Genomic DNA, 115,343 nt, shown 5'->3' with positions numbered 1-115,343 from the left:
CCGAGCTCACCGACGGCCTGGACGAGGTACTCGTCGTCGAGGACAAGGTCCCGTTCCTGGAGAACCACCTCAAGTCGGCTCTCTACGGCCGTCCCGACGTGCCGCGCGTCGTCGGCCGCCACGACCCCAACGGCCGGGTGCTGCTGCCCGCGCGCTCCGCGCTCGGCGCAGAGGACGTGGCCGCCGCGCTGGCCGCCCGCATCGGCCCCGACCGGCTCCCCCGCACCGCCGCCGTCCACCTGCAGGCGACCGCGCCGAAGCGGCAGTCCCGGATCGCGCTCCCCCTCGCCGCCCGCACCCCGTTCTTCTGCTCGGGGTGCCCGCACAACACCTCCACGCGCGCGAGCGACGACACGCTGGTCGGCGTCGGCATCGGCTGCCACGCCATGATCGCGCTCGACGGCGCGGGCCGCGGGCACCAGCTCGGGCTCACGCAGATGGGCGGCGAGGGCGCGCAGTGGTTCGGGCTCGCCCCGTTCACCGACGACCGGCACTTCGTGCAGAACCTCGGCGACGGCACGTTCCACCACTCCGGCTCCCTCGCGATCCGGGCGGCCGTCGCCGCCGGCGTCACCATGACCTACAAGCTGCTCTACAACGACGCCGTCGCGATGACCGGTGGTCAGCGCGCCGAAGGCAGGCTCGACGTCCCGGCGCTCACCCGCTGGCTCGCCGTCGAGGGGGTGCGCCGGGTCGTCGTGACCACCGCCGAGCCCGACAGCTACCGCGGCCTCACGCTCGATCCGATCGCGACCGTCCGGCACCGCGACGACTTCGCCGCGGCCGAGCGGGAGCTGGCCGCGGTCGAGGGCGTCACCGTGCTGATCCACGACGACCGCTGCGCAGCCGAGGAGCGCCGCCTGCGCAAGCGCGGCAAGCTCCCCACGCCCACCGCGAAGGTCGTGATCAACGAGCGGGTGTGCGAGGGCTGCGGCGACTGCGGCGAGGTCTCCACGTGCCTGTCCGTGCAGCCGGTGGAGACCGAGTTCGGGCGCAAGACCCGCATCCACCAGGCCTCCTGCAACACCGACCTGTCCTGCCTCAAGGGCGACTGCCCGTCGTTCCTCCTGGTCGAGCCGCGCGACCGCGGCCCGCGGCCGATCCCGGAACCGCCCGCTGGCCTGCCCGAGCCGGAGAGCCGGCTCACCGGCGACCGCAGCAACAACGGGGTGCTGCTGCGCATGCCCGGGATCGGCGGCACCGGCGTCGTCACGGTGTCGCAGATCGTCCAGATGGCCGCGCACCTCGACGGGCGCTACGCCGCCGGCCTGGAGCAGATCGGGCTGGCCCAGAAGGGCGGCCCGGTGGTCAGCGACGTCCGCATCGCCAAGCAGCCGGTGCGCGGGGCGCTGCGGGCCTCACGCGGCACCGCCGACGTCCTCATCGGGTTCGACCTGCTCGGCGCCGCGTCCGAGGCGAACCTCGCCGTCGCACGCCCCGGCCACACGATCGCCGTGGTGAGCTCCGCGGTGGTGCCGACGGCGGCCATGGTCACCGGGCGCGTCGCCGTGCCGGGTTCCCCCGTCGAGGCGTTGGACCGGATCGCCGCCGCCACCCGCCCGGACGCCGCGCTGCACGTCGACGCCCAGGGCTTGTCGGAGGCGCTGTTCGGCGACCACATGCCGGCCAACATGCTGCTGGTCGGTGCCGCCTACCAGCACGGCTGCATCCCGATCTCCGCCGACGCCATCGAGCAGGCGATCCGGCTCAACGGGGCAGGCGTCGAGAAGACCCTCACCGCCTTCCGCTGGGGCCGCGCCGCGGTGGCCGCACCGGCCGCGGTCGCCACCGCCATCGGCGGTCCCGCCGTGGTCCATGAGACGGCGGGGTTCGCGAACGTCCTCGCCACCCGCGTCGCCGACCTCACCGGCTACCAGGACGAGCGCTACGCCGACCGCTACGCCGAGGAGGTCCAGCGCGTCGCTGCGATCGCCATCGAGCGCGCGGGTGCCGAGGCGGGCGAGCGGGTGGCGCTCGCCTACGCCCGTGGCCTGCACAAGCTCATGGCCTACAAGGACGAGTACGAGGTGGCGCGGCTGCACCTCGACCCCGCCGAGCAGGCCCGGCGCGACGCCGAGTTCGGACCCGACGCCGCCGTCTCGGTGCTCCTGCACCCACCGGTCCTGCGCGCGCTCGGCATGACCCGCAAGATCCGGCTCCGGCGCACAGCGGGCCCGGTGTTCCGCGCGTTGCGCGCCGCCCGCCGGCTGCGGGGCAGCCTGATCGACCCGTTCGGCCACGCCGAGGTCCGCCGGGTGGAGCGCGCGCTCGTGCCGGAGTACCAGGCACTCGTCCGCGAGGCCCTCGACCACCTGAGCCCGGACACCGCCGACGCGGTCGCCGAGCTCGCGGCCCTGCCGGACGTGATCCGCGGCTACGAGGAGATCAAGCTGCGCAACGTGTTCGCCTTCCGGGAAAGGGCTGCGGCCGCGCTCGCCGATCTCGCGACGTAGCCGGCGCGGTCGGCGAGCCGAGGGGCCGGTGATCGACGTACCGGGCCGTTGACGACGGGCTCGCCACGGGTCACCGGGCCGCTCTTGCCGCCTGGACCGGCGCGCTTCTCGCCGCCGAACTCGGTACCCATGACGAGCTCATCGCGGGCGGCGGCGCCTACGCCGCGCTCTGGCGCCCCTGGCACGGACACCCGGAGCGCACCACCAGGTGACATGACGGGCGCCACCGACCCGATATCCGCGCCGCGCAGCCCGTCGTACAGGATGATCTCGACGATGCTGACCGGTCGGGGCCGCGGTCGCAAATGCCGTGGCGTTCGGCGTTTGGACGAACACTCCTCCGGGCATGATCGTTTCAGGACCCGAGGAGCACACATGGTCGCCGGCTTCGTCGCCGCTGGACGGAATCGCGCTGAGAGAAATCACGCCGAACGAACTCGCACACCGGCCCGGCTCGCGGTCACGCTGGTGATCGCGAGTGGTCTCACGCTCACCGGCGCGTGCGGAGGGCCTGCGGCCCCGTCGCCGGACGCCCTCCCGCCCGCGGCGGTCCCCGCGACCACGCTCCCCACGCTGGCCCCGCCCACCTCGACGCCTCCGAGCTCGGCGCCGTCCACCGCGACACCGTCCCCCTCCGCGCCGCCCACCTCGCCCCCACCGGACGCCGCCGACGCGGTGCTGCGCCTGGAGTCGTCCGGCCCCGCCGTACAGGAGCTCCAGCAGCGCCTGTCCGACCTCGGCTACTGGCTCGGGAAGATCGACGGCCACTACGGGCAGCTCACGCGCCAGGCCGTGATGGCGTTCCAGAAGGCCAAGGGGCTCGACCGCGACGGGGTGGCCGGACCCGACACGCGCAAGGAGCTGCCCACCGCGTCGCGGCCGACACCCCGCATCGCGGAGGGCGACCACATCGAGGTCGACCTCAAGCGCCAGCTCCTGATGGTGGTGCGCGGCGGCCAGGTGCTGTGGACGCTCAACACCTCCACCGGCAACGGCGAGGCCTACGACCGCCCCTCCGGCGGCACCGGCGTGGCACGCACGCCCCGCGGCGACTTCGAGATCGAGCGCCAGATCAACGGGGTGCGCGAGGCCGAGCTGGGCGTGCTCTACCGACCGAAGTACTTCCACGGCGGCATCGCGGTACACGGATCGGGCAGCATCCCCGCCCACCCCGCGTCGCACGGGTGCGTGCGCGTGACCAACGCGGCCATGGATCTGCTGTGGGCGAGCGACGTGGCCCGGGTGGGCACCGAGGTCCACGTCTACTGAGCAGCAGGCTGTCGCGCGTGATCAGCGGTCCTGCACGAACACTGGCCAGATCCACAGGCCAGGACGCGATCATCACATCGGACAGACCGTGCAGTACCGGCAATTCGGACATCTCACGTAAACTGGGCGCGTCAGCGTCGCGCAGCACGTGGGGAGGACCGGGCGCATGCCCCCGCCGCCGGCTTCAGGCCCGGACGAGCCGCCTGGCCTGTCGTCCCGCGAACGGGAGATCCTCGCCGGCATCGAGAACCAGCTCGACGCGAGCGCACCCGGTCTCGCCCGGGAGATGGCCCGCCCCCTGACCGCCGCTCCACCGGTGCCGCCAGGTGTCGTGGAGGCCGGGTTCGGAATCCTCTCGCTCTTCGCCGTGCTGGCCGTGGCCGGGCTGGTGCCCGGCGTGGTGTGGGCAGCGCTTGCGATCATGGCTTCGATGATCGTCGTACCCTGGGTGATGTTGTGGGGCTTCGGGAAGCTGGAGCGCGAGCCACCCGGCGACGACACGCAGCGTGACGATCCGGGGTGGCCCGACACGAACCGGTGACACCGGGCGTGCCACCGGCGGGGCCCGGAGCGGGCAGATCCGGCGCTCCGGCAGGATGTTCTGCGGACCGGCATCGTTCGGTTGCGATACACGACGTGTTCACGATGGTGTTGTAAAGGCTTAGCTCTTTTGGGGGGCGCGCAGGTGGCGGTCGCGGTCGCGCGGGTGAAAGGCCTGCTGACGGGGTGGCGGGCGCCGCAGCACCGTGACGGGCTCGCGCTGGTGATGAGCTCCGGCCTGTCCTCTGCGGTCGGGCTGCTCTACTGGGTGCTGGCCGCGCAGATGTTCCCGGCCGACGTGGTCGGGGTCAACGCGGTCGCGCTGTCGTCGCTGATGCTGGTCGGCGGCGTCGCACACCTGAACATGTCGCACGCGCTGCTGCGTTTCGTACCCGTGGCGGGCACGAACGCGCGCCGGCTCGTGGTGCTCGGCTACCTGGTGGCGATCGCCCTGTCCGGCCTCGCGGGCGCCGGGTTCGGGGCCGGCGCCATCTGGTGGGCGCCCGAGCTCGTCGACGTCGCCGGCTACGGCACGCTGATCGCCTTCTTCGCCCTGAGCTGCCCGGTCTGGACGCTGTTCACCCTCCAGGACTACGTCCTCACCGCCGTCGGCAGGGCCGTTGCCGTGCCGATCGAGAACCTCGTCTTCGCCGTGCTCAAGATCGGCTTGCTCGTCTCGGTCGCACTCGCGGCCGTACCGGGGGGCATCGCGGTGTCCTGGGTGGTCGCCACCGCCCTGATCGTGCTGCCGATCAACCTGTGGCTGCTCGTGCGGCTGCTGCCAGCGCACGGCACGAAGACCGCCGACCGGGCCGTGCCGATCACCGCGGGCGCCGTCTCCCGGTTCATCGGCGCCGACTACGTGGGCGCCCTGTTCTGGCAGGCCGCGATGATGGGCCTTCCGGTGCTGGTGCTGAACCGCCTCGGCGCCGAGGCGGCGGCCGCCTACAACATGGTGTGGCAGTTCGGGGTCGCCCTGTACATGGTGCCGTCGGGCATGGGGCAGTCCATGATCGCCCACAGCGCCGCCGACCCGGCGTCGGTCGACAAGGCGCGCCGGGAGACGGTGCGCCGCGGGCTGATGCTCGTGGTCCCGGTCGCGCTGGTCCTCGCCATCGGCGCGCCGCTCGTGCTGGCGCTGTTCGGCCCCCACTACGCCGCGACGGGCACGGCGGCGCTCGCGCTCGTCGCCCTCTCCGCGATCCCCAACGTGATCACCGCCGCCGCCACCAGCACGGCGCGCGTACGGCAGCGCCGTGGCGTGCAGTTCGGGGTGCCGACCAGCCTCTCCGTGCTCACGATCGGGCTGGCCTGGATCCTCATGCCGCACCTGGGCGTGCTGGCCGTCGGTCTGGCCTGGCTGCTCGCGCAGTGCGCCGTCGCGGCCGTCGTGCTGCTGATGAACGCGCCGTGGATCCCCGGCCCGGTCGGCAGGTGGATCGACGGCATCCGCAGCTCGGCGCTGCTGCGCCGGATCGGCGACGACGTCCTGACCCGGATCGGCGCCCCGTCCGGCTGGGCGCTCGGGTCCCGCATGGGCGGGGGCTCCGAGACGGTCGTGGTCGCCGTCGGACCGGCTGGCGAGCACCGCGCCATCCTCAAGGCCGCCGACACCGAGTACGGGCAGCAGGACCTGCGCCAGCAGACGGCCGCGCTCTCCGCGCTGCACGCCGACCCGCGCCTCGCGCACTGGACCCCGCTCATCCCCCGCGTGCTCGGCACCGCCGAGATCGGGGGCGCGTACTGCGTGACCGAGTCGCTGCTGCCCGGCGGCTCCGGGCCGGATGCGCTCGACGACCCCGCGCGGCGGGGCGCGTTCCTGTCCAGCGGCGTCAGCGCGATCAGCGAGCTGCACCGGCGAACGGCCACCCTGCGGCGGGTCGGCGACACCGAGCTCGACGAATGGGTGCACCGGCCGGTCGTCGCGATCTCCGCCACGCTGCCGGCCGCGCTGCGGGCCGAGGCGCGCCAGCTGGCCGCACTGCTCGACGCCCGGCTGCGCGACCAGGTCGTCGGCGTCGGCTGGACCCACGGCGACTACCTGCCCGTGAACCTGCTCGCCGCGCCGAACGGGCGCGTCAGCGCCATCGTCGACTGGTGCACCGCCCGGCCCGACGGCATGTCCGTGGTCGACGTCGCGACGTTCGTGCCGATGGCGGAGGCGATGACCCGCGGCGAGGAGTTCGGCACGGTCGTGCTGCGCTGGCTGGCGGGTGTGCCTCGGGCCGAGGCCGAGGTGCTCGTCGGCTGCCAGTCGGCACTCGGCGGGAGCATCCTCGCTCCCGAGGTGCTGGTCCTGCTCGGATGGCTGGGTCACGTCGAGTCGTGCGTGACGCGCTCGCAGCAGATGGCGGCCAACCCCGTCTGGAACCGGCGCAACGTGCGGGTCGTGGTGCAGGGCGCTGCCGGCCTGCTCGGGGCACAGGCCCCGCGGCCGGAGGCGGTTACGCGCGCAGCCCGTTGAGCATCCGGCGGATCGTGCCGGCGCAGGCGTCGCGCACGGCCCCGCGCTCGGCCTTCGGCGCCTCGGCGATCGTGCGCCCGGCCCCACCGAGCAGGTGGAACACCAGCTGGCTGCCCACCGGGAAAGGCACCGCCGCGAGCAGCCCTTCCTCCCGCGCGGCCTGCAGGAACCCGTCGATCAGCGCGTAGGCGTACTTCTTCTCGTGGTGCATCCAGCTGGCCCAGCCCAGCGCCAGCGGACCCTCCAGCCAGCACAGCCGGCCGTACCGGTCCTCGCAGCAGAGATCGAGGAACGCGTCGAGCGCGGCCATCCCCGCCTGCCACGCGTCCGGCTGCCCCTGTGCCGCCGCCGAGACGCGGGCCGTCATGTCCTGCTCCAGCGCGTCGAAGACCGCCTCGAAAACGGCCTTCTTGCTCTCGAAGTGGTGGTACACCGCGCCGCGGGTGACCTGCGTGGCGACTGCGATGTCGTCCAGTGACGTACCGGCGAACCCGCGCTCGGCGAACATCGCCGTGGCGGTCTCCAGCAGCGCGGCCCGGGTGGCCTCGGAGTAGAGCTCGCGCCGGCTCTTCGGCCTTGACATGCGGGGAGTCTACGACATACTCAGAGTACGTACGCAGAGTATGTAACCGTCGCAGCGCTGGAGACCGACGTCATGTCCCCGAAGTTCCTGCTGGTCCGCGAGGTGCTCGCCGAAACGGCACGCACCGGCCGCCCGGAGATCGCCCGCCGCGGGGACGTCGAGGCCGCGTTCGGCAGCGTCGAGGCATTCCTCCTCGCCCTCCACCACCGCTGGCGCACGGCGCTGTTCGCCCGCATCGACGCCCAGCTCGAGGACTCGCCCGCCGACTTCGACGCAGCCGTGGTGGCCGCGTGGACCGACCCGACGACGGGCGGGCGCGGGCTCCGCGCGCTCCTCGACGCCCATGCGGACTCCCCCGCGCTCGCCGCGGCGCAGGAGCGGGAGCGCCTGCTCCTGCAGCGAACCCTCGGCGTCGAGATCCCCGTACCGGCCTCGCGGCCCCGCTCGGTCACCCATCCCACCGCCCGACGATGGTGGCGCGGCGCGGCCTGATCCCACCTACCGGCCGTCGTCACCGAGCGAGGTGTCGCCGAGCCGAAGCTGCGGCCGGACGTGCGACAGCCGGATCAGCTGGGAGTTCCGGACCGCACAGCGCCTTGACCCGGTGCCAGTCCCAGCAGATCAGGAAGACCACGCCGAGCAGCATCAGCCACGTGATCACCCACGTGCCCCGGAAGCCCACGGTCGTCGTGATCACCACGATGCCGGCCGTGATCGGCAGGTGCACCAGCGCGCCGACGAGAGTGGTGCGCGGGACGAGCAGCAACACCGCCGCGGCGAGCTGGCAGGCGCCGATGAACGGGTAGAGCGCACCGAAGTCGTGCTCGAGGGCGGCGAACAGGCGGCCCACCTCCGACGTCCGCGGATCGAGGCGGGTGAAGGGCAGGCCGAGGACCTTGACCAGCCCGGAAGGCAGGAAGGCCGCGGCGAGCAGCACCCGCACGCTCCACGCGAACCAGCCCAGCGCGCGCACCCCGCGGGCCCGTGCGTGCAGCCGGTCGGCGAACACGATCAACCGATGCACGCTCCCCCCCCGGTCCGATGGCGGTTTCCGGTGGAGACCTTCGCGCACCGCAGCCACTGTCGACATCGGCCGAAGGTCCGAGAGGGGCGTCCGCAGTCGATCTTTCGACCGACCCCGGTGCGGTTCAGCCCATGGTGGCGGCGAGCACGGCGCGCTGCGTGGGCTTCGCCTCGCGGTAGCGCTGCCGGCCGGCGTCGGTGAGGGCGATGAAGATCGCGCGCCGGTCGTCGGGACAGGTGGTGCGCTCGACGAGGCCGTCGCGCTCCATCCGGGCGACCAGCCGGGAAGCAGCGCTCTGGCTGAGGTGCACGGCCTCGGTGAGCTCGACGCCGCGGCACTTCCCCTGCGGGCCGGTGGCGAGCCGCTCGAGCGCCTCGAACTCGCTCACGCCGATGTCGTGGCGACGGCGGAGCTCGGCCTCGAGGGCGCCGCAGACAGTGGCGTGGCGGGCGAGTAGCGCGTGCCACTCGTCCAGCAGCTGCTCATCGGCCCCGTCGGCGATGCTGGCGCTCACGAGCCGCACATTAGCATGCATGGGACTGTGATGCACGCGCATTAAATGAGCTTGCATCTGATGCACATGCATGTAGCCTCGTCGATCGTGACCGCTTCCCTCACGACCACCTCCACACGGTGGACGCCCCAGCTCTGGGGTGTGCTCCTCACCGTGTCCCTCGTCGTCGGCCTCGATGCGCTCGACGTGTCGATGGTCGGCGTCGCGCTTCCCGTCATCCAGGCCGACCTCGGCCTCTCGACCAGTGCCCTGCAGTGGGTCGTCAGCGGATACGTCCTCAGCTACGGCGGTCTGCTGCTGCTCGGCGGGCGCACCGCCGACCTGCTCGGCAGACGGCGGGTGTTCCTCGCCGCCGTCGCCGTGTTCACAGTCGCCTCGCTGCTCGGCGGTCTCGTCGACGACGGCGCCCTGCTGATCGCCACCCGCCTCGTGAAGGGTGCAGCCGCCGCGTTCACCGCGCCCGCCGCCCTCTCGATCATCACCACGACCTTCGCCGAGGGCCCGGCCCGCAACCGGGCGCTGGGCATCTTCGCGGTGTTCGGGGCCAGCGGGTACTCCGCGGGCCTCGTCTTCTCCGGGCTGCTCACCGAAGTCGGCTGGCGCTGGACGTTCTTCCTGCCTGCGCCGATCGCGATCGTCGCGCTGGTCGCGGCGTACCGGCTGCTCCCGGACGACCGGCCGGCCGAGCGGACCGGGAGCTACGACCTCCCCGGTGCCATCACCGGTGTGGCGGCGATGCTGCTGCTCGTCTACACCGTCGTCGAGGCACCCGAGATCGGCTGGGCCGAGCCGCGCACGCTCCTGCAGTTCGCGCTCACCGCGGTCCTGCTCGCCGCGTTCGCCGTCATCGAGCGCCGCAGCCCGCACCCGCTCCTTCGGCTCGGCATCCTCCGGTCCGGCCGGCTGGCCCGCGCCAACCTCGGCGTCATGGTGTTCTTCGGCGCGTACCTCGGGTTCCAGTTCGTGGTGATGCTGTACCTGCAGTCCGTGCTGGGCTGGTCCGCGCTGCAGACCGCGCTCGGCTTCCTGCCGGCCGCCCTGATCGTCGCATTCGGCTCGCCGCGGATGGACCCGCTCATCGAGCGGGTCGGCACGTCGCGCACGATCGCCGCGGGCGTCGTGGCCCACGTGGCCGCCTACGTGCTCTTCCTCGTGGTCGACCGCGACGCCCCGTACGTCGTCGGCGTACTGCCCAGCATGATCCTGCTCGGCCTCGGCTTCACCCTCGCCTTCGCGTCGTTCAACATCCAGGCCACCGCCGGGATCCCGGACGACGAGCAGGGCCTCGCCGGCGGGCTGCTGAACACCTCGTTGCAGGTGGGCGGCGCGCTGGGCCTGGCGATCGTCACCGCCGTGCTGGTCGCGGGCGGCGAGGGACGCACCGGACCGGAGGCCCTGCTGGCCGGCTTCACACCCGCCCTCGGCGTCGTCACCGGGTTCGCCGTCGCCGGGCTCCTGATCGCGCTGAGCGGGCTCGTCCCGCGCCGCGACCGGGTCCCGGCCGAACTCACGCTCACCGACTGAGTCGAGGCCGACCGGGACAAACCGGATGCAGTCCACCGCAGCAGGACGCGATGATCACCAGGTGACTCGCGACCTGCTGCGGTGGCAGTTCGACCTGACCTGGTCCCTCACCCGGCTGCACCTGGACCGGCTGACGACCGAGGACTTCCTCTGGGAGCCGGCGCCGCTCTGCTGGACCGTGCGGCAGGCCGCCAACGGGAGCTGGACCCCGGACTGGGCCGACGCCGAGCCGGACCCGATCCCCGTGCCGACGATCGGCTGGGTGACGTGGCACCTCGGCTGGTGGTGGACCGTGGCGATCGACCACGCGCAGGGCCGCGAGCCACGCGACCGAACCGCCGTGGCCTGGCCGGGCCCCGATGCCACCGTCGGCTGGCTGCGCGGACTGCACGACGAGTGGCTCGCGGTGCTCGACGCGCTCACCGACGCCGACCTGGCCGGCCCCGCCCCGTTCCCCTGGCCCGCCGACGCCGGGATGACCGTCGCGCAGATGCTGGGCTGGGCCAACGCGGAGCTCATGAAGAACACCGCGGAGCTCGGCCAGCTGCGGCTGCTGCGCGCCGCCGGGCGCTCCGACCGTTCGAGCTGAGACGACTCGAGCCGGGTCGATCACGGGCTGAAGGTCGTGAGGAACCGGTCGCGGAAGGACTCCATCGGCCAGACCGGCGCCTGCGGGTCGGGCCGCAGGCCGTCCTGCCAGCCCCACCCGGCGATCCGGTCCAGCACTGCGCTGTCCCGGCTGACGATGGTGATCGGAACGTCCTGGCCGGCACCGTTCCCGCCGACGAAGGGGGCCGGCTGGTGGTCACCGAGGAAGACGAAGACCAGGTTGTCGTCGCCGTAGGTCTCGACGTAGGAGATCAGGGTGGACAGCGAGTACTCGATCGTTCTCCGGTACCCGTCGCGCATGCGGGCCGGATCGGCCTCGACCGCGTCCACCGGGTCGCTCTGCCCGGCTCCGGGCCGGTCGAACACGGAGCCGTCGCCGATCTCGTTCCAGTCGAGCAGCCGCGGGATCTCCGCCCACGGCCAGTGGCTGGAGACGAGTGGGATCTGAGCCATGAGCGGTGCCCGATCCGGTCGGCCACGCTCCAGGCTCTGGAAGGCCGCCAGGGTGTACTGGTCGGGCGTCTGGAAACCGTCGTAGATCCGCGACCGGTTGCCGAGGGTCGTGGAGTCGTAGGTCCGGTCGAAGCCGTAGAACGCGCCCGCCGGCCACGGACCAAGGCTCGAGGGCTGGACCGCCACGGTGTCCCAGCCGGCGCGCCGGAAGGCGGCCGAGAGCGTCAGCCGGTCGCTCGCGACGAGCTTGTCGAAGCTGTGCTCGTTGGCGACGCGCAGACCCGAGAGCAGGGTCGCGTGGGCCAGCCAGCTGCCCCCACCGACCACCGACGAGGTGAGGAACGCGCTGCGGGAGCCGAAGCCGGCAGCGGCGAGGCGGCGGGTCCCCTCGTCGAGGATCGGCGTGATCGTCGGCCCGAACTCCGGGTTCTCCAGCGCCGAGCGCCCGTAGCTCTCGACGTAGGTGAGGACGACGTCCTTCCCGCGCAGCGCGGTGAGCAGGTCGGCATCCCGGACGTCGCGCAACGCGTCCGTGGCCGCCTGCTCGTCGAACACCTGCTGGTCGTGCAGGCTCGCTGCGACCTGCTGCGCGGTCTCGTACGCGCTGGCGGCAACACTCCTGCCCGCGACGGGAACCGGGGCCACGAGCTGCGTGCCGAGCACGAAGCAGGCGAGCCAGGCGGCGGTGAGCACGGCGACCAGCCGGATCGTGACCGTCCGGTGCCTTGCGGCACAGCTCGCCAGCCGGCGGGTCGCCAGCGCCGTGAGGACGACCAGCACGGCAGCGACCACGACGGCGCCCACCACGGAACCCGTCGCGCCGAACGGGAGATCCAGCAGGCTCGCGCCGCTGGCCAGCTGCGACCAGTCGAAGACCGGGTCGAAGGGGCGCGCGAGGACCGCGAGGAAACCCATCTGCAGCACCCGCAGCAGGGTCAGCAGGGCGAGCAACGCCCCGCCGACGAGCGCGACCCGCGGCCGGAGGCGCGCCGGCAGGACGAGCAGGACGGCTACGCCGACCAGCACCTCGACCGGGATCCGCAGGAACGCGAGCGGGGTGAGCTGCCCGGCCTCCCGGGGCACGGTGAGAGCGAGGAACACCAGGAGGCCTGCGAGAACGGTGAGGATCGCCTGGGCGACGCGGTGACGGGCGCCCCGGCCGGTGCCGTCGGCTCCGCCGCCCTCGGGGCCGGCTCCGGGCGTATCGCGCCGGGCCCGGGTCGACGGACGGGTGCTGAGCAACAAGGCCGGAGTCCTTCCCGCTGGGCTACTCCCCTCACCACGGATCTCGCGGGTGGGCGGTTCAGCCGGGCCCGTGACCGAACGATTCCCCGGGGACATCCGTGCTGGAGGTGGGACCACCGCACACCGGAGGCACATCACCCGTGACCACCACCGATTCCGCCTCCACCCGGGCCGACCGGCGCGAGGCGGGGGAACCGCAGGGCTGGCGGTTCGACTCCACCCTCGTCCTGAGCATGGCCCTGCTGCTGGCGGTCGCCGGGCAGGGGCTGATCCGCCGGGTGCTGTCCGAGCCGGTGATGCAGACCTGGATGACCGTGTTCGTCGCGGTCGTCGTGCAGGCCCTCCCCTTCCTCGTCCTCGGTGTGCTGCTCTCGGCGGTCATCGCGGTGTTCGTCCCACCGTCGTTCCTCGCCCGTGCGCTGCCGCGACACCCGGCGCGCGCGGTACCGGTCGCCGGAGTGGCCGGGATGGTGCTACCCGGCTGCGAGTGCGCCTCCGTGCCGGTGGCCGGGGCGTTGGTGCGCGGGGGCGTCGCCCCGGCGGCGGCGCTGGCGTTCCTGCTGTCCGCCCCGGCGATCAACCCCATCGTGCTGACCGCAACCGCCGTCGCGTTCCCCGACAACCCGCGGATGGTCCTCGCCCGGTTCGTGGCGAGCCTCCTCGCGGCGTGCGCGATGGGCTGGCTGTGGCAACGGCTGGGCCGCACGGACTGGCTGCGTCTTCCGGCCCGGCCCTCGCACGCGGGCCTCGGCAAGGGAGCGGCGTTCTGGGCGTCCGTGCGCCACGACGTGATGCACGCGGGCGGCTTCCTCGTCGTCGGCGCCATGGCCGCCGCCACCCTCAAGACCGTGGTACCGGCGAGCTGGCTCTACGTCGCGGGCTCCATCCCCGTGGTGTCCGTGCTCACCCTGGCGCTGCTAGCGGTGCTGTTGTCGATCTGCTCCGAGGCCGACGCGTTCGTCGCCGCTTCCCTGACCCAGTTCTCGCCGACCGCCCAGCTGGCCTTCCTCGTGGTCGGCCCGATGATCGACCTGAAGCTGTTCGGCATGCAGGCCGCCACGTTCGGCCGCGGGTTCGCGTTGCGGTTCGCCCCCGCCACGTTCGCGGCGGCCGTCCTGGCCGCGACCCTCGTCGGGGCGGTGCTGCTGTGAACCGGGGAGCGCAGGCAGGCGTGCTGCTCCTGCTCGGCGCGGCCCTCGGGTACGCCGGCCTCACCGATCTCTACCTGCGGTACGTCAAGGCCGGCTTGCAGCCGCTGCTGCTCGTGGCCGGCGGCGTCCTCATCGTCGCCGCCGTCGCCACGATCTGGTTCGAACGGCGACGCCCGCGCGCCGCAGGCGAGGGCGCCGAACAGGAACACCGCGAACACGAACACCACGAACACGAACACCGCGAACCGCGGATCGCATGGCTCCTCGTCCTGCCCCTGCTCGCGCTGATCTTCGTCGCCCCACCGCCACCCGGCTCCTACGCGGCCATGCGCGACGGCACGGCCCTGCAGCAACCGTGGGACCTCTCGGCGCTCCCCGCCGACGACCCGGTACCACTCGGCCTGGTCGACTACGCCGGCCGCGCCGCCTACGACCACGGCCGCTCCCTCGGCGACCGCCGGATCACGACGTCCGGGTTCATCAGCCTCGACGAGAGCGGCGCGCCGTACCTGGTCCGCATGGTCCTCAACTGCTGCGCGGCGGACGCCCGGCCCGTCAAGGTCGGCCTGACCGGCCGGATACCGCCCATCCTGCAGCCCGACACCTGGTACGAGATCACCGGCGTCCACACCGACCGGCAGGCCGCAGACCCGATCAACAACGGTGTCATCCCGTACATCGACGTCATGGAGGCACGACCGGTCCCCGCTCCGGACGACCAGTACGACAGCGCGTCCTGAGCACCGGATCAGGGCTTGGAGCTCCCGTCATGGGACGCGGCAAGGCTGCGGGCGAGCGCGCTCACGGCGCGGGTCAGGCCGGCCAGCTCGCGGCCCTCGTCGTGACGCCAGTGGCGCACCTGCTCCGCGGTGAGCGCGGCCAGCAGCGCGTCGGCGCGCAGGTCGGGATCGGGCGCGCCGGCGGCGGTAAACAGGATCCGGCAGTGCAGCAGCCAGAACCGGTGCGAGCCCGTGCGCAGGCGGGCTCCGGGGCTCGCGGTCTGGGACAGCGCGACGACGTCGAGGTGCGCGTCGACGTAGGCCAGGTAGGCCGCGGTGAACGCGGCGAGCCGCTCGACCGGCGGCGCACCGGGACCGAGCGGGGGCGGGCCGCTGAGCAGCTCCTGCTGGAGCTGTGACTCGCGCTCGTCGAGCAGCGCGGCGGCCAGCCCCGACTTGTCGCCGAACCGCCGGTACAACGTGCCCTTCCCCACCTCCGCTGCGGCCGCGACGTCGTCCATGCTGACCGCCGCGACGCCGCGCGCCGCGAACAGCTCGCCTGCGGCGGCGAGCACCTTGCGCCGGTTGCGCGCCGCGTCGGCTCGCTCCCTCGGTACGTCACCGGCCATCAGGTCCACACCGCGGACCATAGCGTTGACTTAAGCGGACCGCAGTCCGTATGGTTCCGCGCCATGAGCCTGCCCATCGAAGAGGGCCTTCGCCTCGTACGCGCGTACGGCGCAGCGGAGCGCTGGCTGGCGGTACTGGTCACGACGGGACGCGACGCGCCGTCGGTGAGCGTGGTGAACGCCGGGGTGCTGCCCCACCCGTCCACCGGCGAGGAGACGGTCGCGTTCGTCGCCCGCGGTGCCACCGCGAAGCTCGCGAACCTGCGCAAGGACCCGCGCGCCACGCTCGTGTTCCGGTCGGGCTGGGAGTGGGTGGCCGTCCGTGGGCCGGTCGAGCTGGCCGGGCCGGACGACCCGGCCGCCGGTGTCGACCTGCGGCGCCTCCTGCGCGACATCTACACGGCCGCGGGCGGCGAGCACCCCGATCTCGACGAGTACGACCGCATCATGGCCGCCGAGCGGCGCACCGCCGTGCTCCTGCGCCCCGAGCGGTTCACCAGCAACCCGCCCGGCACGGAGCACGAGGAGCACTGATGACCACGATCGAAGTCTGGTCCGACCTGCTGTGCCCCTTCGCCTACGTGGGGCTGCTGCGGTTGCGCCGCGCCCGCACCCGGCTCGGGCTCGACGTCCGGATCGAGCACCACACGTTCCCCCTCGAGCTGTTCAACGGGCCGCACCCGCGCCGAGGCACCGACACCGAGGCGGTCGGGCTGGGGCAGATCGAGCCCGAGGCCGGGTTCCGGGTGTGGACGGCCGCCGACGACCTCTACCCGCACACCGTGCTCCTCGCGGCCGAGGCCGTGCACGCCGCGAGCGCGCAGAGCCTGGTCGCGGGCGAGGAGCTCGATCTCGCGCTGCGGCGAGCGTTCTGGACGGAGTCGCGGTCGATCAGCCACCGGCAGGTGATCCTCGATGTCGCCGCCACCGTCCCCCAGGTCGACCTCGACGAGCTGGCCGTCGCGCTCGACGACGGGCGGCACCGCCGCCGCGTCACGGCCGACTTCGCCGTCGCCGGCACGGACGCGATCCCCGCCAGCCCCACGCTGCGCCTCCCGGACGGCACAACGGTCACCAACCCGGGCATCGACGTGCACTGGCAGGGGCCGTGGGCCGAGGGGTTCCCGGTCGTGGCCGCCCACGACGCCGGCGTCTACGACGAACTGCTCCGGCGCGCGGCGTGAACCTGCGCCGGGTCGTCGTCGGCGCGCTGGAGACGAACTGCTGGATCGTGTCCGCCGGCGGCGAGGCACTGGTCGTCGACCCCGGGGACCGGCCCGAGCGCATCCTGGCGGCCACCGCGGACCTGCGCGTGACCGCCATCCTGCTCACCCACGCCCACTTCGACCACGTGCTCGCGGTGCCCGCACTGGTCGACGCGTGGCGGGTGCCCGTGCTGGCCCATCCCGCCGAGTCGCCGGTGTGGCCCCACGAGCTCGCCACCGTCCGGCGGGACGGGCACTGGGACGCCGGCACCGCAACCACGGAGCTGCTCGCCCGCGACCCCGCACGGCTCGCGCCACCCGACCGGCTGTGGGACGGCGCGTTCACCCCGGTGCACGAGGGGGTCCTCCCCATCGGGCCCCTCACCGCCCACGTGCTGCACACCCCGGGCCACACGCCCGGTGGGATCAGCCTGCTCGTCGACGGTCACCTGCTGAGCGGGGACACCCTCTTCCCCGGAGGACCGGGCCTCACCGGCCCGCCGCTCTCCGACTTCGCCACGATCGTCGGCTCGGTGCGCACGCTCCTCGCGCTCCCGGGCGACACCCGCATCCATCCCGGCCACGGCCGCGACACCACGGTCGCGGCCGAACGCCCCCAGCTGCCCGGCTGGATCAGCCGGGGCTGGTGAAACCCGCAGCGTTGCGGTTCGCGAGCGTCAGTACGGGCGGACGGGCTGGCGCACCGGCTGGCGAGGCATCTCGCGCTGCTGTTGCTGCTGCATCGCCTGGAGCTGCTCCTGGGCGCGGGCCTCCTGCACGGGGCCGGTGAACCACTTGCGGGCCGAGAGGACGTACCAGCCGCCGAACAGGACGACCGCCCCGCCCACCGTCAGCGGGGCGTAGTTCATCGACTCCCAGCTGAACCCCTCCGTACCCGGGACGCCGTTCGGCGTGAGCGGCAGGAGGAACAGCACGCACACGACCGCGATCCACACGACCGCGATCCGGGAGACCCACTTCCAGTGCTTGCCGAGGCTCCACGCGCCCGGCTCGAACTTGTCGCCCGCCTTGATGCGCAGGATGATCGGCAGCGCGAAGGCGATGTAGAGGCCGATCACCGCGATCGAGGTGCCCACCGCGTAGCCGACCACGCCGTTGGCCAGCGTCGGGATCATCAGCGCCCACGCCGTGACGGCGATGGCCAGCACCGAGTTCACCGGCACGCGGTTGGCGCCGACCCGGCGCCACAGCCGCGAGAACGGCACCGCGCGGTCGCGGGAGAACGCGAACAGCATCCGCGACGCCGAGGTCACCGACGCCGTGCCGCAGAACCACTGCGCGCCGACCGAGATGATCAGCATGAACTCGGCCCACGCCGCGTTGGTCGACTCGGTCCAGATGTAGACCACCGACATGCCGGCGGCGTCCAGGACGCCCTGCACGTCCGGCACCGCGAACGTGATCGCGACGAGGAGCACGAAGCCGAACGCCACCGACGCGACGACGGCCCAGATCATGCCGAGCGCGGTGGCGCGGGACGCCCCCCGCGTCTCCTCGCTCATGTGGGCCGAGGCGTCGTACCCGGTGACGGTGTACTGCGCCATCAGCAGCCCGATGCCGAAGACGAACCAGATGGCCGAGTCGGAGAAGCCGGAGTTGTTGACGACCTCACCGAACACGAACGCGGCCGACTGGTGCTCGGTGGGCACGATCAGCAGGATCACGACGATCAGCGCCACGCCCGCCATGTGCCACCACGCCGAGAGCGTGTTGAACTTCGACAGCAGGTTGACGTTGAGCAGGTTGAGGCCCAGCTGAGCCACCACGATCACGGTGAACGTGATGAAGATGGTCGTCGTGTCCGTGCCGACGAGGCTCGGGAACCACAGGTTCAGCAGCGCGGTCGTGAACGTCGCGCAGCCGTACTGGATGGCGGCTGTGACCGCGATCTGGCCGAGCAGGTTGAACCAGCCGGTGAACCAGCCCCATGCCGGGCCGCCGAGCCGCGACGCCCAGAAGTAGAGCGCGCCCGCGGTGGGCATGGAGGAGGCGATCTCGGCCATCGCCATCGCGACGAGCACGCAGAACCCGCCGACCACCAGCCAGCCCCACGTCACCACCACGGGGCCGCCGTTGTTGAACGCGAGGTTGTACGAGGTGAGGCAGCCCGCCAGGACGGAGATGATCGTGAACGAGATGGCGAAGTTGGAGAACCCACCCATCTCGCGGTAGAGCACCTGGGAGTAACCCAGGCGCAGCAGCAGCGCCTCGTCACTGCGCGCTGTGTCGCGCTCTCGCGTCTTGGGGCTGATGGGGGTCGACATGGGGGGATGCCTCGGTTCGTGGGTATGGGGAGCTCGGGGGGGGCGTCTCGGGGGCGGTCCTACCCCTCGCGGCGGGTCATGCCGATGGCTTCGGCGCACTCCACGAGGGCGGTGAGGTGCGGGTGGCGCGGCGGGAGCGCCTGCTCGGCGTCGTGCACCGCCGCGCTCAGCAGGGCGGTGGCCGCCTCCAGGTCACCGGCCGCGGCCTGCGCTCGCGCCAGGCCCATCCGCGAGGTGAGCGTGTCGGGATGGGCCGCGCCGAGCGTGCGCCTGCGCTGCGCGGAGACCTGGCCGGAGAGCTCGACGGCGTCGTCCACGTCGCCCGCGAGCCGGTAGGCCACGGCGAGGGCGTCGCGGGCGGTGAGGGTGCGGGGGTCGTCGTCGCCGAGCACGCGCGCGCGATCTGCGACGTTCTCCGCGATCAGGTGGATCCCGTCCCGCCGCTTGCCGGCCGATACCCGCGCCACGCCGAGGTTGCCCGCGACGGTCAACGTGGCGTGGTGGTCGCCTCCGAGCAGCGCGCGGCAGCCGCGCAGCGTGTCCTCGAACAGGTCGACGGCTTCCTTCGCGTTGCCGGCCGAGAAGAGGGCGGCCGCGCGTGCGTTCCGGACTGCGAGTTCGTGGACGGTGCCCCGGTCGGCAGCGCCGGTCCGCACCGGCATTCGCGATCCATCCATGGCGGCCGGCTCACCGTCCGCCTCCCTGGACCACCAGGGCATCAAGAACCCCCAAGGAGGATCAGGGCGCCACGTTGTGTGACAACCGCTCGGCCGAACGTGGAGAGTCAACCTGATCGACCGACGAGGATGCAAGCCGCCCAGCCCAAGCCTCAGCACGCTCTGCGTCACACGACCCGGTGATCCTCACCCGAACGAAGGATGCACAATACCGGGCGATGAACCAGCCCGATCACGAGAGGTTGCGGCGCGAGCTCGAGTCCGCCGCCACCGAGGCGCGCAGCGACGCCGGCGGGCGTCGCAGGGTCACGGGCAGGCAGGCGCTGATCGGGTTGGTGGCCGCCGTGCCGATAGCCGCCGCGGTGATCGCGGCGATCACGGCATCCCAGTCCGGTGGGGCCGAACCCGCCGCCCCCACCACACCGGTCGGGCAGCCCCCGAGCGAGCCGGCCGCCCCGCCGCCCCCGTCACCCCGGCCGACACCACCGCGGGCACCGGCCACGTCCACGGGCCCCGACGTCCCGCAACGCCCCGAGCCCTCGCAACCCCAGTCGCCACGGCCCCAACCGCCGGAGCCCGGGCCGCCACCGGACGAGGACCGGCCGATGGCCCACACCGTGCAGCCCGGGGAGACGCTCGCCCGCATCGCACTGCGGTACCAGGTGCCGCTCGAACAGATCGCCGAGCAGAACGGGATCGCCGACCCCGACCGGATCCAGGCGGGCGACAACCTCGAGATCCGCCCGGCGCCACCCAACGAGATCGTGATCCCCGCGGGTGCCACCCTCACCGGGCTGGCCTCGCGCCACAACGTCACGGTCTCCCACCTGCTGCGGCTCAACCCGCAGATCGCCGACTCGGACCGCATCGCGGCCGGTGGGCGGCTGCGCATCTCCTAGTCCACGTCTCCTGGCACGCCCGCCCGGACCGGAAATCGGGCGCGCCCCTCCTCGCCCGGCAGCTAGCGTTCGACGACCGGCACCAGGCCGGACGGGGGACGGGCCGGGGGGCATGAACGAGAGCGCGCAGGGGTATCGGGCGCAGCCGCTCACCTGGCGCCGCCTCGCCGGTCCCACCGCGGTGGTGGTCGGGGCGATGGTCGTCGTCGCCGCCGTCGCCGAGACGGCGGGCGCCGTGGTGGCGGGGCGGGTCGCCGAGAGTCCCGGCGTCGGGCTCGTCTGGCTGCTCGGCGCGCTGCTGGTCGGCGCCACGATCCTCGACACCGCCGGACGCACCGCCTTCTCCGGGGTGATCGGCCGCGCGGAGGGACGGTTGCGGGCCGACCTCCTGCACGCCGCGCTCCACCAGCCGCTGCCGGTGCTGGAGGAGCAGGCCGTCGGCGAGATGCTCGACCGCGTCGATGACGACGCCCGCCAGCTCGGCGCCCTGATGCGGCGCACCGGCTGGCAGCTCAGCCACGCCGCGCTGCGGTCCGTGCTGGCCTGGGTGGTGGCCGGGCTCACCTGGTGGCCCGCCTGGTTCGCCTTCCCGGTGGTCGCGCTGCTGGCGGCCGCCCTGGTGCGCCCGCTCACCGCGGTCGTCGCCGAGCGCAAGCTCGCGGAGGAGGCCGCGTGGTCGGACCACTCCGCCCAGCTGGAGGAGGCCGTCGCTGGCCGTGACGACGTGCGCTCATCGCTCGGGCAGCCGCACGTCGTGCGCCAGTACGCGGTCCGGGCGCGCGAGGTGCTGCAGCGGGTCGCCGCCACCTGCGCCGCCTCCACGCGCGTCGGCCTGCGCGCCGGGCTGGTGCTGAGCGGGATGCTCGCCGCGCTCGCCGTGGCGGGCGCCGCCCTCGTCAGCGGGGGCGGGCTCGGGGTGGCCGAGCTCGTCACGCTGTGGCTGCTCTTCACCACGTTCGCAGGCCAGCTCAACCACATCAGCATGCAGATGCCGGAGGTGCAGGCCGGCCTCGGCGCGCTGCAGCGCATCCGCAGCCTCCTCGCTGCGCAGCAGGAACCGGTCGGCGGGCGCCCGGTGCCGGCCGGACCGGCGGCCGTGGAGGTCCGCGACCTCACGTTCGGCTACCCGGGCGGCTTCGCGCTGCGCTCGGTCCACCTCACCGTGCCCGCCGGCACCACGTGCGCGCTGGTCGGGCGCACCGGCGCCGGCAAGTCCACGCTCGCCAAGCTGCTCTCGCGAGCCGTGGAGCCGCCACCGGGCACGGTGTTCCTCGCCGGCCAGGACGTCACCGCCACCGACCTGCACGACCTGCGCCGGGCCGTCGGCGTGGTCACCCAGCGCACCGAGATCCTCGCGGCCACCCTCGAGGAGAACATCACGCTCTTCGCCGACGACGTCCCCCCGGCGGCGGTGGAGGCCGCCGTCGACGCACTCGGCCTGGCCGAGTGGGTCGCCGCACTGCCCGACGGCCTGCAGACCCGTCTCGGCGCAGGCGGCACCACCCTGTCCGCGGGCGAGGAGCAGCTGGTCGCCTTCGCGCGGCTGCTCGTGCGGGACGTCGCGGTCGTCGTGCTCGACGAGGCCACCGCGCGCATGGACCCGCAGACCGAACGCCGCGTCACCCGGGCCGCCGACCGGCTCCTCGCGGGACGCACCGGCATCCTCGTCGCGCACCGGCTCTCCACCACCCGCCGCTGCCACGCGGTCGCGGTGCTCGACCGCGGGCGCGTCGTCCAGCACGGCGAACGCGCCCGGCTGGCCGCCGAGCCCGGACCGTTCCGGGACCTCCTCGCCGCGGCAGGGGACGGCGAGCCCGCGGCCGAGCACGCCGCCCGGTTCACCCCGGCCGTCCGCCGCCCGCCGAAACCCGCTCCCCCGGCCGTGCGCGCGCGGCTGGCCCGCACGGTGGTGCGCACGATGTTCGCCCACCCGCGGTGGGGAGTGCTCGGCGGGTTCGCGTTCCTCGTCGCGTCGCTGCTGGGCGCCTACGGGGCGGTCACGGGCTGGCTGTGGGGGCGGCTCGTGGGCACCCTCGAGCAGGGCGGGTCGCCGTGGGACGAAACCGCCGCGCTGGCCGCCACACTGCTGTTCGCGCCGTTGACCCTGGCCGTGGCGTTCCGCACCTACCCCCTGTGGTGGTCGGCGGTCACGCTGAGGACCCGCCTCGCCGTGCTGCGCGGGCAGACCATGCAGCGCCGCCTGGCCCGCACTCCCGCGGGCGAGGTGGTGGCGAGGGCGCTCGACTCCGACCGCCTCGTGCTCTACGTCGACCGCTGGGTCGACGTCACCAACGGGGTTGTCGTCGTGCTGGTCACGGCCGTCGCCGCGCAGAGCCTTCTCGCGGGCGCGGTCCTCGGCACCGTGCTGGTCGTGTCCGCGGCGGTGTCGGCCGTCGGCGCCCCGCTGGCCGGATCGTCGGCCCGGGTGGCAGGCGACGCGCGGGCCCGGTTCGGCGGCGCACTGGTGTCCGTGCTCGACGCCGCGCGCACCGTGAAGCTCGCGGCGGCCACGGAGGCCGTCCAGGCATACCTGGGGCGCGTGGACGAACGCCGCGTCGCGGCCACGGTGCGGGAGCAGCGGGTGCGCATGCTGCTCGAAGGCGCGCCCGCGCTGCTCACGCAGCTCGGCGTCGTCGCGGCGTGGGCGGTGCACCTCGCCGGCACCTGGGACCTCGCCACCGCACTGCTGGTGAGCACCGCCGTGGCCGGGTCCGGCTGGTTCGGCATGGTGTTCGGTGCGGCCGTCACCGAGGCCCCGGTCGCGCGGCGCTGGCTGCAGGCGATGGCCGACCTCGCAGGCGACGCCGACATCATCCGCGTGCCGCCCGGCGTCGACCTGCCGACCGGCGCCGCGCCCGCACCCGAGCCGGCCGGCCGGGTGCCGCTCAAGCGGCTCAGCCTGGATCGCGTCACCGCCGTGCACGACGACGGCACCGTCGGCGTGCAGGACGTGAGTCTCGCGGTGGACGCCGGCTCGCTCGTCCTGCTCACCGGGCGGGTCGGGTCGGGCAAGTCCAGCCTGCTCGCCAGCCTCGCCGGGCTGGTCGACCACGAGGGCAGCATCCGCTGGAACGACCTCGAGGTCGACGACCCGGAGCTGTTCCTGCGCCCCGGCCAGGTGGCCTACGTCGGCCAGGTACCGCGCGTGCTGTCCGGCTCCTTCTCCGACAACATCGCGCTCGACCACGACCGGCGGCTGCAGGACGCGCTCGACGACGCCCGCCTGGAGGCCGACGTCGAGGACGCGGGCGGACACGGCGCCCTGATCGGCCACCGCGGCGTGCGGCTGTCCGGCGGGCAGGTGCAGCGCCTCGCGCTCGCCAGGGCGCTCGCCACCGAGGCCGAGCTGCTGGTCGCCGACGACGTCTCCTCAGCGCTCGACGCCCGCACCGAGGTCGAGCTGTGGGAGGCGCTGCGCCGCCGCGGCGTCACGGTGGTGGGCTGCAGCTCGAAGCGCTCCGCGCTCGCCCGCGCCGACTGCGTGGTCGTGCTGGAGGACGGCCGGGTGGCGGCCACCGGGACCTGGTCGGAGCTGGCCGGGCGGTGGGGACACCTGGCGGGCTAGATCGCGGCCCTCGCGGTGGACGGACGAGCTGGGGGACGCGACCGCCCTCAGTCGCCGGTCAGTCTGCGGTAACCCGGGCCGAGGACGTTGTTCTGGATCACGATCCCCGACGTGCCGTCCGTCTGCTGGATGGCCTTGTTGCCCGCGCCTGCGAACGTGTTGTACCGGATGACGAAGCCGTGGGCGTCGCGCAACGCGACCGTCTGGTTGGCGTAGCACTGGAAGTAGTTCGCCTCGATCACCCAGTCCCTGGTGACCCCCGGCCCGCCGCCACCACCGTCCGACGACCCCGGACCCTCGACCATGATGCACTGGTGGAGGTCGCGGCCGCGGCAGACGTTGCCCGCGATCAACGCCCCGGAGCTCCCCCCGCCGGTCGACGGGGACGCCCACGTCTGCATGCAGTCCACGTGGGCGTCGTGCTCAGGGCCCTTGCGGATGTCGAAGAACTGGTTGCGCAGGATCTTCGTGTCGTTGCCGAAGAACCGGAGGCCGTCGATGTCGTCCCCGGCGAAGTACACCTGGGAGATCCTGTTGTCCTGGGCGACGTTGCCGGTGCCCCGCATCCAGATGCAGTTGCCGGCGCAGTTCGTGAAGTTGAAGTTCTGGACCACGACGTTGGAGGCGTTGACGGTGATCCCGACCGAGGAGAACCCGCGGCCGTCGTAGATCACGTCGGACCTCGTCACGGTGAGCCGCGACTTCGAGTCCCCCGTCAGGCACACCACGTTGCCCGCCGCGCAGTCCACGGGCGCGGCGGGCTGCGTGGGGCGAACCAGGTCCTGGTCGAACCCCATCACGATCGGCGTGCCGACCCCGGCCGACGGCAGCACCAACGCCACCGCGACGAGCGCGAGCAGCGACCACCACGGCACCCGCCGCCGGTACCTCGACTCCACTGCCAGCCCCCTACCAGCCAAGGCGCTCCTCGATCCGGTTCGCCAGCAAGTTTGACATCGAGGTGCTGTAGCTCGCCGTGAGGTGGTTGTCATCCATGTAGACGAAAACGTTGCCGATCACCGGTGGGCAGCGGTCGGCGGTGCAGACGGCGTCGGCGATGTCGACGAAGGAGACGTTCGGGGGGATGTCGGGCAGGTTCGCCCACGGCGGCGTCGGAGCGTAGACCTGCGCGCGGTCGACGCCGCAGCCGTCGATGTCATCGGGGCGCGTCTGCACGCAGTCGGGCACCGAGTGGTCGAACCGCGGGTTGTCCCGCAGCGCGAGCACCGGGATGCCCTCCGCGTCCAGCCTGCGCCACTGCTCGACGAACCCGGCGGGCGTCTGCTCGGTCTGCCCCACGCGCACGTCGCGCGAGGCGAGGGTGACCACGGCGTCCGGCCGCATCGCGCGGATCTCGTCGGCGGCTGCGGCGTTCCAGGCCAGGCAGTCGGCCTCGTCCGGCACCACCTCGGACGCCGTGGAGAACGGGCACGCGCCGCGGATGATCGTGATGATCTGCCAGTTGTGCTGCTGCGCGATCGGCAGCAGCGCGCCGGTGAGCTGCTGGGCGTGCGAGTCGCCCACGACCACGATCCGGCGGTCGGGCTGCACCGGTTCCTGCGTGTCCTCGGCCACGAGCAGCGGCTGCGCGCAGACGTCCATCGGGAAGCCGGCCATCGGCGTGCAGTCCCACCGCTCGATCCGCACCCAGTCCTCGGTGACCGCCATCGCAGAGGGCAGGAGCGGCGCAGGTGGGACCTGCTCGTCCGACAGCAGCGCGCCGGCGCCGGGGTGCTCGTCGTCGCCGAGCACGGCCTCGGGGTCGACGCGCAGCGCGGCCGCCACCTGCCAGGCGAGCGCGACGGCGAGCACGGCGGCCGTGCACACCACCGTGATCCGGATCTGGTGACGCGGGCCGCCGCGCCTGCGGGCGAGGGGCTTCTCGACGCACTCGTGGGTGACGGCGGCGAGGGCCGTGGCGGCACCGATGATCAGAGCGCCCGCGCCGAGCCCGACCGGTGCCTCCCCGGACGCCTGCAGGTACAGCACGAGGATCGGCCAGTGCCACAGGTAGAGGCCGTAGCTGAGGTCGCCCAGGTAGCGGGCAGGCGGTGATGTGAGGATGCGGTCGGCGCCCAGTGGCGCGCCGGTGCGGCCGGCCAGCAGCACGAGCGCCGCGCAGCCGGTCGGCCACAGCGCCGCCACACCGGGGAAGGCGTGCGCGACCGGGATCACCGCGCCGCACGCCACCAGGCCGGCCACACCCGTCCAGCCGGCGGCGACGCGGGCTCGCCGCGGGAGGACGATCCGGTCCCCGTGCAGCGCGAGCAGCCCACCGAGCGCGAACTCCCAGAGCCGGGTGAGGGTGTGGAAGTAGGCGAGGGGCTGGTTGGCGATGGTCAGCTCCACCGAGTAGACCAGCGAGGCCGCGAACACCCCCAGCAGCGCCGTCGTCGCGGAGCGGTGCAGCTTCCCGGGCGCTTTCCGGCAGGCGAGCGCGACCACGGCGAACAGCAGCGGCCAGAGCAGGAACGCCTGGACCTGCACCGACAGCGACCAGAAGTGCTGCGCGACGCTCGCCACGTTGTTGCGCGCGGCGTAGTCCACCGAGTCGGCCGCGAGCTGCCAGTTCTCCAGGAACAGGGCCGCCGCCACGATCTCGCGGACGGTCTGGCCCCAGCGGCCCTCCGGCAGCACCAGCGCGGCCGCCACCGCGGTGACGACGAGCACCACCGCCGCAGCCGGGACGAGGCGGGCGAGGCTGCGCAACCACCGCCGCCGGACGTTGAACCCGCCGCGCTCGGCCGCCCGCACCAGCTGCCCGGTGAGCAGGAACCCGGAGACGACGAAGAACACGTCGACGCCGCCGGAGACCCGGCCCACCCAGACGTGGTAGACGGCGACGAGGACGACCGCGAGCGCGCGCAGGCCCTGCAGCTCCGGGCGGTAGCCGGTGGCGAGACCCGGTCCCGCGACCGGGTGCCCGCCCGCCTGCTCACGCGGCGTCATGGCGTCCTCCCTCTCCGCTATCGATCACGCAATCCTAGGAAGGGTCCCGGCACGTCCATCGATCGCCTGCGACCAGATCCTGATCGGATCTTGACCCGCCGTCGCCGGGATTGGTCCTAGGCTGGTCGCCCGGGTCGTCAGCGTTGGGGGGACGAGTGAGCCTGGACCTCGAGAACGCCACCCGAGCACCGGCGAGCGGCACCACGAGGAGCGGCCTGCGGCAGCGGTTCCGGGTGCTCGCCGCCGGGCCGAGCACGCCCGACCGGCTCCGCCGGCTCGGCGCCGTCCTCGTGTTGGGATGCGTGCTGGCCGGCGTGTTCAGCCTGGTCGACGGCAGTGCGCGGACGGAAGCGGTCCGCGAGGGCGGCACCCGCATCGCCGCCGTGCACGCCGACGCAGCCGAGCTGTACCGGTCGCTCGCCGACGCCGACGCGATGGCGACCAGCGGCTTCGTCTCCGGCGGCCAGGAGCCTGCCGAGATCCGCGCCCGCTACGACCGCGACATCGCCGACACGACGGCCCGGCTTGTACACGCCGCGGGCCTGCTTCCCGCCGACGACCCGGCGGCGCCGGCACTGGCCACGATCTCCGAGCAGCTCCCGGTCTACAGCGGGCTCGTGGAGTCGGCGCGCACCTACAACCGGCTCGGCTACCCGCTCGGGCAGTCCTACCTCGACAGCGCGTCCCGGCTGATGTCCACCCAGATCCTGCCGGCGGCCGACGAGCTGCGCAGCCTCCAGGCACGCGCGCTCGCCGACGCATACGGCCGCGCCGGGAGCCCGCCGATCGCCGTGCTGCTGATAGGGCTCGCCGCGCTCGCCGCACTGGTCGACGCCGCCGTGCGGGAGGGCAGGCGTACGCAGCGCATCCTGTCGGTGGGGCTCACGGTCGCGGGAGCGGCGATCGTGGTCGCACTGCTGTGGTGGGTGGTCGCCACATCCGTGGCGAGCGGACACCTCGCCGACGCCGGGCGCCACAGCGGTGTCGCCGACACGCTCGACGACGCACGGGCCGCCGTGCTGCAAGCGCGGAGCAACGAGAGCCTGGTGCTGGTGGCCCGCAGCGGCGGCGCCGCCGACAGCGGCTTCACGGCCGCGATCGAGAGCGTGCTCGGCACTCCGACCGAGGGCAACGGGCTCCTCGACATCGCCACGGATGCCGCCGCGCCCGACACCGACGAGCGGATCGCCGCCGTCCGCCTCGCCACCGAGCAGTGGATGACCGCCCACCGCAGGTTGCGCGAGCTCGACGACGGCGGCATCTACCGCGACGCCGTCGCATCAGCCACCGGGGCGGACCCGGGCGGGTCCGGCGCCGCGTTCGACCGGCTCGGCGCCGTGCTCGGCGACGCGATCGACGCCGAGCGGGCCGCGTTCCGCGAGCAGGCCGACGCCGCGGCGGCCGCGCTCAACGGGCTCGCGGCCGGCCCGGCCGTGTTGGCGGTCCTGGCCGCCGCGGCGGCAACCGCGGGGATCGCGCGACGGGTGGAGGAGTACCGATGACCACCGCACCGGCAGGCGTGAGCGCCCGCAGGCCCGCGATCTACCTCGCGGTCGGCGCCGTGCTCGCGCTGGGCGCTGCGCTGCTGAGCGGGGGCGCCGCCACCGGCGAGCCCGTCGCGCCTCCGCCCGCCGGGCCCCAGGCAGGCGCGCCCGCGCAGCCCGCCGCCTGCACGGAGGAGCGGGAGAGCCTGCGCCCGCGGGACCCGCTGCCCGCGCCCGGCTCCATGCCGGCCGGTTCCACGATGGCCGCCATCGCCGCCCAGGGCCGGCTGGTCGCGGGGGTGGACCAGGGCAAGTTCCTCGCCGGGTACCGGGACCCGCTCGCCGGCACCCTCAAAGGTTCCGACATCGACATCGTCCGGCGGATCGCCGCCGCGATCTTCGGCGACCCGGAGCGGGTGCAGTACGTCGTGCTGAACATCGCCGACCGGGCCGCAGCGCTGGAACGCAACCAGGTGGACGTGGTGGTCAACAGCTTCACGGTCACCTGCGCTCGCCAGCAGGTGGTGGAGTTCTCCGCCCCCTACCTGCCGGCCTCCCAGCGCCTGCTGGTGCCGCTCGGAAGCGGGATCCGGGAGGTCGAGGACCTCGGCGGTCGCACCGTCTGCACCTCCCGCGGCTCCACCACCGAGGTCGAGCTGCGCAAGCTCGGACTCCAGGTCGAGACGCTCCCGGGAATCCCGGACTGCGTACTGGAGATGCAGCGCGGCCGCGTCGCCGCCGTGTCGAGCGACGACGTCATCCTCGCCGGGCTCGCCGCGCAGGACCCCAACACCCGGGTGGTGGGGCGGGCACTGGACACATCCCGCTACGCCGTGGGCATGCGCCCCGACGAGCCCGACCTCGTCCGCTTCGTCAACGGCGTGCTCGAGGCCGCCCGCGCCGACGGCAGCCTGGCCGCCAACTTCCGGTACTGGTACACCGGCCGCCTCGACGCCGTGCCCCAGCCCCTGCCGCCGGTCTACCGCGACTGATCCGGCCGGTCCGCGGATCCGACGGGGGCGACGAGCGTGATCGTGGTCCAGGCGCCCACCTTCACCACGTCGCCGTCGGCGAGCCGGACGGGCGTGTTCGGCGGGATCGGGTCGGGCCGGTCCCCCACGATCGTGCCGTTGGTCGAGTCCAGGTCCACCACGTCCCAGCCGCCGTCGGCCCGGCCGACGAGCAGCGCGTGCAGCGTGGAGACGCCGGGGTCGAGCGGCGGGGCGGACAGGTCGATCTCCGGCTCGACCCCCCGCGAACGGCTGCGGCGCCCGATCGTCAGCTGCGGCCGGTCGAGCACGAACCGCCGCTCGATCGGGAACGTGGGGAACTGCAGCGTGGCTGCGTCCGGCCCGTCCCGGCGCAGGACCTCCTCGAACCAGGCGCGGTCGGCGCGGACCACCGCGGTCCACGTCCCACCGGGCGCCGCCCGGGGTGCAGCTGGGGCATCACCGTCGACGGGGGACGCGGGTTCGGGCGGCGGCCCGAGCGCGCTGTCGTACCCGCAGACCTCGCAGAACCGGCCCTCCCGGGCCGAGCCGCAGCTCGGGCAGCGTTGGACGGGCGCCAGTGCGGCCGTCGCCTCCGGCTGCCCGCCGCGCAGCCGCAGCCCGCAGACCCCGCAGTACTCACCCGCGGCGGCGCTGTGATCCTCCGTGCAGGGGCCGCTCATCCGTCCCCCCGCACGCGCACGGTCCGCGTGGAGCGGGTGTCGAGCGTCATCTCGTCCACGTCCGCGACCGCCTTGCGCAGCCGGACCGTGCCCGACGGCGCGTCGACCACCTCCACCACCCGCCCGAGCAGGCGCGCGGTGCCCTCGTTCCCGGACGCCTCGGCGAGCGCGACCGCCCGCCCGAGCCGGGCCGTCGCGGTGGCCTCGTCGCCCGCCTTCCGCGCGGCGAGGCCCTCCTGGATGGCCTCGGCCAGCTCGGCCTGGCCCGTGTAGTGGGCGACCCCGCGGCTGATCCGGGTCGACAGCGCGGTGTCCTCGGTCCAGATCGCCTTCACGAGCCCCTGCCCGAGCACCTCCTCGGCGCCGTCCGGGCCGGGACGCACGATGCTGACCCGTCCGGCGAGCATCTCGTCGCCGACGCCCCCGGCGGGGACCTCGATCGCGAGGTGGTAGTCGCGTGACTCGGCGCCCCACGAGCCGAGCGGGTAGTCACCGCTCTGCCGGGCGGCCTCCGTGCGCCGGTCGGTCAAGTCCTCGACGGTGGGCGCCACCTGCTTGACGAACCGGACGGTCGCACCGCGCGGCGTCCACAGGCGCAGGGCGAGGTCGGCCACGCTCTTGCCCATCGCCTCCCCCATGATCGACCGGAAGTCGGCCGCGAGGTCGGCGGGGTCGGCGACGATGTCGACGGTGCCGAGCATCGAGGTGGCGATCGTGCGCAGCTCGTCGACGCGCCAGTCGGTGCCCACCCCCCGGCAGTCGCAGGTGAAGGTGCCCAGCACCCCGTTCAGCGCGTTCGCGAAGTACTCCGCCGACTCACCGTTCTGACCGTCGGTCAGCACGATGGCGTGCTTGATGGAGCCCGGGTGCTGGCGCGCGAGCCCGCCCACGTGCGTCAGCCAGGCCCCGATCCCGGTGCCGCCGTCGGCCTGCAGCCGCTCCACCATCCGGGTCGCCGTCGTCCGCGTGCCGGCGTTCGCCACCACCGTGCCGACCGGTGGGAAGAGCTGCTGGGCCACGTGGTTGCCGGCCACCACCGCGAACGACACCCCGTCACGCAGCTCGGCGATCGCCGCCATCGTGGCCTGCCGGGCGGCCCGGATCTTGCTGCCCGTCATCGACGTGGAGCAGTCGACCACGATGACCTCGAGCACCTCGGACGCGGGGGCAGGCGCGGCGGCGGCGTCGGCAGCGGTGACCGTGACGACCGCGTCCACCCTGCTCGCGCCAGCCGGCAGGTAGCTGTTCTGGTCGACCTCGACCGTGAACGCACCCGCACCAGCCACGTCGGTCATGGAGTACCTCTCTCGTCCCATGGCCCGACCGGCACGGCGACCACCGTGACGTTGTCGCGCCCGCCCGCGTTCAGGGCGATGGTGGTGAGCTCACGCGCGACGGCCACGGGCCCGCCCCGCGCGAGCGTGGACAGGGCCACCTCGGCCAGCTCCTCGGCACCCGGGTAGTAGTTCCACAACCCGTCGCTGCACAGCAGCAGCAACCCGGGCCCAGCCGGCCGGATCGTCACGATCTCGGGGTGCGGCTCCCCGCCCGCCCCGAGCCACCGGGTGATCGCGTGGGCCCGCCGGTCGGCCAGGGCCGTCTCCGCGTCGAGCGTTCCCGAGTTGATCATCTCCGTGGCCCACGAGTGGTCGACGGTCAGCAGGCGAGCGGGCTCGGCCGCGTCCGGCGCCGCAAGCCAGTAGGCGCGGCTGTCGCCGACCCAACCCACGGTGATCGAGACCCCGTCCTCGGGGCCTGGGTCGACTACCGCCGCCACGAGCGTGCACGACGGCGGGTTCCGGAAGTGACCGTGGCTCCCGTCGACGAGCGCGGCCACCGCGTCCGCGGCCTCCTCGACGGCCTTGCTCATGTCGGGGCCGCTCGGGTGCAGCAGCCGCTCCAACGCGGCGTCGGCCCCGGCGCGTGAGGCCAGCTCCGGCGCGTCCACGGTGGACACGCCGTCGCACACCACGGCGGCCACGAGCGCCTGACCGTCGGGGGCGGCGAGCACGCCGACGGCCATCGCGTCCTCGTTGTGGGCGTGGACGAGCCCCCGGTCGCTCACGCCCGCGACCTGGCCGAGGTCGGCCTCGATGTGCTCGGTGCCGTCGTCGCGGCGGATCCCGCAGGTGCTGCAGTAGTCCTCCCCCGCCTCGTCGACCCCGAACCCGTTGGGCGTGTTCGTACCGTTCGCGCCGCACCCGGGGCACGGCCCCGACGGCGCGCGGGCGGCCCCGCCGCGACGCAGCCACAGGTCGTGGCCGCAGTTCTCGCAGAAGCGGTGGCCGTCAACCGGCTCGCGGCACCGGGGGCAGGCGGCGGCGGCCGGTGCGGAAGTGTTCTCTGACATCGGCTACACCCACGTCCTCGGGCGCACGGCGTTGGCCCGGTTCACCAGTACCACCCGCTGAGCCGGGTCGGATGCGAGCCGCGCCGACGTGCGCAGGCTCGCCTCGAGCGCCAGCCGCAGCGATCGCTCGTTCCACGGGCAGTCGAGCAGCGGCGCGCCGCCCGCGCCGTTCGGCGCGAGCTCCACCGCCTCCTCGAACAGCCGGATGCGCACCCGCTGCGCCGTGGCCGCATCGAGGCGCAACCCCTCCACGCGGGCCGCCGCCGACCGCAGGTCGTCCTCACCCGGGTCGGCGTCGAACCGCCTGGAGAGCATCACCTCGACCGCGGCGAGCTGGGCGACGACGTACCCGCTCGACGTGTCCGGCACGGCGTCGAGTGCCGCCAGCGCTCCCGCGCGGTCACCGGCCCGCACCCGCACCCTCGCGAGCCCGAACGCGGCGTCGGCCACCCCGGGATCGGGCCGCGCCACGAGCGCGTAGTAACGGCCCGCCGGCTCGTCGCGGCGCGCGCACTCCGTCGCGGCGGCGAGCGCCAGCTTCGGCGCTGCCTCGCCGGGAAGGGTGGAGTAGACGGTGTCGAAGGCGGCGCACGCCGCATCGACCCGGCCCTCGACCAGCGCGGCGACGCCCCGGAACCAGTCGAGCCGCCAGTCGTCGGCGTCCTCGACGGCGAGCGCGTCGAGCACGGTGGTGGCCGTCCCCGGTTCGGACGCGTCGAGGTGGGCGCGCACGAGCGCGAGCTGCAGCGCGCGGCTGGACTTCGGCGCCGCGGCGATCACCCGCTCCACGTCGGCGGGGGTGCTCGGCGCCGACGCGGCGAGCAGCCCGGCGGCCGGGTCGTCCCGCTCGACCAGCGGGACCGGCAGCAGCGCGGCGACCCGCCGGGGTTCCGGCCGGCCCGGCTCGGTGTCGGCGCCGGTGTCGGCATCGGTGGCGGCGTCGGCTGCGTCGGGCACGGAGCCCACGAGCAACCCGGGTGCGAACGTGCCCCGCGGTGGCCCGAACACCGTGGAGACCGCGGGCGGCAGGGGCCCGTGCCGGTGCTCGCCGGACTCGTCGTCGATGCCTTCTGCGCGGTCGGTGGCGAGCACCTCCCGCAGCACCCCGCCGAGCTGCTCGGCCATCTCGTCTGCCGACTCGAACCGGCGGAGCGGGTCGGGGTCGGTGGCCCGCAGGAGCAGCCGGTGGAACGACTCGTGCCGCGCGAGCACCGGGTGTTCCCCCGGGTCGGGCAACGGCGTGGGCACTCCTCGGCGAGCGGGCGGGATGCCGAGGGCGAGCACGGCGAGCGTGCGGCCGACGGTGTGCAGGTCCGAGCTCACCGACGGCCCGTTGTCGGGCACCGCTTCGTCGCCGATCTCGGGCGCCTGGTAGCCGATCGTGCCGTAGACGGCGCTGGTCAGGTCGTCGAAGCGGATCACGGCACCGAGGTCGATCAGCTTGAGCTGCCGGTCGTACTGGATGACGTTCTCGGGCTTGAAGTCGCAGTAGGCGAGCCCGTTCGCGTGCAGGTAGCCGAGCGCGGGCAGCATCTCCAGCATATAGGCGATCGCGCGCGGCACCGGCATCGGTTCGAGGGTGCGGTCGAGACGGCGGCGGGCCTCCATGAGCTGCTTGAGCGACGAACCGCCGACGTACTCCATCACGATGTAGCCGACGGGGGTGCCGTCGTCGTCGGGGTGCTGCACGAAGTTGTGGATCGTGACGATGTTCGGGTGGTTCACCTGGGCGAGGAACCGCCGCTCCGCCACCGCCGCGGCCATGGCGTGCGCGTCACCGGAGTCGAGGAGGCCCTTGAGCACCACCCAGCGGTTGTCGACGTTGAGGTCGGTGGCGAGGTAGATCCAGCCGAGCCCGCCGTGCGCGAGGCAGCCCTGCACCTCGTACTGGCCGGCGACGACCGTGCCCGACCGCAGCTTCGGCGTGAACGAGAACCGGGTGCCGTCGTGCGGGCAGAAGCCCTCGGTGCGACCCGGCCTGCCGTCCTTGGACCGGCCGACGGGCTTGTGGCAGGTGCTGCAGAACCGCTTGTCCTCCGGCACCTGGGGGTCGGTGAGCAGGGCGCTCGCCGGGTCGACCCGCGGCACCGCCGGCACGTCGACGAGCCCGGCGCCGAGCCTGCTGCGTGCCGTGCCGGTGGTGGTGCGGCCGGAGCCGCGGCGTGACGGGCGGCTGCCGCCGGTGCTGGTGGACCAGCTGGTCGGACGGCTCGACGGAGCGGTGGAGGGACCACTGGCCGCGGCCGTCGAGGGGCCGGTGTCGGGGGCGGTGTCGGGAGCGAGGCCGCAGGTGTCGCACCACCCGCCGTCGATGGTGCCGTCGCAGCCCGGGCGGCCGCAGGGTTGCCCGCCGCTCGCTGCAGCCGGCGGTGTGGAAGGGGCCTTCGACGACCCGGTCGCCGGATCGGTGACGGGGGCCAGCCCGCAGGTGTCGCACCACCCACCGTCGATCGTGCCGTCGCAGCCGGGGCGGCCGCAGGCCTGGGGCGCGGTCATGCCGTCCTTCCCGTCGAGCTGCCGCCGGTGGCCAGGAGCTGCTGGTAGGAGACGAGCGCCCGGGTGGCCGCCGCCAGGTCGGCGGGGCGGCTCCACAGCAGGCGGCGGACGTCGGCGTCGAGGGCGAGCAGGTCGGGGCGTTCGGAGATGCCGAGCCGGCCGGCCTTGGCCCGGTAGGCCTCGAAGCGGCCGCGCAGCTCGGTGCGCCGTTCGAGCAGGCCGTCGGCGAGCGCGTGGGCCCTGCGCACCTCAGCGGCCGCCGCCGCCACCTGGGCCTCCAGGTCGGCGAGGGCACGGGCGCGCGCTGGCCAGGTGCGGCGGCTGGGCAGGCGCCCGTCGAGCAGCGCGGAGTGCACGCCCCGCAGCGCCGCGGCGCGGTCCGGCGGTGGGTCGAGCGGGGCGGTGAGCACGAGGTCCTGGGCGCGCAGCCGCAGCTGCTCCGCGGCGGCGCGGGCGGCCTCGACCTCCGCGATCGCGTCGCCCACGCCCGCGAGGCGGTCGTCCCACGAGTTGCGGGCGGCGGCGGTGCCGGCGAGGTCGGCGGTGAGGGTGTCGACGCGCGCACCGAGCTCGGCGATCGCGGCGTCCGGTGGGGCGCCTGCGAGGGAGAGCGGGTCGGTCGTGCACCGGGCCGTCAGCTCCTCGACCCGGGTGGTCAGCTCCGCGACGCGGGTGTCCTCGAGGTCGGCGGCGAGCTGCCGGGCCGCCCGCAGGCGCTCGGCGAGCGGGCCGACCGCGGCGAGGAACGTCTCGTGCAGGTCGTGGCTGGTGACGAACAGGTCGTGCACGCGGTCGAACGCCGCCTCCATCCGCTCGGCGAGCTCGGCGAGGGTGATCGTGTCGACGCGTTCGACGGTGCCGGTCAGCCTCCGCTCGACGACGGCCCGCCCCACCTCGATCGACGGCTCGCGGAGCAGCCGGTGCAGCTCGGGATCGTCCGGCCCGCGGGTGAGGGCGTGGCGGGCGGCGGCGAGCACCTGGCGGTAGGTGTCGAAGTCCTGCCACAACGAAGCGAGGTCGGCGCTCGCCCGCGCCCACTCGCGTTGCGTGAGCCCGGTGAGGCGACCGGTGGACAGCAACGCGTGTCCGGGGTGGCGCTCCAGCTCGACGAGCGACGTCGCCATCCGCCCCTCGGCGGCGCTGCGCTGCGCCAGCTCCGCCTCCAGTCCCCCGATGGGCGCGGCGCCGCTCCCGCCTGTCATCCCGCTGTCACGCCCCCAGCCACGCAGCACCGCATCGTGTCGGGAGACTAGCGCGATCAGGCGCGCGGAGGGATGGCTCTGAGCGACGGTTTCGCAACGGGCGGCCCGGCTCCGAGGTGGACCAGCAGCAGGTCCAGGGGCCGCCCGGATGGTTCTGCGGGTTCAGGAAAGCCACGTTCAGGGCCTACAAGGCCTTGAACGTGGCTTTCCTGAACTTCGGAGGCCCCGGCCGCCGGGTCACACCTCGTCGAAGATGCGGCCCATGTCCGCCCAGACGTCCCGACGGGACGTGCGGGTCCACGCGGCGAGCGCCAGCCCGGCGACGGCGATGCCGAGGCAGACCCACGGCACCATCGCCACCTGCAGCGGGATCGGCGCGCCCGGCGCGGCGGGCACGAAGGAGTAGTAGACCCCGCCCACCACCGCGAGCGCCCCGACCAGCGCGGCGAGCACGCCCGTCACGGTGAACCCGGGCCGCCCGGTGCGCCTCCCCTGCGCCGCCCCGGCGATCCCGAGCAGCAGGTACACGCCCATCACCAGGGGCGTACCGACCCCGGCGAGGAAGGTGAACAGGAAGACCCCACCGGTGAGGCCGGAGTCGATGCCGCCCGCGATCGCCACCTGGCTCTCCCGGCTGGTGAACAGCACCGACACGGCGGCGAGCACCACCCACACGACGAGGTCGAGCCCGATCGCGCGCCACGGGGTGCCCCAGCGCGGGTGCAGCGTGCCCAGCCAGGCGGGCAGCACCCGCTCGCGCCCCATCGCGAACAGCACCCGCGACACCGCGATGTGCACCCCGAGCGCGCAGAACAGGCTCGCCAGCGCCGCACAGGCCAGCACGACCGCGCCGACCGCCTCGTTCGGGGCCACGGCGGCCAACCCCGCGACGGACGTCGGCCAGTCGGTGGTGGCCTGCTGCACGCCGAAGCCGATCGCCGTCGCGTACGTGATGACCAGGTAGAACAGGCCGGCCACCACGATCGAGCCGATGATCGCGCGCGGGATGGCCCGGCGCGGGTCGCGCGTCTCCTCCGACAGCACCGCGCTGGCCTCGGCCCCGGTGAACGACAGCATCGCGAACGAAAGGCCGAACAGCACCCCCGTCCACGAGACGCCCGCCGCGGACGGCCAGAACGCGGCGAGGTCGAAGCTGCGGCCGGGGTCGGCCACCGGCGTGGTCCCGTCGATCACGCTCACCGGGGGCGACCCGATCGCGATGACGACCACGGCCACGGCCAGCAGCGCGACCATCGTGAGCAGCAGGATCGCCAGCTGGGTCCGGGTGGAGGCCTGGATGTCGTACAGGCTCATCAGAGCGATGACGACGAGCCCGGCCAGGGAGAACCAGTACCAGGCCGGGTCGGCCCCGGTGAGCAGCGCGACGAGGCTCGCCGTGAAGAACCCGAAGCCCCACAGCACCGCTCCGCCGAGCACGAGGAACGCCGCCGCGTAGCACCATCCGCCGAGGAAGCCGAGCACCTTGCCGCCGCCGTGGGTGATGTAGGTGTACATCGACCCGGCCGACGACAGCGACCGCGCGAACATCGCGACCGTTCCGCCCACCGCGAGCATGGCCAGGGTCCCGAGCAGGTAGGCGAGCGGCGTCGCGCCACCCGCCTTCGTCGAGGCCAGGTAGGTGAGGAACGCCCCGGACATCGCGGGCGCGATCACCGACAGGCTCTGCGCGATGACGTCGCGCAGGCCGAGCGTGCGGTGGAAGCCGCCGGTCGGGGTGGGAGCGGCGGTCGCGTCAGTCGCCATCGCCGGCACGCTCCTTCGCCGGGCCGTGCACCTCGTGGTCGTCACCGCTGCCGTTGTGGCAGTGCGCCGCACGAGTCGCCGGGACGTCGAGCGCCGGGTTGCGGTCGAAGAACCCGACCGGCTTCAGGGTGAAGCCGGTGTGGTCGACCGGCATGACCGGCCAGTCCTCCGGCCGCGGGAAGTGGGTGGTGCCGAACGTGTGCCACACGACGATGTCCTCGCCGTCGATGTCCCGGTCGGCCCGCACCCAGGCGGGCAGGCCGGCGCCGCCCGGGTTCTGGTTGACGAAGTCGCCCGCCGGGTAGCGCTGCGCCGGGTCGTACCGGGTGACCCACAGGTGGTTGGTGGCGAACGTCGCGCGCGCGTGGATCGAGGACGCCTCGTCGGCGAGCAGGGTGGCCCGGCCCTCCGGCAGCAGGGCGTACCCGACGTTCTGGCCCAGCGCGTTCCGCTTCTCCGGGTTGACGATGTGCCAGCTGCGCACCACCGACCCGTCCGCGCGGCGCTGCGCCTGCGACTCCCGGCTCAGGCGGGTGCGCCGCTGCCGGAACGCGTTGCCGTACGGGTTGCCCTCCCCCATCGGCACGCGCTCGGCCTCGGCCTCCTCGACGGCGTTGCGCACGCCGTCGACGGTCATGTCCAGCCGCGCCGAGAACAGGTGCTGGTGGTACGGCGCGCCGAGGCCAGGCGCCACCTCGGTGGCGTACTCGTTGCCGCCCTCCGGGTACGCGGCGGTGAACACGATCCCGGTGGCCTTCACCTCGAGCTGGATCGTGCCGTCGAGGTAGAGGTACCAGTAGAAGCCGTAGTCGTAGTTGCCGATCGGCGTGAAGAACGAGATGACGAGGCGCCGCTGGCGGCGCACCTCGCGCGACTGCGTGAAGAGGTCCGAGTGCTTCCAGAGCACACCGGTGTCCTCCTCGTGCATGCAGATCGCGTTGGTGATCGTCTTCGGCAAGCCGAAGTCGTCGGCGATCACGGCGTCCACGTAGTGGATGTCGCCGAGGCAGTCGCAGCCCAGCTGCAGCGAGTCGGCGTAGCGGGCGAACATGTACTCGCCGCAGTCGAAGTAGTTCTGCCAGAACCGCGTCGGCGCCGGGTCCGCGTAGGGCACCACCATCTCCGCGATCGAGGCCCGGTAGCAGACCGGGCGGCCGTCGAAGGCGATCTGGTGCAGGGTGAGCCCCTCGCGCTCGTTGAACCCGATGCGCAGGTCCCACTTGCCCCAGCGCACCCGGCCGTCCTCGACCGTGAAGCTGCGGCCCTCCGGCTGGGTGATCTCGATGGGCTTCAGCGAGTCGAGCGGCGGGCCCTGCACCTCGGGGTCGTCGAAGTTGCCCGACGTGGCCGGGACGGGCGGGGTGGCGACGTCGATGATCCGCGTGACCCGCCGGTCGGTGAGGTCGACGTAGGCGACGAGGCCGTCGATCGGGTGCGCCCACGGGTGGTCCTGCTCGTGGTCCTGCCGGAACCCGAACGAGCGCACGATGCGCCTGCCCACCTCCTCCGGGTGGTCGTACACGCCCGCCGAGAGCGGCACGGCGCGCACCAATGCAGGTTCGATGTCCCGCTTGCGCAGGGCCTCGATCCAGCCATCGTCGGCGTTGAGGATGTCCTCGATCAGCTCGAACTCGGCGTCGATGATCGGCGGCTGGCCTTCGCGCGGCGCGTCGATCTCCCGCGACGACACGACCTCGCCGCTGGTCGCGGACACGACCGTGTCCCACGACCGGCCCGTCGCCAGGTCGAGCAGCACGGCGCGGAACCGGCGGTCGATGGGCGCCCCGTCGTCGTGGGCGAGCACCTCGGCCTTCGGCGGCTCCTCGGGCGCGAAGAACGCGAAGCGGACGGTCTCGGTGAGCAGACCCGCTGCGGTCAGGGCCTCGCGGACCCGGTCGACCTCCGCGCCGCGGGTCATGGCGAGCGGATGGGTGGGGGCCTCGGGCGTGTCGGTGGTCGCGTCGCGCCGGTCCTCGACAGTGGTCATACGGGTGCCTCCCTGCGTCGTTGGCGAGAGCGTGGTGAAGGACCGTCACCGCTGGATGCCACCGCGGTCAAAGGCGGGTCTCCGCAGCCGCGAAAGCCCGGTGTGACGGCTCTCACGTGGTGAGAATCGGCGGCGTCCGATTCTCATTCGACGTGTTCGCGCCTGTCGCAGCGCCGGTGGAGGGGTTAGCGTCCCCCGATCATCGGAGGTGAGGGATGCGGTACGGGGCACTGGCGGGGCTGCGGCGCCGCTCGCCCGTGCACGGCCTCGACCGGCGCAACCTGCGCCCGGTCGAGGTGCTGGCGCAGTCGGTGTCCACGGCGGCGCCCGCCGCCGGGATGGCCACCGTCCCCGCGATCGTGGCGACGACGGCCGGCACGGCCACGCTCTGGTCGTTCGTGCTCGCCACCGCGGTGGCGCTGGCCGTCGGTGCCTGCATAGCGACCTTCACCCGCCGGATGGCCGCGGCCGGATCGCTCTACAGCCTCACCGCGAAGGGCCTCGGTCCGGCGGCCGCGTTCGCATGCGGAGCGGCACTCCTGGCCGGGTACGCGGTGCTCCTGATGGCCGCGCTCGCCGGGGCGGCGCTCTACACCGACGCGTTCCTCACCCGGGTGGGCGTGGCCCCGTCGCCCGCGGTCGGAGCGGTGGCGGTGGTCGTCCTCGCCGCACTGGCCGGCGGCCTCGTGCTGCGTGGCGTGCGGGTGTCGGCGCGGATCGTGCTGGCCGTCGAGGCGGTCTCGATCACCGTCATGCTCGTGATCTTCGGCGTGCTGCTCGCCGGACCGCCTGCGCCACCCGCACCCGTCGACGCCGCGCCGGGGTGGAGCCTCGTCGGGGTCGCGGCAGGCGTGCTGCCCGCGCTGGGCGCGTTCATCGGCTTCGAGGCGGCCAGCACCCTGGGCGTGGAGGCGCGGCGCCCGTTCGTCTCCGTGCCGAGGGCGGTGCTCGGCACGGCCGGGCTCGTGGGCCTGCTGTCACTGCTGGCGGCCCACACGCAGGTGGTCGGGTTCGCCGGGGCGCTGGGCGGCCAACCGGAACCGGTCGTCACGCTCGCCGCGGCACACGGCACGCCGTGGCTCGCCGGCCTGCTGGACCTCGGCATCGCGACCTCGTTCGTCGCGTGCACCCTGGCGACGACCAACGCGCTGGCCCGCGTGCTGTTCTCGATGGCGCGGGACCGGATCGTGCCGAGGTGCTTCGGCGCGACGCACCGCCGCTACCGCACGCCGCACGTCGCGATCGCCGTCGCCGCGCCCGTCGGCGCCGCGGCCCCCGCGGCGCTCCTCCTCACCGGGGTACCGGGCCTCGCGGTCCTGCGGGGGCTGCTCGGCGTCGCGACCGCCGGCTACCTGGTGGCGTACCTGCTCGTGGCGCTCGCCGCTCCGCTCTTCCTGCGCCGCATCGGCGAGCTCACGCTCGCACCCGTGGCGGTCACCGTCGTCGCGGTGCCGGTGCTGGCGGGGGTCTGCGGGGTGTTCGTGGTCTCCGCGCTCGGCGGCCCGGTGCCGATCGTGCTCGGCGCGCTGCTGCTCGCAGCGATCGCCTGGTACGCGGTGCTTCGCGCCCGCCGCCCGAACGAGCTCGCCGCGATCGGCGTCTACGACGAACCGTCGACGGCCGACGTGCACACCGGACGGGCCGCGTGACCGGGCTGGACCCGCTCCCCCTCTCGGGACGCCAGCCCCGCGCCGTACGCAGCGCGCTCGCCGTCCTGGAGGAGGTGGTGGCGGCAGGCCCGGGCGTCACCGCGAAGGAGATCTCGGCCGCGCTCAAGCTGCCCCAGGCCACCACGTACCGCCTGCTCAACCTGCTCGTGGGCGAGGAGTACCTCGTGCGGCTGCCGGACCTGCGCGGGTTCGCCCTCGGCCGGCGGGCCGCACGCCTCGCGCTGCCCGTCGTGCCGACCCCGCCCACCGCGGCCCGCGCGGTGGTGGAGCACCTGCGCGGGCTCGTCCGCTGGGGCGTGCACCTCGCGTCGTTCACCACCGGGCAGGTCACGCTCGTCGACGCCGATCCCGACCACCCGCCTGCCGAGCCCACGCTCATCGCCCGGTACCCGCACGCGACCGCGCTGGGCAAGCTGCTGCTCGCCGACCAGCCGGACTGGCGGGGCGTCTCCCGCGACCTGCGCAGGTTCACCGAACAGACGATCGTCGAGGCGGGCGTCCTCGACCGCCAGCTCACCGCCGTCGCCGAGAGCGGCCTCGCCCGCCAGTGCGGCGAGCTGCGCGGGGACCGGGGCTGCATCGCCGTGCCCGTCCGCGCCCCCGGCACGGGCAGCCTCGTCGCCGGGCTCGCGCTGGCCGGCCCGCCGCACCGGGTCGCGGAGCCGAACGTCGAGCTCGTCGCCCTCCTGCGCGAGCACGCCGAGCGCCTCGCCCCGCTGCTCGCCTGAGGGAAGTACGTAGTCTCTCGGATCCGCCACGGGCCGGGGCCCGGAAGCCTGATCACCATGACGAACGCACCGACGGCCCCGCTGAGCGCGACGGGGCTCGCCGCCGCCACCCCGGTCGACCGGGACCGGTACGCAGACCTGCTGCGGCTGTTCTCGATCGGCATGGTCGTGCTCGGGCACTGGGTGGTCGCGCTGCTCACGCTGCACGGCGCGGGCACGGTGAGCACCTCGCTGCTGCTGATGCTGTCGACCTGGGTGTGGCAGGTGATGGCGCTGTTCTTCTTCGTCGGCGGGTTCGCGCACGCCCGGGCGCTGCGCCACCGGCCGCCCGACGGCCGGTTCGTCCGGACCCGGTTGGCCCGGCTGCTGCCTCCGGTGCTGGTCATGCTGGCGGTCTGGACGGTGCTCGCGTTGCTGATGCACGCAACGGGATACACGATCGGGCAGTTCGCCGCCGGCCTGCAGCTGATCACGGTGCCCCTGTGGTTCCTCGGCGTGTACCTGGTGATCGTCCTGGCCGCGCCGCTGATGATGCGGTTCCACGAGCGCTTCGGCCTGTGGCCGGTGCTGGGGGCGCTGGCGAGCGCCGTCGTGGTCGTCGACGTGCTCAGGCTCGGCACCGGCGTCACGCTGGTGGGCTTCGCGAACTACCTGTTCGTCTGGCTGGCGGTGCACCAGCTGGGCTACGGGTACGCGGACGGGACCCTGCAGCGCGGCGGTCGCCGGTTGGCCGGGCTGTTCGCCGTCGGCGGTCTGGCCGGCGCGGCTCTGCTGGTCTTCGGCACGTCCGCCTACCCGGTGCTGATGGTCGGGCTGCCGGGCAACGACGTGTCGAACTCGGCGCCGCCCAACCTCGCGCTGCTGGCGCAGAGCCTCTTCCTCATCGGCACGGCACTGCTCCTCCGCCGGGCGGGCACCGCGTTGGTGCAGCGGCCGAGGGCCTGGTTCGCGGTCGCCACCGGCAGCTCGGCGATCATGACGGTGTACTGCTGGCACCTCACCGCCTGCTACCTGGTGCAGAGCCTGCTGCTGGTCGTCGGCGTGCGGCTGCCGGCCGCCGACACCCCGCTGTGGTTCCCGGCGCTGGCGGGATGGCTGATCGCGTGCTCGCTGGTGTGCGTCGGCATCGTCGCGCTGTTCCGCCGGTTCGAACGACCGGCGGACGCGCTGGTGCGCGGCTCGGTCCGGCCGGCGGTCGTCGTCGCCGGGACGCTCGCCTCGGCTGTGGGGCTGTTCGTGGTCTCCAGGATCGGGCTGGACGGGCTCGTGACCGAGCAGGGCCTCCCCGGCGCCGCGGTGGTGCCGCTCCTGCTGGTGGCGGCCGGCGCCTTCGCCCTCCGCAGCCCCCGCTGATCCTCGGCCCGCCGGGTCGCGCACCGATTGCGGTGCCACCTCCGCCGGCGATACCGCCGGCCGATTCGCGGATCGGACGGCGATCCGGGGGCCTAGGCTCCGGAGCTGGACGCGAGGAGGGAGGCCGCATGGTCGGCGTCGTCGACACCCCGGTCCTGGCGGAGCTCTACCGCGATCTGCACCGCCATCCCGAGCTGTCGTTCCAGGAGCACCGGACGGCCGCGGTCGTCGCCGACCACCTCGGCGCGCTGGGCTTCGAGACCACGACGGGCGTGGGCGGCACCGGGGTCGTGGGTGTCCTGCGCAACGGGGAGGGCCCCACCGCGCTGCTGCGGGCCGACATGGACGCCCTGCCGATGCAGGAGAAGACCGGGCTGCCCTACGCGAGCGACGTCCGCGGGGTCGACCACCTCGGCCACGAGGTCGACGTGTTCCACGCCTGCGGCCACGACGTGCACGTCACGTGCCTGGTCGGCGCTGCGCGTCAGCTCGCGGAGGACCGCGCGGCGTGGGCGGGGACGCTGATCACGGTCTTCCAACCCGCCGAGGAGCTCGGGCGAGGGGCCCGGGCGATGATCGACGACGGGTTGTTCGAGCGGTTCGGACGCCCGGACGTCGTGCTGGGGCAGCACGTGGCGCCGTTCCCGGCGGGCTTCCTGGCGCTGCGGCCCGGACCGGCGTTCGCCGCAGCGGACTCGGTACGGATCACGATGTTCGGCAAGGGCGGTCACGGCTCCCGTCCCGAGACCACCGTCGACCCCGTGGTGATGGCCGCTGCGACGGTGATGCGGCTGCAGACGGTGGTGTCCCGGGAGGTCGCGGGCACCGACACCGCTGTGGTCACGATCGGGGTGCTGCGCGCCGGCACCAAGGAGAACATCATCCCGGACGAGGCCGAGCTGCTCCTCAGCGTCCGGACGTTCGACCCGCTCGTCCGCGAGCGCGTGCTGGGCGCCATCGAGCGGATCGTCCGGGCCGAGGCCGTCGCGTCCGGGGCGACGCGTTATCCCGAGGTCGTGGTGTTCGACGGCTTTCCCGCTGTGGTCAACGACGTCGCGGCGTGTGCGCGCACCCGTCCCGCCTTCGAGGCGCTGGTCGGGCCGGACCGCGTCATCGATCCCGGGCTCGTCACCGGCAGCGAGGACGTCGGGCTGCTCGCCTCCGGCAGCGGTGCCCCGTGTGTGTTCTGGCTGCTCGGTGGGGCCGACCCGGCCTGCTTCGCCGGCATCACCGGTGTCGACGACATGGCGGTGGCCGTGGCCGAACAGCCCTCGAACCACTCGCCGTTCTACGCCCCGGTGATCGAGCCAACCCTCCGGATCGGGGTGGCGGCCCTGGTCTCCGCGGCCCACACCTGGCTTCCGAGCTCTCCCCCGGACGCCGTCTGACTGCCAGGGGGCTGTCGATCCCCTCACCTCCGCGTGACGCGGGAGGCGCCGGGCAGGAGCATGGAGCCACGTGACCGCCGCCCGCCGCCCCGCACCGCCCGCGACCGACTCGCGGCCGGTTTCGGCGGCGCTTCTGATCAGCGCGATCCTGCTGCTCGCCCTGAACCTGCGCGGCCCGCTCGTCGCCGTGTCCGCCGTCGTCGACCCGATCCGCGCCGACCTGGGGATCGACGCCGCCACCGTCGGGCTCTTCACGAGCCTGCCGGTGCTGTGCTTCGGGCTGGCCACTCCCCTTGCCTCGGCCCTGCTGGCGCGCGCAGGCCTCGGCCGGGGCGTGCTCCTCGCGCTGGCCGTCCTGCTCGTCGGGATCGTCGTGCGATCGCTCGACGGGCTTCCCGCCGCAATCATCGGCACGCTGCTGCTCGGGCTCGCGATCACCGCAGCCAACGTGGCGGTCCCGGTGGTGATCGGGCGGGACCTCCCCCGGCAGGCGGGCGCCGTCCTCGGCGCCTACACGGCGGCGCTGAACGTCGGCACGATGCTCACGCTGTCGCTGACCGTGCCGATCGCGGCCGCCACCGGCTGGCGCAGCGCGCTCGCGAGCTGGGGTGCGCTCGTCGTCGTGGCCGCCATCGTCTGGTGGAGGGCGGTCCGGCACCCCGGACCGGGGCCAGCGCGCACCGGGGACGCGCCGGTCACGGGACCGGCCACGTGGTGGCGCCGTCCGGTGGTGTGGGTGCTCACCGCGGCGTTCGCGGGCCAGGCGTTCGCCTACTACGGCGTGACGGCGTGGCTCCCGCAGCTCCTGCGCGACGAGCTCGGCATGTCGCCTGCCACGGCGGGCGCGGCGGCGTCGGTCTTCCAGATCGCCGCACTCGGCGGCGCGTTCGGCGTGCCGGCACTGCTGCGGTACACCAGTGCGCTCACGACCGTGCTCGTCGTGTGCGCCACGTGGACGACGATCCCGCTCGGCCTGCTCCTCGCCCCGTCGGCATGGGCGGTCTGGTGCATCGTCGGCGGTTTCGCCCAGGGTGGCGGCCTGGTGGTGATCTTCTCGCTCGCCGTCCGGGCCGCTCGCGACACCGCGGAGAACCGGCGCTTCTCCGCGCTCGTCCAGGGCGGCGGCTACACCGTCGCCGCGGCCGCGCCGCCGGTGCTCGGCGCCGTCCACGCCGCCACCGGCGACTGGACGGCGCCGCTCCTCGTCGTGCTCGCGGCGATCGTGTTGCTCGCGGTGACCGGCAGCGCTGCCGCGCGAACGCAGGCCACTAGCCGGCGCGCCCCCGGCTGACCGTCTCCAGCGCTCCGCGCACGTCCTCCCGGATCCCGGCCGGCATGCGTTCGAGCGCGTGACCGAGCGAGATGTGCGGCACCCACCGGGTCTGGTCGAGGAACTCCCGCACCTTCGCCTCGTCCCGGGCGCGGACGGCGGACAGGAGGGCGTCGAAAGCCTCCCGGTCGTCGATCACCTGGGAGAGGGGTGTGTCGAGCGTGACCGGGCCACGACCGTCGCCCGTCTCCGGCGCGGCGACCTCCCACCGGTGGGTGCCCGAGCCGACGGAGATCGGCTCGGCGCCGCCCGGCAGCCGCACCGTCGCGGTCGTGTTGGCGGGCACCACCGCCTCGACGACGACGGTGTCCCCGCGCCGCTCCCAGGAGACCGAGGCGCGCCCGTACGGCGTCTCGTGCGCGGTGCGCGCCCGATCCAGGCCGGGCAGGGGGTGCGGGGCGATCTCCAGCTCGCGGTAGCCCGGGGCGGCCGGCGCCAGGCCACCCACCACGCGGTGCAGCCAGTCGGCGATCGCGCCGAAGGCGTAGTGGTTGAACGAGGTCATCTGGCCCGGGTTGACGGTGCCGTCCGGGAGCATGCTGTCCCAGCGCTCCCAGACCGTGGTGGCGCCCATGGTGACCGGGTACAGCCACGACGGGCACTCGGTCTGCAGCAGCATCCGGGCGACCGCGTCCAGGTGCCCGCTCCCGGTGAGCGCGTCCTGCACGATCGGGGTGCCCACGAAGCCGGTGGCCACGCGGTAGCCCGCGGTCCGCACGAGCTCGGCGAGCCGCTCGCCCATCACGCGTCGTTCCCCGGCCTCGGTGACGATGCCGTACACCAGCGCCATCGCGTAGGCGGTCTGGGTGTCGGACATCATCCGGCCGGCCGGCGTGACGTACTCCCGGACGAACGCGGCCCGCACGTCCTCGGCGACCTTCCGGTAGTGCGCGGCGTCGTCCTCACGGCCCAGCAGCGTGGCGGCGCGGGCCAGCAGGTCCGTGGAGCGGAACAGGTGCGCGCTCGCCACGAGGTCGCGGTCGGTGGTGGCGTCGCCGGGCCGCTCCGGAGGGGCCGCCGGGTCGAGCCAGTCGCCGAACTGGAACCGCCCCTCCCACAGCAACCGCGGCCCGGCGAGCCCGAGCAGCACCTCCACCCAGTCGCGCATGCTGTCGTACTGGGCTTCCAGCACGCCCCGGTCGCCGAAGCGCTCGTACAGCACGTGCGGGATCACGGTGGCGGCGTCGCCCCATGCCGCGGCGGGGGTGGCGGCCCGGTCCAGGACGTTCGGGACGATGAACGGCACCACGCCGTCCTGCACCCGCTGCTCGAGCGCCAGGTCCGTGAGCCACGAGGCGAGGAAGCCGTCGCAGTCGAACAGGTACGTGGCGGTGGGTGCGAAGACCTGGATGTCGCCGGTCCAGCCGAGCCGCTCGTCGCGCTGGGGGCAGTCGGTGGGCACGTGCAGGAAGTTGCCCCGCATCCCCCACACCACGTTCTCGTGCAGCCTGTTCACCAGGTCGGACGAGCTCTCGAACCAGCCGGTGCGGCGCATGTCGCTGTGCACCACGACCGCGACGACGTCGGCCGGGTCCAGCTCGCCCGGCCAGCCATCGACCTGCACGTACCGGAACCCGTGGAACGTCGAGCGCGGCTCCCAGGTCTCCGGGCCGCCGCCCGCGAGCGTGATGCGGTCGGTGGCCTCGGCGCGGCGCAGCGGCCGGGTGCACAGCTCGCCGTGCTCGAGCACCTCGGCGTGGCGCAGCACGATCTGCCTGCCGGCCTCGCCGGTCACGGTGATCCGCAGCCAGCCGACGAGGTTCTGCCCGAAGTCGAGGACGGTGGCGCCGCTCGGCGTCGTGAGCACCTCCCGCACCGGCACCTCCTCGGTGCGGCGGGCACCGGGGGCGTTGCGCGGCTCCGGTACGACGTCGGTCTCGTCCACCCGGACCGGCGCCCATCCGGAGTCGTCGAACCCGGGCGCCGACCAGCCGGGAAGCGCGCGCCGGGCGTCGAACGACTCGCCGGCGTAGATGCCGCCCGCGGCGATCGGTCCCTCCGCCGTCGCGCGCCAGTCCGGGCCGCTCGCGACGGTGGCGGTGCGGCCGTCGGCGTACTCGATCACCAGCTGGACCGCGACCGCCGGCTGCGGGCCGTAGTGCAGCTCCGCGTCCCGGAAGCCGAACCGCTCGGTGTACCAGCCGCCGGAGAGCCACACGCCCACCGCGTTCTCGCCGTCGACCAGCAGCTCCGTGACGTCCGTGGTCTCGTGCAGCAGGCGCTGCTCGTAGGGCGTCCAGCCCGGCTTGAGCACCTCGTCGTCCACCTCGCGGCCGTTGATCTCGGCCTGGTAGACGCCGTGCGCGGTGGCGTGCAGGGTCGCGCGGCGCACCGGGCCGTCGAGGGTGAAGCCGGCTCGCACGAGCGCGGGCTGCGCGTGCTGCGCCGGGTCGGCGAGGCCGACCAGCTTCGCCACCCAGCCGCCCTCGGGCAGGAAGCCTGCCACGATCTCGCGCGGCTCGCTCCACTCCGACGTCCCGCCGTCCTCGCCGGTGACGCGGACCCGGACGGTGTGCACGCTCCCGGGTGCCAGCGGCTCGAAGGGCCAGTCGACGAGCGCCGAGTCGCGCCCCTCCAGCCGCACGGTGCGGTCACCATCCAGCTCCACCTCGGCGCCGGCCTGCAGCCATCCGGGCGTGTCGGACTCGGTCACCCACGACAGGCGGGGACGGGGGGTGGCGACGGTGGTCCGATCGGTGGCGTACTCGGCGGTGATCCGGACGACGGACGGCACAGATTCTCCCTCTCGGATTTCAGCCCTTGATGGCGCCGGCGGTCATTCCGGCGACGATCTGGCGGTTGAAGAACAGGTACATCACGAGCGGCGGAATGGTGATGAGCAGGATGTTGGTGAACAGCAGGTTGTACTGCGTCTCGTACTGGCTCTGGAAGTTGTAGAGCGTGAGCTGCACGGTGGCGTTCTGCTCGCCGGGCAGGAAGTAGAGCGGGTGGGTGAAGTCGTTGAAGACCACCACCGACTGCACCACGACCACCGTGACGGCCACCGGCCGCAGCAGCGGGAAGATCACGCGGAAGAACAGCCGCAGCGGCCCGGCTCCGTCGATGATCGCGGCCTCGTCCAGCTCACGGGGCACCGTGGCGATGAAGGCCCGGAACAGCAGGATCGAGAACGACAGCCCGTACGCGACCTCCACCAGGATCAGCCCCGGCATCGTCCGGAACAGGCCCAGCCCCTGCAGCACCCAGATCGTCGGCACGACCGCGGGCGGGATGATCAGCCCGGCCAGCACGAGGAAGTTGACGTACCCGCTCCAGCGGCTCGGGCGGCGCTGCAGCACGAACCCCACCATCGCAGCCATGATCACCATGATCGCCACGCTGGAGACCGTGAGGATCGTGCTGTTGATGAACGCGATGATGAGGATGAAGTCGCGCGCCGCCAGTGCTTCCCGCAGGTTGTCCAGCAACACGATCTGCGTGGGCCACGTGAACTCCAGCAGGCCCGCCTCCTGCTGCGTCTTCATCGCGGTGATGAGGATGAAGAGGAACGGGACGATGAACACCACGGCGAACGCGAGGATCGCCGCCGTGCCGAGCCAGTAGCGGGTCGCGGTCCTCACAGCTCGACCTCCTTGCGGTTCAGGAACCGCGAGAGCGGCAGGACGATCGCGGTGACGAGGACGAACAGCAGGACGTTGCCCGCGGTGGACAGGCCGTAGAAGCCCGCCTGGTACTGCTTGTAGATCACCGAGGCGATCACGTCGGACGTGAAGCCGGGACCGCCCCGCGTCATCGCCCAGATGAGGTCGAAGGACCGCAGCCCCCCGATCAGCGACAGGATGATCACGGTGACGGTGGCCGGGCGCGCCAGCGGCAGCAGCACGTGCCGGAACTGGTGCAGCGGGCCTGCGCCGTCCACCCGCGCCGCCTCGAAGTACTCCTGCGGGATCGAGACGATGCCGGCGATGTAGATGACGGTGGCGAGCCCGACGCCCTTCCACACGTCGACCAGCGCCACCGACAGCAGCGCGAGGGACGGGTCGGTGAGCCAGCCGGGGCCCGTTATCCCGACGGCGGCCAGCGCCTCGTTGATCGGGCCGCCGAACGGGTCCATCAGCACCTGGAAGGTGATTCCCACGCCGATCGTGCTGACCAGCACCGGGAAGAACACCACCGAGCGCAGGAACCCGCGCGCGATGATCTGCGACGTCAGCAGCACGCCGAGCAGCAGCCCGAGCACGACCTTCAGCGCCGAGGTGACGACCCCGTAGACGACCGTGTTGACCAGGCCGGTGACCAGGGCCGGTTCCCGGAAGAACTGGACGAAGTTCTCCAGCCCGATGAACTCGAACTCGAACAGGCTCCAGCGGGTGAGGCTGAAGTAGAACGACGCGAACGTCGGCACCAGGAAGAAGATCGTGTAGATGATCGCGGCCGGCAGGAAGAACCAGGCCGGGTACGGGCTGCGGGGCCGCCGCCCGGCCGGCCGGGCATGCGCCGCCCCGCGGGGGGCGGCGCTGCTCGTCGTGGTCGTGATCGCCATGGGTCGCCCTCCGGGCGGTTCGCCGCTAGTCCCAGCCCGGCAGCCCGAGCTGCAGGGCCTGCTTGCGGACGTCCTCGTCGTAGAGCGCCGCCCCGTCGGCGGCCGGGCGGATGCCCGAGCCGACCTCGACGGTGATCTGCTCGAGGGCCGGACCCTTGATCGGCGACAGGAACTCCAGCGCGGGGCTGAACGCGCTTGCGTCGACGAAGGACTGGAAGTCCCGCACCGCGGGCAGGACGTCGTCGGGCAGCTCGCAGCCGTCGACGGCGAACGGGCCGTTGGGGCGGACGCCCTGGGCGTAGGCCGCGCAGCCGGCGGGGCTCGCGATGAACGCCTGCAGCTTCTTCGCCGCGTCGAGCTGCGCGCCCTCGGTGGTCTTCGGGATGTACACCGCGCTGGGAGACCAGACCGTGAGCCCGTTCTTCGCCGGGTCGTCGCCGGGGATCGGGAAGATGCCGATGTCCTTGGCGCCCTCGGGCGAGGCGACGGCGAGCGTGGTGATGCCGTTGGTCAGCATCGGGTAGTGGACGCCCTCGCCGTCGCCCAGCTTGCGCATCCCCTCCTCCATCTTGGCGGTGGGGAAGTCCTCGTTGTAGTAGCCGAGGTCGTGCAGCTCCTCCAGGTGCTGCCAGCCCTTCAGCGCGGCGGGCGAGGTGGCGAACTTCGCCTGGCCCGCCGTGTAGCGCTCGGCGAAGTCCGGCTCGGAGGCAGCGACGTTGTGGAAGTCGCCGAGCACGAACAGCTGGGAGGTGTAGGTGTCGCCGTAGGTCTGGATGACCGGCACGCGGCCCGCGGCCTTCACGGCGGCGTTGTTCGCCATGAACTCCGACCACGTCTTCGGGATCTGGAGGCCCAGTTCGGCGTAGATGCGCTTGTTGTAGAGGATCGCCCCGGTCATCTGGCTGCCGAACGGCGCGCCGAAGACGTTGCCGTCGGCGGTGACCACCCGCTTGAAGTTCTCCTCGAGGGTGCCGACCCACGGCTCGTCCGTCACCGGCACGAGGTTCTGCACCGGCCCGATGGCCTGGAACAACGAGCCGGAGTTGTAGAGGAACAGATCCGGCATGTCCCCCGTGGCCAGGCGGGTCTTGACGATGTTGTCGCCCTCCGAGCCGCTCGGCCGGGACTCGAGGTCGACGGTGATGTCGGGGTTCTGGGCCTTGAAGGCCGCGGCCACACTCTCCGCGGCCTTCATCGTGCTCGCGTTGCTGTCGAGGACCCAGGTCAAGTTGACCCCGCCCCCGCCGCCGCCGCTCGAACCCAGGCTCCCGGCGCTGCAGCCGGCGAGGGCCAGCACGGCGCCGGCCGCGAGCGCGATCATCCGCAGACGACCGCGCGGAGATGTCTGGTTCCTCATCTGGACCTCTTTGTCAGGACGGGAATTTAAACGTTTCAGTTGCTGCGGCGACCCTATGGGGGCACCTGACGTGCGTCAAGTCACAGCTCAGCCGACGGCGAGGATGAGGATCATTTGTGAAAGGTTTCACCGCTGGTCGGAGGGGCCGCTGACCAGCCGGCCCACCGGCTCGCGGCGATCACGAGGACCGGGCCCGACGGCGGGGCCGCGGCGTACGGCGGGTACTTCGCAACGAGCGCGCGCAGCGCCCGGTCACGCAGCCGCCCGCCCTCGTGCACCGCGGCCGTCCCGTCCACGCGCACCCACCACAGGGCCGACCAGTCGTCCGCGTAGTGGTCCACGACGATCCCCACCCGCGGGTCGTGCTCGACGTCGGCGAGCCGCGCGAGCCGGGTTGTCGTCTTCGGCTTGACCTCGTCCACCGCGGAGCAGATCAGGTCGTCCAGCAGCACGAAGGTGATCGGCACCAGCCGCGGGGTGCCGTCGGGGCGCAGGGTGGCGAGGCGGGCCACCGGGGCCGCAGCGAGGAGGGACCGCTGCGCGGCGGGGTCGAGGGCGGGCACCCGGCGCAGTGTGGCGCGAAGCTGAGGTTCCTGCCAGACCACCGGGGCTACGCTCCGGGCGCATGGCTCCTCCCCCCGCCGTGGCCGTCGCACCGGGCGTCTTCCGCATCCCCACGATCGGATCGTCGGCCGTCAACTCCTTCGCCCTCGTCGACGACGACGGTTCGGTCACCCTCGTCGACACCGGCGTGGAGCGGGCGCCCGCGCGGATCGTCGCGGGGCTGGCGGCGCTCGGGAAGCGTCCCGCCGACGTGCAGCGGATCCTGCTCACCCACGCCCACCCCGACCACGCAGGCGGGGCGAAGGAGATGGCAGCCCGCACGGGTGCCTCGATTGCCGTGCACGAGGACGACGCCGGGTTCGTGGAGTCCGGCGAGTCACCCCCGAACGACCGGTCGAGCACGATGGGCCGGATCTTCGCGCGGCTGCAGAACGGGCGGTTCCCGGCCGTGGCGGTGGCCGAGAAGCTCGGCGACGGGCAGGTGCTGGACGTCGCGGGCGGGCTGCGCGTGGTCGCGACGCCCGGCCACTCCCCCGGGCACGTCTCGCTCCTGCACGAGCGCACGCGCACCCTGATCACCGGCGACGCGATCTTCAACGTGCTCGGGCTGCGCCACTCGCCGCGGATGCTCTGCAACGACTTCCGGCTGAGCAAGCGCACCGCCCACGTCCTGGGCGAGCTGGAGTACGACCGGGTGGGCTTCACCCACGGCCCGGAGATCGTCGACGGCGCGCGGGAGGCGGTCCGCAGCTTCCTCGCGAAGTCGGCGATGGCCTGAGGGGTACGGGCGCGGCTGCGTCCTTCAGGCCGTGCCCTCCATCAGGCCCCGGATGTAGCCGACGGCGTACAGCCGCCCCAGCACCCCGTACCCCGCCTGGGCGCCCACCTCGCCGTGCAGCGTCGGCACGTGGTCCGAACGCATCAGGCCGTCGAACCCGATGCCTCGGTAGGCCTCGATGCACGCCCGCATGTCCGTCGGCCCGGCGTCGTGCCAGGTCTCGACGAAGCTGTCGACGGTGCCCTCCACGTCCCGGAAGTGGACGAAGAAGACCTTCCCGCTGCCGCCCAGGTCGCGGATGGCGGCCGGGAGGTCGTCGGCCATGAGCCGGAAGTTGCCCTGGCAGAACGTGATGCCGTTCATCGGGCTGTCGGAGACCTCCAGGAGCCGCCGGAACCCGTCGACGCTCGACATGATGCGCCCGACGCCGCCCAGCGGGGAGATCGGCGGGTCGTCCGGGTGCATGGCCAGGCGCACCCCCGCCTCCTCCGCGACGGGGAGCACCCGCGCCAGGAAGTACTCCAGGTTCTCCCAGAGCTGCTCCTCCAAGATCCCACCCAGCGGGGACGGCGGCCCGGCCTCGAAGACCGCCCGGTCGAACCCGGTCACCGTGGAGCCGCCGCGCGACGGGACCGCGGTGCTGGTGCGCGTCCAGTTGCGGTCGGTCATCCACTCGTAGCACCAGACCGGTATCCCCAGCTCGCCCATGTTGCGCAGCAGGGTGCAGACGTTCTCGATCTCCTCGTCCCGGCCGGGCAGGCCGCGCTTGGCGAGGTTGAACGGCGGGCGCCACTCGATCACACCGAGGTCGAAGCCGTTGCGCTCGTAGAGGTCTTTCGTGCGGGCCATCGGCAGGCGGTCCCATGGCGCATCGTGCCCCGGCTGCGGCCGCGGGTCGCCGGGCAGCGTGCCCACCGCGTCCGTCACGCCCGCCTGGCGCATCAGCGGCCAGAGGCTGCCCTCCGCCCGGTCGGCCGGCAGCATCTCCGCGATCCTCATCGATCCCCTCCCCTGAGCCCGCGCCCGAACGTACCTCCGCATCCGCCCGCACCGACCGCCATCGGGACGTCGGCCACCGCGCGCCGGGCGATTCCTGTCGGTCGCCCGTGGGAGCATCACCCTGCCCGTGGAAGGAGACGCGATGACCCTCTCGTGGCCGAACCACCCGATCACCCTCGAGGAGTGGGAGGCACTGCCGGAGGACTCGGCGAACAAGCTCGAGGTCGCGGAAGGAATGCTCGTGATGTCCCCCAGACCCCTGTCTCGACACCAGAAGGCGGGGACGCGTCTCGAGACCCGCTTCGACGAGCAACTGCCGCAAGAGCTGACTGGCCTCACCGACGTCGAGGTGCTGATCACGTACGACCCGCTGACCATCCGTGCACCCGATGTGATCGTCACCCGTACCGAGCTGTTCGAGACCAACCCGCCTCGGTACCGGGCCGACGACGTTCTCCTCGCCGTCGAGATCCTCTCCACCGGCACCCGCCGGGTCGACCGGGTGCTCAAGTTCTCCGAGTACGCCGAGGCCGGCATCCCGCAGTACTGGATAGTCGATCTGGACGATCCGACCAGCCTGCTCGCCTACGTGCTGGTCGACGGCAACTACGAGCTGTCGGGCGAGCACACCGGCGCCGTCGGCCTCGACGTCGCAGGCCACCCGGTCTCGATCGACCTCCCCGCACTCACCCGCCGCTGACCGGTCGATACCGCAGCTTCCCGTTCGTCGTCAGAGCATGGAGATCGGAGTGGGACTGCCGAACGGCGGCGCGACGGTGGCGACGGAGGACCTGGTGCGGCTGGCCACGGGCGCGGAGGCGGCCGCGCTCGACTCGGTGTGGGTGATGGATCGCTGGCTGCGGCCGCGGCACCCGGTCGAGATGCCGGGGGTGCCGGTGCCGGTCGAGATGCCGGCGGACGGCTACGCGTGCGTGTTCGACCCGATCGACGTGCTCGCGCACATCGCCGCGATCACCACGCGGGTGCGGCTGGGCACGAGCGCGGTGCAGGCCGTGCTGCAGCCGCCGGTGTTGCTCGCCCGCCGGCTCGCCACGGTCGACCAGCTCTCCCGGGGCCGGGTGATCGCGGGCCTGGCCGCGGGGTGGATGCGCGAGGAGTTCGCCGCCGCCGGCCGCTCCCGTGCCGGCGGCGACCGGGTCGACGCCCACCTCGCGGCGCTGCGGGCGGTGTGGGGACCCGATCCGGTCGAGGTCACCTGCGAGACCTATCCCGTGCCGCCGTCGGACGTCGGGCCGAAGCCGTTCGGGCGGCGCACGATCCCGGTGCTGCTCGGCTACACGACGGCCGCCGGTATCCGGCGAGCGGCGCGCATCGCCGACGGGCTGCACCCCTACCGCACCGACGCCGACCAGCTCGCCGCCGACATCGCGCTGTTCCGGTCGGCGGCCGCCGAGGCCGGCCGCGACCCGGCCGCCCTGCCCGTCGTGTTGCGCGGCGACGCCGTCCTCGACCCCGCCGCCGGACGGGACCGCCCGCTGTTCCGCGGAACGGTCGCGCAATGGGCGGAGGACGTCGCCCGCGTCGCGGAGCTCGGCGTCGGGCACCTGGTGCTGCAGGTCGACGCCCCGGTCGAGGCCGCACTCTCCGCGCTCCACGACCTGCGGTCGCGGTCGGCGGACCACGACATGCGCGTCAGCCGAGGCGGACGTGGCGCAGGCTGACGGCGTAGCGGCGCAGCTGCCTGCGCACCCGGCCGTCGAGGTTCGGCACGATCGGCAGCCCCGCCGAACGCGCGATGTGCGTCGCGACGTCCGGGACCGGCAGGACGTCGGTGCGGATGTGCTCGGCGAACTCAGGTGCCTGGAGGCGGTCCAGGCACTCGTCGAGCTTCGTCACGGCGAAGCTCTCCCATTTCAACCCGAGCCCCCACCCCCGCTCGCGCAGCCGTCGCAGCACCGTGGCCCGCGAGGCCAGCAGCGCGAAGTGCCGCACCTCGTGCCCGTCCGCGCGCAGCCGGCCGACCACCTCGTCGAAGTAGTCGGAGTTGGTCAGCGTCATGGGCGCGATCACCGGGCCGTCGTGGTTGCGGAGGGCAAGGTCGAGGACCTCGCGGACGCCCGAACGCCACGCGGTGAGGTCCTGGAAGTCGCCGCGCAGCGGCCGGGGCGTCATCCGGTGCAGGCCGAAGCCGACCTCCTCCGGGTCGCACACGACACTGCCCGGCAGGCGCCGGTGCAGCTCGTACGCGGTCTGGGTCTTCCCGCCGCCGAACGGGCCGTTGATCCACAGCAGCATCCGGCGACCCTAGGGCATCTCATCATTCGAGAACCTGTTCCGCATCGCAGGATCCGTAGGGCATCCTAGCAACGGGCGCCACCCCGCCCGGCACACCGCTCGCCCTGCCGACCCAGGACGACCCCGCACTCCTGGATCGACGCTCGAAGGCGGCCCGTATGACCATCACCCTCTCCACCCGGCTGCACGACGTTCGCGGCTCGGCCATCCGCGACCTCCTCGCCCTGACCGCCCGCCCCGAGGTGATCTCGCTCGCCGGTGGTCTCCCCGGCACCGACCTGCTCCCGCGGGAGCGGATCGCGCAGGCCCTCGCCACGGCCGTGGCCGACCCGGCCGCCGTCCAGTACGGCGAGACCGCCGGTCTGCGGCCGCTGCGCGAGGTCGTCGCCGAGCACGAGTCCGAGCGGCTCGGCCGCACCATGGCCGCCGAAGCCGTCGTCGTGACCAGCGGCTCCCAGCAGGCGCTCGATCTCGTGGCGCGGGCGCTGCTCGACCCGGGTGATCCGGTCGTCGTCGAGGACCCGGTCTACGTCGGCGCCTTGCAGGTGTTCCAGGCCGCGGGGGCGACCCTGCACCCGGTGCCGGTCGACGCCGACGGGATGGCCGTCGACGTGCTCGCCGACCGGCTCGCCGCGGGCCTGCGCCCCCGGCTTGTGCACACCGTGTCGAGCTTCCACAACCCGCGGGGCGCCACGCTCAGCCCACCGCGGCGGGCGTACCTAGCCGAGCTCGCCGAGCGCTACGGCTTCCTCGTGGTCGAGGACGACCCGTACGGGCTGCTCGCCTTCGACGGGCATCCGCTCCCCACACCCGTGGCCGCCCACGGCGACCGCGTGGTGCGCCTGGGCAGCGCGTCGAAGGTGCTCGCCCCCGCGCTGCGGGTCGGCTGGCTCACCGGGCCCGCGCCGCTCTGCGCCGCGGTCGAGCGGCTCAAGCAGTGCACCGACCTGTGCACGTCCAGCCTCACCCAGCTCGTCACGGCCGAGCTGCTGGCCGACCACGCCTGGTTCGACGCTCACCTCGACCGGCTGCGCGCGGCCCTGCACGACCGGGCCGGAGCCCTCACCGGCGCCGTCGCGGGGGTGTTCGGCGACGCCGTCACCTGCTCCGTCCCGACCGGCGGCATGTTCTGCTGGCTGGAGTTCACCGATGGCACCCGCCCGGCCGACCTCCTTCCCACGGCGCTCGACCACGGCGTCGGGTACGTGCCCGGCACCGCGTTCGCCGTCGGGCAGGACCTGTCGGCCGCGGCCCGCCTCTGCTACGCCTCCAATCCGCCCGCGGAGCTCCACACGGCCGTGGAGCGGCTCGGCGCCGCCTGGGGCGCGAGCGCGACGTAGGGTTTCGCGGGTGCGCCAGATCCTCGAACTGCTGGAGCGCGACGCCCAGCTCTCCCACGACACCATCGCGACGATGACCGGCCTCCCGGTCGCCGAGGTGAGCGAGGCGATCGCGACCTGGGAGGCGTCCGGGGCGATCCGCCGGTACAAGGCGGTGGTCGACTGGGACGCCGTCGACGAGGACCCGACCAGCGAGACCGTCACCGCCTTCATCGACGTCTCGCTCGCGCCCGCCAGGGGCGTCGGGTTCGACGACGTCGCGGCGCGCATCGCGCGCTTCGACGAGGTACGCAGCGTCTACCTGGTGTCCGGCACGCACGACCTGCGCTGCACGGTGATCGCCCGCACGATCCGGGCGGTCTCGGACTTCGTGTCCCAGAAGCTCTCGACGATCGACCGCGTGCAGTCGACGGCCACGCACTTCGTGCTCAAGACCTACAAGCGCGACGGCGACGCCTTCACCGCGCAGGAGGCCGACCACCGGCTGCCGGTGACGCCATGAGGACGGCACGGTGAGGGAGCTCAACAAGGTCATCGCGGCCTGCCCGCCGTCGGGCATCCGCCGGTTCTTCGACATCGCCGCCGAGATGGACGACGTGATCTCCCTCGGCGTCGGCGAGCCCGACTTCGTCACGCCGTGGCGCGTGCGCGAAGCCGGGATCTACGCGCTCGAACAGGGCTACACCACCTACACCTCGAACGCCGGACTCCCGCAGCTGCGCGAGCTGATCTGCGCCGACCTCGCGAAGCGCTACGGCGCCGACTACGACCCGGGCGGCGAGTGCCTGATCACCACCGGCGTGTCCGAGGGTCTCGACCTCGCGCTTCGGGTGCTGCTCAACCCGGGCGACGAGGTGATCGTCCCCGAGCCCTGCTACGTGGCCTACGAGCCGTGCGTTGCGTTCGCGGGCGGCACGCCGGTGCGGGTGCCGACGCGCTGGGAGGACGGGTTCGCCGTCGACGCCGAGGTCGTCGCGGCCGCGATCACGCCTCGCACGAAGGCGATCCTCATCGGCTCACCCGCCAACCCGACCGGTGCGGTGCAGCCGCGCGCCGCGCTGGAGGCGCTCGTCCGGCTCGCCGAGGAGCACGACCTCTACCTGGTCTCGGACGAGATCTACGACCGGCTCACCTACACCGGCGGTCACACCTGCCTCGGCACGCTGCCCGGCGCCCGGGAGCGCACCGTGCTCCTGGGCGGGTTCTCCAAGGCCCACGCGATGACGGGCTGGCGGGTCGGCTGGATCTGCGCGCCGGCCGCCGTCGCGGAGCTGGCGGTGCGGGTGCACCAGTACACGATGCTGTGCGCGCCGCACATCTCGCAGCTCGCGGCCGTCGAGGCGCTCTCGGCGCCGGACGACGAGGTCGACGCGATGGTCGCCGACTACGACCGGCGCAGGCGCGTGTTCGTCAAGGGACTGCGCGAGACCGGCCTCGACTGCCCGGAGCCCGGCGGCGCGTTCTACGCGTTCCCCTCGATCCGCTCGTCCGGGATGGACTCGGAGACGTTCGCCGAGCGCCTGCTGCACGCCGAGCACGTGGCGGTGGTGCCCGGGAGCGTCTTCGGGCCGTCGGGCGAGGGCCACGTCCGTTGCTCGTACGCCACCGCGCTGCCGCTGCTGGAGGAGGCGCTCGTGCGCATCGACCGCTTCCTGCGCAGCAGCGCGGCGGGTTGATCAGCGGAACGCCTTCCGGTGGTCGTGCGCCCACTGAGGGAAGCTGCGTGACGGCTTCCCGGTGAGGTCCTCGACCTCGGACGTCACGAGGGTCGAGGCGGACCGGTTCTCCGCCGCCGACAGCAGGGCGTCCACCAGGGCGGACGGGCGCCCGTCGGCCAGCATCTGCGCTCGCGCGTCCCGGACGGGAACCTCCTCGATGCGCAGCTCCCGGCCGATCGCCGCCCCGATCGCCCGGACCTGCTCGGGGCGGCTGATCACCTCGGGGCCCGTCAGCCCGTAGGTCGCGCCCGCGTGCGCGTCGTCGGCGAGCACGCGGGCGGCGACGGCGGCGATGTCGCGCGGATCGACGACCGCCGTCGCCGCGGTGAGCGGGCCACGCACGATCCCGGTGTTGCGGATCTGCTCGGCCCAGGCCAGGGTGTTGCTCGCGATCGTGTCCGAGCGCAGCACCGTGTGCGGCAGCCCGTTCTCCCGGATCAGCCGTTCCATCCCGGCGTGCAGCGTGAAGATCGGGTCGGCCCGCTCCTCGGGCCCGCCCACACCGATCGACGACAGGTAGACCAGGCGCCGGGCGTGGCGGCCGATCGCCTCCAGCACCGCGGGCGCACCCTCGGTGGTGAGGAACGGCCACACGAGGAAGACCGTCTCCACCCCGGCCAACGCCGCGCTCAGCCCGGCCGGCTCGTCGAGGCGCCCCGTCGCGACGCCGACGCCGTCGGGCGGGGCCGCCCCCGGGCGCACGAGGGCGCGGACGTCGGCCGCTCCCGTGGCGCGGAGCTGGGAGAGCACGTGCCGGCCGACGTTGCCGGTCGCCCCGGTCACCAGGATCATCCGTCGTCCCTTCAGGCGGCGTCCTCCTCTTCGGCACGTGGGAAGAAGGGGAGCTCGAGGTAGACCTGATCCGCGGCCGCGAGGATCTTCGCAGCGTCGTCGACGGGCGGGTGGATGGCCTGGTTGATCCCCTTCTTGATCGCCCCGCCCTCGGCGCCCGCGACCATCACCCTGCGGTCCCAGCCGCGCGTGAAGATCCCGCCGGCGCCACCGAGGTCGAGGCACGTGACGTACGGGCCGGGCGTGAAGCCGCGCAGCGGCGCGCCGAGCAGGTCGGCTGCCGCGTTGTACCCGGCGACCTTGCCGAGCGGGGTGGCGTGCTGGCATGCCTGCATGGCCGTGTGCTCGGCGTCGAACGGCGCCGCGGCCGTGTCCCCGGCGACGAACACGTCGGGCAGGGCGCGCAGCTGCCGGTCCACCGGGACCCGGCCGAGGTGGTCGAGACCGTCCGCGATCTGCCGGGTGAGCTCGCTGGCCCGCATCCCCACGCACCACACCACCGCGTCCGCCTCGACCCGGCTGCCGTCGGACAGCACGGCGTACCCGTCGCCGACCTCCGCCACCGTCGTCCCGAGCCTGCGGTCGATGCCCAGCTGGTCGAGCGCCGACTCGATCTCGGCGCGGGGGCCGGGGCCGAGCTGGTGCCCGACCACATCCGAGCGGTCCACCACCAGCACCCGCCCCCGCTCGGCCAGCGCGGTCGCGGCCTCCAGGCCGACGAACCCGGCGCCGACCACCACGGTCGAGTAGCCCTCCCGGCCGCGCAGGTGGTCAATGAGCCGCCGGGCCCCGTCCAGGGTGTCGATGTCGAAGAGCCGTTCGCCGCCGGGCAGGCCGTCGGGCCGGACGAGCGCGCTGCCCGCCGCGAGGACCAGGCGGTCGTAGCCGATCTCCTCACCGTCGGCCACCACCACCCGCCGGCCGGTGTCGATCGTGCTCACCGTGGCCCGCAGGTGCTCGACGCCGATCGGCCCGAGGACCCTGCCGAGCTCGACCGTCGCCAGGTCCGGCTCCGGCTCGTACAGCCGCGGCCGCAGCACCATCTGCTCGTTCGGCGCGACGAGCGTGATGCGCAGGTCCGCGTCCCCGCGGGCCAGCGCCGCGCCCGCCGCGCTCCACACGCCGGCGAAACCGCCTCCGATGATCACAACGTGGGCCATTCGTGCCGTCCTCTCTGTCGTTGATCGGCAGGGAGACAAGACGGCGGGTTCAGATGTGACCGATGCGGGCGAGCTTCTCCGGGTTGGCCAGCCGCCGGAAGGCCGTGATCCGCCCGTCGACGACGTCCACGGTGTCGAGCCAGACCAGCTCGCCGCCGTCGAACGTCGCCAGTGCGGGCCTGCCGTTCACCTCGATGACCCGGAACGCGTCGGGGCGCCTGATCTCGATCTGCCGGACCGCCAGCAGCGCGACCTGCGCGGCGCCCACCACCGGCCTGCGCGCGGCGGTGACCTTGCCGCCGCCGTCGGCGACGTAGACGGCCTCGGGGTGCAGCAGCTCGATCAGCCCGGCCATGTCCCCCGCGTCCGCGGCCGCCTTGAACGCTTTGAGCACCCGTTCGGTCTCGGCCTTCGACGCCCGCGGCCGCTCCTCGACCGCAGCGACCCGGGCCCGGGCGCGGGAGGCGAGCTTGCGGCTGGCCGCGGGCGTACTGCCGAGGACGTCGGCGATCCGGTCGAACGGGAAGTCGAAGACGTCGTGCAGCACCAGCGCGACGCGTTCGGCCGGGCCGAGCGTCTCCATCACCACCAGCATCGCGGTGCTGACCGACTCGTCCACGAGCACAGCGGCGGCCGCGTCCGGACCGGTCAGCAGCGGTTCCGGCAGCCAGGGCCCCACGTAGGACTCCCGGCGGACGCGGGCCGACTTCAGCACGTTGTAGGCCGTCCGGGCGGCCACGGTCACCAGCCAGGCCCGCACGTCACGCACCGCGGACAGGTCGGCGGCAGCGGCGCGCAGCCACACCTCCTGCGTGACGTCGTCGGCGTCGGCCACCGTGCCGAGGATCCGGTAGGCCGCGCCGAAGACGGCGGAGCGATGCGCTTCCCAGTCGGCCTCGGCCAATGCCCCGCTCACAGGTAAGCAACTACCAGAGGACCTCCAGTAGTCGGACATCCACGGAGCGTAACCTTTATCCGGGGTTCATCCGACTGCAATCCGCACCCGGAAGCCTCGGGAGCATGGACAACACCGCCTGCCCGCTCTGCGCCCTGGAGCGCACCCCGGCCGATGCCACGGGCCTCGCCTGGAGCAGCCAGCACGAACCGGACGGCTCGATCACGTGGATCTGCCCCACCTGCACCCGTGCGCAGCTGTGGCGGATCGAGGCGCTGCTCGCGGTGGCGTCGCCGACCGCGCCGGCGGCACCGGTCCCGATGCGGCGCGCCGCTTGATCGGCACTGCCTGATGAACGTTGCTTGACGAAAACTGCCTGACGCCACCGCCTGATCAGGCGCGGCCCAACCCGGCCCGGAGCTCGCCGGCCAATCCCTGGAAGATCACCGGCCCGAGGTCCCGGCCTCGCCGCACCAGCCACGGCACGCCCCTGAACACCAGCCAGGCGGCCCGGTGCAGGGCCGTCACCTTGCGACCGCCGCCGCACTGCAGGCTCACCTCGCCCGGCACGGCGAAGCCGGCATCGGCGAGCAGCACGACGAGGCCTGCGGCGAGGATCCGGTGCCCCAGCTCGGACGGGTGCAGCCGGTCGACCGCCCAGGCCGCGCGCTCGTAACCGCCGGGCAACACGTCCAGATCGAGGACCCCGATGCCGTCGTCGAGCCCGGCGACGACCGCGTCGATGGCCAGGTTGAGCGCCACGACCCGGCGCCAGAGGGCCCGGCGCAGCGGAGCCGGCAGCGGGAACACCCGCGTGTGGTCGTGGTAGCGCATCAGCAGCACGTGCGCCCCGGCCGCGCGCAGCGCGGTCACCGTCGCGGCGAGGTCCGCCCCCAGCCGGACGGAGTCGAAGTCCGAGCGCAGGGTGTCGTTCATGCCGACGAAGACCACCGCGACGTCCGGCTCGGCCGCGAGGGCCACCGGGAGCTGGTCGCGGCGCACGTCGGCCATGCGGGCACCGGTGACGGCCGGGTTCACCAGGCGCGCGCCGAGCGCCCCGGCCAGCAGGACGGGGAACCCGCGCCATCCGCCGCCCGGCACGGGGTCTCCGAGCCCGGCGGCGGTGGAGTCGCCGAGCGTCACCAGCGTCCGGACGGGGCGGGGCTGCGGCGGCGGGACGAGTGCGAGTCGAGGCCGGAAGGGCTCGGGTGGCGGTGGCACAGTCGAGGGCTGCACGCTCACACCGCCACGATCACCGACCTCGGCTCACCAGGGGTGTTCGCGGGATGACGTGTCGAGGGCGATGGGACGAACGATCGGTGCGCTGACCAGCGAAGATCAGGCGACCGACCGGAAGGCGGGGTAGACCGGCAGCGTGCCGGGCGCGTCCGGGAACCGCTTCGCCAGTGCGTCGGCCACCGCGTCCCCGAGCTCGGCCGTTGCAGGGAGGCCACCGGTCTCGGCGGCCCGGGCCATCTGGCGCCAGTAGTGCCCCAGCGCGCTGCTGATCCGCGGCGACCGGGTGGCGTCGGGGCCGATCGGGCGGTCCCGCTCCCGGATGCGGGGCAGGAGCCACCACGTCGTGAGCCACACCCAGAGCAGCTGGGCGTGCAGCAGCCTGCGCTCGAGCACGCGGTGGTCGTCCAGGTCGGGCCACACGGCGGCGACCTCGTCGCGCCACGCGTCGAGCATCGTGTCGGCCAGACCGGCAGGCAGGGCGAAGCTCGCCTCGCACCCGGGGAACGGCACGCGGAAGTACGCCGCGTCGAGCGCGACGTCGCGGAAGCAACCCCATTCGAAGTCGACGAACCGCACGCCACGGCTGGTGACGAGGTTGTTGTCGGGACACGTGTCGGACGGGCTGAACGCCCGGTACCGGGTGCCGCCGAGCAGGCGGGCCGTCTCGTGGGCCTCCAGCACGGCCGCGGACGAGGCGTCGACCCCGAGCTCCCTGGCCAGCAGAGCCGGCCCCTTGGCGAGCGCGACGCGGGCGTCCTCGGCCACCGGGTCGCGCCAGGCCCGCTCCCCCAGCCTGCGCAGCAGCGCCCCGAAGTCGCCCTCGCGCCCCGCCGTGGCGGCCTGCATCCGGCCCAGCGCCCGAGCCCAGCTGAGCATGTTGCGCCGGGCGGCGTCCGGGTCGGGCCCGAAGAGCTTGTCGGCCAGGGTGGAGCTGCGCCCCAGGTCCTCCAGCACGAGCAGGCGGGCCTGCGGGTCGTGCGCGATCAGCACCGGGCTCGGGCGGGAGTCCGCCGGGAGCGCCGTGAACAGCTGGCAGCTCGCGACCTCGTAGTGGAACGGGTCGGGCCGGTCCGGATCGGGCTCGCCGAGGTAATGCTTGACGACGATCGTGCGCGGCAGCGAGAACGGGTTGCGCGCCAGCCGGGCGCGCGCCACCACCGACCGCTCGCTGCCCCCGAGATCCTCGGGGTCCGCGAGCACGACACCGGCGCCGGACCGGCGGGTGAGCAGCCGCTCGGCAGCAGCCAGCGCAGCGAGCACCGGCCTGGGAAAGCTGCCCAGGTCGCGAACCATCGTGTCGACCCTACCCCGCGGACAACCTTCGCCCGCCCCGTTCCGACCGCCTGCGGGCGAGCAGGAGCACGAGGGCGGCGGCGATGACGATGCCGACGAGGTTGACGGCCAGCTGGAGCCCGGACTGCATCGCCTGCACGTAGCGGCCCTCCACCAGGGCCACCGATGCGAACGCGGCGGCGGGCACGGTCGTCACGGAGATGAACACGCCGACGAGGGACGCCGATTTGGCGGAGGTCAGCGAGAGCATCCCGGCGGCCCCAGCGAGCAGCGCGACGATCAGCGAGAACGGCCCGACCTCGTAGATGAACGCCACCTGGTCGAGGTCGGCGAGCGCGGCGGTGGACAGCAGACCGACGGCGTCGAGCACGACAGACCCGATCGCCGTGACCGCCATGGCCAGCGGGAACCCGACGGCCAGCGCGAGTCCGCCGCGGCGGACGAGGTCGCCGCGGCGCAGCACGAGCCCCACGGCCACGGCCGCGAGCGGCCCGAACTCCGGCCCCAGCACCATGGCCCCCACCACCGTCACGGGCGAGTCCGTGATGGCGCCGACCGCGGCGAGCAGGCACGCGATGGTCAGGAACGCCTGGTAGCTCACCGACAGCCGGGACTCCTCGCCCGTGCGGGCCACCACCTCGTCCCAGATGACCGCGTCCTGCGGGTCGCCGGGTGAGGCTTCCACAGCGGCGTCGGCCGCGTCGGAGAGGCTGGTGTCGATCGCCTCGAGCGTCACACCGCCTCTGCGGTCGATGCCCAGCTCGCAGAGCTGTCCGAGCAGCTCGTCGGCGGCCTCGCGGGCGACGGCCGCCTCCACCACGTCACCGGCGGGCTGGAGGGCCGCTCCCCGCAGCACGGTGACGTGCGTGGCACCGGGTTCGGCGAGCAGGAGATCACGCACCGCGTCCGTCCGGTCGGCCGGCGCGATGATCCTCATGTGCAGCACGGGTTCACCCCCGCGGCTGCAATCACAGCTTGGTGGGCGGCTCGTCGGCGGCAGGCGACGCCGCCGGTGGTGCAGGCGGCGGCACCGCGTCGACGCCCGCCTCCTTGCGCTGCTCGGGCGTGATCGGCGCGGGCGCCGCGGTGAGCGGGTCGTAGCCGCCGCCGGTCTTCGGGAACGCGATCACGTCGCGGATCGAGTCGCCGCCGGAGAGCAGCATGCAGGTGCGGTCCCAGCCGAACGCGATGCCACCGTGCGGCGGCGGGCCGTAGGCGAAGGCGTCGAGCAGGAAGCCGAACTTCTCCCGCTGCTCCGCCTCGTCCATGCCGAGCAGCGCGAACACCCGCTGCTGCACGTCGGAACGGTGGATACGGATGGAGCCGCCGCCGATCTCGTTGCCGTTGCAGACGATGTCGTAGGCGTAGGCCAGCGCCTCGCCCGGCGCCTCCTCGAACCGGTCGACCCAGTCCGGGTTGGGCGAGGTGAAGGGGTGGTGCACCGCCGTCCAGCCCAGCTCGTTGCCCTTGTCGTCCCGGATGCGCTCGAACATCGGCGCATCCACGACCCACACGAACGACCACGCGCTCTCGTCGACCAGCCCGCACCGGCGGGCGACCTCGCCACGGGCCGCGCCGAGCAGGTCGCGGGCGTCGGACGGGTGGCCGGCGGCGAAGAAGATCGCGTCGCCGGGCGCGGCGCCGACGGCCTTCGGCAGGCCCTCCCGCTCGGCCTCGGACAGGTTCTTCACGACGGGCCCGCGCTCGCTGACCGTGCCGTCGTCGTCGACGAGCACGTAGGCCAGGCCTCGGGCGCCGCGCTGCTTGGCCCACTCCTGCCAGGCGTCGAGCTGCTTGCGCGGCTGGCTCGCCCCGCCCGGCATCACGACGGCCCCGACGTACGGCGCCTGGAACACGCGGAAGGAGGTGTCGGCGAAGTACTCGGTGAGGTCGGTGAGCTCGATCCCGAAGCGCAGGTCCGGCTTGTCGGAGCCGTAGCGGGCCATCGCCTCCGCGTAGGTGAGGCGCGGGATCGGGCGCGGGATCTCGTAGCCGGCGAGCTCCGACCACAGCGCCGCGACGATCGACTCGCCGAGCTCGATCACGTCGTCCTGCTCGACGAAGCTCATCTCGATGTCGAGCTGGGTGAACTCCGGCTGCCGGTCGGCGCGGAAGTCCTCGTCGCGGTAGCAGCGCGCGATCTGGTAGTAGCGCTCGGCACCGGCCACCATCAGCAGCTGCTTGAACAGCTGCGGGCTCTGCGGCAGCGCGTACCAGGAACCGGGACGCAGCCGGGCGGGCACGAGGAAGTCACGCGCGCCCTCCGGCGTGGATCGGGTGAGCGTGGGCGTCTCGACCTCGACGAAGCTCCGCTCGTGCAGCACGGTGCGCGCGATCCGGTTGGCCTCGCTGCGCAGCCGCAAGGCGGCCGCCGGGCCGCTGCGGCGGAGGTCGAGGTAGCGGTGCTTGAGGCGGATCTCCTCGTTGGCGTCGCTGTGCTCGTCGAGCGGGAACGGCAACGGCGCCGACTCCGAGAGCACGGTGAGCTCGGTGGCGGTGATCTCGATCGCGCCGGTGGCCAGGTCCGGGTTCTCGTTGCCCGCGGGGCGGCGCACGACCTCCCCGGTGACCTGCACGCAGAACTCCGCACGCAGCCGGTGGGCCCGCTCGGCCATCTCGCCCTCGCGGAACACCACCTGCGCCGACCCGGACGCGTCGCGCAGGTCGATGAAGATCACGCCGCCGTGATCCCGGCGGCGCGCCACCCACCCGGCGAGTGTCACGGACTGTCCGGCGTGCTCGGCACGGAGAGTGCCGGCGGGGTGGCTGCGCATCACGAGCCGAGGTTATCCGGCCAGGGCCAGCGCGTTTCCCGCACCCCAGGGCTCGAGCTTGCATTTCACTCGAACATTTGTTCGTATTGATTCGTGCGATGGGACAGCCAGCAGGTATCCGGCGACGGTGTAGGGCGAGAGCAAGCCCTACCCGGACTGCGCGGTCTGCTGCGGTCGGTCCGCACCCCGGAGTTCGCGGGCACCGTCTTCCACGAGGTCGAGGCCCGGTCCGCCCTCAACGAAGTGCGCGGTCCATCCCCCCTGCCGTTCCGCTGGACGATCAACCCGTACCGCGGCTGCAGCCACGCGTGCACCTACTGCCTGGATCCATCCACGCTCGTCCTGATGGCCGACGGTCGCCACAAGCCCATCGGTGACCTGGTGATCGGCGACGAGATCGTGGGCACGCAGCCGCGCGGCACCTACCGGCGGTACGTCGAGACCCGAGTGCTGGCCAAATGGTCCACCAGCAAGCGCGCCTACCGCGTCACCCTGGACGACGGCACCGAGATCATCGCCAGTGGCGACCACCGCTTCCTCACCGAGCGGGGGTGGAAGCACGTCGTCCGCCAGGCGCCGGGCGAGCCGCAGCGCCCGCACCTGACCACCAACAACCGGATGCTCGGCTTCGGGCTGGGCATGACCGCCGGCACGTATGCAGCACCGGTCGAGACCGTCGGCTACCAGACCGGTTACCTCACCGGGATGATCCGCGGTGACGGCATGCTGTTCGACGGCACCTATCCGGAACGCACCGGTCGAGGCGGGTCTCGCGTCACGATGTTCCGGCTCGCGCTCGCCGATGGCGAAGGGCTCGTGCACGCTCAGGCACTTCTCGAACGCGCCGGCGTGCGGACGACGCGACGACCGTTCGCACGTGGCACACCGACCCGTCGCCCGATCGACGCCATCTTCACCGCCCGCCGCGCAGACGTCCAGGCGATCCGCGAGATCATCAGCTGGCCTGCGGGAATGGAGCGGGACTGGGCGGCAGGGTTCCTCGCGGGGATCTTCGACGCCGAAGGCTCCTGCTCGAACGGCGTCCTGCGGATCTCGAACGCCGACGACGAGATGCTCACGACGACGGCCGCCGCTCTGAAGCTCCTCGGCATCCCGCACATCCGCGAACGGGCCCGCACGAACGGGGTGGCCACGATCCGCGTCACAGGCGGGCTGGCGGCCCGCCGCCGGTTCTTCGCGCTCACCGGTCCCGTGATCAGCCGCAAGCTCGGAATCCTGGGAGATGCGGTCAAGACGTCGACGTCGCTGCGGGTCAGGAGCATCGAGGATCTCGGGCGCACCCAGGAGATGATCGACATCACCACCGGCACCGGTGACTTCATCGCCAACGGTGTGATCAGCCACAACTGCTTCGCCCGGAACACGCACACCTATCTGGAGCTCGACGCCGGTCACGACTTCGATTCGCAGATCGTCGTCAAGGTCAACGTGGCGCGCGTGCTCGAGAAGGAGCTGCGCTCACGGCGGTGGCGTCGCGAGCCGGTCGCAATGGGCACGAACACCGACCCCTACCAGCGGGCCGAAGGGCGTTATCGCCTCATGCCGGACATCGTGCGCGCGCTGGCTCGGGCGGGGACACCGATGTCGATACTCACGAAGGGCACCGTGCTCACCCGGGACCTGCCGCTGCTCGCCGGCGTCGCCCGCGACGTACCGGTCGGGCTCGGCGTCTCGATCGCGCTGCTCGACCGTGGGCTGCAGCACCGAATGGAGCCGGGCACTCCATCGCCCGAAGCACGCCTCGAGCTCGTCCGGCGTATCACGGACGCCGGGCTTCCCTGCGGCGTCATGGTGGCACCGGTGCTTCCGCTCCTGACTGACTCGACCGAGGCGCTCGACACGCTGCTCGCCCGTATCGCAGAGGCGGGCGCGCGCGGCGCCACGGTGCTTGCGCTGCACCTCCGCCCCGGCACCCGCGAGTGGTTCCTCGCCTGGCTGAATCGGGAGCGGCCCGACCTCGTACCTGCATACGAGCGGCTCTACCGCCGCGGCGCGTACGTCGATCCGGGCTACCGCAAGGCGCTGTCGGAGCGGATCGGGCCGCTGCTCCGCAGGCACGGGCTGGCAGGGGGCGTCCCGACGATCCGACCTGCCGCGCCTCCACCAGCAGAGCCGCACGGCGAGCAGTTGAGCCTCCTGCCCCTTCCGGCACCGGGCTCGCCCGCGGGCCCCCCGGTCGGCTGATGGCGGGACACGTTCGTCGGAGCGGTTCCGCTGACGATGCGCGAAGCTTCCACAATGACTCACACCTTGGTGGTGATGGGCGTGTCCGGGGTCGGCAAGACCTCGGTCGCCGCCGCGATCGTCACGCGCACGGGTTGGACCTTCGCCGAGGGCGACGACCTGCACCCGGAGGCCAACCGCGTGAAAATGGCGGCCGGCACCCCGCTCGACGACGAGGACCGCTGGCCGTGGCTGCGCCGGATCGCGGCGTGGATCGGCGAGCAGGAGGCCGCCGGGCGCGACGCCGTGATCACCTGCTCCGCGCTGAAGCGCAGCTACCGCGACCTCCTGTGCGACGGGCACACATCGGTGCGCTTCGTGCACCTGCTCGCCCCGCCCGCGCTCCTGCAGTCCCGGGTCGACAACCGCCGCGGCCACTACATGCCGCCCGCCCTCCTCGGCAGCCAGCTCGCCGCGCTCGAACCGCTCGGCCCCGACGAGCCCGGCTTCGCGGTCGACACCGATCGCTCCCCCACCGATGTCGCCGACGAGGTGCTGATCCGGATCGCCGCCGAGCGGAGCACACCCGATGCGCCGAGCGGGCGCGAGCCGCGCTGACGGCGACCTGCACAGCCGTTCACCCCCAGGTAACGGGCCGGTGACCGCGCGGCAGCCACCGGCGAGCGGACGGGACGGGAAGGCGGCCGCACGCGTTGACAGGATGGGAACGTGCCTGCTGACCATCCGGACGAGCCCACCGGGACCGTGCGCGGCAGACGCGCGTCCGGTCGGCACCGGACCGATCGGGACGTCATGGGGCCACCCACGCCCGAGGTCGGGTTCGCCGCCGTGCACGAGCCCGACCGGCCGGCCGACCGACCGCGGCACGCACGCGGTCCCCAACCGCCCGACCGCCGGCCACCGGCCGGGGACGGCGCGTTCGACGACTGGTACGGCGGCGGCGCGTCCGACGCCGGTCGAGCCGGGGGCGAACGGAACGGTGCCCCGAACGGCGGCTGGGACGGTGCCGACCTGAACGGTTCCGACCGGAACGGCGCAAACTCAAACGGCGCCGAGCGGAACGGCGCCGATTCCAACGGTTCCTACCGGAACGGTGCCGACCGGAACGGTGCCGACCGGAACGGTGCCGATTCCAACGGCGCCGCCTGGAACGGGGCCGCCTGGAACGGGGCTGACCGGCGCGTCGACCGGAACGGGGCCGGCCCGAGCGCCGACTGGAACGGCGCTGGTCGGAGCGGTGCCGCCTGGAACGACACCGACTGGAACGGCATGGATCGGAACGGCGCCGATCGGAACGGGGACCGTCGGGGAGGCTCCGAGCGCGCGACCCGGCACCGGGACGACTTCCCCCCGGACACGGCGCACCGCGCTGACAGGTACCCGGAGCGCCCGTACGAAGCGGACACGTATGCCGCCGGCCCGTACCCACCCGATCGGTACGCGCCCGATCCCTACGCGCCTGATCCGTACGCACCCGATCCGTACGGCACCGCCTCGGACCGGCTCGGCGTCGACCGGTACCCGGCCGATGCGTCCGGCCCCGGCTCGTACCCCGAGCGCCGCACCGCCCGGTCGGGCCCTCCCGAGACACCCGGGAGCAGGGCCGACCGCACCGGGCCCCCGGCGGTCACCGACCGGTACCCGGCGCCGCCGCACGAGCCCCTGGCCGGCCCGGACCTCGCCCCGGAGTTCGAACCGGGCACCGACCCGGACAGCAACACCGGCGCTGTCACGATCGCCGGCAGCGACGTCACGGCCGACCCCGAGCGCCGTCGGGTACCGCAAGACCGGGCTCGCGGGCGCTTCGACGCCCCCGGTCCACTGCCGGACCCGGATCGGTCCGCCGACGCCCCGGCTTCGGCCGCGATGCCCAGCCGGCGACCGGGTGACCCACCCGGCGCCGTGGCCGACCTCTTCGTCGAGACCACCGCGGAGACACCCGCGCTGACCCCGGAGCTGCTGGGCCTGCACGACCGGGCCGCGGCCTCGACGGCGGCGAAGACGGACGAGGCCGACGAGACCGAGGAGGCCGACGAGACCGACCAGACCGACGACACCCCGCCGGCTCGCAGGCGGTTGCTCGGCGTGCCACTGCCGTTCCCGCTGCCCATCTGGGCCGCCCGGCTGGGCGGGGCGAAGGACGGTGTCGCAGCGGCAGGACCAGGCCTCGCGCACGGCCACGGCCACGGGCACGGTCCGGCCCGTCCCGCCGGCCGGAAGGTGCGGATCCTCATCGCCGCCCTGCTGGTGCCGTGCGGACTCGCCACGCTCGTCGGGCTCGTCGTCCTCTGGCCGTTCGGCGGCGTGCCCACCGCGGCCTACCCGGTCAGCCAGGAACCGGTGAAGGCGCAGGTGACCGCCATGACGGTCACCGACTGCAGCCCGGGTTCCGGCGACCGTTCCTGCGTCGCGCTCGTCGTCCACATGGCGGACGGGCCGCGCCCAGGCCGGGACCTCGTGCAGGTGATGCCGGTCGAGCCGGGCACCCCGCGGTTCGCGGTCGGTGACCACGTGGTGCTGGGCTGGTCCGGTAGCGACGCCGACGACGCGGGCTCCTACCAGGTGGTGGACTTCCAGCGTGGCGCTCCGCTGGCGTGGCTCGCGGGCCTGTTCGCGGCGGCGGTGCTCGTGCTGGGGCGGTGGCGCGGCCTGGCGGCGCTCGCCGCGCTCGGGCTCAGCTTCGTCGTGCTGCTGTTCTTCGTGGTGCCCGCGATCCTCGCCGGGCGCGACCCGCTCGCCGTCGCGGTGGTCGGCGCCTGCCTGATCATGTTCGCGGTGCTGTACCTCACGCACGGTCCGTCGGCCCGCACGTCGACGGCCGTGATCGGCACCCTCCTCTCGCTCGCGCTGATCGGCGCGCTCGGCGCCGCCTTCTCGGCCGCGGCCGAGCTCACGGGCCTCGACGACCAGACCAGCAACCTGATCGCCACCCTCGGCACGGGCGTCGACGCCCGCGGCCTGCTGCTCGCCGGGGTCGTCATCGGCGCGCTCGGTGTGCTCGACGACGTCACCGTCACCCAGACGAGCGCCGTGTGGGAGCTCCGTCACGCCAACCCCGGCATGAGTGCGCGCGGCCTGTTCGCGGCGGCGATGCGGATCGGGCGCGACCACGTCGCGTCGGCCGTGAACACCCTCGTGCTCGCGTACGCGGGCGCTGCGCTTCCGCTGCTGTTGCTGTTCTCGCTGTCCGGGCGGGGGTTCGCCGACGTCGTGACGTCGCAGGACGTGGCCACCGAGATCGTGCGGACCCTGGTGGGCAGCATCGGGCTCGTGGCATCGGTGCCGATCACCACCGCGCTGGCGGCCGCGGTCGCGGCGCGGGAGACGGTGCCCGCGGCCGAGAAGGCCGCCTAGCCCACCGTCCGCCCCCTGGGACAACGCTTGCCCCGGAGGCGTGCGAACGGTGATCCTCGAAGCGTGACCGCTCTTTCCGTTCAGCTCTACACCCTGCGCGAGCTGCTGGTCGAGGACCTGCCCGGCACCCTCGACCGCCTCGCTGAGCTGGGACTCGCCCACGTCGAGCCCTTCCGGCTCACCGACTACGCCGCGCAGCTCGGCCCGGCGCTCGCGGCGAGCGGGCTCACCGCGCCCACGGCGCACCAGCACGTCGTCGGCACCGGAGCGGAGGACGAGATCTTCGCCACTGCCGCCGAGCTCGGGGTGGGCACCGTGTTCGACCCGCGCATCGATCCGCAGCGCTTCGAGACGGTGGACGGGGTGGCGGCGGTCGCCGACGGTCTCAACGCCGCGGCCGCCGTCGCGGCGAAGCACGGGGTCCGGATCGGCTACCACAACCACGCCGAGGAGCTGTTGAGCGTCCTGGACGGCACGCCCGCTCTCGAGGTGCTCGCCGGGCACCTGGACGACGCCGTGGTGCTGGAGGTCGACACGTACTGGGCGGCCGTCGGCGGGCAGGACCCGGTGGCGCTGCTGGAGCGGCTCGGCGACCGGGTCACGGCCGTGCACGTCAAGGACGGACCGGCCACGCCGGACCCGATCGACCAGGTGCCGGTCGGGCAGGGCACGCTCCCCGTCCGGGACATCCTCGACGCCGCCCCGCAGGCACTGCGGGTCGTCGAGCTCGACGACACCAGGGGCGACCGGTTCCAGGCGGTCGCCGACAGCGTCGCGTGGCTGCGCGCCGAGGGTCTGGCGTGACGGGGCCGGTCCGCGTCGGGGTCATCGGTGCAGGCGTCATCAGCACCGAGTACCTGCGCAACCTGACCCGCCTGCCCGACCTGGACGTCCGGGCGATCGGCGACCTCGACGAGGAGCGGGCCCGCGCGCAGGCCGCCGAGTTCGGCGTACCGAGCGGCGGCTCGGTGGCGGCGGTGCTGGACGACGAGGCGATCGAGCTCGTCGTCAACCTCACCGTGCCGCGCGCCCACGTCGACGTCGCGCTGCAGGCGCTCGCCGCCGGCAAGCACGTGTGGAACGAGAAGCCGATCGGCCTCGACCGCGAGAGCACGCGCAAGCTGCTCGACGCGGCGCGGTCCGCCGGGCTGCGCGTGGCGACGGCCCCGGACACGTTCCTGGGCCCCGGGATCCAGACGGCGCGTCGGATGGTCGAGTCCGGCGCCATCGGCACCCCGCTCACGGCCCTGACGATTCTGCAGAGCCCGGGCCCCGAGTCCTGGCACCCCAACCCGGACTTCCTGTTCCAGGACGGCGCGGGCCCGCTGTTCGACCTCGGCCCCTACTACCTCACCGCGCTCGTCCAGATGCTCGGCCCGGTCGCGCAGGTCTCGGCGGTCTCCTCGACGGCGCGGGCCGTGCGCACGGTCGGGTCGGGGCCCCGCGCGGGGCAGCGGTTCGACGTCACCGTGCCCACCCACGTCGCCGCGATCTACCGGTTCGCGGGTGGCGCCAGCGCGCAGTGCCTGTTCAGCTTCGACTCGGCCGTCAAGCGGCGGACGATCGAGATCGCAGGCACCGACGGCACGATCGCCGTGCCCGACCCCAACACGTTCGCCGGCGAGATCGTGGTGCACCGCATGGACGGTGAGGTGGTCACGGTGCCGGCCGTCCCCTCCCCGACGACGCGCGGCACGGGGGTGCTCGAGCTGGCGCGCGCGGTGCGCGCCGGGCGGCCGGAGCGCGCGTCCGGAGAGTTGGGCGAGCACGTCCTGGACGTGATGATCTCCACGATCGAGGCGGCCGAGCGCGGCGTCCCGGTGGAGGTGGCGAGCACCGTCGAGGTCGCACCCGCCCTGCCGGAGGACTGGGATCCGGCGGCGCCGACACTGGTCCGATGAGCCCAACAGCCCCATCCGGTCGGCGTATCGCGATCGCCAGCTTCGTCGGTACGGCGATCGAGTTCTACGACTTCTACATCTACGGCACGGCCGCGGCGCTCGTGTTCGGCGCGGTGTTCTTCCCGTCGTTCTCGCCGCTCGCCGGCACGCTCGCGTCGTTCGCGACGTTCGCGGTCGGGTTCGTCGCGCGGCCGCTCGGCGCGATCCTGTTCGGTCACTTCGGCGACCGGATCGGCCGCAAGCGGATGCTGATCGTCTCGCTCGTGCTCATGGGCGGGGCCACGGTGGTCGTCGGCCTGATCCCGTCGTACGAGAGCATCGGCGTGCTCGCCCCCGTGCTGCTGGTGACCGCCCGGTTCGTGCAGGGAATCGGGCTGGGCGGCGAGTGGGGCGGCGCGGTGCTGCTCGCCACCGAGTACGCCCCGCCGGGGAAGCGCGGCCTGTACTCGGCGTTCCCGCAGCTGGGCCCGGCGGTCGGGTTCGTGCTCGGGAACGCGCTCTTCCTGGTGCTCGACGCGACGATGTCGGACGAGACGTTCCGCACGGTCGGGTGGCGCATCCCGTTCCTCGCCTCGGCCGTGCTGCTCGTGGTGGGCTACTACATCCGGATGCGGATCGCCGAGACGCCGGTGTTCCAGGCGGCGATGGAGCGCCAGGAACGCTCGCGGGTGCCGTTCGTCGACCTGCTGCGCAACCAGCCGCTGGTGCTGGTGCTGGCGACGCTGTCGTTCATCCTCGCGCACACGCTGTTCTACACGGTCACCACGTTCGCGCTGTCGTACGGAACCACCGCCCTGCACCTGGACCGCACCACGATGCTGCTGGCCGCGATGGTGGCCGTGGCCGTGATGGGCGCGGCGACGCTGTGGTTCGCGGTGCAGTCCGACCGCATCGGCCGCAAGCGGCTCTGCATCGCCTCCGCGGTGCTCGCCGCGGTGTGGGCGTTCCCGCTCTTCTGGCTGATCGACACCGGCAACGCGCTGCTGATCACGCTCGGCATGACCGGTGGGCTGCTCTGCTTCGCGATGCTCTACGGGCCGATGGGCGCGTTCCTGCCGGAGCTGTTCCGCGTGCGCTACCGCTACTCGGGCGCCTCGGTCGCCTACAGCGCGAGCGGGATCGTCGGCGGCGGGCTCACCCCGATCTTCGCGACGGACCTGCTCGCCCGCACCGGGTCGAGCGCGGCGGTCTCGGCCTACGTGCTCGTGATCGCGCTCGTGTGCGTGGCCGCTCTGGTGCCGCTGAGCGAGACGAAGGACGCCGATTTCACCGACGGGCTGACGTCGAGGCCGATCCGCTGAACCGGGCCACGATGCTCGCCTCGCCGTCCCGCTCGACGTGGTGGAGCACCTCCAGCGCACCGAACGCCGCACGCAGCTCACCCGCGGGCGCGCGGAACGGCCCGGGCCCCTCCCCCACCTCGGACAGCACGGTGACGACGAGCAGCCCGCCCGGGGCGATGCGGGCCACCAGCTCCGGGTAGCGGGCGGGATCGCGGAACCGCTGGCAGACCACGACGTCGTAGGTCCCGGCGTCGGGCAGCCCGGCGTCGAGGTCGTGCAGCAACCACCGCACGGGCACGCCTTCCCGGGCCGCGAGCCGGCGCCCCGCGTCCAACGCGACCGGCGAGACGTCCACCGCGTCCACGGCGAACCCCTGCGCGGCCAGCCAGACGGCCACGGCGCCGCGTCCGCAGGCCACGTCGAGGGCCCGGCCGCCGGGCGGGAGCAGCTCGGTCCGCCCGCGCAACGCGTCCGGCGGCGCGATCCCATCTGCGCCCGCTGCGACGGCAGCGGCATGACGGGAGTCCCAGCGATCGCGGTCGGCGTCAGCCACCGATCCAGCCTAGGTGGCCGCCTCCCGGCACCGACTTCACAAACCCCGTACCGGCTTCACACAGGGCGGGCCCTGTGTGAAGCACGGGCTGGGTTTGTGAAGTGGTTACGCGAGCGCCGCGACGACCGTGTCGACCGCCGCGTCCAGGTCCACCGACTGCTGCTCGCCCGTCGCCAGGTCCTTCACCGCGATGGTGCCGGCCTCCAGGTCGCGTTCGCCCAGGACGAGGGCGAGGCGGGCGCCGGAGCGGTCGGCGGCCTTCATCGCACCCTTGAGGCCGCGGCCGCCGTAAGCGAGGTCGACGCGGACCCCGGCCCGGCGCAGCTGTGCCGCGAGACCGACGAGGCGGCGCTTGGCGGCGTCGCCCAGCGGCACGCCGAAGACCTCGCACCGGGCCTCCGACCAGGGCGCGACGCCCTCCGCCCTGCAGGCGAGCAGCGTGCGGTCCACCCCGAGACCGAAGCCCACGCCCGAGAGCGGCTGCCCGCCGAGGGTGGCCATCAGCCCGTCGTACCGCCCGCCGCCACCGATCCCGGACTGCGCGCCGAGCCCGTCGTGGACGAACTCGAACGTGGTCTTCGTGTAGTAGTCCAGGCCCCGCACCATCCGGGGGTTCTCGACGTACGCGACGCCCAGGTCGTCGAGGTACTGCTTCACGGCGGCGTGGTGCTCGGCCGAGGCCGCGGACAGGTGGTCGATCAGGAGTGGCGCGTCCGTGAGCAGCGCACGAACCTCTGGCCGCTTGTCGTCGAGCACCCGCAGCGGGTTGAGCTGCGCGCGGGCGCGGGTGGGCTCGTCGAGCGGCAGGGCGGCGAGGAACTCGCGCAGCAGCTGCCCGTACGCCGGGCGGCACTCGGCGTCGCCGAGGGAGGTGATCTCCAGCCGGTACCCGGTGAGCCCGAGCGAGCGGAACCCCTCGTCGGCGACCGCGATCACCTCGGCGTCGAGCGCCGGGTCGTCCACGCCGATCGCCTCGACGCCCACCTGCTGCAGCTGCCGGTACCGGCCGGCCTGCGGGCGCTCGTAGCGGAAGAACGGCCCCGAGTAGCGCAGCTTGACCGGGAGCCCGTGCCGGTCAAGCCCGTGCTCGATCACCGCCCGGACGACGCCTGCGGTGCCCTCCGGCCGCAGGGTGACCGAGCGGTCGCCGCGGTCGGCGAAGGTGTACATCTCCTTGCTCACGACGTCGGTGGACTCGCCGACGCCGCGGGCGTAGAGCGCGGTGTCCTCGAAGACCGGCAGCTCCAGCAGGCCGTACCCGGCGCGCTCGGCGGCCGTCTCGAGCGCGGCGCGCACGTGGGCGAACCCGGCCGACTCCGGCGGGTAGTACTCCGGGATCCCCTTCGGCGCAGCGAAGCTCGTTGCGCGCTTCTCCTCCACCGCGGTCACAGTCCCCTCCCCCGCACGGGTGCTTCCACACCCTGCAGGAACGGGTTGGACGCCCGCTCGCGGCCCACGGTGGTGGTCGGGCCGTGCCCGGGCAGCACGACCGTGTCGTCGGCCTTTGTCAGCAGCTTGTCGCGCAGGCTCGCGAGCATCTGCTCGTGGTCGCCGCCGGGCAGGTCGGTGCGTCCGATCGAGCCGGCGAAGAGCGTGTCACCGGCCAGCACGACCTCGACGCCTTCCTCGGTGGGAGTGGTGAAAACGACGGAGCCGGGTGTGTGGCCCGGGGTGTGGTCGACGCGCAGCGTGAGCCCGGCCAGCTCGAGCGCGGCCCCGTCGGCGAGCTCGCGGACCTCCCGCGGCTCGCGCAGCTCGATCCGCCCGCCGAAGAACGCGGCCGCCTCCCGCGACAGGCCCTTCATGGGGTCGGCCAGCAGGTCCCGGTCGTCGGGGTGGATCCAGGCGGGGACGTCGTGGCCGTCGCACACCGGCGCCACGCTGAACGTGTGGTCGAAATGGCCGTGCGTCAGCAGGACCGCAACCGGGGTGAGCCGGTGCTCGGTGAGCAGCGCGTCCAGGGGCTCGACGGCGTCCTGGCCTGGGTCGACCACGACGCACGCCTCGCCCTGACCCGCTGCCACCACGTAGCAGTTGGTCTGGAACGAACCGGCGGGAAAACCTGCGACGAGCACATGACCAGCGTAGAGGGGACCGACCTCACCGCGACCTCTCAGGGTCGCTCGCTATCCTGCGGCCGATCGGCGGAAGCGAGGGAGTTTCGGTGACGACCAACCAGGTGCGGCGTGAAGCGGCCAAGCGCAAGCTGGAGAACCAGCAGAAGCGACGGGCCGAGCGGGCCCGCCGGCGCCAGCGCACCGCGATCATCACGTCCGTCTCGGTCGTCGTGGTCGTGGTACTCGCGGTGGTCCTGCTCTCCACCGTCGGCCTGCCCGGCGGCGGCAGCGACACGGCCGCGCCGCCCGCCGACGCCCCAACCCCGTCCGCTGCGCCTGCCGCGCTCGGCGACTGCACCTTCACGCCCACCCCGGACGAGCCCGCCGCGAAGCCCGCGCCGGTCCCGACGGTCACCACCGCGGGCACCAGCGGCACCGTCCCGGTCAACCTGACGACGAACCGCGGCCCCATCCCGCTGACGCTCGACCGGGCAACCGGACCCTGCGCCGTGGAGAGCTTCCTGAGCCTCGTCAACGCCGGCTACTACAACGGCACGCCCTGCCACCGGCTCACCACCGGCGAGGGCCTGAAGGTGCTGCAGTGCGGCGACCCGACCGGCGAGGGTACGGGTGGTCCGGGCTACACGATCAACGACGAGCCGCCCACCGGCCTCGCGCCCGCACCGTCCGGCGGCGGCTCGGTCGTCTACCCGCGCGGCACGCTCGCGATGGCGAAGACGTCGGCCCCCGACTCCGGTGGGAGCCAGTTCTTCCTCGTCTACGCCGACTCCACGCTCCCGCCGGACTACACCGTGTTCGGCACGGTCGGCCCGGAGGGCCTCGCCACGCTCGACGCCATCGCGCAGGGCGGGGCGGACGACACGAACGGTGCCGGCGACGGCGCCCCACGCACGGCTGTGACCATCGAGACCGCCACGGCCGCCTGAGCCGCGGCGGGTCCGGCCGGCGTCAGGCGGCGGGGACCACCAGGTCCCGGTCGACCTTGCGGTGGTAGCGCATGCCCGCGAGCCCACCGAGCACGGCGCCCACCAGGGTGACCACCAGCACGGCGACGGCGAGGGTGGCGGCACCCGCGGACAGCACGCCCCCGCTCATCGGGAGCCGGATCAGCTCGTCGAGCCGCGGACCCGAGACGACCCCGCTCACCGTGGCGATCACCGCCCCGATCACGGCCAGGAACAGGGTCCACAGCCACACGGCCACACCCTGCCGCGCGCCGGCGAACCGGGCCATCCGCCCGGCCACGTAGCCGCCGCAGTAGTAGCCGACGAAGATCGCCACCAGCATCAGGACCGCGCCGGCGACGCCCATGGCAGGCGCCGGCCCGGGAGCGGCCGTCATCGGGTTCAGCAGCCCCAGCGCGGCGCCGCCCGCCGTGACGATGGCACCCAGCAGGGCGGTCGTTCCGATGGCCGTCACCCAGCCGAAGAACGCCGAACCCCACCTGATGCGACCGAGGTGCCGCGCCTGTTCGGGCGCCAGGTTCGTACGCGCTTGGGTGAACGTGTGGAAGGGCTCGGTGCGTTCCGCCTCGGGGACCGTGCTCATGGGTCTCTCCTCCCTGTCGAGAGGATGTACCCCGATCAGGTGCGCGGCACTCAGCTGGCGCTCGTCACCCGGTACACATCGTAGACGCCCTCCACGTTGCGCACCGCGCGCAGGACGTGGCCGAGGTGCTTCGGGTCGCCCATCTCGAAGGTGAACCGGGAGACCGCAACCCGGTCCCGGGAGGTCTGGACGGACGCGGAGAGGATGTTGACCCGCTCGTCGGCGAGCACCTTCGTGACGTCGGAGAGCAGCCGGTGCCGATCCAGCGCCTCCACCTGGATGGCCACGAGGAACACCGAGCCCGGCTGCACCGACCACGCGACCTCGACGAGCCGCTCCGCGCGTGCCTGCAGGTCCTTGGCGTTGGTGCAGTCGGTGCGGTGGACGCTGATCCCGCCGCCGCGGGTGACGAACCCGAGGATGTCGTCGCCCGGCACGGGGGTGCAGCAGCGGGCGAGCTTGGTGTACATGTCGCCCAGGTCGCCGTCGGGGCCGCGCACCACGACACCGGCGTCGCCGCCGGTGCGTCGCAGCCGCACGGTGGACGGGGTGGCGCGCTCGGCGAGGTCCTCCTCCGCCTGCTCCTCTCCGCCCAGCAGCGCGACGAGCCGCTGCACGACGTGGCGGGCGCTGGCGTGCCCCTCCCCCACCGCTGCGTAGAGCCCCGAGACGTCGGCGAAGTGCATCTCCCGCGCGAGCGCGGACATGGCCTCGGCCGAGACGAGCCGCTGCATCGGGAAGGAGGTGCGGCGCGCCTCGCGGGCGATGGACTCCTTGCCCGCCTCGATGGCCTCCTCGCGGCGCTCCTTCGCGAACCACTGCCGGACCTTCGACTTCGCCCGCGGCGACGCGACGAACGACAGCCAGTCGCGGCTCGGCCCGGCGCCCTCGGCCTTGGACGTGAAGATCTCGACGACGTCGCCGGACTCGAGCTTGCGCTCCAGCGCCACGAGCTTGCCGTTGACGCGGGACCCGATGCAGCGGTTGCCCACCTCGGTGTGCACGGCGTAGGCGAGGTCGACCGGGGTGGACCCGGCGGGCAGCGTGACCACGTCGCCCTTGGGCGTGAAGACGAAGATCTGCTGCGCCCCGAGCTCGTTGCGCAGCGACTCCAGGAAGTCGCCCGGGTCGGCGGCCTCACGCTGCCAGTCGAGCAGCTGGCGCATCCACGCCATCTGCTCCACCTCGACGCCCTGGCCGTTGTGGGCGCCGCGGGTCTCCTTGTAGCGCCAGTGCGCCGCGATGCCGAACTCAGCCGTGTTGTGCATCTCGCGGGTGCGGATCTGCACCTCGAGCGGCTTGCCGTCCGGCCCGATCACGGTGGTGTGCAGCGACTGGTACACCCCGAACCGGGGCTGGGCGATGTAGTCCTTGAACCGGCCGGGCATCGGCTGCCACAGCGCGTGGACCATGCCCATCGCCGCGTAGCAGTCGCGCACCTCGTCGACGAGCACGCGGACGCCGACGAGGTCGTGGATGTCGTCGAAGTCGCGGCCCTTGACGATCATCTTGCGGTAGATCGAGTAGTAGTGCTTGGGCCTGCCCTCGACCGTGGCCTGGATGCGGGCCGAGTCGAGCTGCTGCATGACCTCGTCGATGACCTGCTTGAGGTACGTGTCGCGCGACGGCGCCCGCGTGGCGACCAGGCGCACGATCTCGGAGTACTTCTTCGGGTGCAGGATCGCGAAGGACAGGTCCTCCAGCTCCCACTTGATGGTGGCCATCCCGAGCCGGTGGGCCAGCGGGGCCAGCACTTCGAGGGTCTCGCGGGCCTTCTTCGCCTGCTTCTCCGGCGGCAGGAAGCGCATCGTGCGCATGTTGTGCAGCCGGTCCGACAGCTTGATCACCAACACCCGCGGGTCGCGGGCCATCGCGACGATCATCTTGCGGATCGTCTCGGCCTCGGCGGCGGTGCCCAGCTCGACCTTGTCCAGCTTGGTGACGCCGTCGACGAGGTGGGCGACCTCCTCGCCGAAGTCCTTGCGCAGCCGGTCGAGCGAGTAGTCGGTGTCCTCCACCGTGTCGTGCAGCAGCGCCGCGACGAGCGTGGTGGTGTCCATGCCCAGCTCGGCGAGGATGCTGGCCACGGCGAGCGGGTGGGTGATGTACGGGTCGCCGGACTTGCGCTTCTGGCCCGCGTGCTTGGCCTCCGCCACGTCGTACGCGCGCTGCAGGAGCCCGAGGTCGGCCTTGGGGTGCAGCGTGCGGTGCACGCTGGCGAGCGGCTCGAGCACGGGCGCGACGACGGCGACGCGCTGCGGAGTCATCCGCCGCGCGATGCGGGCCCGCACCCGGCGCGTGGCCGACGGGCGGGCCCCGTTCCCGTTCGCGTCCGGAGCGGGCGGGGTCGAGCTCGCAGCCGGGGACGCAGGCTGCTGCAGCTCCGTCATCCCGTCCTGCCCTCCACCTACAACAGTCTAGGCTTCCCCGGATCAGGCCGTCAGCAGGGCGTGCACCGGGACGTCACCAAGCCGTGCTCTGCCGTTCAGAGCGGTGAGCTCCAGCAACGCGCCGAATCCGACGACGGTGGCGCCCACCTCGGCCAGCAGGTCGGCCGCGGCCGCTGCGGTGCCGCCGGTGGCGAGCACGTCGTCGACGAGGAACACCCGCGCCCCGGGGGCCAGCGTGTCGGCGGGCAACTCCAGGGTGGCCGTGCCGTACTCCAGGTCGTAGGTGCGCGATCCGGCGACACGCGGCAGCTTGCCGGCCTTGCGGACCGGGACGACCCCGGTGCCCGCCACCACCGCGACCGCGGCACCCAGCAGGAACCCGCGTGCCTCGACCCCGGCCACCAGGTCGGCGTCCCCCACCAGCGAGGCGAGCTCGGTGGTGACGACCGTGAACGCCTCCGCGTCGGCCAGCAGGGGCGTGATGTCGCGGAACAGGATGCCGGGCGACGGGTAGTCCGGCACGTCCCGAATCAGCCCGGCCGCCCGCTCCAGCTCGGGCCCCGACTCGACCCCGGCGCCGGCGACCGTGACGGGACCGGTCACCGCTGCCGCTTGCCGGTGGGCCGGGCGGCCTTGCCTGCCGGACGGGCGCCGCCCCGGTGCTGCCCGCCGGGGCGGGCGTGCCGGGCCGGCGCGCTCGCGGCCGCCGCCATCGCCCGCTCCTTGCGCAGCTCGCCGGCGAGCACGGCGTCGTCGGCGATGTCCGGGTCGGTGTCGGCTGCCGAACCGTCCGCCGCGACGCCCGCGGCCTTCGCCCGCCGCGCCGCCACCCGCGCGGCCTGCTGCTGGTACCGCGGGTCGCGCATCTTGAGGTCGACGAGGATCGGCGTGGCCAGGAACAGCGACGACAGCGCACCGGCGATGATGCCGACCATCTGCACGAGCGCGAGGTCGGCCAGCGTGCCGACGCCGAGCACGCCGACGCCGATCACCATCAGCGCCACCACCGGAAGCACCGCGAACAGCGAGGTGTTGATCGACCGGATGAGCGTCTGGTTGAGCGCGAGGTTGGCCGTCTCGGCGTACGTGCGGCGGGTGAGCCCGAGCAGCCCGCGGGTGTTCTCCTTGACCTTGTCGAACACAACGACGGTGTCGTAGAGGGAGAACCCGAGGATCGTCAGCAGACCGATCACGGTGGACGGGCTGACCTCGAACCCGACGATCGAGTAGATGCCCGCGGTGACCACCACGTCGTGCAGCAGCGCGACGAGCGCCGCGACCGCCATGGTGCGCTCGAAGTAGAACGCCAGGAAGATCGTGACGAGCACGAGGAAAACAGCGAGCGCGATGAGCGCCTGGCGGGTGATCTGCCCGCCCCAGCTGCCGCTCACCGCGCTGTCGCTGATCACCGCGAGCTCCGGGGCGCCGGAGGACCCGATCGGCTGGAACGTGTCGAACAGCGCCTGCTTGAGCGGCACCAGCTGGCTCGCGTCGAGCGCCTCCGACCGGATGACGATCGACGCGGAAGCGCCGGCGCCCACCGCCTGGACGGCCGCCGGCTCGTGCCCGATCACCCGCTCGTAGACCCCGCGGACGGCCTCGACGTCGGCCGGGGCGGCCGCGGTGGCCGCCGGGAACTGGATCTGCGTGCCGCCGGTGAAGTCGATGCCGAGGTTGAACCCCCGGAACACGATGGAACCGATGCAGATCAGGACGAGCACCGAGAACGCGACGTACCAGACGCGCCTGCGCCCGACGATGTCGAACGCGCCCGTGCCCGTGTAGAGCCTGTTGAGGACCCCGGCCACGTCAGGCTCCCTTCGATCGACCGGCTGCGGCGGCGAGAACGCGCCTGCGTTCCGCGCCGGTGCGAGCGGCCTCGCCCAGCCCGGACAGGCCGGGGTTGCTGAACACGCGCGACTTGGCGACCAGCGCCACCAGCGGGTGCGTCACGAGGAACACCACGATCAGGTCGAGCACCGTGGACAGGCCGAGGGTGAACGCGAAACCCTTCACCTGCCCGACGGCGAGCAGGTACAGCACCGCAGAACACAGGAAGCTCACCGCGTCGGCGGACAGGATCGTGCGCCGCGCCCGCACCCAGCCCCGCGGCACGGCGGAGCGGAACGTCCGCCCGTCCCGCATCTCGTCCTTCAACCGTTCGAAGAAGATGATGAACGAGTCGGCCGTGATGCCGATGGCGAGGATGAAGCCGGCCACGCCCGCGAGGTCGAGGGTGAGCCCGATCCAGCGCCCGAGCAGGATCAGCACGGGGTAGACGATCGCCGCGGACAGCGCGAGCGACAGGATCAGCAGGATCCCGAGCACCCGGTAGTAGAACAGGCCGTAGACGAAGACGAGCGCCAGCCCGATGGCACCGGCGATCAGCCCGGCCTGGAGCGAGGCGAGCCCCAGCGTCGCCGACACCGTCTGGGCCTCGGACGACTCGAACGACAGGGGCAGCGACCCGTACCGCAGGACGCCGGCCAGCTGCTCGGCCTCCTTCTGGCTGAACTGTCCCTCGATCTGGGTGGCCCCGAAGATCGGCTGGTTGATCCGGGGCGCCGACACGACCTCGCCGTCGAGGGTGAACGCCGTCAGCTTGCCGACGTTGTTGGTCGTGTACTCGCCCCACACCTGCTGACCGGCCGACTCGAACGTCAGGCTGACGACCCAGCCGACCCCGGTGGTGTTCTGCTGCGCCTGCGCGCTCGCGATCTCGGTGCCCTCGAGGAACGACGGCCCGAGGATGTACTTCTCGGTGCCGTCCTCGTTGCAGGCCACCAGTGGCTTGGTCGGGTCGTCGTAGCCGCGGAGCGGGTCGCGCGCATTGCAGTCGAGCGTGAGCAGCGCCGTCTCCTGGACGGTCTGGTCGGTGCTCTGCCGCATCTGGCGGGCGGCGTCGACCTCGGCCGCGAGACGCGGGTCCGCAGGCCCGGTGGGGGCCGCGGCAGGCGGCGGGGCGGGCGGCGGGGTCGGGTCCTGCAGCGGCCGGCTGTACGCGACGGGGGCGACGTCGCGCTCGACCGTGTCACCCATCCCCTGAGGCTGACCCGTGGGAGGCGCGGGCGCCGTGGACGGATCGGCGGGAGCCGCGGGCGGGGCGCCCGGCTGCTGCCCGGCCTGCTCGCCCGGCTGCTGTCCCTGTTGCTGGGGCTGCTGCTGCGCCGCGTACGGCCCGCCGATGACCTCGCGGAACCGCAGCTGCGCGGTCTGCCCGAGCGAACGGGCCTGTTCGCCCTGCTGGCCGGGCACGGTGATCAGCAGGTTGCTGCCGTCGACCACCACCTCGGCGCCGCCGACACCGAGCCCGTTGACGCGCTGCTCGATGATCTGCTGCGCCTGCAGGAGCTGCTCGCGCGGCGGCTCGGCGCCGGTCTCGGTGCGGGGCTGCAGGGTGACACGGGTGCCGCCCTGCAGGTCGATGCCCAGCTTGGGCGTGGGGTTCCCGTCGCCGGTGAAGAACACCAGCGCGTACAGCGCGGCGACGACGGCGACGAACGCCGCCAGGTGCCGCCAGGGGCGGATCTGCCCCGGGGTGGATGCCACTGCTCGCGATCTCTTCCTGTCAGGTGCGACCCACCCGGTGCACCGGTGGCCGCGCGGACGCCGTCAGCTGCGGGCGGTGCCGTTCGTCGACTCGTCCTTCTTCTCGGGCGCCGTCTTCTCCAGCGAAGGCGTCGCCGGCTCGTCCTCGATGGCCGCGGTCTCCGTGGTGGGCTCCTCGACCGGAGCCTCCTCAGCGGTGGCCTGCTCGACGACCTTCTCGCGGACCGCGCCCCGCACCCAGGTGGTGACGATGCCGTCGGCGATCTCGATGTCGATCGTGTCCTCGTATGAGGCGTCGACGATGGTGCCGCGCAGGCCCGAGGTGGTCACGATGACGTCCCCGGGCTCGAGGGCGGCCTGCATCTGCTGCATCTGCTGCATCTGCCGCTTCTGGCGCCGCCCCGACAGGAAGATCGGGATGAACAGCAGCAGGATCAGCAGGGGGAACAGGAATTCCATGGGCCAACTCTCCGAATCTCCGCACGTCGTGGAGCCACCAGAGTCTGCCAGCCCCCGGTTCAGAACAACGCGGGAGGGCCACCCGGAGTGACGTCGGGTGGCGCAGCGATGCCCAGATGTGACCAGGCGGCGGCGGTGGCCACCCGGCCCCGCGGCGTGCGGGCCAACATTCCGGCCCGCACGAGGTAGGGCTCGCAGACCTCCTCGACGGTACCCGGTTCCTCTCCCACCGCCACTGCCAGCGTGGATACGCCCACCGGCCCGCCACCGAACGACTTCACCAGCGCTCCGAGCACCGCCCGGTCCAGCCGGTCGAGGCCGAGCTCGTCGACGTCGTAGACGGCCAGCGCGTCGCGCGCCACGGCGCGGGTGACGGCCCCGTCGGCGCGCACCTCGGCGAAGTCGCGCACGCGGCGCAGCAGCCGGTTGGCGATGCGCGGTGTGCCGCGCGAGCGCAGCGCGATCTCCTCGGCGCCGTCCGGGCGCAGGTCGACGTCCAGGATCACGGCGGCGCGGCGCAGCACGAGCTCCAGCTCGGCGGGCTCGTAGAACTCCATGTGGGCGGTGAACCCGAACCGGTCGCGCAGGGGCCCGGTGAGCGCGCCGGACCGGGTGGTGGCGCCCACCAGCGTGAACGGGGCGATGTCGAGCGGGATGGACGTGGCGCCCGGCCCCTTGCCGACGACCACGTCGACCCGGAAGTCCTCCATCGCGAGGTACAGCATCTCCTCGGCGGGCCGGGCCGTCCGGTGGATCTCGTCGATGAACAGGACGTCGCCCGGTTCGAGGTTGGACAGCATCGCGGCGAGGTCGCCCGCGCGTTCGAGGGCGGGGCCGGACGTCAGCCGGATCGCCGCGCCCATCTCGGCGGCCACGATGAGCGCGAGGCTCGTCTTGCCGAGCCCTGGCGGCCCGGACAGCAGGATGTGGTCGGGCGGCTGGCCGCGGCGGCGGGCCCCCTCGAGCACGAGCTCCAGCTGCTCGCGCACCCGCGGCTGCCCGATGAACTCGGTGAGGTTGCGTGGGCGCAGCGAGGCGTCGGCCTCGATGTCCTCCGGCTCGGGCGCCGGGGTGAGCGAGAGCTCGGTCACCGGCCCTTGCCACCCAGCCTCGTCAGCGCGGCCCGCAGCAGCGCGCTCGCGTCGGCCTCCCCGTCACCGGCCAGCACGGCGTCGACCGCCCCCTCAGCAGGCTTGGCCGCGAAGCCGAGGCCGACCAGCGCCTCCACCACCTGGTCGCGGCGAGGGTTCGCCCCGTTCGCCGCGATCGGCAGCGTCGCGGGCGAGGCCGCGGGGGCGACGACCTTGTCTCGCAGCTCGAGGGCGAGCCGCTCGGCGCCCTTGCGGCCGATCCCGGGCACCCGGGTGAGCGTGGTCAGGTCACCGTCGACGAGGGCGCGGCGCAGCGCGTCCGGGCTCAGCACGGCGAGCGTGGCGAGCGCGATGCGCGGCCCGATCCCGCTCACGGTCTGCAGCAGGCCGAACAGCTCCCGCTCCTCCTCGTCGGCGAACCCGAACAGGGTGAGCGAGTCCTCGCGCACCACCAGGGAGGTGGCGAGCCTGCCCTGCTCACCGCGGCGCAGCCGGGCGAGCGTGCCCGGGGTGGCCTGCACGGCGAGGCCGACCCCGCCGACCTCGACGACCGCGTGGTCGAGGCCGATCTCCAGCACCTCGCCGCGCACCGAGCTGATCACGATGCCTCCCCCGCACGTCGCGCGGCCTCCAGCCGCGCCTTGTGTGCGCGGGCGAGCTCGGCCGACCGCGCCTGCGCCTGCGCCATCCGGTCGAGCATCGGCGCGCGCCAGCAGTGGCAGATGGCCAGCGCGAGGGCGTCGGCCGCATCGGCGGGCCGCGGCGCCTCCTCGAGTGCGAGCAGCCGCGTGACCATCGTCGTGACCTGCTGCTTGCCCGCGCGCCCCTCGCCGGTGACCGCGGCCTTCACCTCGCTGGGCGTGTGGAACGCCACCGGCAGGCCGGCCTTGGCCGCGAGCATCGCGATGACGCCGCTCACCTGCGCCGTGCCCATGACGGTGCGGACGTTGTGCTGGCTGAACACCCGCTCCACGGCCACCACGTCCGGCCGGTGCCGCTCGATCCACCGCTCGACCTCGGCGCCCACGGCGAGCAGCCGTTCGGGCAACGGCGCGTCGGCCGGGGTGCGCACGACGTCCACCGCGACGCACCGCACCCGCCGCCCACCCGCCCCGTCGACGACCCCGAGCCCGCACCGGGTCAACCCCGGGTCGACGCCGAGCACCCGCACCCGATCTCCCCTACCCGATCATCTCCGCGAACAGCCGTTCGAGGAGGCAGGCTACCGGCGCGCCCTCGGGGCACCGCGGGGGACGCGCCGACGCGCGGGCTACGCGTTGGGCTGGGTGAGGCTGAACCAATTGCCGGAGTCGTCGCGGAACAGCGCCTCCACGCCGTAGGGCCGGGTCACCGGCTCCTGCGTGAACACGACCCCGCGACCCGACAGCTCTTCGAAGGTCTTCCGGATGTCGTCGGTGGTCATCGCCCCGGGACCCATCGCCCCCTTCGCCACGAGTGCACGGATCTGCTGGGCGCTCTCGGCGTCGTGGCCCATGCCGGGGTCGGCCAGGATGATCTCCACGTCCGGCTGGTCGGGTGGGCAGACGGTGAGCCAGCGGAACCCCTCACCCGCTCCCTCGAACTCACTGCCCATCCGCACGTCGCTGCGCACCTCGAAGCCGAGCTTCTCCGTGTAGAACTCCTTCGCCCGGTCCTGGTCCAGCACGTAGACGCAGGCGTGGGACAGCTTCCTGATCACCCGATCCTCCGATCCGTCGACGAGGACCGAGGCTAGGTCCAGCACACCGACGGTGGCTTCTCCCGGATTGCTGCGCCACCGGGCGGCGTCACACCCGCGTCGTCACACCCGTCCCGGCGCTGCGCCGGTCCCACTCGGCGAGCACGTCGGACGCGGTCGGCCGGGACGCGAGGCTCCCCGCCACGAACGCGACGAGCCCGGACGCGAGCCCGACGTAGATCGGCTCGTTCGCGTAGATGTCGCCCACCGCCGCCATCGTGGCCAGCGTCGCCACGGTACCGATGGCCATCGCCGCCACCGCGCCCACGATCGTGGCCCGCCGCCACACCAGACCGCCGAGGATCGGCACCAGCAGGCCGCCGACCAGGATGTCGTAGGCGATGGTCAGCGCGGCCACGACGTCCTGCAGGATGCACGCGATCACGATCACCACCACGCCGAACGCCGCGATGAGCACCCGGTTGCCCCGCACGTGCTCGTCTTCCGACGCGTCGGCAGCCCCGCTCCGAAGGCGCTGCACGATGTCCTTGCCGAACACGGTGGCCGTCGCGATCAGCGCGCCGCTCGCCGTGGACATGACGGCGGCCAGCGCCGCGGCGAGCACGAGGCCCGACAGCACCGGCGGCATGGTCGCGCCCACCACGGCGGTGAACGCGTCGTCGCGCTCCTCGAGGCCCGGGACGAGCACACTCGCCCCCATCCCGACCAGCGCGCCGGCCACGCCGTAGAGCAGGCAGTACACGCCGGCCGCCGCGCCCGCCCAGCGGGCGACGCCGGGGCTGCGCGCAGTGAACACGCGCTGCCAGATGTCCTGGCCGATGAGCAGGCCGAAGGTGTAGATGACGAAGTAGGTGACGATCGTGCTGCCGCCGATCGTGGTCAGCGAGAGCGCCTCCGGCGGCAGCGCGGAGAACCCGCCCGCCTGGACGAGCACGATCGGCAGCAGGATGAGGAAGATCCCGACGGTCTGGATGAGGAACTGCACGAAGTCGGTCAGGGTGATCGACCACATCCCACCGAGTGCCGAGTAGAGCACCACGACGAGGCCGCCGACGAGGATCGAGGGCACCCGCGGCAGGTCGAGCAGGGCGGCGAAGATCGTGGCGTAGGCGATCGTCGAGGTCACCGTGAGCATCAGGGTGTAGCCGAACATCACGACGCCCGACAGCACGCTCGCACCCGGCCCGTACCGCAGCCGGAGCATCTGGCTCACGGTGTAGACGCCCAGCCGCTGCACGCGGCCGGCGAACAGCAGGGACAGCAGCAGTACGCCGGTGCCGATCGCGACCACCAGCCACATGCCCGACAGCCCGTACTCATAGCCCAGCCCGACGCCGCCGATCGTCGACGCCCCGCCCAGCACGAGGGCCGACATCGTCCCGGCGTAGAGGAGCGGGCCGAGGCGGCGTCCGGCCACGAGGAAGTCCGACTCGGTGGTGGCGCGGCGCTTGCCCCAGAAGCCGAAGGCGATCATGGCGACCAGGTACACGGCGACGATGGCGACGTCCACGTCTCACTCCGTTCGTGTCTTCAGGTGGATGAGGGTCGGGCGGTCGGCCGACAGCGCGTCGGCCACGAGCGCGGTGACCGCGCCCGGGTCGGTCGCCCGCACGCCGAGGGCGCCGAACGCCCTGGCCAGCGAGGCGAGATCGGGCACCGGGAGGTCCACACCGACGGGCGGGATTCCCCGCGTCTCCTGCTGGTCGCGGATCTCCCGGTAGCCGCCGTTGTCGACCACGACGATCGGCAGCGGCAGCCGCAGGTCGACGGCGGTGGCCAGCTCCTGCACGGAGAACATGAACGCCCCGTCCCCCAGCAGAACCGCCACGGGGGCCTGCGGCCGGGCGAGCGACGCCCCGATCGCCGCCGGCAGGCCGTAGCCGAGCGTCGCATAGCCCGGGGTGTAGCAGAACCGGCGCGGCGCGAGGACGTCGAAGAAGTGGACCGAGCCCAGATAGGTGACCTGCGAGCTGTCGCCGGCGAGCACTCCGTCCGCGGGCAGCGCGGCTCGGACCGCGGCGTTGATCTCCTCGTAGGCTCCGGCGCCGCCCCTCGCCTCGGCGCGGCACGCCTCCCGCAGCTCGCCCGCCCTCGCGGCGCGCCCATCCGTTCCGACGAACGGCGCGTTCGTCGGATAGGTACCGACGAACGCGTCGCTCGTCGGATTCGCCGGGAGGGCCGCAAGCAGGGCCTGCAGGGTGGTCGCGGCGTCGCCGAGCAGCGCGACGTCCGCCGGGCAGTTCTTGTGCAGCTGTCCCGGGTCGATGTCGCAGCGGATCACCGCCGGCGCCGCGATCCGGCCCTCCCACAGGTCTGCGTCGCCGAGTTCGCTGCCCACCACGATCAGCGCGTCGCTGTCCGCGGTCGCCTTCTGCAGGGCCCGCAGCCGCACGGCGGCGCCGACGGCGAGTGGGTGCGACTCGTCGAGCACGCCCTTGCCGTTGACCGTGGTGGCGACGGGCGCGCCGAGCGCTTCGGCGAGCGCGCGAACCTCCGCCGCGGCGTCGACGGCGCCGCCGCCCGCGATCACCAGCGGCCGGCGCGCCCGGGCGAGCAGGGTGGCCGCGCGCCGCACGTCGGCGGCGTCGGGCTCGGGTGCCGCCGTGACAGCCCCGACCCACGGGCTGCCGCCCCACGCCCGTTCGAGGACGTCCAGGGGGACCTCGACGTGGACCGGCCGCGGGCGCGTTCCGCGGAACGTGGCGAACGCCTCGGTGACGGCGTCGGCGGCCTCCTCGGGGCTCTCGACGCGCCGGCTCCAGCGGACGAGGCGGTCCATCGCGCCGCTCGCGTCCTTCGTCTCGTGCAGCAGGCCGAGGTCGGCGCCCTCGGTGCCGGTCGGCACGCCCGGCGAGAGGACGAGCATCGGCTGCGACTCCGCGTAGGCGGTGGCGGCTGCCGTCATCGCGTTGGTCAGGCCGGGACCGCTGGTGGTCAGCACGACGCCGGGCCGCCCACCGACCCGCGCGTACCCCTCGGCCGCGTAGCCCGCGCCCTGCTCGTGGCGGGGCGTGACGGCCCGGATGCCGCACGCGACGAGGTGCCGGTAGAGCTCCAGGTTGTGGGTGCCCGGGATCCCGAAGACGGTGTCGACGCCGTGCGCGGCGAGCGTCTCGACGACGGCGGCCCCGCCGTTGCGCGTGCTCATTTCGCCGTGATCATTTCGCGGCGAGCACGGAGAGCAGCTCGTACGCCACGTGCGCCGCCGCGATCCCGGTGATCTCCGCGTGGTCGTAGGCGGGGGCGACCTCGACGATGTCCGCGCCGACGATGTCGGTCCCCACGAGACCGCGCAGCGTGTGCAGCAGCTCGCGGCTGGTCAGCCCGCCGGCCTCGGGGGTCCCGGTGCCGGGCGCGTGGGCGGGGTCGAGCACGTCGATGTCGACCGAGACGTAGACCGGGCCCTCGCCGAGGCGGGCGCGCATCCGCTCGACCACGGTGGCGAGCCCGTCGACCTGGTAGTCGTCGGAGCCGATCACCTGGAAACCGAGCCGGGCGTCGTCGGCGAGGTCCTCGGCGCCGTAGAGGGGCCCGCGGATCCCGACGTGCAGGCAGCGCTCCGGGTCGAGCAGGCCCTCCTCGCTCGCGCGCCGGAACGGGGTGCCGTGCGTGTACGGCGCGCCGAAGTAGGTGTCCCAGGTGTCGAGGTGGGCGTCGAAGTGCAGCACGGCGACCGGTCCGTGCGTGCGGTGCACCGAGCGCAGCAGCGGCAGGGCGATCGTGTGGTCACCGCCGACCGACAGCAGGCGGGCCCCGCCGCCCCGCAGCTCGTCGGACGCGCGCTCCACCGACCGGATCGCGTCCTCGATGTCGAACGGGTTGATCGACACGTCGCCCGCGTCGACCACCTGCTGGTCGGCGAACGGGTCCACCTTCAGCGCCGGGTGGTGCGGGCGCAGCAGCTTGGACGACGCGCGCACGTGCGCGGGCCCGAAGCGGGCGCCGGGCCGGTAGGACACCCCGGAGTCGAACGGCATCCCGAGCACCGCCACGTCCACGTCGGTGACCTGATCGAGGCGTGGCAGGCGCGCGAACGTTTCCGGTCCGGCGAAGCGGGGGGTGACTGTCGCGTCGACTGGTCCGAGCGCCATCGGCCCAGGGTGGAGGGCCGAGCGCTTTCGGGACATCGCCGCGACGTCTAACGTCGTCGCATCGAATTCGCCGGAACGTCCAGGAAACCCGCCCTGCTGACCGTCGCCGATCTGGTCGCCGACCCGGCGCTGCGGCTCGCGGTCGTAGCGGGCCGCGGCGGGCTCGGCCGCGAGATCGAGGCCGCGGCGGTGTCCGAGCTCGCCGAGCCCGGACCGTGGCTGCAGGGCGGCGAGCTGCTGCTCACGATCGGGCTCCTGCTCGACGAGTCCGACCCCGGCTGCGCCGCGTACGTCGCCGGGCTGCTCGCCGCGGGAGTGCGGGCGCTCGGGCTCGGGCTGGGTGCCGACCTGCGCTACCAGTCGGCCCCGGCCTGCCTCGTCCGAGCGGCAGAGGAGGCCGGCCTGCCGCTGCTGACCGTGCCGGACGGGGTGCCGTTCATCGCCGTCACGAAGGCGGTGTTCGCCTGGCGGGCGCGCGAGGAGCGCCGGCAGCTGGAGTGGGCGCTGCACACCCAGCGGGCGCTCACCGCGGCCGCCGTCCAGCCCGGCGGGCTCGCCGGGATCCTCGGCGCGTACGAGCGGGCCACCGGCCGCGCCGCGCTCGTCGTCGACCTGCTCGAGCGGCCCATCGCCAGCTCCCGGGCCGGGCACGAACCCCTCGTCGGCGACTTCACGGGCATGCTCGCCCGGGTCCGCGCCCAAGGTTTGCTCGGCGCCGCGGTCGACGCGGGCGCCGGCCGCAGGCGGGAGGTGCACCCGCTCGGCTCGCGCCGGCTGCGGGCCTGGCTGCTCGTCGCGGGACCTGCCGACCGGGTGGGCTCCAACCTCGTCACGGGCGACCTCGTCTCGCTGCTGTCGCTCGAGCTCGAACGCGTGCACGGGCTGGGCGCGACGCGGCAGCGCGACCGCGCGCAGGTGCTCGCCCGGCTGGCGCGGGGCACCGTCGACGACCTCGTCGCCGCACGCTGGCTGGACGCGGCGGGGCTGCCCGACGCCGACCTGCAGGCCGCCGTCGTCGCCGCGCCGCATGCGGCGGAGCTCGCCGCCGACATCGCCGGGGCCCTGCCCGACGCACTGACCCGCGTAGTCCGGATCGGGGAGGAGGAAGCCGTCGAGCTGGCCGTGCCGGTCGGCGTCGACCTGGCCGCCGTGCTGGCCACGCTCGCCCCCGCCCGCCCCGCCGGGATCGGCATCGGGGTGCGACCCGGAGCGCTCGCCGTGTCGCTGCGGCAGGCGCGCTCCGCGCTGCCGGAGAGCCGGATCACCGGCCGCCACGTGCACGCGGCCGACATCGCGAGCAGCCGCCAGCTGCTCGCGACCGTGCCCGCCGAACGGCTGCAGGGCTACGCCGACGCCGTCCTCGGCCCCCTCGACGCTGGCGAGCGCTCCGCCGAGCTCGTGCGCACCCTCACCGCGTTCCTCGAGCACAACGGCCACTGGGAGGCGGCCGCCGCGGCGTTGCAGGTCCACCGCCACACCGTCCGCAACCGGATCGCGACCGTGGAGGAGCTCACGGGCCGCCGGCTGGGCTCGGCCCACGACCGGCAGGAGCTGTGGCTCGCGCTGCGCGCCCGCGACCTCGCGCGCATGTCCGACGGCTGATGTTCCCCTGCGCGTCACCCCGCCGGCCACCGGCCGTCCATAGGGTCACGGCGTGAGTGACGGCCGGGTGTTGTTCCAGGAGTTCCTGCGCGCGCCGACGCGCGTCGCGACCGTGACGGCGAGCTCCGAAGCGCTGGTCACGGCCCTGCTCGCGCCGCACCAGCTCGACGGTTCGCGGGTCGTCGTCGAGCTGGGCGCGGGCACCGGCCGGGTCACCGACGCGCTGCAGCACCGCCTCCGCGGCACGGGGCGGCACGTCGCGGTCGAGATCAACCCGGTGCTCGCCGCGCGCCTCGCCGAGCGGCACCCGGCCGTCACCGTCGTGTGCGCCGACGCGGCCCGGCTGCCGGACGTGCTGACCGAGCACGGCATCGACCAGGCGGACGCGATCGTCAGCCTGCTGCCGTGGGCGGCCTACGCGGCCGCGCCCGTGCCCGCGCTGGCCGCCCGCGCCCTCGCGCCCACCGGCACGTTCACGCAAGCCACCCTGCGCGGCTTCCACCTGCTCCCGCCCGCGCGGAAGCAGGCCGAGGACCTGCGGGCGGCGTTCGGCTCGCTCACCGCGAGCCCCACGATCTGGCGGAACCTGCCGCCCGCCCGCGTCCTGATCGCCCGCGAACCCCGGCCCTAGATCGAAGCGAGCCAGCGCCGGATCTCCCGGCGGCTGCGCAGGCGGACGACGGGAGGAGCCGCGCCTCCCGCCAGCAGCTCCCGCATCCGGTGCCGGTTGCGGCGGTACGACGACCACGCCCACCGCAGGACGTGCTCCGGATCGGTGACGAACGTCCACAGCGGCGGCTCGACGTTCCCGTTCCACAGCTCGGTCCGGTGGAGCCGTCGGTGAACCGTGCGCCGCAGCAGCTGGCTGAACACCCGCCAGCGCGGCAGGTCGAGCCAGACGACCAGGTCCGCACGGGCCAGCAGCAGCGGCCGCACCGATCCGCCCTGCCATTCGGTGACCCAGCGTTCCGTGGCGGCGAACGCTGCCACGTCGGCCTCGAACTCCGCGCGGGGCACCCACTCCGCGCCGTGCCGCAGGGCGTCCAGCTCGTGGTACGGGATGCCGAGCCGGCCGGCGAGGGCCGCGGCGAGGGTGCTCTTCCCCGCCCCGGAGCAACCGGCGACGAGCACGCGGCGCGGGTGGTGCGGCAGCGGATCGGACGCGCCCAGCGGTGGCACGATCCGATGATCGCAGCCGCTTCCCTGACAGCACGTGTCCGGGTTGGCCCGTAGCGTCGCCCACCATGAGCACCTGGCAGGAGTTCACGACGGGGGCACCGCGGATCGCCGAGATCTTCACGCGACGCCACGCCAAGACCGGGAACCTGTGCATGCTGGCCACGCTCCGGTCGGACGGCTTCCCGCGGATCAGCCCCATCGAGCCCCGGATCTTCGAGGGGCGGCTGGTCCTCGCCGGCATGCCGGGCACGACGAAGTTCCACGACCTCGCCCGCGACCCCCGCTTCTGCCTGCACACCGCCACGGTCGACACCCACGTGTCCGACGGCGACGCGAAGCTCTTCGGGCGCGTGCACGACGAGCAGGACGAGGCACTGCACCAGCGGTTCGCCGACGCCCTCTTCGAGGAGACCGGTTTCGACCTGCGGGGGCGGGAGTTCCGGCCCTTCTACGTCGCGGACCTGACCGGGGCGTCGTCGGTGGAGATCGTCGACGGCGGGATGGCGGTGACGATCTGGAAGCCGGGCGAGCCGGAGCGGGTGGTGCGGAAGACCTGACGGACGCTTCTGCTGGCGGCTAGGCCTCTTGTCTTCCGGTCTCCCTGGGTTAAGGCCTCCTGTCTCAAGGTCTGCTGTTTCCAAGGCCTCCTGGCGGCGCCGCGCATTGTGCGGGGCCGCCCCTCACAGTTCAAGGGCGCTGCGCGTCGCGCCGCGATCGCTGGCGCGACCCTTGACCTGCGAGCCTCTGCGACCCCTTCAGGCCCGCTTCGCGGGCAGGCCCAAGGGCCTGCCCTCTTGGTGCGCGGCGCCGCCAGGCGGCCGGTGTCGGGCATCTTCTTGCCCGTCGCGCACCCGGTTTGTGCCCGCGCACCCCTTGTCGGTCCACGCTGCCGGCCGACGGGCAGCGTGGGACGAGAACGGGTGCGTGAACCTGGCGGATCAGCCGCGAGCAGTACATGACGGCCTCGCCCGCGACGCTGGCGTGCTCCTCGCGCCGATCAGCCTGGCCGCAACCGCCGCTGAAGCCTCGCTCCCGCTCCATGATCGGTGTTTCGGCGCGTTCCCGGCTGGATTTCGCCGTTTTCGCGCCGAAGCCTTGATCATGGTGGTGAGACCGCCTTCGGTGGCGCCGCGCGCCGAAGGGGCAGGCCCGGGCCTGCCCGCGAAGCGGGCCCTCAGGGGCCGTAGAGGCTCGCGGGTCAAGGGTCGCGCAGCGATCGCGGAGCGACGCGCAGCGCCCTTGAGGCGTGAGGGGCGGCCCCGCACGATGCGCGGCGCCACCGAAGGCCAGGTGAGGGGTTGCCCGGGACGAGCGCGGCGCCACCGAAGGCCCAGTGAGAGGTTGCCTCGACAGAGCCGCAGCCACGAATACGCCGGTCAGTGCGCCGCGTCGTCCCAGCTGCGCCCGTACCCGACGGAGACCTCCAGGGGCACGGACAGCTTCGCCGCCGCGCCCATCTCGCGCCGGACGAGCTCCTCCACCCGCTCGCGCTCGCCCTCGGCGACCTCGAGGACGAGCTCGTCGTGGACCTGCAGCAGCATGCGGCTGCGCAGGCCGTCGGCGGCGAGGGCGCGGTGGACGCCCAGCATGGCGACCTTGATGATGTCGGCGGCGCTGCCCTGGATCGGCGCGTTCAGGGCCATGCGTTCGGCCATCTCGCGGCGCTGCCGGTTGTCGCTGGTGAGGTCGGGCAGGTAGCGGCGGCGGCCCATGATCGTGGCGGTGTAGCCGTCCTTGCGGGCGATGTCGACGACGCTGCGCAGGTAGTCGCGGACGCCGCCGAAGACCTCGAAGTAGTCGTCCATCAGGGCGCGGGCCTCCTCGGTGGAGATCCGCAGCTGGCCCGACAGGCCGAACGCGGACAGGCCGTAGGCCAGCCCGTAGTTCATCGCCTTGATCTTGGCGCGCTGCTCGACCGACACGTCCGTCGGCTCGCAGCCGAACACCCGGGCCGCCGTGTCGGCGTGGAAGTCGTGGCTGGACCGGAACGCCTCGATGAGCGCGGCGTCCTCCGACAGGTGCGCCATGATCCGCATCTCGATCTGGCTGTAGTCGGCGGTCATCAGCTCGGCGTGGTCCGGGCCCACCACGAACGTCTCCCGGATCCGGCGGCCTGCTGCCGTGCGGATCGGGACGTTCTGCAGGTTGGGCTCGGTGGAGGACAGCCGGCCGGTGGCGGCGATCGTCTGGCTGTAGGTGGTGTGGATGCGCCCGTCGTCGGCCACCGACTTGAGCAGGCCCTCGACGGTGACCTTGAGCCGGGTGGCGTCGCGGTGCAGGAGCAGGTGGGACAGGAACTCGTGGCCGGTCTGCTCGAAGAGGGTCTGCAGCGCGTCGGCGTCGGTGGTGTAACCGGTCTTGGTGCGCTTGGTCTTCGGCATGCCGAGCTCGTCGAACAGCACCACCTGCAGCTGCTTGGGCGAGCCGAGGTTGATCTCCTTGCCGATCACGGCGTAGGCGTCCTGGGCGGCCTGCTTGACCTGGGCGGCGAACTCCGCCTCCAGCGCGGAGAGGGCCTCGTGGTCGACGGCGATGCCCGCGGTCTCCAGGTCGGCGAGCACGTACTCGAGCGGCAGCTCCAGCTCGGCGAGCAGCTCGGTGCCCCCGCGCTCGGCCAGCTCGGCGTCGAGAGCCTCGGCCAGCTCGGCCACTGCGGACGCGGCGACCATCTGGGCGTGCGCCCGCTGCGCGTCGGCCTCCTCCTCACCGCCGAGCAGCGACAGCTGCCCGGACTCGGCCTCGCCCTCGGAGCGCAGCTCGCGCCGCAGGTAGCGCAGTGCGAGGTCGGCAAGATCGAAGCTGCGCTGCCCGGGCCTGGCGAGGTAGGCCGCGAGCGCGGTGTCGTTGGTGAGCCCGGCGAGGGTCCAGCCGCGGCCGCGCAGCGCGTGGAGCGCGGACTTGGCGTCGTGGGCGGCCTTCGGGACGGACGGGTCGGCGAGCCAGTCGCCCAGCGCGGCCTCGTCGTCGGGCGTCAGCCGCGTGACGTCGAGGAAGCCGGCCTGCGGCACCCCGGCGGCCGCACCTTCGGCGCGTGCCTCCACGGTGGGCTCGCCGACGGCGAGCCCGATCCCGGACAGGTCGGAGGTGGTGACGCCGCCGCGCACCCCCGCGAACGCGACGCCGATGCGGCGGCCGTCGCGGGCGTGCTCGTCGAGCCACGCGCGCAGCGCGCCCGGCTCGATGGCGCCGCCCTGCACCTCGATGCCGCCTTCGGCCTCGGGTTCGGCGCTCTGCAGCGTGGCGAAGAGCCGCTCGCGCAGCACCCGGAACTCCAGCTCGTCGAACAGCCGGTGGACCGCGTCGCGGTCCCACGGCCGCACGACGAGGTCGGCGGGGGCGGCGTCGAGCGGGACGTCGCGGATCAGCTCGGTGAGCTGGCGGTTGAGCAGCACCCCGGCGAGGTGGGCGCGCAGGGCGTCGCCCGCCTTGCCCTTGACCTCGTCGACGCGGTCGGTGAGGTCGGCGAGCGAGCCGAACTCGCGCACCCACTTGGCCGCCGTCTTCTCCCCCACGCCCGGGATGCTCGGCAGGTTGTCGCTGGGGTCGCCGCGGAGGGCGGCGAAGTCGGGGTACTGGGCGGGCGTGAGGCCGTAGCGGTTCATCACCTCGGCCGGGTCGACCCGGGAGAGCTCGGAGACCCCCCGCTTCGGGTAGAGCACCATCACGTTGTCGCTGACCAGCTGGAACGCGTCGCGGTCGCCGGTGGTGATGAGCACCTGGAAGCCGTCGGCCTCGGCCTGGGTGGCGAGGGTGGCGATCAGGTCGTCGGCCTCGTAGCCCTCGACGCCGAACTCCGGGATGTTGAGCGCACGCAGGACCTCCTTGATCAGGTCGACCTGGCCGCGGAAGTCGTCCGGGGTGGTGGTGCGGTTGGCCTTGTACTCCGCGTAGCGCTCGTTGCGGAACGTGGTGCGCGAGACGTCGAAGCACACCGCGAGGTGGCTGGGCTGCTCGTCGCGCAACAGGTTGATCAGCATCGACGTGAAGCCGTACACCGCGTTGGTGGTCTGCCCGGTGCCGGTGCGGAAGTTCTCCGCGGGCAGCGCGAAGAACGCGCGGTAGGCCAGCGAATGGCCGTCGAGCAGCAGCAACCGCCTGCCCGTCGACGGCGGCGCGTCCTGCGCGGCGCCGGGCTTGCTGGACGTGGTGGTGGCGGTGCTCACGGGAGGCGAGTGTAGGACCACCCCCCGACAGTGTTGCCCCGCCGGCCGAGCGGAGTGGATCCGGGCGAACGGGGACGTCCGGACGGCGAGGGAGAGAATGCGGGAACCGGACGGACGGGTCCTCCGTTGCCGTTGTGACATGCGCGGCCTCACGTCCGGTTCATCCCGTTATGCTCGGCCGCGCTTAGCTCGAGACCAGGGGGGTTCGAGCCCTCCGTGAGAGATGTGGAGCAGTACGTGAGCGTCAGCCTCACCAAGGGTGGAAACGTCAGCCTCACCAAGGAGGCCCCCGGTCTGACCAACGTGATCGTCGGCCTCGGGTGGGACGTCCGCACCACCACCGGCACGGAGTTCGACCTGGACGCGTCCGCGATCGTCGCGGGTGCCGACGGCAAGGTCCTGTCCGACAAGCACTTCATCTTCTTCAACAACCTGGTGACCCCGGACGGCACCGTCGAGCACACCGGTGACAACCTCACCGGCGAGGGCGAGGGTGACGACGAGCAGGTCAAGATCAACCTGGCCGGGATCGGCTCCGACGCCGACAAGATCGTCTTCATGGTCAGCATCTACCAGGGCGACGAGCGCGGGCAGAGCTTCGGCCAGGTGCGCAACGCCTTCATCCGCGTGGTGAACGCCGCCGACTCCAAGGAGCTCGCGCGCTACGACCTCTCGGAGGACGCCTCCACGGAGACCGCGATGGTCTTCGGCGAGGTCTACCGCAACGGTGCCGACTGGAAGTTCCGCGCCGTCGGCCAGGGCTACGCGTCCGGGCTCGCCGGCATCGCGCGCGACTACGGCGTGAACGTCTGATCGCCCGTCGTGGCGATCGACTACACCAAACGGCCGCAGAAGAGCGGGGCTGACGCGGGCGGGGTCTCCCTGTCCAAGGTCACGCTCACCAAGGCTGCGCCCAGCGTCTCGCTCACCAAGCGGGGCGCCACGGGCGGCCAGCTGCGGATCAACCTGCAGTGGAGCGCGGGCGTGCAGGAGAGCCGCGGCCTGTTCGGCAAGCGCCGCGGCAACGCGATCGACCTCGACCTCGCCTGCCTGTGGGAGTTCTCCGACGGCAGCAAGGGCGTGGTGCAGGCGCTGGGCAACGCGTTCCAGGCGCCCTACCACGGAGCACCGATCATCCGGCTCGACGGCGACGACCGCTCGGGGACGGCGTCCGGCGGCGAGAACATGTTCATCGACCTGTCCCGCGTCGACGAGATCCGCCGCATCCTCGTGTTCACGTTCATCTACGAGGGTGTGCCGAACTGGGCGAGCGCCGACGGGATCGTCACCCTCCACCCGGCCAGCGGGCCGGAGATCGAGGTGCGGCTCGACGAGCCCGACCCGACCTCTCCCACCTGCGTGATCGCGATGCTGGAGAACCAGGGCGGGGACCTGGTGGTGCGCCGCGAGGTGCGCTACGTCCGGGGCGGCCAGGCGGACGTCGACGAGGCGTACGGCTGGGGAATGGAGTGGGCGCGCGGGCGCAAGTGACGCTCGCGCCAGGGATGAAGGTCGTGCCACACCGGGGTGGCGTCGTCGAGGGGGGCTACGCCGTGCGGCACTTCGGGTACTTGAGCGCGTCCGACACCGACGCGCTGTTCGAGGCTCCACCGGAGCAGTTCGGCCGCGAGAGCGATGCCGACCTGCTCTCGGTGGCCCTCGGCGCCACGCTGTACATGCCGGCGAGCCGTCCCGCGCTCGCCGCCGACGTCACCAAGCAGGCGACGGCCGGGGTCACCTCGGTCGTCGTCTGCCTGGAGGACGCGATCGCCGACGAGGAGCTCACCGAGGCCGAGGCCAACCTCGTCGAGGCGTTCACCGAGCTGCACGAGCAGGCGAGGACCGAGCTTCCGCTGCTCTTCGTCCGGGTCAGGGCACCGCGCCAGATCCCCGAGCTGGTGTCGCGCCTCGGGCCTGCGGCGGCCGTGCTCGACGGGTTCGTGCTGCCGAAGTTCACCGCCACTCTCGGGGCCGAGTACCTGCGGGCCGTCGACGAGGCCGACGCGTTGCGGGGGCCGGGACCGGTGCTGCGGGTCATGCCGGTCATCGAGTCCGGCGCCGTGCTGTACGCCGAGACGCGGGTCGAGGAGCTCACGCGGCTGCGCGACCTGCTGCACCGCGAGCGGCACCGCATCCTCGCCGTCCGCCTCGGGGCCACCGACCTGTGCGCGCTCTACGGGTTGCGGCGCTCGCCCGAGGTGTCCATCTACGACGTCAAGGTGGTCAGCGACCTCATCGCCGACGTCGTCAACGTGCTGGGCCGGGCCGACGGCACCGGCTTCACGGTCACCGGTCCCGTCTGGGAGTACTACGGCGGTCCGGAACGGATCTTCAAACCGCTGCTGCGGCAGTCGCCGTTCGTCGAGCACGACGAGCCCGACCTGCGCCGCCACCTCGTCTCCCGCGCGATCGACGGGCTGATCCGCGAGGTCACGCTCGACCGCGCCAACGGGCTCACGGGCAAGACCGCGATCCACCCGAGCCACGTGGCCGTCGTCAACGCGCTGTCGGTCGTCTCGCACGAGGAGCACCGCGACGCCGCGGACGTGCTCGGCGCCGGGCGGGCCGGTGGCGTGCTCGCGTCGGTGCACCGCAACAAGATGAACGAGGTGCGGCCGCACACCGCCTGGGCCAGGCACACCATGTTGCGGGCCCGGGTGTTCGGCGTGGCGGCCGACGGGGTGTCGTTCGTCGACCTCCTGGCCGCGAGCCTGCCGCGGTGACCCGGATCGCCGCAGGTGTGATCGACCGGCTCGGGGTGCGGCTGCACCCGACCGGTCCGGGTGCCGACCCGCGGGTGCTGCTCGGGCTCGCGCTGCGCCGCAACCCGCGCCGCGCCCAACTGCTCGTCTCGCGCGTGCTCGGCAAGCACGTGCCGACCGACCCACGCCTCGTCCGGGCCGCCGGGCTGCTGCTCGGCAGGCTCGTCGCCGACGCGCTCGCCGACCGCCCGGCCCGGGCACTGCCGATACCGGTGCTGCACGCCGCCGTGGAGGGCGACCGCACCGCGATCGCCGCCCTCCACACCGCGGCGCAGGCCGGGATCGAGGAGCCGCCCGACGCGCTGGTGCTCGGTTTCGCCGAGACGGCCACCGCCCTGGGCCACTGCGTCGCCGAGGGGTTGGGCGGTGCCGACGTGCTGCACTCCACCCGGCGGCCGGTCCCAGGGTTCGCCACGGCGGGCGGGTTCACCGAGGAGCACTCGCACGCCACCGACCACCTGCTGCTGCCCGCCGACCCGGACCTGCTCCGCGGCGGGCGACCGCTCGTGCTCGTCGACGACGAGCTGTCCACCGGGCGCACTGCCCTCAACACGATCACCGCGCTGCACTCGGCCGCGCCGCGGGAGCGCTACGTCGTGGCGGCGCTCGTCGACGTCCGGCCGGGGGACGGGGAGCTGGCCGCCGGGGTCGCGGCGCTCGGCGCGCGCCTCGACGTGGTCTCGCTGGCCCGGGGGGCCGTCGAACTGCCACCGGACATCGCGGAACGGGCGGCGGCGCTGCGGGCGGAGCTCGGTGCCGACCCCGACTCGGATGCACTCCCGGCGCGACTCGCTCGCACTCAGAACGCGACTCGCGCGCACTTGGACTGGCCCTCCGGGTTGCCGGCGGGTGCGCGGCACGGGTTCGGGCCCGCGCACCACCGCACGCTCGCCTCGGCCCTGCCCGCCCTCGCCGACTCGCTCGCCGTCGCGGCCGGGCTGCGGCGCGGGGAGCGCACTCTCGTACTGGGCACCGAGGAGCTGATGCAGCTGCCGCTGCGGCTCGCCCAGACCCTCGCCGACGCCGGTCACGACGTGGCGTTCTCCACCACCACCCGCTCCCCCGCCGTCGTCGTCGACGAGCCCGGCTACGCCCTCACCAGCGGGATCGCCTTCCCCGCCCACGACGATCCGGCGGACGGGCCCGGCCCGCGCTTCGCCTACAACGTCGGCGGCAATGTCGACGGGGCTGTCGACGGGGCGGCCTGGGACCACGTCCTCCTCGTCGTCGACCCGCCCGCCGACACGCCCGCGCTGCACACCGGCCTGCTGCCGGCGCTCGCCCCGTACACCCGCCGCACGACCCTGGTGGTGACTCCCTGAACACGCCCGACCCGCTGCGCGGGCCCACCTTCGGCAGCTACGCCCCCGACGAGGTCGGCTGGCTGCTCACCGACATCTCCCACCTCGCCCTCGAAGCGCCCACCGAGGAGCGCGAGGAGGCCATCCAGAGCGGCGGGGCGCACTACGCCGAGTCGCTCCCGCAGGAGTACCAGCCGGACGCGGAGTACCTGCAGCTGTACCGGTCGGCGCTCGCCGCGGGGGCGCGGCGGCTCGCGCAGGCGGTCGCCACCGTGGCCGAACTGGTGCTTGCCGAACGCGGCCGCGACGTCGTACTCGTGTCGCTGGCGCGTGCCGGCACCCCGGTCGGTGTGCTCCTGCGGCGCTGGGCGCGGTACGCGCACGGGCTCGACCTGCCGCACTACGCGGTGTCGATCGTCCGCGGCCGCGGCATCGACCGCATGGCCCTGCACCACCTCGCCGCCCACCACGACCCGGCCCGCGTCGTGTTCGTCGACGGCTGGACCGGCAAGGGCGCGATCTCGCGGGAGCTCGCCACGGCCCTCGCCGACCACGAACGCGACACCGGCGTGCGCTTCGACCCGGACCTCGCCGTCCTGGCCGACCCGGGCCGCTGCGCCACCACGTTCGGCACCCGTGACGACTGGCTGATCGCGTCCGCGTGCCTCAACTCCACGGTCTCCGGCCTGGTGTCGCGCACCGTGCTCAACCCGCGCCTGCTGCGGCCCGACCAGTACCACGGGGCCAAGTTCTACGCGGAGCTCGCGGCGTCGGACGTCTCGAACCACTTCCTCGACGCCGTCACCGCGGAGTTCTCCGGTGTCACCGACACCGCGCCGCCCGCCGGCCGCGTCGCGGACTTCGCCGGGCGCGCCGCCGTGGACCGGATCGTCGCCGAGTACGGCATCGGCGATCCCAACCTCGTCAAGCCCGGCGTCGGGGAGACCACCCGGGTGCTGCTGCGCCGCGTGCCGTGGCGGGTGCTGGTACGCGCTGATGCGCCCGCGGCCGACTTGGCGCACGTCCGGTTGCTCGCGCAGCGCAGGGATGTCCCGGTCGAGGAGGTGGCCGGCCTGCCGTACAGCTGCGTCGGCCTGATCCACCCCCGGTTCACGCGCGGTGCCACCGGCGCCGACGGGCTCGCGGCGGTGCGCTCGTGACGGTCGTCTGCCTCGATCTGGACCGCACCACGATCTACTCGGCCGCGGCGCTCGACCTGCGGGAGCCCGACCACGAGGCACCGCGGTTGCTGTGCGTCGAGATCTACAAGGGCGCCCCGCTGTCGTTCCTCACCGAGGCGGCGGCCGCCACGCTGCGGGATCTGCAGGACGTGGCCACGGTCGTGCCAACCACCACCCGCACTCCCGCCCAGCTCGCGCGCGTCCACCTGCCCGGCCCACCACCCCGCTTCGCGATCGCGAGCAACGGCGGGCACCTGCTCGTCGACGGCGGCGACGGAGTCCTGCGGGCCGACCCCGAATGGGACCTGGCCGTGCGTATCCGGCTGGCGACCTGCGCCCCGCTGGCCGAGGTGCAGGCCCACCTCCGGGCCCGGGGCGGGCCCTTCATGCTGGCGCTGCGGGAGGCGAGCGAGCTGTTCGCGTACGCGGTGGTCGACCGGGCCGCCCTGCCCGACGGCTGGGTGGACGACCTCGCCGCCTGGTGCGACCAGCGCGGGTGGACCGTGTCGCTGCAAGGCCGCAAGGTCTACGCCGTACCGGCGGGCCTGACCAAGTCGGCGGCCGCCGCCGAGGTGGTGGCCCGGTGCGGCGGCGGTCCGCTGCTCGCCGCGGGCGACTCGCTGCTCGACGCCGACCTGCTGGACGCCGCCGACGCCGCGATCCGCCCGGCACACGGCGAGCTGGCGCAGACCGGCTTCACCCGGCCCCACCTCGCCGTCACCGCCGCCACCGGCGCCGCGGCGGGCGAGGAGCTGCTCGGCCGGCTGTACGAGTGGGCAACCGATCCAGCTATGTCCGTTTCTGGCAGTCTGTGATCAACCGAAGATCGAGGAGAGGAACCCCATGGCGCTGTGGGACCAGCTCAAGTCCCGGCTGCAAGGACTGACCGCCGACACCAAGGTGCAGGTCGGCAAGTACCAGAACAAGGACTTCGCGAAGGCGAGCATGGCGATGTGCGCCCTGATCGCCGCCGCGGACGGCACGATCTCGGCCGAGGAACGCAGCAGGATGGTGGGCTTCATCGCCAGCAACGACGCGCTGTCGGTGTTCCAGCCCTCCGAGCTGCAGCAGCACTTCGAGTTCTACGCCTCGAAGCTGGAGAAGGACTTCGAGTTCGGCAAGCTCGAGTCGATCGCCACCATCGGCAAGCTGAAGTCGAAGCCGGACGCCGCCCGCGCGGTGATCAACGTCGGCATCATCATCGGCGGCGCCGACGGGAACTTCGACGAGAACGAGAAGCGCGCCGTCCGGGACGCCTGCAACGCCGTGAACATCCCGCCGGCCGACTTCGACCTGTAGGTCCCTGCGGTTGCAGCAGAGCCACTTTCCCGCAAGCTCCTTGCGCGGAGAGTGGCTTTGCTGCATCCGAGGCCAGCGCACACCCGGCACGCGACGGAGGACAGGCATGGACCAGGACTGGGTGCGGCACGCCATCTGGTGGCAGGTGTTCCCGCTCGGGTTCGTGGGCGCCGAACCGGAACTCGGCTCGCCCGACGAACCGGTTCGCCACCGGCTCGACCGCATCGTCGACTGGCTGGACTACGCGGTCGAGCTCGGTGCCTCCGGTCTCGCGCTCGGTCCGGTGTTCGCAGCCGAGACGCACGGCTACGACACCGTGGACCACTTCCGCGTCGATCCCCGGCTCGGCGACGCGGACGACCTCGCGCGCCTGTTCGCCGCCGCCCACGACCGCGGCCTGCGGGTCCTGCTGGACGGCGTCTTCAACCACGTCGGCCGCGGGTTCCCGGCGTTCGCCCGGGTGCTCGAGCAGGGGCCGGAGGCGCCGGAGGCGGGCTGGTTCCGGCTGAGCTGGCCGGACGGGACCGCGCCGGGTACGGAGCCCGCGTACGACACGTTCGAGGGTCATGGGAGGTTGGTCGCGCTCGACCACTCCAACCCGGCCGTCGCCGACCACGTCGCCGACGTCATGTGTTTCTGGCTCGACGCCGGCGCCGACGGCTGGCGCCTCGACGCGGCCTACGCCGTGCCGCCCGAGTTCTGGGCGGCGGTGCTACCGCGGGTACGCGCGCGGCACCCGGACGCCTACGTCGTGGGCGAGGTGCTCCACGGCGACTACCGCGACATCGTCGAGCGGAGCGGGTTCGACGCGGTCACGCAGTACGAGCTGTGGAAGGCCGTGTGGAGCTCGCTCGCCGACGGCAACCTCCACGAGCTCGCCTGGGCGCTGCAGCGGCACAACGACTTCCTGGAGGCGTTCGTCCCGCTCACGTTCGTCGGCAACCACGACGTCACGCGCATCGCGTCCGCCATCCCCGACGAGCGGCACCTGCCGCACGCCGTCGCGATCCTGCTCACCGTCGGCGGCACGCCGTCGATCTACTACGGCGACGAGCAGGCGTTCCGCGGCGTGAAGGAGCACCGGGAGGGCGGGGACGACGCGATCCGCCCCGCCTTCCCGGCCGACGGCCCCGCCGAATGGGGCCTGCCGACCTACCGGCTGCACCAGCAGCTGATCGGGCTGCGTCGCCGGCACCCCTGGCTGCACCGCTGCACGACCACCCCGGTGGAGCTGCAGAACCGGCGGGCGGTGCTGGAGTCCACCGACGGCGAGCACCGGATCCTGCTCGCCCTCAACCTCGACGACGACGCGGCCGACCTGCCCGTCCCCGGCGCGACGGAGCTACTCGCCGGGAGCGGGCAGCTGCATCGCACCGGCGATGCGGCCGCCCGCGTCGTCCTGCCGCCCCATGACTGGGGGGTGTTCGAGTAGTACGGCAGCTGGGAGCGCGCGAGTACTACAGGTGCGCGGCTGCGGCCGGCAGCAGGTCCTGGAACGTCCGGCCGCTCGCGGTGGCACCGATCGCGGTCATGCTCCACGCGCCCCCGTCGCGGCTGACCTTCGCCATGATCTGCGCGTTGTGCCGGCCCGAGCCGGTGAGCTCGTAGCGGGCCAGCTCCTCGTTCGTGGTCTCGTCGATCAGCCGGCAGAAGGCGTTCTCGATCTGGGAGAAGTCCTGGCCGGTGAACGAGTTGACCGTGAAGAAGATCTGCGCGGTGCCCGGCGACAGCCGCGTGAGGTCCACGACGATCGACTCGTCGTCGCCCTCGCCCGCACCGGTGAGGTTGTCACCGGTGTGCTGCACGGCGCCGTCCTGGCTGCGCAGCTGCCGGAACCACACGGCGTCGACGAGATTGCCGGCCGTGTCGAACAGCAGCGCGGACGCGTCGAGGTCGATCGACTGGGACTTCGAGCCGAACAGGCCGCGCTTCTTCACCGCGTCCCATCCGAGGCCCATCCGGACCAAGGTCAGGGTGCCGCCGCCGCGCTTGGCCAGCGAAACCTTCTGCCCCTTGGTCATGTTGATACTCACACGTACCCCCTCGTAGCGATGAACTGATCAGACGCTGGTGTGGTCGGCGGCCAGCTCGTCGGCCGTCTTGCGGGTCTCGACACCCTGCGCCGCCAGCCTGCGGTTGCGCAGGATGCTGCTGGCGAGCGCCGACAGGATGAACGCGACCCCGACGAGTCCGGTGACCACCTCGTTGACGTGATATCCGATTCCGACGAGCAGGATGGCAGCAAGGGCTCCGATCGCCCAATGGGCCCCGTGCTCGAGGTAGACGTAGTCGGCGAGCGTGCCCTTGCGGACGAGGAACACCGTGAGCGACCGCACGAACATCGCGCCGATGAGCCCGAGGCCGAGCGCGATGATGATCGGGTCGGTGGTGATCGCGAACGCGCCGATCACGCCGTCGAAGGAGAAGGCGGCGTCCAGGACCTCGAGGTAGAGGAACAGGAAGAAGCCGGCCTTGCCAGTGGCCTTGGCGAGCTGCGACGGGCCGGAACCGTTGCGGGGCCCGGCGGCGTCCTCCTCCTCGAAGGCCTCGAGCTGCTTCTGTCCGGCCTGCTCGAAGAAGTCCCCCAGCCCGTTGACGGCCAGGTAGGTGATGAGCCCCAGCGAGCCGGCGATCAGGACGACGGTGGGTTCGTCGGCGAGGAAGGTGGCCAGCAGCACGAGCGCGACGATGGCGATGACGACCGAGATCCGGTTGAGCTGCCCGATCCGGGCGAGCGGGCGCTCCACCCAGCTCAGCCAGGTGTGCTCGCGCTCGGTGAACACCCAGTCCAGGAACAGCATGAGCAGGAACATGCCGCCGAAGGCCGCGATCTGCGGGTACGCCTCGTTGAGGAGGTAGGCGTAGCTGGTGGGGTCGTCCTCCGGCCGTCGTTCGAGTGCCAGGGTGACGGCCTCGACCGGGTTGAGGTCCGCGGTGATCCCCACGATCAGCAGGGGGAACACCAGCCGCATGCCGAAGACGGCGATCAGGATGCCGATCGTGAGGAAGATCTTCTGCCAGAACTCGCTCATGCGCTCCAGCACGGTGGCGTTGACCACGGCGTTGTCGAACGACAGCGAGACTTCGAGGATGCCCAGGACCGCGCAGAGGATGAGCGCCTCCCAGCCCCCGTACAGGAGGGCGACGACGAGCGAGGCGGCCGTCACCGCATAGGACCAGCCGAAGATCCGAAGGTTCATGTCCTCTTTCCTGATTCCGTCTCGGGTCCCCGGCACGTCCGGGAGGTACGCCCGATTTAGGCGCGCCTGTCCAGTCTGCCCGAAACGTCGGAATCCGTGGGTCACCGCCGCCGAGATCACGTCCCCCGCGGGTTCGTCACCCGTCCGACCGGATCTCCCCCGAGCGCTCACCGTGCGCCGCCGCGCTCACGGCGTAGACCGGAACGGGTCCGCTCGGGGGAGCGCCGCCGTCCTCGATGGCGAGGTCACGGGTGCGGCCGACCACCCGCCACCGGCCGTCGGACGTGAGACTGCGGACGCGGTACTCCACGTCGCCATGACCGCTCCAGCTCACGTGCACCGCGCCGTCGGCCATCCGGACGGCACGGACGTCACGGGGCGGCTGCGGACCTGCCGGCGACGGGACGACCGTCGGGGCAACTGCCCGGGCGACCGCTGTCACGGCGTCCGAGCGGGTCTCCGCCGACGCACCACCTGCGTGCATCGCGATCACCGCGTACACCGGCACCTCGACCCCGACCGGAGCACCGCCGTCGTCCAGGGACGTGGTGTCGGTGCGGCCCAGCACCTGCCACCTGCCCTCCGGGGTCCGCCTGCTCACCCGGTACACGACATCCGGCGTGGTGGATGCCGCCCACAGCACCAGGACGTCGCCGCGGGCGTCCCTGGCCGCGCTCACCCATGCGGGCGGGGCCACCGGGATCTCCGCCAGCGCCGCCGTCGCGCCCGGGTGGCCCGGGCACTCGGAGAGCACGGCGGACAAGGCCCTGGCCCGGTCGGCAGCCGCACCGGCGAGAGCGACGGCGACGGCCCGGTCGGCCCGCTCCAGCGCGGCGCGCGCCTCGCGCAGCAGGTCGTCGGCGGCCTCACCGCGCGGCCCCGGCAGGTCGGCCGCCGTGCGCCGGAGCTCGTCCAGCAGGTCGGCGGCCTCGCTCCAGCGCCGCGCCTCTCGGGCGGCCACCGCGGCGCGCCAGCGCGTCCCCGCGGCCTCCAGCACGGTGCCGACCTCGTCGGCGACGGCCCGCACCGAGGTGCGCCCGTCGTCGCCCGCGTGCTGCTCGGCCACCCGGACGAGCCGCTGCGCCTCCGCGGGCCGGCCCGCCCGCAGCGCGGCGCGGGCGGCCTTCAGCGGTTCCTCCCACTCCCGGGCGGGCGGTGCGGCGGGGATGGGGGCCGGCGCGGGCGCGTCGACGCCCACCCCCAGCTCCTCGGCGAGCGCGGCGATCACCGCAGCCGCCCGCCTGCGGTCGAGCCCGAGCTCGAGCGCCTCCTCCAGGAAGTGCTCCCGGTCCTCGGCGACCAGCCGGTCCTCCACCAGCACCGCGGCGCGGACCCGGGGTCGCAGGTGCTCGGCGACATCGGCCGCCACCGCCTCGAGGTAGGCCTCGACCGCCTCCCGTCCGGGCTCGATCAGCTCGGAGGCGTGCACGAGCAGCTCATCCACCACGGCGCGCAACCGCTCCGGTGGTAGCTCCCGGGCCCGCGCCCGCCAGGCACCGGCCATGGCGCGCACCTGCTCCGCCGTGGCGTCCGGGCCCAGCCCGAAGAGCGCGAGCAGGGTGGGCGGCGCGGCATCGCCGGTGAGCCGGCCGAACTCGTCCAGGAGTGCGCGCACCTGCCTGCGCCGCTCCGGGCCGATCCCGGGCCGCCTCTCGGCAGGGGCGGCGGGCAGCACCCGGTGGCGGCGCAGCCGCCCGTCCACCTCGACGCGGCTCAGCCCGGCGAGCGCGCCCACCTCGTACAGTCCCTCGACCTTGTCGGCCGGGATCCCGCGATGGCGCTGCACGAGCCGCCTGATCGCGGCGTCGAGCAGCTCGAAGCGCGCGGACTCGCGTTGCTCCCGCTGCGCGCGCACCCGGGCCGCGGCCACCCGGCGACGGTGGCCGTCGAGCAACTCGGCGCTGCGCTCCGCGTGCCGCTGCACGAGGAGCCCGACGAGCACGCGGTACTTCGGGTGGTCGCGCTGGCGCTGCCAGGCGGCCCAGACCTCGGCGATCCGCTCGGCGACGGCCCCGTCGTCCAGGTCGTCGGCCGGGGGCAGGTCGTAGAGCTCGAACGGGTCCGACGCGTCCGGCCCGCCGCGCTTCTCGACGGGAGCGAGGACGCGCTTGCGGTAGTCGTTGGGATCGAAAGGAGCGAGCTCAGTCACGACGGCGGGTCTTCCCCAGCTGGTCGCGCTCGCGCGCCACCTCGGCCTGCGAGAGCGTGGCCCCGGTGGTGGCGGTGAGCAGCAGCGGGATGCCCGCATCGACGTGGAACGCGGTGACGTGCAGGACGCCGTCGAAGCCCATCTCGAAGGTCACCTGCACCTCGCTGCCCTCGTCGTAGCCGGGCGGGATGCCGCTGATCTCACCCATGATGAGGATCTTGACGTCCTCCGGGCGGGACGACTCGGCCTGCCCCTGCTGCTCGACGACGGTGACCTGGATGAGGTCCTGGTCGGCGCGCATGGTGCCGTACGAGCGACTGGTGCGGATGGGGAGTCGGTCGTTGCGGTGCACGAGCCAGGACGTCTCCAGCCGGCCGCTGAAACCGTTGACCGCGAGCACCCCGAACCCGCGGGAGACGACGGTGTCGACCTTGATCTCCACGGCGCGCCGCACCTGGGCGAGCGGCACCCCGTACGCGTCGGCGACCCGCCGGCAGGCGTCGTCCAGATCCGGGGCCGCGGCGTCGTCGAGCGGGACACCGTCGCGCAGCCGGCCGCGGGTGCGCAGGTCGGCGGCGACCATCCGCTCGAGCTCCTTCTTCTCCCCGTACAGCGCCGCGCCGCGCGCGACGGCGAGGTCGGGGTCGTGCAGCTGCGGTTCCAGGCCCAGCTCGTCCCGGAGGCCTGCTGCGACGGCCGGCATCCGCGAGGAGCCCCCCACCAGCAGCACCCGGTCGACGCGAGCGACCCCGCGGCGGGCGGCCTCGGCGAGGCAGGAGCGGGTGAGGTCGATCGTGCGGCGCAGCAGCGGCGCCGTCATCTCATCCAGCTCGGCCCGCGTGAGCCGGACCGTCGAGCGCGCGCCGTCGTGGGCTACGAGGACGTCGGTGCTGTCGGCGTCGGTGAGCTGGTGCTTCGCCCGCTCGGCGGCCAGCACGAGCGCCTGGGAGCCCGCTGAGTCGTCGAGGGGGTCCTCGGCGTCGGGGTTCTCCGTGCAGAACCGCCGCGAGAGGTGCAGCGCGATGCGCTCGTCCCAGTCGGCGCCGCCGAGCTGGTGGTCACCCTCGACGGCGAGCACCGCGATCCGCCGGTCGGCCAGCTCGATCACCGTGGCGTCGAAGGTGCCGCCGCCCAGGTCGTAGACCAGGACTGTCTCGTGCCGCCCCTTCGCGAGGTCGGCGCTCCCGTCCAGCCGCCCGAACCCGTACGCCAGCGCGGCCGCGATCGGCTCGGACAGCACGTCGACGACGTCGAGACCGGCGTAGGTGCCCGCCAGCACCGTGGCGCGCCGTTCCTCGTCGCCGAAGTAGGCGGGCACGGTGATCACCGCCGACGTCGGCGTCTCCCCCGTGGCGAAGGCGGCGTCGGAGACGAGGCTCTTCAGGATCAGCGACGACACCGCCGGCGCCGACCACCCCTTGCCGTGCGCCACGAACCGCCACTCGGCGTCGCCCATCCGGCGCTTCACCAGCGCGCAGACGTGCTCCGGGTCGAGGCGGGCCTCCCGGCGCGCCCCCTCCCCCACGACGTGCTCGTCGGGGCCGGCGAACAGCACCACCGACGGCGTGGTGGGCGAGCCGGCGAGACCGGTGAGCACCTGGGGCCGTCCGTCGAGACCGGTGTGGGCGATTGCGGAGTTCGTGGTGCCGAGATCGATACCGTGGACGGCCACGACCGCAGAGTAGCGATAGGTTCCCCCGGGTGGTTGACCCCTCACTTCAGGACATCGCGGACAAGGTGGACGACCTCTCGCGGCTCGTCACGCGGCAGTCCACGGCGCTCGCACGACTGGTGGACGGGGGCGCCCCCACCCGGCCGGACGTGCCGCTGCTCGTGGAGCTGCACGCCCTGCGCTCCGACGCGCTGGCCTGCGCCGCGACCACCCGAGCACGCAAGGAGCGCACCGCGTTCGAGGCGATCGCGGCCGGCCTGGAACGCCTGCTCGCCGGGCGCGGCGGCACCCTCGTCTCCCCTCGGCCGGGCGCGACGTTCAGCGCTGCCCAGATGGAGGCGGCGGAGGTGGTGGCCACCGATGACGCGGCCCTCGACCGCACCGTCGCCGCGCTCCTGGAGCCGGGGCTGGAGGTCGACGGGCGGTCGGTGCGCCCGGCTCGGGTGGTGGTGCACCGCCACCGGCCCCCGGAGAACGCGAACGGCGCCCCCACCAGGTAGGGGCGCCGTCGGTGGAGTGCCGGTCAGCCGACCTCGGCCATGACCTCGTCGGACACGTCGAAGTTCGCGTAGACGTTCTGGACCTCGTCGGAGTCCTCGAGGGCCTCGATCAGCCGGAACACCTTCTTGGCGGCCTCGGCGTCCAGCGGAACCGACATCGAGGGGAGGAAGGTGGGGTCGGCCGAGTCGTAGTCGATCCCGGCCTCCTGCAGCGCGGAGCGCACCGCGATGAGGTCGGTGGCCTCGGAGACGACCTCGAAGCTCTCGCCGAGGTCGTTGACCTC

At 73.3% G+C, this 115,343-nt stretch carries 100 protein-coding genes (2 of these 100 running past the window's edge); 47 read left to right on the top strand and 53 right to left on the bottom strand.

Annotation, left to right across the window (positions count from 1 at the left end; translation table 11 throughout):
• The 4 genes from FB388_RS13285 to FB388_RS13270 all read left to right on the top strand — a co-directional run.
• A protein-coding gene (locus FB388_RS13285) for an indolepyruvate ferredoxin oxidoreductase family protein (RefSeq protein WP_246121885.1) crosses the window boundary here: on the top strand, window positions 1-2,453 show its 3' portion. Its footprint begins 979 nt before the window's first position; 2,453 of the gene's 3,432 nt are visible here — the last part of the coding sequence; its start codon lies off the left edge, out of view; it ends in the stop codon at window positions 2,451-2,453.
• Between the two features lie 468 nt (window positions 2,454-2,921).
• Window positions 2,922-3,722: a L,D-transpeptidase family protein gene (locus FB388_RS13280; RefSeq protein WP_211361887.1), complete on the top strand. Its 801-nt coding sequence runs from the start codon at window positions 2,922-2,924 to the stop codon at window positions 3,720-3,722.
• 166 nt (window positions 3,723-3,888) lie between these two features.
• On the top strand, window positions 3,889-4,263 hold the full coding sequence (locus FB388_RS13275) for a DUF3040 domain-containing protein (RefSeq protein ID WP_142100788.1): 375 nt from the start codon (window positions 3,889-3,891) through the stop codon (window positions 4,261-4,263).
• 144 nt (window positions 4,264-4,407) lie between these two features.
• Window positions 4,408-6,726: a phosphotransferase gene (locus FB388_RS13270; protein WP_142100787.1), complete on the top strand. Its 2,319-nt coding sequence runs from the start codon at window positions 4,408-4,410 to the stop codon at window positions 6,724-6,726.
• Here the strand turns inward: FB388_RS13270 and FB388_RS13265 are convergent.
• A complete protein-coding gene (locus tag FB388_RS13265) occupies window positions 6,707-7,309 on the bottom strand; it encodes a TetR/AcrR family transcriptional regulator (RefSeq protein WP_142100786.1) in 603 nt (200 codons plus the stop codon). The genes FB388_RS13270 and FB388_RS13265 overlap by 20 nt on opposite strands.
• Before the next feature lie 72 nt (window positions 7,310-7,381).
• On the opposite strand from FB388_RS13265, the gene FB388_RS13260 reads away from it, so the two are divergent.
• Window positions 7,382-7,801, top strand: a complete 420-nt coding sequence (locus FB388_RS13260; RefSeq protein ID WP_142100785.1) for a hypothetical protein — start codon at window positions 7,382-7,384, stop codon at window positions 7,799-7,801.
• Between the two features lie 19 nt (window positions 7,802-7,820).
• Here the strand turns inward: FB388_RS13260 and FB388_RS13255 are convergent, their stop codons facing one another.
• Together FB388_RS13255 and FB388_RS13250 are read right to left on the bottom strand one after the other, a co-directional pair.
• On the bottom strand, window positions 7,821-8,333 hold the full coding sequence (locus FB388_RS13255) for a hypothetical protein (protein WP_142100784.1): 513 nt from the start codon (window positions 8,331-8,333) through the stop codon (window positions 7,821-7,823).
• 124 nt (window positions 8,334-8,457) lie between these two features.
• Window positions 8,458-8,847 carry a MarR family winged helix-turn-helix transcriptional regulator gene (locus FB388_RS13250; RefSeq protein WP_425468541.1) on the bottom strand — a complete coding sequence of 130 codons (390 nt, stop codon included), beginning with the start codon at window positions 8,845-8,847 and terminating at the stop codon, window positions 8,458-8,460.
• 66 nt (window positions 8,848-8,913) lie between these two features.
• On the opposite strand from FB388_RS13250, the gene FB388_RS13245 reads away from it, so the two are divergent.
• Entirely contained in the window at window positions 8,914-10,371 is a 1,458-nt protein-coding gene (locus FB388_RS13245) for an MFS transporter (RefSeq protein ID WP_142103020.1), read from the top strand.
• Window positions 10,372-10,396: 25 nt separating this feature from the next.
• Window positions 10,397-10,960 carry a DinB family protein gene (locus FB388_RS13240; RefSeq protein ID WP_142100783.1) on the top strand — a complete coding sequence of 188 codons (564 nt, stop codon included), beginning with the start codon at window positions 10,397-10,399 and terminating at the stop codon, window positions 10,958-10,960.
• A 20-nt stretch (window positions 10,961-10,980) separates the two neighbouring features.
• Here the strand turns inward: FB388_RS13240 and FB388_RS13235 are convergent, their stop codons facing one another.
• Window positions 10,981-12,678 (bottom strand): sulfatase-like hydrolase/transferase, encoded by a 1,698-nt coding sequence (locus FB388_RS13235; RefSeq protein ID WP_246121883.1) that lies wholly within the window; start codon window positions 12,676-12,678, stop codon window positions 10,981-10,983.
• A gap of 233 nt (window positions 12,679-12,911) precedes the next feature.
• Between FB388_RS13235 and FB388_RS13230 the strand changes: the two genes are divergently transcribed.
• Together FB388_RS13230 and FB388_RS13225 are read left to right on the top strand one after the other, a co-directional pair.
• Entirely contained in the window at window positions 12,912-13,829 is a 918-nt protein-coding gene (locus tag FB388_RS13230) for a permease (RefSeq protein WP_142103018.1), read from the top strand.
• Window positions 13,826-14,569, top strand: a complete 744-nt coding sequence (locus FB388_RS13225; protein WP_142100781.1) for a TIGR03943 family putative permease subunit — start codon at window positions 13,826-13,828, stop codon at window positions 14,567-14,569. Before FB388_RS13230 ends, FB388_RS13225 begins: the two co-directional genes overlap by 4 nt.
• Window positions 14,570-14,577: 8 nt before the next feature.
• Here FB388_RS13225 and FB388_RS13220 read toward each other — a convergent pair whose 3' ends face one another.
• Entirely contained in the window at window positions 14,578-15,177 is a 600-nt protein-coding gene (locus FB388_RS13220) for a TetR/AcrR family transcriptional regulator (RefSeq protein ID WP_246122100.1), read from the bottom strand.
• A gap of 63 nt (window positions 15,178-15,240) precedes the next feature.
• On the opposite strand from FB388_RS13220, the gene FB388_RS13215 reads away from it, so the two are divergent.
• From FB388_RS13215 to FB388_RS39380, 3 genes are read left to right on the top strand one after another with little or no spacing between them, the layout of a single operon-like run.
• Entirely contained in the window at window positions 15,241-15,711 is a 471-nt protein-coding gene (locus FB388_RS13215; RefSeq protein ID WP_142100779.1) for a pyridoxamine 5'-phosphate oxidase family protein, read from the top strand.
• Entirely contained in the window at window positions 15,711-16,361 is a 651-nt protein-coding gene (locus tag FB388_RS13210) for a DsbA family oxidoreductase (protein WP_142100778.1), read from the top strand. Before FB388_RS13215 ends, FB388_RS13210 begins: the two co-directional genes overlap by 1 nt.
• Window positions 16,358-17,032, top strand: a complete 675-nt coding sequence (locus FB388_RS39380; RefSeq protein WP_170225595.1) for an MBL fold metallo-hydrolase — start codon at window positions 16,358-16,360, stop codon at window positions 17,030-17,032. Before FB388_RS13210 ends, FB388_RS39380 begins: the two co-directional genes overlap by 4 nt.
• Window positions 17,033-17,059: 27 nt before the next feature.
• Here the strand turns inward: FB388_RS39380 and FB388_RS13200 are convergent, their stop codons facing one another.
• Complete coding sequence (locus FB388_RS13200; protein ID WP_142100776.1) at window positions 17,060-18,667, bottom strand: amino acid permease; 1,608 nt, start codon at window positions 18,665-18,667, stop codon at window positions 17,060-17,062.
• A gap of 59 nt (window positions 18,668-18,726) precedes the next feature.
• Window positions 18,727-19,329, bottom strand: a complete 603-nt coding sequence (locus FB388_RS13195) for a tetratricopeptide repeat protein (protein WP_170225594.1) — start codon at window positions 19,327-19,329, stop codon at window positions 18,727-18,729.
• A gap of 233 nt (window positions 19,330-19,562) precedes the next feature.
• On the opposite strand from FB388_RS13195, the gene FB388_RS13190 reads away from it, so the two are divergent.
• Window positions 19,563-20,243 (top strand): LysM peptidoglycan-binding domain-containing protein, encoded by a 681-nt coding sequence (locus FB388_RS13190; RefSeq protein WP_142100774.1) that lies wholly within the window; start codon window positions 19,563-19,565, stop codon window positions 20,241-20,243.
• A gap of 112 nt (window positions 20,244-20,355) precedes the next feature.
• A complete protein-coding gene (locus FB388_RS13185; protein ID WP_142100773.1) occupies window positions 20,356-23,808 on the top strand; it encodes an ABC transporter ATP-binding protein in 3,453 nt (1,150 codons plus the stop codon).
• A gap of 47 nt (window positions 23,809-23,855) precedes the next feature.
• Here the strand turns inward: FB388_RS13185 and FB388_RS13180 are convergent, their stop codons facing one another.
• Both FB388_RS13180 and FB388_RS13175 read right to left on the bottom strand, forming a co-directional pair.
• Window positions 23,856-24,707: a right-handed parallel beta-helix repeat-containing protein gene (locus tag FB388_RS13180; RefSeq protein WP_142100772.1), complete on the bottom strand. Its 852-nt coding sequence runs from the start codon at window positions 24,705-24,707 to the stop codon at window positions 23,856-23,858.
• Between the two features lie 10 nt (window positions 24,708-24,717).
• The gene (locus tag FB388_RS13175) at window positions 24,718-26,757 is read right to left on the bottom strand and encodes an acyltransferase family protein (protein ID WP_142100771.1); all 2,040 of its coding nucleotides are present in this window, start codon (window positions 26,755-26,757) and stop codon (window positions 24,718-24,720) included.
• A 155-nt stretch (window positions 26,758-26,912) separates the two neighbouring features.
• Between FB388_RS13175 and FB388_RS13165 the strand changes: the two genes are divergently transcribed.
• Together FB388_RS13165 and FB388_RS13160 are read left to right on the top strand one after the other, a co-directional pair.
• Window positions 26,913-28,259, top strand: coding sequence for a hypothetical protein (locus tag FB388_RS13165; RefSeq protein ID WP_170225593.1), 1,347 nt, complete (start codon window positions 26,913-26,915; stop codon window positions 28,257-28,259).
• Window positions 28,256-29,233, top strand: a complete 978-nt coding sequence (locus FB388_RS13160; protein WP_142100769.1) for a glutamate ABC transporter substrate-binding protein — start codon at window positions 28,256-28,258, stop codon at window positions 29,231-29,233. The genes FB388_RS13165 and FB388_RS13160 overlap by 4 nt, the downstream gene beginning before the upstream one ends.
• On the opposite strand, the gene FB388_RS13155 is transcribed toward FB388_RS13160, so the two are convergent.
• From FB388_RS13155 to FB388_RS13125, 7 genes are all read right to left on the bottom strand, one after another.
• The gene (locus FB388_RS13155) at window positions 29,221-29,913 is read right to left on the bottom strand and encodes a double zinc ribbon and FHA domain-containing protein (protein ID WP_142100768.1); all 693 of its coding nucleotides are present in this window, start codon (window positions 29,911-29,913) and stop codon (window positions 29,221-29,223) included. The two genes, FB388_RS13160 and FB388_RS13155, sit on opposite strands and share 13 nt — an antisense overlap.
• The gene (locus tag FB388_RS13150) at window positions 29,910-31,208 is read right to left on the bottom strand and encodes a vWA domain-containing protein (RefSeq protein WP_142100767.1); all 1,299 of its coding nucleotides are present in this window, start codon (window positions 31,206-31,208) and stop codon (window positions 29,910-29,912) included. Before FB388_RS13150 ends, FB388_RS13155 begins: the two co-directional genes overlap by 4 nt.
• Complete coding sequence (locus tag FB388_RS13145) at window positions 31,205-32,263, bottom strand: protein phosphatase 2C domain-containing protein (RefSeq protein WP_142100765.1); 1,059 nt, start codon at window positions 32,261-32,263, stop codon at window positions 31,205-31,207. Before FB388_RS13145 ends, FB388_RS13150 begins: the two co-directional genes overlap by 4 nt.
• 3 nt (window positions 32,264-32,266) lie before the next feature.
• Window positions 32,267-34,759, bottom strand: a complete 2,493-nt coding sequence (locus FB388_RS13140; RefSeq protein WP_142100763.1) for a serine/threonine-protein kinase — start codon at window positions 34,757-34,759, stop codon at window positions 32,267-32,269.
• Window positions 34,756-35,961, bottom strand: a complete 1,206-nt coding sequence (locus FB388_RS13135; RefSeq protein WP_142100761.1) for a hypothetical protein — start codon at window positions 35,959-35,961, stop codon at window positions 34,756-34,758. The genes FB388_RS13140 and FB388_RS13135 overlap by 4 nt, the downstream gene beginning before the upstream one ends.
• 237 nt (window positions 35,962-36,198) lie before the next feature.
• Window positions 36,199-37,725 carry an APC family permease gene (locus tag FB388_RS13130; protein ID WP_142100759.1) on the bottom strand — a complete coding sequence of 509 codons (1,527 nt, stop codon included), beginning with the start codon at window positions 37,723-37,725 and terminating at the stop codon, window positions 36,199-36,201.
• A complete protein-coding gene (locus FB388_RS13125; protein ID WP_142100757.1) occupies window positions 37,715-39,712 on the bottom strand; it encodes a primary-amine oxidase in 1,998 nt (665 codons plus the stop codon). Before FB388_RS13125 ends, FB388_RS13130 begins: the two co-directional genes overlap by 11 nt.
• Before the next feature lie 215 nt (window positions 39,713-39,927).
• Between FB388_RS13125 and FB388_RS13120 the strand changes: the two genes are divergently transcribed.
• From FB388_RS13120 to FB388_RS13100, 5 genes are all read left to right on the top strand, one after another.
• Window positions 39,928-41,361, top strand: a complete 1,434-nt coding sequence (locus FB388_RS13120) for an APC family permease (protein ID WP_142100755.1) — start codon at window positions 39,928-39,930, stop codon at window positions 41,359-41,361.
• A complete protein-coding gene (locus FB388_RS13115; RefSeq protein ID WP_246121881.1) occupies window positions 41,358-42,110 on the top strand; it encodes an IclR family transcriptional regulator in 753 nt (250 codons plus the stop codon). The genes FB388_RS13120 and FB388_RS13115 overlap by 4 nt, the downstream gene beginning before the upstream one ends.
• Window positions 42,111-42,167: 57 nt before the next feature.
• Window positions 42,168-43,463: an acyltransferase family protein gene (locus FB388_RS13110; protein ID WP_142100753.1), complete on the top strand. Its 1,296-nt coding sequence runs from the start codon at window positions 42,168-42,170 to the stop codon at window positions 43,461-43,463.
• A gap of 128 nt (window positions 43,464-43,591) precedes the next feature.
• The gene (locus tag FB388_RS13105; RefSeq protein WP_142100751.1) at window positions 43,592-44,851 is read left to right on the top strand and encodes an amidohydrolase; all 1,260 of its coding nucleotides are present in this window, start codon (window positions 43,592-43,594) and stop codon (window positions 44,849-44,851) included.
• A gap of 70 nt (window positions 44,852-44,921) precedes the next feature.
• Window positions 44,922-46,142, top strand: coding sequence for an MFS transporter (locus tag FB388_RS13100; RefSeq protein WP_142100749.1), 1,221 nt, complete (start codon window positions 44,922-44,924; stop codon window positions 46,140-46,142).
• Here FB388_RS13100 and FB388_RS13095 read toward each other — a convergent pair.
• From FB388_RS13095 to FB388_RS13075, 5 genes are all read right to left on the bottom strand, one after another.
• Window positions 46,120-48,915 (bottom strand): glycoside hydrolase family 78 protein, encoded by a 2,796-nt coding sequence (locus FB388_RS13095; protein WP_142100747.1) that lies wholly within the window; start codon window positions 48,913-48,915, stop codon window positions 46,120-46,122. The genes FB388_RS13100 and FB388_RS13095 overlap by 23 nt on opposite strands.
• Before the next feature lie 19 nt (window positions 48,916-48,934).
• Entirely contained in the window at window positions 48,935-49,762 is an 828-nt protein-coding gene (locus tag FB388_RS13090; RefSeq protein ID WP_211361886.1) for a carbohydrate ABC transporter permease, read from the bottom strand.
• Window positions 49,759-50,685, bottom strand: a complete 927-nt coding sequence (locus FB388_RS13085) for a carbohydrate ABC transporter permease (protein ID WP_142100745.1) — start codon at window positions 50,683-50,685, stop codon at window positions 49,759-49,761. The genes FB388_RS13090 and FB388_RS13085 overlap by 4 nt, the downstream gene beginning before the upstream one ends.
• Before the next feature lie 25 nt (window positions 50,686-50,710).
• Window positions 50,711-52,042: an ABC transporter substrate-binding protein gene (locus FB388_RS13080; protein ID WP_142100743.1), complete on the bottom strand. Its 1,332-nt coding sequence runs from the start codon at window positions 52,040-52,042 to the stop codon at window positions 50,711-50,713.
• Between the two features lie 110 nt (window positions 52,043-52,152).
• Window positions 52,153-52,605, bottom strand: a complete 453-nt coding sequence (locus tag FB388_RS13075; protein ID WP_142100741.1) for a TIGR03668 family PPOX class F420-dependent oxidoreductase — start codon at window positions 52,603-52,605, stop codon at window positions 52,153-52,155.
• Between the two features lie 62 nt (window positions 52,606-52,667).
• On the opposite strand from FB388_RS13075, the gene FB388_RS13070 reads away from it, so the two are divergent.
• Window positions 52,668-53,384, top strand: a complete 717-nt coding sequence (locus FB388_RS13070) for an MBL fold metallo-hydrolase (protein ID WP_142100740.1) — start codon at window positions 52,668-52,670, stop codon at window positions 53,382-53,384.
• A gap of 24 nt (window positions 53,385-53,408) precedes the next feature.
• On the opposite strand, the gene FB388_RS13065 is transcribed toward FB388_RS13070, so the two are convergent.
• Window positions 53,409-54,383: a mannonate dehydratase gene (locus tag FB388_RS13065; protein WP_142100738.1), complete on the bottom strand. Its 975-nt coding sequence runs from the start codon at window positions 54,381-54,383 to the stop codon at window positions 53,409-53,411.
• Window positions 54,384-54,525: 142 nt separating this feature from the next.
• On the opposite strand from FB388_RS13065, the gene FB388_RS13060 reads away from it, so the two are divergent.
• Together FB388_RS13060 and FB388_RS13055 are read left to right on the top strand one after the other, a co-directional pair.
• On the top strand, window positions 54,526-55,083 hold the full coding sequence (locus FB388_RS13060) for a Uma2 family endonuclease (RefSeq protein ID WP_142100736.1): 558 nt from the start codon (window positions 54,526-54,528) through the stop codon (window positions 55,081-55,083).
• A 49-nt stretch (window positions 55,084-55,132) separates the two neighbouring features.
• Entirely contained in the window at window positions 55,133-56,065 is a 933-nt protein-coding gene (locus FB388_RS13055) for a TIGR03619 family F420-dependent LLM class oxidoreductase (RefSeq protein WP_170225592.1), read from the top strand.
• On the opposite strand, the gene FB388_RS13050 is transcribed toward FB388_RS13055, so the two are convergent.
• The gene (locus tag FB388_RS13050) at window positions 56,037-56,639 is read right to left on the bottom strand and encodes an AAA family ATPase (protein ID WP_142100732.1); all 603 of its coding nucleotides are present in this window, start codon (window positions 56,637-56,639) and stop codon (window positions 56,037-56,039) included. The genes FB388_RS13055 and FB388_RS13050 overlap by 29 nt on opposite strands.
• Window positions 56,640-56,797: 158 nt before the next feature.
• On the opposite strand from FB388_RS13050, the gene FB388_RS13045 reads away from it, so the two are divergent.
• Genes FB388_RS13045 through FB388_RS13035 form a run of 3 tightly spaced genes read left to right on the top strand, consistent with a single transcriptional unit; the run spans window position 56,798 to window position 59,655 of the window.
• The gene (locus tag FB388_RS13045) at window positions 56,798-57,979 is read left to right on the top strand and encodes an aminotransferase-like domain-containing protein (RefSeq protein WP_142100730.1); all 1,182 of its coding nucleotides are present in this window, start codon (window positions 56,798-56,800) and stop codon (window positions 57,977-57,979) included.
• A 10-nt stretch (window positions 57,980-57,989) separates the two neighbouring features.
• Window positions 57,990-58,481: an Lrp/AsnC family transcriptional regulator gene (locus tag FB388_RS13040; RefSeq protein WP_170225591.1), complete on the top strand. Its 492-nt coding sequence runs from the start codon at window positions 57,990-57,992 to the stop codon at window positions 58,479-58,481.
• Between the two features lie 10 nt (window positions 58,482-58,491).
• Complete coding sequence (locus FB388_RS13035; RefSeq protein WP_142100728.1) at window positions 58,492-59,655, top strand: aminotransferase class I/II-fold pyridoxal phosphate-dependent enzyme; 1,164 nt, start codon at window positions 58,492-58,494, stop codon at window positions 59,653-59,655.
• On the opposite strand, the gene FB388_RS13030 is transcribed toward FB388_RS13035, so the two are convergent.
• From FB388_RS13030 to sigJ, 3 genes are read right to left on the bottom strand one after another with little or no spacing between them, the layout of a single operon-like run.
• Window positions 59,656-60,489, bottom strand: coding sequence for an NAD(P)H-binding protein (locus FB388_RS13030; RefSeq protein WP_211361885.1), 834 nt, complete (start codon window positions 60,487-60,489; stop codon window positions 59,656-59,658).
• 11 nt (window positions 60,490-60,500) lie between these two features.
• On the bottom strand, window positions 60,501-61,649 hold the full coding sequence (locus tag FB388_RS13025; protein WP_142100726.1) for an NAD(P)/FAD-dependent oxidoreductase: 1,149 nt from the start codon (window positions 61,647-61,649) through the stop codon (window positions 60,501-60,503).
• Between the two features lie 49 nt (window positions 61,650-61,698).
• Complete coding sequence (sigJ, locus tag FB388_RS13020; RefSeq protein WP_246121880.1) at window positions 61,699-62,565, bottom strand: RNA polymerase sigma factor SigJ; 867 nt, start codon at window positions 62,563-62,565, stop codon at window positions 61,699-61,701.
• Between the two features lie 104 nt (window positions 62,566-62,669).
• On the opposite strand from sigJ, the gene FB388_RS13015 reads away from it, so the two are divergent.
• Window positions 62,670-62,882, top strand: coding sequence for a hypothetical protein (locus tag FB388_RS13015; protein WP_142100722.1), 213 nt, complete (start codon window positions 62,670-62,672; stop codon window positions 62,880-62,882).
• 55 nt (window positions 62,883-62,937) lie between these two features.
• Here FB388_RS13015 and FB388_RS13010 read toward each other — a convergent pair whose 3' ends face one another.
• The 4 genes from FB388_RS13010 to aspS all read right to left on the bottom strand — a co-directional run bounded on the left by FB388_RS13010 (window position 62,938) and on the right by aspS (window position 67,853).
• Entirely contained in the window at window positions 62,938-63,780 is an 843-nt protein-coding gene (locus tag FB388_RS13010) for an SGNH/GDSL hydrolase family protein (protein ID WP_142103008.1), read from the bottom strand.
• A 102-nt stretch (window positions 63,781-63,882) separates the two neighbouring features.
• Complete coding sequence (locus FB388_RS13005; RefSeq protein WP_142100719.1) at window positions 63,883-65,076, bottom strand: hypothetical protein; 1,194 nt, start codon at window positions 65,074-65,076, stop codon at window positions 63,883-63,885.
• A gap of 10 nt (window positions 65,077-65,086) precedes the next feature.
• On the bottom strand, window positions 65,087-66,022 hold the full coding sequence (locus tag FB388_RS13000) for a DUF389 domain-containing protein (RefSeq protein WP_142100717.1): 936 nt from the start codon (window positions 66,020-66,022) through the stop codon (window positions 65,087-65,089).
• A 22-nt stretch (window positions 66,023-66,044) separates the two neighbouring features.
• A complete protein-coding gene (gene aspS, locus FB388_RS12995; RefSeq protein ID WP_142100715.1) occupies window positions 66,045-67,853 on the bottom strand; it encodes an aspartate--tRNA ligase in 1,809 nt (602 codons plus the stop codon).
• Between the two features lie 90 nt (window positions 67,854-67,943).
• On the opposite strand from aspS, the gene FB388_RS12990 reads away from it, so the two are divergent.
• The 6 genes from FB388_RS12990 (at window position 67,944) to FB388_RS12965 (ending at window position 76,611) form a co-directional block, all read left to right on the top strand.
• Complete coding sequence (locus FB388_RS12990) at window positions 67,944-70,055, top strand: intein-containing Rv2578c family radical SAM protein (protein WP_211361884.1); 2,112 nt, start codon at window positions 67,944-67,946, stop codon at window positions 70,053-70,055.
• A 54-nt stretch (window positions 70,056-70,109) separates the two neighbouring features.
• Complete coding sequence (locus FB388_RS12985) at window positions 70,110-70,652, top strand: gluconokinase (protein ID WP_142100713.1); 543 nt, start codon at window positions 70,110-70,112, stop codon at window positions 70,650-70,652.
• Between the two features lie 111 nt (window positions 70,653-70,763).
• Entirely contained in the window at window positions 70,764-73,409 is a 2,646-nt protein-coding gene (locus tag FB388_RS41055) for a YibE/F family protein (protein ID WP_342787894.1), read from the top strand.
• A 63-nt stretch (window positions 73,410-73,472) separates the two neighbouring features.
• Entirely contained in the window at window positions 73,473-74,213 is a 741-nt protein-coding gene (locus tag FB388_RS12975; RefSeq protein WP_142100711.1) for a sugar phosphate isomerase/epimerase family protein, read from the top strand.
• On the top strand, window positions 74,210-75,310 hold the full coding sequence (locus FB388_RS12970) for a Gfo/Idh/MocA family protein (RefSeq protein WP_142100709.1): 1,101 nt from the start codon (window positions 74,210-74,212) through the stop codon (window positions 75,308-75,310). The genes FB388_RS12975 and FB388_RS12970 overlap by 4 nt, the downstream gene beginning before the upstream one ends.
• Window positions 75,307-76,611: an MFS transporter gene (locus FB388_RS12965; RefSeq protein WP_142100707.1), complete on the top strand. Its 1,305-nt coding sequence runs from the start codon at window positions 75,307-75,309 to the stop codon at window positions 76,609-76,611. The genes FB388_RS12970 and FB388_RS12965 overlap by 4 nt, the downstream gene beginning before the upstream one ends.
• Here the strand turns inward: FB388_RS12965 and FB388_RS12960 are convergent.
• The 3 genes from FB388_RS12960 to FB388_RS12950 form a co-directional block, all read right to left on the bottom strand.
• A complete protein-coding gene (locus FB388_RS12960) occupies window positions 76,577-77,146 on the bottom strand; it encodes a class I SAM-dependent methyltransferase (protein WP_142100705.1) in 570 nt (189 codons plus the stop codon). The genes FB388_RS12965 and FB388_RS12960 overlap by 35 nt on opposite strands.
• 105 nt (window positions 77,147-77,251) lie before the next feature.
• Window positions 77,252-78,526, bottom strand: a complete 1,275-nt coding sequence (hisS, locus tag FB388_RS12955) for a histidine--tRNA ligase (RefSeq protein WP_142103002.1) — start codon at window positions 78,524-78,526, stop codon at window positions 77,252-77,254.
• Between the two features lie 5 nt (window positions 78,527-78,531).
• Window positions 78,532-79,221: an MBL fold metallo-hydrolase gene (locus FB388_RS12950; RefSeq protein ID WP_142100703.1), complete on the bottom strand. Its 690-nt coding sequence runs from the start codon at window positions 79,219-79,221 to the stop codon at window positions 78,532-78,534.
• A gap of 89 nt (window positions 79,222-79,310) precedes the next feature.
• Here FB388_RS12950 and FB388_RS12945 point away from each other — a divergent pair, with 89 nt between their 5' ends.
• Window positions 79,311-80,150 (top strand): peptidylprolyl isomerase, encoded by an 840-nt coding sequence (locus FB388_RS12945; RefSeq protein ID WP_142100700.1) that lies wholly within the window; start codon window positions 79,311-79,313, stop codon window positions 80,148-80,150.
• A 22-nt stretch (window positions 80,151-80,172) separates the two neighbouring features.
• On the opposite strand, the gene FB388_RS12940 is transcribed toward FB388_RS12945, so the two are convergent.
• The 13 genes from FB388_RS12940 to speB form a co-directional block, all read right to left on the bottom strand.
• Window positions 80,173-80,772: a hypothetical protein gene (locus tag FB388_RS12940; RefSeq protein ID WP_211361883.1), complete on the bottom strand. Its 600-nt coding sequence runs from the start codon at window positions 80,770-80,772 to the stop codon at window positions 80,173-80,175.
• 50 nt (window positions 80,773-80,822) lie between these two features.
• Complete coding sequence (locus tag FB388_RS12935; protein WP_142100698.1) at window positions 80,823-83,162, bottom strand: RelA/SpoT family protein; 2,340 nt, start codon at window positions 83,160-83,162, stop codon at window positions 80,823-80,825.
• 42 nt (window positions 83,163-83,204) lie between these two features.
• Window positions 83,205-83,765: an adenine phosphoribosyltransferase gene (locus FB388_RS12930; protein WP_142100696.1), complete on the bottom strand. Its 561-nt coding sequence runs from the start codon at window positions 83,763-83,765 to the stop codon at window positions 83,205-83,207.
• Entirely contained in the window at window positions 83,762-84,970 is a 1,209-nt protein-coding gene (secF, locus tag FB388_RS12925; RefSeq protein ID WP_142100694.1) for a protein translocase subunit SecF, read from the bottom strand. The genes FB388_RS12930 and secF overlap by 4 nt, the downstream gene beginning before the upstream one ends.
• A gap of 1 nt (window position 84,971) precedes the next feature.
• A complete protein-coding gene (gene secD, locus FB388_RS12920) occupies window positions 84,972-86,711 on the bottom strand; it encodes a protein translocase subunit SecD (protein ID WP_142100692.1) in 1,740 nt (579 codons plus the stop codon).
• A 63-nt stretch (window positions 86,712-86,774) separates the two neighbouring features.
• On the bottom strand, window positions 86,775-87,170 hold the full coding sequence (gene yajC, locus FB388_RS12915; RefSeq protein WP_142100690.1) for a preprotein translocase subunit YajC: 396 nt from the start codon (window positions 87,168-87,170) through the stop codon (window positions 86,775-86,777).
• Between the two features lie 59 nt (window positions 87,171-87,229).
• Window positions 87,230-88,261, bottom strand: a complete 1,032-nt coding sequence (gene ruvB, locus FB388_RS12910) for a Holliday junction branch migration DNA helicase RuvB (protein WP_142100688.1) — start codon at window positions 88,259-88,261, stop codon at window positions 87,230-87,232.
• Window positions 88,258-88,863, bottom strand: a complete 606-nt coding sequence (ruvA, locus tag FB388_RS12905) for a Holliday junction branch migration protein RuvA (protein ID WP_142100686.1) — start codon at window positions 88,861-88,863, stop codon at window positions 88,258-88,260. Before ruvA ends, ruvB begins: the two co-directional genes overlap by 4 nt.
• Window positions 88,860-89,432, bottom strand: coding sequence for a crossover junction endodeoxyribonuclease RuvC (ruvC, locus tag FB388_RS12900; protein ID WP_142100684.1), 573 nt, complete (start codon window positions 89,430-89,432; stop codon window positions 88,860-88,862). The genes ruvA and ruvC overlap by 4 nt, the downstream gene beginning before the upstream one ends.
• 99 nt (window positions 89,433-89,531) lie before the next feature.
• Window positions 89,532-89,960 (bottom strand): VOC family protein, encoded by a 429-nt coding sequence (locus tag FB388_RS12895; RefSeq protein ID WP_142100682.1) that lies wholly within the window; start codon window positions 89,958-89,960, stop codon window positions 89,532-89,534.
• Window positions 89,961-90,048: 88 nt separating this feature from the next.
• Window positions 90,049-91,470 carry a sodium:solute symporter family protein gene (locus FB388_RS12890; RefSeq protein WP_142100680.1) on the bottom strand — a complete coding sequence of 474 codons (1,422 nt, stop codon included), beginning with the start codon at window positions 91,468-91,470 and terminating at the stop codon, window positions 90,049-90,051.
• 3 nt (window positions 91,471-91,473) lie between these two features.
• Window positions 91,474-93,108 (bottom strand): 5-guanidino-2-oxopentanoate decarboxylase, encoded by a 1,635-nt coding sequence (locus tag FB388_RS12885; protein ID WP_142100677.1) that lies wholly within the window; start codon window positions 93,106-93,108, stop codon window positions 91,474-91,476.
• A 10-nt stretch (window positions 93,109-93,118) separates the two neighbouring features.
• Entirely contained in the window at window positions 93,119-94,051 is a 933-nt protein-coding gene (gene speB, locus FB388_RS12880; RefSeq protein WP_211361882.1) for an agmatinase, read from the bottom strand.
• 60 nt (window positions 94,052-94,111) lie between these two features.
• Between speB and FB388_RS12875 the strand changes: the two genes are divergently transcribed.
• Window positions 94,112-95,653 (top strand): PucR family transcriptional regulator ligand-binding domain-containing protein, encoded by a 1,542-nt coding sequence (locus FB388_RS12875; RefSeq protein ID WP_342787918.1) that lies wholly within the window; start codon window positions 94,112-94,114, stop codon window positions 95,651-95,653.
• A gap of 52 nt (window positions 95,654-95,705) precedes the next feature.
• A complete protein-coding gene (locus FB388_RS12870) occupies window positions 95,706-96,284 on the top strand; it encodes a class I SAM-dependent methyltransferase (RefSeq protein WP_142100671.1) in 579 nt (192 codons plus the stop codon).
• Here the strand turns inward: FB388_RS12870 and FB388_RS12865 are convergent.
• Window positions 96,281-96,832: a P-loop NTPase family protein gene (locus FB388_RS12865; RefSeq protein ID WP_142100669.1), complete on the bottom strand. Its 552-nt coding sequence runs from the start codon at window positions 96,830-96,832 to the stop codon at window positions 96,281-96,283. The genes FB388_RS12870 and FB388_RS12865 overlap by 4 nt on opposite strands.
• 65 nt (window positions 96,833-96,897) lie before the next feature.
• On the opposite strand from FB388_RS12865, the gene FB388_RS12860 reads away from it, so the two are divergent.
• Window positions 96,898-97,389, top strand: coding sequence for a pyridoxamine 5'-phosphate oxidase family protein (locus FB388_RS12860; protein ID WP_142100667.1), 492 nt, complete (start codon window positions 96,898-96,900; stop codon window positions 97,387-97,389).
• A gap of 819 nt (window positions 97,390-98,208) precedes the next feature.
• Here the strand turns inward: FB388_RS12860 and polA are convergent.
• Window positions 98,209-100,995 (bottom strand): DNA polymerase I, encoded by a 2,787-nt coding sequence (gene polA, locus FB388_RS12855; protein WP_211361881.1) that lies wholly within the window; start codon window positions 100,993-100,995, stop codon window positions 98,209-98,211.
• Window positions 100,996-101,232: 237 nt separating this feature from the next.
• Between polA and FB388_RS12850 the strand changes: the two genes are divergently transcribed.
• The 8 genes from FB388_RS12850 to FB388_RS12820 all read left to right on the top strand — a co-directional run bounded on the left by FB388_RS12850 (window position 101,233) and on the right by FB388_RS12820 (window position 108,970).
• The gene (locus FB388_RS12850; protein ID WP_142100665.1) at window positions 101,233-101,808 is read left to right on the top strand and encodes a TerD family protein; all 576 of its coding nucleotides are present in this window, start codon (window positions 101,233-101,235) and stop codon (window positions 101,806-101,808) included.
• A gap of 9 nt (window positions 101,809-101,817) precedes the next feature.
• Window positions 101,818-102,486, top strand: coding sequence for a TerD family protein (locus FB388_RS12845; protein ID WP_211361880.1), 669 nt, complete (start codon window positions 101,818-101,820; stop codon window positions 102,484-102,486).
• A 14-nt stretch (window positions 102,487-102,500) separates the two neighbouring features.
• Window positions 102,501-103,718 carry an HpcH/HpaI aldolase/citrate lyase family protein gene (locus FB388_RS12840; protein ID WP_246121878.1) on the top strand — a complete coding sequence of 406 codons (1,218 nt, stop codon included), beginning with the start codon at window positions 102,501-102,503 and terminating at the stop codon, window positions 103,716-103,718.
• Window positions 103,715-105,079 (top strand): phosphoribosyltransferase family protein, encoded by a 1,365-nt coding sequence (locus tag FB388_RS39905; protein ID WP_211361879.1) that lies wholly within the window; start codon window positions 103,715-103,717, stop codon window positions 105,077-105,079. The genes FB388_RS12840 and FB388_RS39905 overlap by 4 nt, the downstream gene beginning before the upstream one ends.
• Entirely contained in the window at window positions 104,962-106,218 is a 1,257-nt protein-coding gene (locus FB388_RS39900; protein ID WP_342787917.1) for a cysteine protease StiP family protein, read from the top strand. Before FB388_RS39905 ends, FB388_RS39900 begins: the two co-directional genes overlap by 118 nt.
• Window positions 106,215-107,054, top strand: coding sequence for an HAD family hydrolase (locus FB388_RS12830; RefSeq protein WP_142100663.1), 840 nt, complete (start codon window positions 106,215-106,217; stop codon window positions 107,052-107,054). The genes FB388_RS39900 and FB388_RS12830 overlap by 4 nt, the downstream gene beginning before the upstream one ends.
• A gap of 28 nt (window positions 107,055-107,082) precedes the next feature.
• A complete protein-coding gene (locus FB388_RS12825; protein WP_142100661.1) occupies window positions 107,083-107,538 on the top strand; it encodes a tellurite resistance TerB family protein in 456 nt (151 codons plus the stop codon).
• Between the two features lie 106 nt (window positions 107,539-107,644).
• On the top strand, window positions 107,645-108,970 hold the full coding sequence (locus FB388_RS12820) for an alpha-amylase family glycosyl hydrolase (RefSeq protein WP_142100659.1): 1,326 nt from the start codon (window positions 107,645-107,647) through the stop codon (window positions 108,968-108,970).
• Window positions 108,971-108,995: 25 nt separating this feature from the next.
• Here FB388_RS12820 and FB388_RS12815 read toward each other — a convergent pair whose 3' ends face one another.
• From FB388_RS12815 to FB388_RS12800, 4 genes are all read right to left on the bottom strand, one after another.
• Window positions 108,996-109,571, bottom strand: a complete 576-nt coding sequence (locus FB388_RS12815) for a TerD family protein (RefSeq protein ID WP_142100657.1) — start codon at window positions 109,569-109,571, stop codon at window positions 108,996-108,998.
• Between the two features lie 27 nt (window positions 109,572-109,598).
• Entirely contained in the window at window positions 109,599-110,738 is a 1,140-nt protein-coding gene (locus FB388_RS12810; protein ID WP_142100655.1) for a DUF475 domain-containing protein, read from the bottom strand.
• A 136-nt stretch (window positions 110,739-110,874) separates the two neighbouring features.
• Window positions 110,875-112,887: an Ig-like domain repeat protein gene (locus FB388_RS12805; RefSeq protein ID WP_142100653.1), complete on the bottom strand. Its 2,013-nt coding sequence runs from the start codon at window positions 112,885-112,887 to the stop codon at window positions 110,875-110,877.
• Window positions 112,880-114,559 carry an Hsp70 family protein gene (locus FB388_RS12800; protein ID WP_142100651.1) on the bottom strand — a complete coding sequence of 560 codons (1,680 nt, stop codon included), beginning with the start codon at window positions 114,557-114,559 and terminating at the stop codon, window positions 112,880-112,882. Before FB388_RS12800 ends, FB388_RS12805 begins: the two co-directional genes overlap by 8 nt.
• A gap of 29 nt (window positions 114,560-114,588) precedes the next feature.
• On the opposite strand from FB388_RS12800, the gene FB388_RS12795 reads away from it, so the two are divergent.
• Window positions 114,589-115,059, top strand: a complete 471-nt coding sequence (locus FB388_RS12795) for a nucleotide exchange factor GrpE (RefSeq protein WP_142100649.1) — start codon at window positions 114,589-114,591, stop codon at window positions 115,057-115,059.
• A gap of 23 nt (window positions 115,060-115,082) precedes the next feature.
• Here FB388_RS12795 and FB388_RS12790 read toward each other — a convergent pair whose 3' ends face one another.
• Window positions 115,083-115,343, bottom strand: the final stretch of a protein-coding gene (locus FB388_RS12790; protein WP_142100646.1) for a YebC/PmpR family DNA-binding transcriptional regulator. 489 nt of this gene lie beyond the right edge of the window; 261 of the gene's 750 nt are visible here — the last part of the coding sequence; the start codon falls outside the window, past its right edge; it ends in the stop codon at window positions 115,083-115,085.

This window comes from Pseudonocardia cypriaca (assembly GCF_006717045.1).
In the GTDB taxonomy this organism is placed as follows: Bacteria; Actinomycetota; Actinomycetes; order Mycobacteriales; family Pseudonocardiaceae; genus Pseudonocardia; species Pseudonocardia cypriaca.
This window is presented reverse-complemented; position numbering and strand designations above follow the sequence as displayed.

What these genes read in the sequence shown, in the direction of transcription:
- FB388_RS13275 (WP_142100788.1), top strand. Translation starts at nt 3,889, where the DNA reads ATGCCCCCGCCGCCGGCTTCAGGCCCGGACGAGCCGCCTGGCCTGTCG.
- FB388_RS13265 (WP_142100786.1), bottom strand. Translation starts at nt 7,309, where the DNA reads ATGTCAAGGCCGAAGAGCCGGCGCGAGCTCTACTCCGAGGCCACCCGG.
- FB388_RS13260 (WP_142100785.1), top strand. Translation starts at nt 7,382, where the DNA reads ATGTCCCCGAAGTTCCTGCTGGTCCGCGAGGTGCTCGCCGAAACGGCA.
- FB388_RS13245 (WP_142103020.1), top strand. Translation starts at nt 8,914, where the DNA reads ATGCATGTAGCCTCGTCGATCGTGACCGCTTCCCTCACGACCACCTCC.
- FB388_RS13240 (WP_142100783.1), top strand. Translation starts at nt 10,397, where the DNA reads ATGCAGTCCACCGCAGCAGGACGCGATGATCACCAGGTGACTCGCGAC.
- FB388_RS13230 (WP_142103018.1), top strand. Translation starts at nt 12,912, where the DNA reads ATGGCCCTGCTGCTGGCGGTCGCCGGGCAGGGGCTGATCCGCCGGGTG.
- FB388_RS13220 (WP_246122100.1), bottom strand. Translation starts at nt 15,177, where the DNA reads ATGGCCGGTGACGTACCGAGGGAGCGAGCCGACGCGGCGCGCAACCGG.
- FB388_RS13215 (WP_142100779.1), top strand. Translation starts at nt 15,241, where the DNA reads ATGAGCCTGCCCATCGAAGAGGGCCTTCGCCTCGTACGCGCGTACGGC.
- FB388_RS13210 (WP_142100778.1), top strand. Translation starts at nt 15,711, where the DNA reads ATGACCACGATCGAAGTCTGGTCCGACCTGCTGTGCCCCTTCGCCTAC.
- FB388_RS13200 (WP_142100776.1), bottom strand. Translation starts at nt 18,667, where the DNA reads ATGTCGACCCCCATCAGCCCCAAGACGCGAGAGCGCGACACAGCGCGC.
- FB388_RS13195 (WP_170225594.1), bottom strand. Translation starts at nt 19,329, where the DNA reads ATGCCGGTGCGGACCGGCGCTGCCGACCGGGGCACCGTCCACGAACTC.
- FB388_RS13190 (WP_142100774.1), top strand. Translation starts at nt 19,563, where the DNA reads ATGAACCAGCCCGATCACGAGAGGTTGCGGCGCGAGCTCGAGTCCGCC.
- FB388_RS13185 (WP_142100773.1), top strand. Translation starts at nt 20,356, where the DNA reads ATGAACGAGAGCGCGCAGGGGTATCGGGCGCAGCCGCTCACCTGGCGC.
- FB388_RS13175 (WP_142100771.1), bottom strand. Translation starts at nt 26,757, where the DNA reads ATGACGCCGCGTGAGCAGGCGGGCGGGCACCCGGTCGCGGGACCGGGT.
- FB388_RS13160 (WP_142100769.1), top strand. Translation starts at nt 28,256, where the DNA reads ATGACCACCGCACCGGCAGGCGTGAGCGCCCGCAGGCCCGCGATCTAC.
- FB388_RS13155 (WP_142100768.1), bottom strand. Translation starts at nt 29,913, where the DNA reads ATGAGCGGCCCCTGCACGGAGGATCACAGCGCCGCCGCGGGTGAGTAC.
- FB388_RS13150 (WP_142100767.1), bottom strand. Translation starts at nt 31,208, where the DNA reads ATGACCGACGTGGCTGGTGCGGGTGCGTTCACGGTCGAGGTCGACCAG.
- FB388_RS13145 (WP_142100765.1), bottom strand. Translation starts at nt 32,263, where the DNA reads ATGTCAGAGAACACTTCCGCACCGGCCGCCGCCGCCTGCCCCCGGTGC.
- FB388_RS13140 (WP_142100763.1), bottom strand. Translation starts at nt 34,759, where the DNA reads ATGACCGCGCCCCAGGCCTGCGGCCGCCCCGGCTGCGACGGCACGATC.
- FB388_RS13135 (WP_142100761.1), bottom strand. Translation starts at nt 35,961, where the DNA reads ATGACAGGCGGGAGCGGCGCCGCGCCCATCGGGGGACTGGAGGCGGAG.
- FB388_RS13130 (WP_142100759.1), bottom strand. Translation starts at nt 37,725, where the DNA reads ATGGCGACTGACGCGACCGCCGCTCCCACCCCGACCGGCGGCTTCCAC.
- FB388_RS13125 (WP_142100757.1), bottom strand. Translation starts at nt 39,712, where the DNA reads ATGACCACTGTCGAGGACCGGCGCGACGCGACCACCGACACGCCCGAG.
- FB388_RS13120 (WP_142100755.1), top strand. Translation starts at nt 39,928, where the DNA reads ATGCGGTACGGGGCACTGGCGGGGCTGCGGCGCCGCTCGCCCGTGCAC.
- FB388_RS13110 (WP_142100753.1), top strand. Translation starts at nt 42,168, where the DNA reads ATGACGAACGCACCGACGGCCCCGCTGAGCGCGACGGGGCTCGCCGCC.
- FB388_RS13105 (WP_142100751.1), top strand. Translation starts at nt 43,592, where the DNA reads ATGGTCGGCGTCGTCGACACCCCGGTCCTGGCGGAGCTCTACCGCGAT.
- FB388_RS13085 (WP_142100745.1), bottom strand. Translation starts at nt 50,685, where the DNA reads ATGGCGATCACGACCACGACGAGCAGCGCCGCCCCCCGCGGGGCGGCG.
- FB388_RS13080 (WP_142100743.1), bottom strand. Translation starts at nt 52,042, where the DNA reads ATGAGGAACCAGACATCTCCGCGCGGTCGTCTGCGGATGATCGCGCTC.
- FB388_RS13070 (WP_142100740.1), top strand. Translation starts at nt 52,668, where the DNA reads ATGGCTCCTCCCCCCGCCGTGGCCGTCGCACCGGGCGTCTTCCGCATC.
- FB388_RS13065 (WP_142100738.1), bottom strand. Translation starts at nt 54,383, where the DNA reads ATGAGGATCGCGGAGATGCTGCCGGCCGACCGGGCGGAGGGCAGCCTC.
- FB388_RS13060 (WP_142100736.1), top strand. Translation starts at nt 54,526, where the DNA reads ATGACCCTCTCGTGGCCGAACCACCCGATCACCCTCGAGGAGTGGGAG.
- FB388_RS13050 (WP_142100732.1), bottom strand. Translation starts at nt 56,639, where the DNA reads ATGCTGCTGTGGATCAACGGCCCGTTCGGCGGCGGGAAGACCCAGACC.
- FB388_RS13045 (WP_142100730.1), top strand. Translation starts at nt 56,798, where the DNA reads ATGACCATCACCCTCTCCACCCGGCTGCACGACGTTCGCGGCTCGGCC.
- FB388_RS13030 (WP_211361885.1), bottom strand. Translation starts at nt 60,489, where the DNA reads ATGATCCTGGTGACCGGGGCGACCGGCAACGTCGGCCGGCACGTGCTC.
- FB388_RS13025 (WP_142100726.1), bottom strand. Translation starts at nt 61,649, where the DNA reads ATGGCCCACGTTGTGATCATCGGAGGCGGTTTCGCCGGCGTGTGGAGC.
- FB388_RS13015 (WP_142100722.1), top strand. Translation starts at nt 62,670, where the DNA reads ATGGACAACACCGCCTGCCCGCTCTGCGCCCTGGAGCGCACCCCGGCC.
- FB388_RS13005 (WP_142100719.1), bottom strand. Translation starts at nt 65,076, where the DNA reads ATGGTTCGCGACCTGGGCAGCTTTCCCAGGCCGGTGCTCGCTGCGCTG.
- FB388_RS12985 (WP_142100713.1), top strand. Translation starts at nt 70,110, where the DNA reads ATGACTCACACCTTGGTGGTGATGGGCGTGTCCGGGGTCGGCAAGACC.
- FB388_RS12965 (WP_142100707.1), top strand. Translation starts at nt 75,307, where the DNA reads ATGAGCCCAACAGCCCCATCCGGTCGGCGTATCGCGATCGCCAGCTTC.
- FB388_RS12940 (WP_211361883.1), bottom strand. Translation starts at nt 80,772, where the DNA reads ATGAGCACGGTCCCCGAGGCGGAACGCACCGAGCCCTTCCACACGTTC.
- FB388_RS12935 (WP_142100698.1), bottom strand. Translation starts at nt 83,162, where the DNA reads ATGACGGAGCTGCAGCAGCCTGCGTCCCCGGCTGCGAGCTCGACCCCG.
- yajC (WP_142100690.1), bottom strand. Translation starts at nt 87,170, where the DNA reads ATGGAATTCCTGTTCCCCCTGCTGATCCTGCTGCTGTTCATCCCGATC.
- FB388_RS12885 (WP_142100677.1), bottom strand. Translation starts at nt 93,108, where the DNA reads ATGAGCACGCGCAACGGCGGGGCCGCCGTCGTCGAGACGCTCGCCGCG.
- speB (WP_211361882.1), bottom strand. Translation starts at nt 94,051, where the DNA reads ATGGCGCTCGGACCAGTCGACGCGACAGTCACCCCCCGCTTCGCCGGA.
- FB388_RS12860 (WP_142100667.1), top strand. Translation starts at nt 96,898, where the DNA reads ATGAGCACCTGGCAGGAGTTCACGACGGGGGCACCGCGGATCGCCGAG.
- FB388_RS12840 (WP_246121878.1), top strand. Translation starts at nt 102,501, where the DNA reads ATGAAGGTCGTGCCACACCGGGGTGGCGTCGTCGAGGGGGGCTACGCC.
- FB388_RS12825 (WP_142100661.1), top strand. Translation starts at nt 107,083, where the DNA reads ATGGCGCTGTGGGACCAGCTCAAGTCCCGGCTGCAAGGACTGACCGCC.
- FB388_RS12820 (WP_142100659.1), top strand. Translation starts at nt 107,645, where the DNA reads ATGGACCAGGACTGGGTGCGGCACGCCATCTGGTGGCAGGTGTTCCCG.
- FB388_RS12810 (WP_142100655.1), bottom strand. Translation starts at nt 110,738, where the DNA reads ATGAACCTTCGGATCTTCGGCTGGTCCTATGCGGTGACGGCCGCCTCG.